General features: G+C 66.4%; 112 protein-coding genes, 1 pseudogene and 2 riboswitches. Of the genes and pseudogenes, 65 read left to right on the top strand and 48 right to left on the bottom strand.

All coding sequences use genetic code 11. From position 1 onward, the window contains the following. Position 1 precedes the first annotated feature (1 nt). Positions 2 to 331, bottom strand: a complete 330-nt coding sequence (locus tag GV832_RS12955) for an AzlD domain-containing protein (protein ID WP_168775300.1) — start codon at positions 329 to 331, stop codon at positions 2 to 4. Continuing rightward, the gene (locus GV832_RS12950) at positions 321 to 992 is read right to left on the bottom strand and encodes an AzlC family ABC transporter permease (RefSeq protein ID WP_227754404.1); all 672 of its coding nucleotides are present in this window, start codon (positions 990 to 992) and stop codon (positions 321 to 323) included. The genes GV832_RS12955 and GV832_RS12950 overlap by 11 nt, the downstream gene beginning before the upstream one ends. 324 nt (positions 993 to 1316) lie before the next feature. Next, positions 1317 to 1405, top strand: a riboswitch (glycine riboswitch). Positions 1406 to 1552: 147 nt separating this feature from the next. Between GV832_RS12950 and gcvT the strand changes: the two genes are divergently transcribed. The 3 genes from gcvT to gcvP all read left to right on the top strand — a co-directional run bounded on the left by gcvT (position 1553) and on the right by gcvP (position 5973). Beyond that, on the top strand, positions 1553 to 2671 hold the full coding sequence (gene gcvT / locus GV832_RS12945) for a glycine cleavage system aminomethyltransferase GcvT (RefSeq protein ID WP_435531759.1): 1119 nt from the start codon (positions 1553 to 1555) through the stop codon (positions 2669 to 2671). 8 nt (positions 2672 to 2679) lie between these two features. Then, positions 2680 to 3039, top strand: coding sequence for a glycine cleavage system protein GcvH (gene gcvH / locus GV832_RS12940; protein ID WP_168775297.1), 360 nt, complete (start codon positions 2680 to 2682; stop codon positions 3037 to 3039). 93 nt (positions 3040 to 3132) lie between these two features. After that, on the top strand, positions 3133 to 5973 hold the full coding sequence (gene gcvP / locus GV832_RS12935; RefSeq protein WP_168775296.1) for an aminomethyl-transferring glycine dehydrogenase: 2841 nt from the start codon (positions 3133 to 3135) through the stop codon (positions 5971 to 5973). A gap of 292 nt (positions 5974 to 6265) precedes the next feature. Here the strand turns inward: gcvP and gltX are convergent, their stop codons facing one another. Both gltX and GV832_RS12925 read right to left on the bottom strand, forming a co-directional pair. Next, positions 6266 to 7603: a glutamate--tRNA ligase gene (gene gltX / locus GV832_RS12930; protein ID WP_168775295.1), complete on the bottom strand. Its 1338-nt coding sequence runs from the start codon at positions 7601 to 7603 to the stop codon at positions 6266 to 6268. Continuing rightward, the gene (locus GV832_RS12925; protein WP_168775294.1) at positions 7600 to 8058 is read right to left on the bottom strand and encodes a DUF1801 domain-containing protein; all 459 of its coding nucleotides are present in this window, start codon (positions 8056 to 8058) and stop codon (positions 7600 to 7602) included. Before GV832_RS12925 ends, gltX begins: the two co-directional genes overlap by 4 nt. A gap of 63 nt (positions 8059 to 8121) precedes the next feature. Here GV832_RS12925 and GV832_RS12920 point away from each other — a divergent pair, with 63 nt between their 5' ends. The 3 genes from GV832_RS12920 (at position 8122) to GV832_RS12910 (ending at position 10268) form a co-directional block, all read left to right on the top strand. Further along, positions 8122 to 8529 carry a metallopeptidase family protein gene (locus tag GV832_RS12920; protein ID WP_168775293.1) on the top strand — a complete coding sequence of 136 codons (408 nt, stop codon included), beginning with the start codon at positions 8122 to 8124 and terminating at the stop codon, positions 8527 to 8529. A gap of 214 nt (positions 8530 to 8743) precedes the next feature. Next, positions 8744 to 9313, top strand: coding sequence for a hypothetical protein (locus GV832_RS12915; protein ID WP_168775292.1), 570 nt, complete (start codon positions 8744 to 8746; stop codon positions 9311 to 9313). Positions 9314 to 9317: 4 nt separating this feature from the next. Continuing rightward, on the top strand, positions 9318 to 10268 hold the full coding sequence (locus tag GV832_RS12910; protein ID WP_168775291.1) for a 1-phosphofructokinase family hexose kinase: 951 nt from the start codon (positions 9318 to 9320) through the stop codon (positions 10266 to 10268). A gap of 298 nt (positions 10269 to 10566) precedes the next feature. On the opposite strand, the gene GV832_RS12905 is transcribed toward GV832_RS12910, so the two are convergent. Further along, positions 10567 to 11979 carry an MORN repeat-containing protein gene (locus GV832_RS12905; RefSeq protein ID WP_168775290.1) on the bottom strand — a complete coding sequence of 471 codons (1413 nt, stop codon included), beginning with the start codon at positions 11977 to 11979 and terminating at the stop codon, positions 10567 to 10569. Between the two features lie 118 nt (positions 11980 to 12097). Here GV832_RS12905 and GV832_RS12900 point away from each other — a divergent pair, with 118 nt between their 5' ends. The 5 genes and pseudogenes from GV832_RS12900 (at position 12098) to GV832_RS12880 (ending at position 15480) form a co-directional block, all read left to right on the top strand. Next, the gene (locus GV832_RS12900; protein WP_168775289.1) at positions 12098 to 13747 is read left to right on the top strand and encodes an NAD+ synthase; all 1650 of its coding nucleotides are present in this window, start codon (positions 12098 to 12100) and stop codon (positions 13745 to 13747) included. Further along, positions 13732 to 14289: a hypothetical protein gene (locus tag GV832_RS12895; RefSeq protein WP_168775288.1), complete on the top strand. Its 558-nt coding sequence runs from the start codon at positions 13732 to 13734 to the stop codon at positions 14287 to 14289. Before GV832_RS12900 ends, GV832_RS12895 begins: the two co-directional genes overlap by 16 nt. A gap of 152 nt (positions 14290 to 14441) precedes the next feature. Beyond that, positions 14442 to 14549: pseudogene (locus tag GV832_RS22695) on the top strand (YnfA family protein); the annotation flags it as partial. 59 nt (positions 14550 to 14608) lie between these two features. Then, complete coding sequence (locus GV832_RS12885) at positions 14609 to 15172, top strand: hypothetical protein (RefSeq protein WP_168775287.1); 564 nt, start codon at positions 14609 to 14611, stop codon at positions 15170 to 15172. Next, positions 15169 to 15480 carry a YnfA family protein gene (locus tag GV832_RS12880; RefSeq protein ID WP_168775286.1) on the top strand — a complete coding sequence of 104 codons (312 nt, stop codon included), beginning with the start codon at positions 15169 to 15171 and terminating at the stop codon, positions 15478 to 15480. Before GV832_RS12885 ends, GV832_RS12880 begins: the two co-directional genes overlap by 4 nt. A 23-nt stretch (positions 15481 to 15503) precedes the next feature. Here the strand turns inward: GV832_RS12880 and GV832_RS12875 are convergent, their stop codons facing one another. The 4 genes from GV832_RS12875 to trpB all read right to left on the bottom strand — a co-directional run bounded on the left by GV832_RS12875 (position 15504) and on the right by trpB (position 19142). Continuing rightward, a complete protein-coding gene (locus GV832_RS12875; protein ID WP_168775285.1) occupies positions 15504 to 16061 on the bottom strand; it encodes a helix-turn-helix transcriptional regulator in 558 nt (185 codons plus the stop codon). Between the two features lie 22 nt (positions 16062 to 16083). Then, positions 16084 to 16533, bottom strand: coding sequence for a hypothetical protein (locus tag GV832_RS12870; protein WP_168775284.1), 450 nt, complete (start codon positions 16531 to 16533; stop codon positions 16084 to 16086). A 91-nt stretch (positions 16534 to 16624) separates the two neighbouring features. Continuing rightward, complete coding sequence (locus tag GV832_RS12865) at positions 16625 to 17734, bottom strand: hypothetical protein (protein ID WP_168775283.1); 1110 nt, start codon at positions 17732 to 17734, stop codon at positions 16625 to 16627. A gap of 175 nt (positions 17735 to 17909) precedes the next feature. Beyond that, positions 17910 to 19142: a tryptophan synthase subunit beta gene (gene trpB / locus GV832_RS12860; protein WP_168775282.1), complete on the bottom strand. Its 1233-nt coding sequence runs from the start codon at positions 19140 to 19142 to the stop codon at positions 17910 to 17912. Positions 19143 to 19451: 309 nt separating this feature from the next. Here trpB and GV832_RS12855 point away from each other — a divergent pair, with 309 nt between their 5' ends. After that, entirely contained in the window at positions 19452 to 19946 is a 495-nt protein-coding gene (locus GV832_RS12855) for a DUF4405 domain-containing protein (protein ID WP_168775281.1), read from the top strand. On the opposite strand, the gene GV832_RS12850 is transcribed toward GV832_RS12855, so the two are convergent. The 4 genes from GV832_RS12850 to rpsA form a co-directional block, all read right to left on the bottom strand. After that, positions 19943 to 20617: a phosphoribosylanthranilate isomerase gene (locus tag GV832_RS12850; RefSeq protein WP_168775280.1), complete on the bottom strand. Its 675-nt coding sequence runs from the start codon at positions 20615 to 20617 to the stop codon at positions 19943 to 19945. The two genes, GV832_RS12855 and GV832_RS12850, sit on opposite strands and share 4 nt — an antisense overlap. Then, positions 20614 to 20967: a LapA family protein gene (locus GV832_RS12845; protein ID WP_168775279.1), complete on the bottom strand. Its 354-nt coding sequence runs from the start codon at positions 20965 to 20967 to the stop codon at positions 20614 to 20616. The genes GV832_RS12850 and GV832_RS12845 overlap by 4 nt, the downstream gene beginning before the upstream one ends. Positions 20968 to 21015: 48 nt before the next feature. Continuing rightward, complete coding sequence (ihfB, locus tag GV832_RS12840; RefSeq protein ID WP_168775278.1) at positions 21016 to 21300, bottom strand: integration host factor subunit beta; 285 nt, start codon at positions 21298 to 21300, stop codon at positions 21016 to 21018. A 186-nt stretch (positions 21301 to 21486) separates the two neighbouring features. Further along, positions 21487 to 23169, bottom strand: coding sequence for a 30S ribosomal protein S1 (gene rpsA, locus GV832_RS12835; protein ID WP_227754403.1), 1683 nt, complete (start codon positions 23167 to 23169; stop codon positions 21487 to 21489). Positions 23170 to 23491: 322 nt separating this feature from the next. Between rpsA and GV832_RS12830 the strand changes: the two genes are divergently transcribed. Continuing rightward, the gene (locus tag GV832_RS12830; RefSeq protein WP_168775276.1) at positions 23492 to 23866 is read left to right on the top strand and encodes a DoxX family protein; all 375 of its coding nucleotides are present in this window, start codon (positions 23492 to 23494) and stop codon (positions 23864 to 23866) included. Positions 23867 to 23910: 44 nt separating this feature from the next. On the opposite strand, the gene GV832_RS12825 is transcribed toward GV832_RS12830, so the two are convergent. Beyond that, positions 23911 to 24567, bottom strand: coding sequence for an NAD(P)H-dependent oxidoreductase (locus GV832_RS12825; protein ID WP_168775275.1), 657 nt, complete (start codon positions 24565 to 24567; stop codon positions 23911 to 23913). A gap of 110 nt (positions 24568 to 24677) precedes the next feature. Between GV832_RS12825 and GV832_RS12820 the strand changes: the two genes are divergently transcribed. The 3 genes from GV832_RS12820 to GV832_RS12810 all read left to right on the top strand — a co-directional run bounded on the left by GV832_RS12820 (position 24678) and on the right by GV832_RS12810 (position 26750). After that, on the top strand, positions 24678 to 25100 hold the full coding sequence (locus GV832_RS12820; protein WP_168775274.1) for a winged helix-turn-helix transcriptional regulator: 423 nt from the start codon (positions 24678 to 24680) through the stop codon (positions 25098 to 25100). A gap of 164 nt (positions 25101 to 25264) precedes the next feature. Beyond that, a complete protein-coding gene (ybeY, locus tag GV832_RS12815; protein WP_168775273.1) occupies positions 25265 to 25768 on the top strand; it encodes an rRNA maturation RNase YbeY in 504 nt (167 codons plus the stop codon). Positions 25769 to 25853: 85 nt separating this feature from the next. Then, positions 25854 to 26750: a transporter associated domain-containing protein gene (locus GV832_RS12810; RefSeq protein WP_168775369.1), complete on the top strand. Its 897-nt coding sequence runs from the start codon at positions 25854 to 25856 to the stop codon at positions 26748 to 26750. Positions 26751 to 26985: 235 nt separating this feature from the next. On the opposite strand, the gene GV832_RS12805 is transcribed toward GV832_RS12810, so the two are convergent. Next, positions 26986 to 27306 (bottom strand): hypothetical protein, encoded by a 321-nt coding sequence (locus GV832_RS12805; RefSeq protein WP_168775272.1) that lies wholly within the window; start codon positions 27304 to 27306, stop codon positions 26986 to 26988. Positions 27307 to 27744: 438 nt separating this feature from the next. On the opposite strand from GV832_RS12805, the gene GV832_RS12800 reads away from it, so the two are divergent. The 10 genes from GV832_RS12800 to GV832_RS12755 all read left to right on the top strand — a co-directional run bounded on the left by GV832_RS12800 (position 27745) and on the right by GV832_RS12755 (position 38790). Continuing rightward, entirely contained in the window at positions 27745 to 28248 is a 504-nt protein-coding gene (locus GV832_RS12800) for a hypothetical protein (protein WP_168775271.1), read from the top strand. 471 nt (positions 28249 to 28719) lie between these two features. Next, a complete protein-coding gene (gene lnt, locus GV832_RS12795) occupies positions 28720 to 30201 on the top strand; it encodes an apolipoprotein N-acyltransferase (protein ID WP_168775270.1) in 1482 nt (493 codons plus the stop codon). A 34-nt stretch (positions 30202 to 30235) separates the two neighbouring features. Beyond that, positions 30236 to 30283, top strand: a riboswitch (SAM-SAH riboswitch). A gap of 7 nt (positions 30284 to 30290) precedes the next feature. Then, positions 30291 to 31457, top strand: coding sequence for a methionine adenosyltransferase (gene metK / locus GV832_RS12790; protein WP_168775269.1), 1167 nt, complete (start codon positions 30291 to 30293; stop codon positions 31455 to 31457). A gap of 243 nt (positions 31458 to 31700) precedes the next feature. Next, positions 31701 to 32159, top strand: a complete 459-nt coding sequence (gene queF / locus GV832_RS12785; protein ID WP_168775268.1) for a preQ(1) synthase — start codon at positions 31701 to 31703, stop codon at positions 32157 to 32159. Between the two features lie 323 nt (positions 32160 to 32482). Then, positions 32483 to 33175 (top strand): tRNA (guanine(46)-N(7))-methyltransferase TrmB, encoded by a 693-nt coding sequence (trmB, locus tag GV832_RS12780; protein ID WP_168775267.1) that lies wholly within the window; start codon positions 32483 to 32485, stop codon positions 33173 to 33175. A gap of 60 nt (positions 33176 to 33235) precedes the next feature. Beyond that, the gene (gene miaB / locus GV832_RS12775) at positions 33236 to 34537 is read left to right on the top strand and encodes a tRNA (N6-isopentenyl adenosine(37)-C2)-methylthiotransferase MiaB (RefSeq protein ID WP_168775266.1); all 1302 of its coding nucleotides are present in this window, start codon (positions 33236 to 33238) and stop codon (positions 34535 to 34537) included. 298 nt (positions 34538 to 34835) lie between these two features. Next, the gene (locus GV832_RS12770) at positions 34836 to 35381 is read left to right on the top strand and encodes an OmpA family protein (RefSeq protein ID WP_168775265.1); all 546 of its coding nucleotides are present in this window, start codon (positions 34836 to 34838) and stop codon (positions 35379 to 35381) included. Further along, the gene (locus tag GV832_RS12765) at positions 35381 to 35719 is read left to right on the top strand and encodes a hypothetical protein (RefSeq protein WP_168775264.1); all 339 of its coding nucleotides are present in this window, start codon (positions 35381 to 35383) and stop codon (positions 35717 to 35719) included. The genes GV832_RS12770 and GV832_RS12765 overlap by 1 nt, the downstream gene beginning before the upstream one ends. A gap of 194 nt (positions 35720 to 35913) precedes the next feature. Further along, a complete protein-coding gene (locus GV832_RS12760; RefSeq protein WP_168775263.1) occupies positions 35914 to 36915 on the top strand; it encodes a PhoH family protein in 1002 nt (333 codons plus the stop codon). A 45-nt stretch (positions 36916 to 36960) separates the two neighbouring features. Beyond that, positions 36961 to 38790: a glycosyltransferase family 2 protein gene (locus GV832_RS12755; protein WP_168775262.1), complete on the top strand. Its 1830-nt coding sequence runs from the start codon at positions 36961 to 36963 to the stop codon at positions 38788 to 38790. On the opposite strand, the gene GV832_RS12750 is transcribed toward GV832_RS12755, so the two are convergent. Together GV832_RS12750 and aroA are read right to left on the bottom strand one after the other, a co-directional pair. Further along, entirely contained in the window at positions 38772 to 39359 is a 588-nt protein-coding gene (locus GV832_RS12750; protein WP_168775261.1) for a (d)CMP kinase, read from the bottom strand. The two genes, GV832_RS12755 and GV832_RS12750, sit on opposite strands and share 19 nt — an antisense overlap. Then, the gene (gene aroA / locus GV832_RS12745; RefSeq protein ID WP_227754401.1) at positions 39356 to 40699 is read right to left on the bottom strand and encodes a 3-phosphoshikimate 1-carboxyvinyltransferase; all 1344 of its coding nucleotides are present in this window, start codon (positions 40697 to 40699) and stop codon (positions 39356 to 39358) included. Before aroA ends, GV832_RS12750 begins: the two co-directional genes overlap by 4 nt. 141 nt (positions 40700 to 40840) lie before the next feature. Here aroA and GV832_RS12740 point away from each other — a divergent pair, with 141 nt between their 5' ends. Next, positions 40841 to 41707: a hypothetical protein gene (locus tag GV832_RS12740; protein WP_168775260.1), complete on the top strand. Its 867-nt coding sequence runs from the start codon at positions 40841 to 40843 to the stop codon at positions 41705 to 41707. 36 nt (positions 41708 to 41743) lie between these two features. Here the strand turns inward: GV832_RS12740 and irrA are convergent, their stop codons facing one another. Together irrA and nhaA are read right to left on the bottom strand one after the other, a co-directional pair. Beyond that, entirely contained in the window at positions 41744 to 42163 is a 420-nt protein-coding gene (irrA, locus tag GV832_RS12735; RefSeq protein ID WP_168775259.1) for an iron response transcriptional regulator IrrA, read from the bottom strand. A gap of 7 nt (positions 42164 to 42170) precedes the next feature. Next, positions 42171 to 43298, bottom strand: coding sequence for a Na+/H+ antiporter NhaA (gene nhaA / locus GV832_RS12730; protein WP_168775258.1), 1128 nt, complete (start codon positions 43296 to 43298; stop codon positions 42171 to 42173). Positions 43299 to 43419: 121 nt separating this feature from the next. On the opposite strand from nhaA, the gene fabA reads away from it, so the two are divergent. From fabA to GV832_RS12695, 7 genes are all read left to right on the top strand, one after another. Beyond that, entirely contained in the window at positions 43420 to 43929 is a 510-nt protein-coding gene (gene fabA / locus GV832_RS12725) for a bifunctional 3-hydroxydecanoyl-ACP dehydratase/trans-2-decenoyl-ACP isomerase (RefSeq protein ID WP_168775257.1), read from the top strand. A 13-nt stretch (positions 43930 to 43942) separates the two neighbouring features. Beyond that, positions 43943 to 45172 (top strand): beta-ketoacyl-ACP synthase I, encoded by a 1230-nt coding sequence (fabB, locus tag GV832_RS12720; RefSeq protein WP_168775256.1) that lies wholly within the window; start codon positions 43943 to 43945, stop codon positions 45170 to 45172. Between the two features lie 52 nt (positions 45173 to 45224). Continuing rightward, entirely contained in the window at positions 45225 to 46013 is a 789-nt protein-coding gene (locus tag GV832_RS12715; protein WP_168775255.1) for an enoyl-ACP reductase FabI, read from the top strand. A gap of 1 nt (position 46014) precedes the next feature. After that, a complete protein-coding gene (locus GV832_RS12710) occupies positions 46015 to 46821 on the top strand; it encodes a hypothetical protein (RefSeq protein ID WP_168775254.1) in 807 nt (268 codons plus the stop codon). A 63-nt stretch (positions 46822 to 46884) separates the two neighbouring features. Further along, positions 46885 to 47283 carry a VOC family protein gene (locus GV832_RS12705; protein WP_168775253.1) on the top strand — a complete coding sequence of 133 codons (399 nt, stop codon included), beginning with the start codon at positions 46885 to 46887 and terminating at the stop codon, positions 47281 to 47283. Positions 47284 to 47322: 39 nt separating this feature from the next. Further along, positions 47323 to 48042 (top strand): DNA repair protein RecO, encoded by a 720-nt coding sequence (recO, locus tag GV832_RS12700; RefSeq protein WP_168775252.1) that lies wholly within the window; start codon positions 47323 to 47325, stop codon positions 48040 to 48042. Positions 48043 to 48097: 55 nt separating this feature from the next. After that, positions 48098 to 49291, top strand: a complete 1194-nt coding sequence (locus GV832_RS12695; RefSeq protein WP_168775251.1) for an MFS transporter — start codon at positions 48098 to 48100, stop codon at positions 49289 to 49291. A gap of 197 nt (positions 49292 to 49488) precedes the next feature. On the opposite strand, the gene map is transcribed toward GV832_RS12695, so the two are convergent. After that, a complete protein-coding gene (map, locus tag GV832_RS12690) occupies positions 49489 to 50313 on the bottom strand; it encodes a type I methionyl aminopeptidase (RefSeq protein WP_168775250.1) in 825 nt (274 codons plus the stop codon). A gap of 69 nt (positions 50314 to 50382) precedes the next feature. Between map and GV832_RS12685 the strand changes: the two genes are divergently transcribed. From GV832_RS12685 to GV832_RS12675, 3 genes are read left to right on the top strand one after another with little or no spacing between them, the layout of a single operon-like run. Next, a complete protein-coding gene (locus GV832_RS12685) occupies positions 50383 to 51099 on the top strand; it encodes a competence/damage-inducible protein A (RefSeq protein ID WP_168775249.1) in 717 nt (238 codons plus the stop codon). After that, positions 51096 to 51794: a GNAT family N-acetyltransferase gene (locus tag GV832_RS22525; protein WP_168775248.1), complete on the top strand. Its 699-nt coding sequence runs from the start codon at positions 51096 to 51098 to the stop codon at positions 51792 to 51794. The genes GV832_RS12685 and GV832_RS22525 overlap by 4 nt, the downstream gene beginning before the upstream one ends. Before the next feature lie 10 nt (positions 51795 to 51804). Beyond that, positions 51805 to 52761, top strand: a complete 957-nt coding sequence (locus GV832_RS12675) for an OmpA family protein (protein ID WP_227754400.1) — start codon at positions 51805 to 51807, stop codon at positions 52759 to 52761. Between the two features lie 165 nt (positions 52762 to 52926). On the opposite strand, the gene GV832_RS12670 is transcribed toward GV832_RS12675, so the two are convergent. The 4 genes from GV832_RS12670 to GV832_RS12655 all read right to left on the bottom strand — a co-directional run bounded on the left by GV832_RS12670 (position 52927) and on the right by GV832_RS12655 (position 55924). Next, complete coding sequence (locus tag GV832_RS12670) at positions 52927 to 53832, bottom strand: LysR family transcriptional regulator (RefSeq protein ID WP_168775247.1); 906 nt, start codon at positions 53830 to 53832, stop codon at positions 52927 to 52929. A 277-nt stretch (positions 53833 to 54109) separates the two neighbouring features. Beyond that, positions 54110 to 54457, bottom strand: a complete 348-nt coding sequence (locus tag GV832_RS12665) for a hypothetical protein (RefSeq protein WP_168775246.1) — start codon at positions 54455 to 54457, stop codon at positions 54110 to 54112. A gap of 1 nt (position 54458) precedes the next feature. Next, positions 54459 to 55232: a DUF6478 family protein gene (locus GV832_RS12660; RefSeq protein WP_168775245.1), complete on the bottom strand. Its 774-nt coding sequence runs from the start codon at positions 55230 to 55232 to the stop codon at positions 54459 to 54461. A gap of 86 nt (positions 55233 to 55318) precedes the next feature. Continuing rightward, complete coding sequence (locus GV832_RS12655) at positions 55319 to 55924, bottom strand: hypothetical protein (protein ID WP_168775244.1); 606 nt, start codon at positions 55922 to 55924, stop codon at positions 55319 to 55321. A gap of 177 nt (positions 55925 to 56101) precedes the next feature. Here GV832_RS12655 and GV832_RS12650 point away from each other — a divergent pair, with 177 nt between their 5' ends. From GV832_RS12650 to GV832_RS12635, 4 genes are all read left to right on the top strand, one after another. Then, positions 56102 to 57013, top strand: a complete 912-nt coding sequence (locus GV832_RS12650; protein WP_168775243.1) for a CPBP family intramembrane glutamic endopeptidase — start codon at positions 56102 to 56104, stop codon at positions 57011 to 57013. Between the two features lie 64 nt (positions 57014 to 57077). After that, positions 57078 to 57968 carry an acetyl-CoA carboxylase, carboxyltransferase subunit beta gene (accD, locus tag GV832_RS12645; RefSeq protein WP_168775242.1) on the top strand — a complete coding sequence of 297 codons (891 nt, stop codon included), beginning with the start codon at positions 57078 to 57080 and terminating at the stop codon, positions 57966 to 57968. Then, a complete protein-coding gene (locus GV832_RS12640; RefSeq protein ID WP_168775241.1) occupies positions 57965 to 59230 on the top strand; it encodes a bifunctional folylpolyglutamate synthase/dihydrofolate synthase in 1266 nt (421 codons plus the stop codon). Before accD ends, GV832_RS12640 begins: the two co-directional genes overlap by 4 nt. Before the next feature lie 70 nt (positions 59231 to 59300). Beyond that, positions 59301 to 60848 (top strand): ArnT family glycosyltransferase, encoded by a 1548-nt coding sequence (locus tag GV832_RS12635; protein ID WP_168775240.1) that lies wholly within the window; start codon positions 59301 to 59303, stop codon positions 60846 to 60848. Between the two features lie 69 nt (positions 60849 to 60917). On the opposite strand, the gene GV832_RS12630 is transcribed toward GV832_RS12635, so the two are convergent. Next, the gene (locus GV832_RS12630; protein ID WP_168775239.1) at positions 60918 to 62867 is read right to left on the bottom strand and encodes a lytic transglycosylase domain-containing protein; all 1950 of its coding nucleotides are present in this window, start codon (positions 62865 to 62867) and stop codon (positions 60918 to 60920) included. A gap of 145 nt (positions 62868 to 63012) precedes the next feature. Between GV832_RS12630 and dapA the strand changes: the two genes are divergently transcribed. From dapA to GV832_RS12615, 3 genes are all read left to right on the top strand, one after another. After that, positions 63013 to 63885 carry a 4-hydroxy-tetrahydrodipicolinate synthase gene (gene dapA / locus GV832_RS12625; protein WP_168775238.1) on the top strand — a complete coding sequence of 291 codons (873 nt, stop codon included), beginning with the start codon at positions 63013 to 63015 and terminating at the stop codon, positions 63883 to 63885. Continuing rightward, positions 63882 to 64724: a DMT family transporter gene (locus tag GV832_RS12620; RefSeq protein ID WP_354001962.1), complete on the top strand. Its 843-nt coding sequence runs from the start codon at positions 63882 to 63884 to the stop codon at positions 64722 to 64724. The genes dapA and GV832_RS12620 overlap by 4 nt, the downstream gene beginning before the upstream one ends. A 227-nt stretch (positions 64725 to 64951) precedes the next feature. Continuing rightward, positions 64952 to 65539: a Hint domain-containing protein gene (locus GV832_RS12615; RefSeq protein WP_168775236.1), complete on the top strand. Its 588-nt coding sequence runs from the start codon at positions 64952 to 64954 to the stop codon at positions 65537 to 65539. Here GV832_RS12615 and GV832_RS12610 read toward each other — a convergent pair. Continuing rightward, a complete protein-coding gene (locus tag GV832_RS12610; RefSeq protein WP_168775235.1) occupies positions 65536 to 65979 on the bottom strand; it encodes a potassium channel family protein in 444 nt (147 codons plus the stop codon). The two genes, GV832_RS12615 and GV832_RS12610, sit on opposite strands and share 4 nt — an antisense overlap. A gap of 49 nt (positions 65980 to 66028) precedes the next feature. On the opposite strand from GV832_RS12610, the gene smpB reads away from it, so the two are divergent. From smpB to GV832_RS12590, 4 genes are all read left to right on the top strand, one after another. Continuing rightward, positions 66029 to 66508, top strand: a complete 480-nt coding sequence (gene smpB / locus GV832_RS12605) for an SsrA-binding protein SmpB (protein ID WP_168775234.1) — start codon at positions 66029 to 66031, stop codon at positions 66506 to 66508. A gap of 71 nt (positions 66509 to 66579) precedes the next feature. Next, entirely contained in the window at positions 66580 to 68007 is a 1428-nt protein-coding gene (locus GV832_RS12600; protein ID WP_168775233.1) for a methyl-accepting chemotaxis protein, read from the top strand. A 258-nt stretch (positions 68008 to 68265) separates the two neighbouring features. Then, entirely contained in the window at positions 68266 to 69123 is an 858-nt protein-coding gene (gene sseA / locus GV832_RS12595) for a 3-mercaptopyruvate sulfurtransferase (RefSeq protein WP_168775232.1), read from the top strand. Between the two features lie 8 nt (positions 69124 to 69131). Beyond that, positions 69132 to 70304 (top strand): amino acid aminotransferase, encoded by a 1173-nt coding sequence (locus tag GV832_RS12590; protein ID WP_168775231.1) that lies wholly within the window; start codon positions 69132 to 69134, stop codon positions 70302 to 70304. Here GV832_RS12590 and GV832_RS12585 read toward each other — a convergent pair. From GV832_RS12585 to GV832_RS12555, 7 genes are all read right to left on the bottom strand, one after another. Continuing rightward, positions 70301 to 70669: a 4a-hydroxytetrahydrobiopterin dehydratase gene (locus tag GV832_RS12585; protein WP_168775230.1), complete on the bottom strand. Its 369-nt coding sequence runs from the start codon at positions 70667 to 70669 to the stop codon at positions 70301 to 70303. The genes GV832_RS12590 and GV832_RS12585 overlap by 4 nt on opposite strands. Continuing rightward, on the bottom strand, positions 70666 to 71265 hold the full coding sequence (locus tag GV832_RS12580) for a glutathione S-transferase family protein (protein WP_354001961.1): 600 nt from the start codon (positions 71263 to 71265) through the stop codon (positions 70666 to 70668). Before GV832_RS12580 ends, GV832_RS12585 begins: the two co-directional genes overlap by 4 nt. Continuing rightward, positions 71262 to 72419, bottom strand: a complete 1158-nt coding sequence (locus GV832_RS12575) for a GNAT family N-acetyltransferase (protein ID WP_168775229.1) — start codon at positions 72417 to 72419, stop codon at positions 71262 to 71264. Before GV832_RS12575 ends, GV832_RS12580 begins: the two co-directional genes overlap by 4 nt. A 30-nt stretch (positions 72420 to 72449) precedes the next feature. Next, positions 72450 to 73214, bottom strand: a complete 765-nt coding sequence (locus GV832_RS12570; RefSeq protein ID WP_168775228.1) for a glycerophosphodiester phosphodiesterase family protein — start codon at positions 73212 to 73214, stop codon at positions 72450 to 72452. Next, positions 73214 to 73672: a RidA family protein gene (locus GV832_RS12565; RefSeq protein ID WP_168775227.1), complete on the bottom strand. Its 459-nt coding sequence runs from the start codon at positions 73670 to 73672 to the stop codon at positions 73214 to 73216. Before GV832_RS12565 ends, GV832_RS12570 begins: the two co-directional genes overlap by 1 nt. Before the next feature lie 83 nt (positions 73673 to 73755). Next, positions 73756 to 75267, bottom strand: a complete 1512-nt coding sequence (locus tag GV832_RS12560) for an HlyD family type I secretion periplasmic adaptor subunit (protein ID WP_168775226.1) — start codon at positions 75265 to 75267, stop codon at positions 73756 to 73758. Beyond that, positions 75264 to 77000: a type I secretion system permease/ATPase gene (locus tag GV832_RS12555; protein WP_168775225.1), complete on the bottom strand. Its 1737-nt coding sequence runs from the start codon at positions 76998 to 77000 to the stop codon at positions 75264 to 75266. The genes GV832_RS12560 and GV832_RS12555 overlap by 4 nt, the downstream gene beginning before the upstream one ends. Before the next feature lie 162 nt (positions 77001 to 77162). Here GV832_RS12555 and GV832_RS12550 point away from each other — a divergent pair, with 162 nt between their 5' ends. After that, positions 77163 to 77885: an MlaA family lipoprotein gene (locus tag GV832_RS12550; protein WP_354001960.1), complete on the top strand. Its 723-nt coding sequence runs from the start codon at positions 77163 to 77165 to the stop codon at positions 77883 to 77885. Beyond that, positions 77875 to 78498: an MlaC/ttg2D family ABC transporter substrate-binding protein gene (locus GV832_RS12545; protein ID WP_168775224.1), complete on the top strand. Its 624-nt coding sequence runs from the start codon at positions 77875 to 77877 to the stop codon at positions 78496 to 78498. Before GV832_RS12550 ends, GV832_RS12545 begins: the two co-directional genes overlap by 11 nt. Before the next feature lie 146 nt (positions 78499 to 78644). On the opposite strand, the gene GV832_RS12540 is transcribed toward GV832_RS12545, so the two are convergent. Beyond that, the gene (locus GV832_RS12540; protein ID WP_168775223.1) at positions 78645 to 80786 is read right to left on the bottom strand and encodes a transglycosylase domain-containing protein; all 2142 of its coding nucleotides are present in this window, start codon (positions 80784 to 80786) and stop codon (positions 78645 to 78647) included. A gap of 268 nt (positions 80787 to 81054) precedes the next feature. On the opposite strand from GV832_RS12540, the gene GV832_RS12535 reads away from it, so the two are divergent. Both GV832_RS12535 and GV832_RS12530 read left to right on the top strand, forming a co-directional pair. Then, positions 81055 to 81393: a P-II family nitrogen regulator gene (locus GV832_RS12535; RefSeq protein ID WP_168775222.1), complete on the top strand. Its 339-nt coding sequence runs from the start codon at positions 81055 to 81057 to the stop codon at positions 81391 to 81393. 16 nt (positions 81394 to 81409) lie between these two features. Further along, positions 81410 to 82813, top strand: a complete 1404-nt coding sequence (locus GV832_RS12530; RefSeq protein ID WP_168775221.1) for an ammonium transporter — start codon at positions 81410 to 81412, stop codon at positions 82811 to 82813. A 248-nt stretch (positions 82814 to 83061) separates the two neighbouring features. On the opposite strand, the gene GV832_RS12525 is transcribed toward GV832_RS12530, so the two are convergent. Further along, positions 83062 to 84375 (bottom strand): acetyl-CoA hydrolase/transferase family protein, encoded by a 1314-nt coding sequence (locus GV832_RS12525; RefSeq protein ID WP_227754398.1) that lies wholly within the window; start codon positions 84373 to 84375, stop codon positions 83062 to 83064. A gap of 169 nt (positions 84376 to 84544) precedes the next feature. Further along, a complete protein-coding gene (locus GV832_RS12520) occupies positions 84545 to 85033 on the bottom strand; it encodes a peroxiredoxin (protein WP_168775219.1) in 489 nt (162 codons plus the stop codon). A 79-nt stretch (positions 85034 to 85112) separates the two neighbouring features. Here GV832_RS12520 and GV832_RS12515 point away from each other — a divergent pair, with 79 nt between their 5' ends. Both GV832_RS12515 and rsmD read left to right on the top strand, forming a co-directional pair. Then, complete coding sequence (locus tag GV832_RS12515) at positions 85113 to 86330, top strand: NAD(P)/FAD-dependent oxidoreductase (RefSeq protein WP_168775364.1); 1218 nt, start codon at positions 85113 to 85115, stop codon at positions 86328 to 86330. A 10-nt stretch (positions 86331 to 86340) separates the two neighbouring features. Then, positions 86341 to 86910 carry a 16S rRNA (guanine(966)-N(2))-methyltransferase RsmD gene (rsmD, locus tag GV832_RS12510; protein WP_168775218.1) on the top strand — a complete coding sequence of 190 codons (570 nt, stop codon included), beginning with the start codon at positions 86341 to 86343 and terminating at the stop codon, positions 86908 to 86910. 318 nt (positions 86911 to 87228) lie between these two features. Here the strand turns inward: rsmD and efp are convergent, their stop codons facing one another. Continuing rightward, positions 87229 to 87792: an elongation factor P gene (gene efp, locus GV832_RS12505; protein WP_168775217.1), complete on the bottom strand. Its 564-nt coding sequence runs from the start codon at positions 87790 to 87792 to the stop codon at positions 87229 to 87231. 96 nt (positions 87793 to 87888) lie between these two features. Between efp and epmA the strand changes: the two genes are divergently transcribed. Beyond that, positions 87889 to 88926 (top strand): EF-P lysine aminoacylase EpmA, encoded by a 1038-nt coding sequence (gene epmA / locus GV832_RS12500; protein ID WP_168775216.1) that lies wholly within the window; start codon positions 87889 to 87891, stop codon positions 88924 to 88926. Positions 88927 to 89023: 97 nt separating this feature from the next. On the opposite strand, the gene GV832_RS12495 is transcribed toward epmA, so the two are convergent. Both GV832_RS12495 and GV832_RS12490 read right to left on the bottom strand, forming a co-directional pair. Then, positions 89024 to 90085, bottom strand: coding sequence for a quinone-dependent dihydroorotate dehydrogenase (locus GV832_RS12495; protein ID WP_168775215.1), 1062 nt, complete (start codon positions 90083 to 90085; stop codon positions 89024 to 89026). Continuing rightward, positions 90082 to 90417 carry a DUF952 domain-containing protein gene (locus tag GV832_RS12490; RefSeq protein ID WP_168775214.1) on the bottom strand — a complete coding sequence of 112 codons (336 nt, stop codon included), beginning with the start codon at positions 90415 to 90417 and terminating at the stop codon, positions 90082 to 90084. The genes GV832_RS12495 and GV832_RS12490 overlap by 4 nt, the downstream gene beginning before the upstream one ends. Positions 90418 to 90564: 147 nt before the next feature. Between GV832_RS12490 and GV832_RS12485 the strand changes: the two genes are divergently transcribed. Continuing rightward, positions 90565 to 92046: a bifunctional metallophosphatase/5'-nucleotidase gene (locus GV832_RS12485; RefSeq protein ID WP_168775213.1), complete on the top strand. Its 1482-nt coding sequence runs from the start codon at positions 90565 to 90567 to the stop codon at positions 92044 to 92046. A gap of 46 nt (positions 92047 to 92092) precedes the next feature. On the opposite strand, the gene GV832_RS12480 is transcribed toward GV832_RS12485, so the two are convergent. Then, the gene (locus tag GV832_RS12480) at positions 92093 to 93010 is read right to left on the bottom strand and encodes a hypothetical protein (RefSeq protein ID WP_168775212.1); all 918 of its coding nucleotides are present in this window, start codon (positions 93008 to 93010) and stop codon (positions 92093 to 92095) included. A 66-nt stretch (positions 93011 to 93076) separates the two neighbouring features. After that, positions 93077 to 93859, bottom strand: a complete 783-nt coding sequence (locus tag GV832_RS12475; RefSeq protein ID WP_168775211.1) for a sulfotransferase family 2 domain-containing protein — start codon at positions 93857 to 93859, stop codon at positions 93077 to 93079. Between the two features lie 277 nt (positions 93860 to 94136). On the opposite strand from GV832_RS12475, the gene GV832_RS12470 reads away from it, so the two are divergent. The 7 genes from GV832_RS12470 (at position 94137) to GV832_RS22520 (ending at position 99521) form a co-directional block, all read left to right on the top strand. Beyond that, the gene (locus tag GV832_RS12470) at positions 94137 to 95306 is read left to right on the top strand and encodes an aspartate aminotransferase family protein (RefSeq protein WP_168775210.1); all 1170 of its coding nucleotides are present in this window, start codon (positions 94137 to 94139) and stop codon (positions 95304 to 95306) included. A gap of 130 nt (positions 95307 to 95436) precedes the next feature. Beyond that, entirely contained in the window at positions 95437 to 96363 is a 927-nt protein-coding gene (argF, locus tag GV832_RS12465) for an ornithine carbamoyltransferase (RefSeq protein WP_168775209.1), read from the top strand. Positions 96364 to 96472: 109 nt separating this feature from the next. Then, complete coding sequence (locus GV832_RS12460; protein ID WP_168775208.1) at positions 96473 to 96961, top strand: DUF1993 domain-containing protein; 489 nt, start codon at positions 96473 to 96475, stop codon at positions 96959 to 96961. A 1-nt stretch (position 96962) separates the two neighbouring features. Next, positions 96963 to 97502: an isochorismatase family protein gene (locus tag GV832_RS12455; RefSeq protein ID WP_168775207.1), complete on the top strand. Its 540-nt coding sequence runs from the start codon at positions 96963 to 96965 to the stop codon at positions 97500 to 97502. Then, a complete protein-coding gene (locus GV832_RS12450) occupies positions 97499 to 98110 on the top strand; it encodes a hypothetical protein (protein ID WP_168775206.1) in 612 nt (203 codons plus the stop codon). The genes GV832_RS12455 and GV832_RS12450 overlap by 4 nt, the downstream gene beginning before the upstream one ends. Positions 98111 to 98164: 54 nt before the next feature. Continuing rightward, a complete protein-coding gene (locus GV832_RS12445) occupies positions 98165 to 98824 on the top strand; it encodes a PAS domain-containing protein (protein ID WP_168775205.1) in 660 nt (219 codons plus the stop codon). A gap of 523 nt (positions 98825 to 99347) precedes the next feature. Next, positions 99348 to 99521: a transposase gene (locus GV832_RS22520; RefSeq protein WP_168775204.1), complete on the top strand. Its 174-nt coding sequence runs from the start codon at positions 99348 to 99350 to the stop codon at positions 99519 to 99521. A 506-nt stretch (positions 99522 to 100027) separates the two neighbouring features. Here the strand turns inward: GV832_RS22520 and GV832_RS12435 are convergent. From GV832_RS12435 to GV832_RS12405, 7 genes are all read right to left on the bottom strand, one after another. Then, positions 100028 to 101125 carry a flagellar basal body P-ring protein FlgI gene (locus tag GV832_RS12435; RefSeq protein WP_168775203.1) on the bottom strand — a complete coding sequence of 366 codons (1098 nt, stop codon included), beginning with the start codon at positions 101123 to 101125 and terminating at the stop codon, positions 100028 to 100030. Continuing rightward, positions 101125 to 102132 carry a flagellin gene (locus GV832_RS12430; RefSeq protein ID WP_168775202.1) on the bottom strand — a complete coding sequence of 336 codons (1008 nt, stop codon included), beginning with the start codon at positions 102130 to 102132 and terminating at the stop codon, positions 101125 to 101127. The genes GV832_RS12435 and GV832_RS12430 overlap by 1 nt, the downstream gene beginning before the upstream one ends. Before the next feature lies 1 nt (position 102133). Continuing rightward, positions 102134 to 103600, bottom strand: a complete 1467-nt coding sequence (flgK, locus tag GV832_RS12425; protein ID WP_168775201.1) for a flagellar hook-associated protein FlgK — start codon at positions 103598 to 103600, stop codon at positions 102134 to 102136. 9 nt (positions 103601 to 103609) lie between these two features. After that, positions 103610 to 104911 carry a flagellar hook protein FlgE gene (locus tag GV832_RS12420; RefSeq protein WP_168775200.1) on the bottom strand — a complete coding sequence of 434 codons (1302 nt, stop codon included), beginning with the start codon at positions 104909 to 104911 and terminating at the stop codon, positions 103610 to 103612. 87 nt (positions 104912 to 104998) lie between these two features. After that, the gene (locus tag GV832_RS12415) at positions 104999 to 105826 is read right to left on the bottom strand and encodes a flagellar motor protein MotB (protein WP_168775199.1); all 828 of its coding nucleotides are present in this window, start codon (positions 105824 to 105826) and stop codon (positions 104999 to 105001) included. A 76-nt stretch (positions 105827 to 105902) separates the two neighbouring features. Then, positions 105903 to 106784: a hypothetical protein gene (locus GV832_RS12410; RefSeq protein WP_168775198.1), complete on the bottom strand. Its 882-nt coding sequence runs from the start codon at positions 106782 to 106784 to the stop codon at positions 105903 to 105905. 165 nt (positions 106785 to 106949) lie between these two features. Further along, a complete protein-coding gene (locus tag GV832_RS12405) occupies positions 106950 to 108971 on the bottom strand; it encodes an oxidoreductase (RefSeq protein ID WP_168775197.1) in 2022 nt (673 codons plus the stop codon). Positions 108972 to 109099: 128 nt separating this feature from the next. Here GV832_RS12405 and GV832_RS12400 point away from each other — a divergent pair, with 128 nt between their 5' ends. Both GV832_RS12400 and GV832_RS12395 read left to right on the top strand, forming a co-directional pair. Then, positions 109100 to 109480 carry a GFA family protein gene (locus tag GV832_RS12400; RefSeq protein WP_168775196.1) on the top strand — a complete coding sequence of 127 codons (381 nt, stop codon included), beginning with the start codon at positions 109100 to 109102 and terminating at the stop codon, positions 109478 to 109480. Between the two features lie 323 nt (positions 109481 to 109803). Then, positions 109804 to 109962, top strand: a 159-nt coding sequence (locus GV832_RS12395; protein ID WP_168775195.1) for a transposase, incomplete at its 3' end; no start/stop codon positions are given.

The following is a 109962-nucleotide window of genomic DNA, read 5'->3' as shown; positions in this document are numbered from 1 at the left end:
ATCATAGCCCCCCCATCGCCGCAGCCGCGATGCCCGCCGCGAGCGCCCCCGCCAGGGTGGCCGCCACGACCGACCGCCGCCAGACCCAGACCGCGATGACCGCCGCCGTGCCCGCGACAGCATGGATCAGCTCCGGCCCCGCCGCACGGGCCAAAGGCAGGACCTCGGCCACAAACAGCGTCGCAATCGCCGCCGGTCCGGTCGAGGCCAGGAACCGCGCCACCCAGCCCCTTGTCCCCATGCCGCCGAGGTCGAAGCGGATCGGCAACCAGCGCCAAAGGTAAGTGAGCCCCCCGGCGATCAGGCAAAGGATCAGGACTTCACTGCGCATCCCGCGCCCTCCAGGCCACCCCGGTGACCGCCCCGGCGATCATGCCCGCAAAAAGCCCAAGCGTGCCCGCCGCCTGCAAGGTCTCGACCCGGGCCGAAAGCCCCAAGGTCACCACAACCGTCGCCAGGACCGAGGCCAGGATCACCGGCACCTGCGCGCGGCTCAGGATCGAAAGGAGCAGCGCCAGGAACAAGGCAGGCAGCATGAAATCCAGGCCCGCCGCGACCGCGGGCCAGGCGTCCAAGGCGCCGCCGCCCGCCCAGGCCCCGGCGGCGGTCCCCGCCACCCAGGCCCCATAGGCCGCAAGGCCCAGAACCGCCATGAAGCCTTCCGAAAACCGCTGCCCCCGCGCCATGGCGCCCAGGGCCGCGCCAAAGACCTCGTCGGTCAGCGCAAAGGACCAGATCCCCGCCCAGCGCGTCGCGGGCCGCCCGGCCTTCTGCAAGAGGACCGGGCCATAAAGCACATGCCGCAGGTTCATCGCGGCCAAGGTCAGCCCGGCCAGGACCACCGGCGTCCCCCCGGTGATCAGCGCAATCGCCAGGAACTGCGCGGCGCCTGCAAAGACGATGATGGAAAGCCCCATGGCCTCCCACCCCGAAAGCCCCGCCCGCGTCGCCGCCACCCCGAAGGAGAAGGCGATCGGAAAATAGCCCAACATCAAGGGCAAAGCCTCCAAGGCCCCCGCCCAAACCCCGCTTCGACCTTCCGTCATCCCGCCTCGCTCCCCCGCTTCATCCCAAAGCCCCCAAATCGCGCCCTGCTTTCAATTTGGCCCAAATACGCCCTTCCTCCGCCCTCCCCAAATCCCTTTCATACTTGCTCAAATATCCCGGCCGAGAGGTCTGGAGGCTGCAACCCTCCAGCGCGCCCCGCCCAAGCCCAGCTAAGCCGATCCCGCGCCCGCCTTCCAGCCCCGCATGCATCGGTATGCAATCGTATTCCCCCCTCTGGACAAAACCGACGCTTCGCGGCTAATCTGCGACCGTCAGGTTCGGGAGAATCCGCAGTGATGCGGTGCCGAAGGAGCAACCGCCCCGGTAAACTCTCAGGCGCAAGGACCGTTCCTGGCAGGAAAACTCTGGAGAGTGGCGTTCGCGCCCGCCGAAGGGATAACGATCTCAGGCGCCGAAAGGCAGGGACAGAGGGGGCATCGAAGGGCAGGGATTGGTCTGCCCGATCGGTGCCGGAGGCATGCCCCCGGCCATCAAGGAGGGCGTCTTGCAAGATGACCTGTTGAAACTGGGGCTCGATGCGCTCCACCGCGACTGGGGCGGCCGCATGGTGCCCTTCGCAGGCTATGACATGCCGGTGCAATACACGGAGGGCGTGCTGAAAGAGCACCTCGCGACCCGTTCGGGCGCCGGGCTCTTCGACGTCAGCCATATGGGCCAGGTCATCCTGCGGCCAAAGACCTCGATGACCGAACTGTGCCTCGGCTTCGAGGCGCTGGTCCCCGCCGATGTGCTGGACCTCAAACCCCTCCGCCAGCGCTACGGGCTTTTCACCGATGCCATGGGCGGGATCCTCGATGACCTGATGTTCGGCAACCGGGGCGATCACCTCTTCGTCGTGGTCAATGCCGCCTGCAAGGCCCAGGACATCGCCCATATGAAGGCCCATCTCTCCGCCGTGGCCGAGGTCCTGCCCGTGACCGACCGCGCGCTTCTGGCGCTTCAGGGCCCGGGGTCCGAGGCGATCCTTCAGGCCCTGGCCCCCGGGGCGGCGGCCATGCGCTTCATGGATGTGGGTTACCTCGATTGGCAAGGGGTCGAGCTCTGGGTCTCCCGCTCGGGCTATACCGGCGAGGATGGCTACGAGATCTCGCTGCCCCAGGCCCGGGCCGAAGCCTTTGCCCGCGCCCTGGTGGCGGCGGGCGCCCAGCCCGTGGGGCTTGGCGCGCGGGATTCCCTGCGGCTCGAGGCCGGGCTTTGCCTTTACGGCCATGACATCGACCGCACGACCTCTCCCATCGCGGCCAACCTGTCTTGGGCGATCCCCAAGGCGCGCCGTCGCGGCGGCGAGCGCGAGGGCGGCTTCCCCGGCGCCGAGGCCATCCTGCATGAGATGGCCCAGGGCCCGGATCGCCTCCGCGTCGGCCTTCGCCCCGAGGGTCGGGCCCCGATGCGCGAGGGGACCGAGCTTTACCACGGCTCCGACCTGATCGGGCGCATCACCTCCGGCGGCTTCGGGCCCTCGGTCGGCGCGCCCGTGGCCATGGGCTATGTCCCCGTGGGCCTTTCCACCCCCGGCACCAGGATCGAGGCCGAGCTGCGCGGCAAGCGCCTGCCCGTCACGGTCGCGCCGCTGCCCTTCCACCCCACCACCTACAAACGCTGAGGTTTCCCATGAAGTTTACCGCCGAACATGAATGGCTGCGCGCCGAAGGGGATGACGTGGTCGTCGTGGGCATCACCGCCCATGCCGCGACGCAACTGGGCGATGTGGTCTTCGTCGAACTCCCCGAGGTCGAGACCATGGTGGCCGCAGGCGACGAGGCCGTGGTGATCGAAAGCGTCAAGGCGGCCTCGGATATCCTGGCCCCGGTGGATGGCGAGATCATCGCGGTGAATACCAAGCTGGTCGACAACCCGGGCCTGGTGAACGAGGACCCTTTGCAGGCCTGGTTCTTCAAGATCCGCGTCGATGACCTGGTCGTCCTGGACGAGTTCATGGACGAAGACGAATACGCCGATCTGATCGGGTAACGCTTTGGGCTGAAGGCTGGGGGCCTTGCCCCCAGACCCCCAGAGATATTTGGACCAAATTGAAAGCAGCTGCGGGCTGCTCACGGAGGCGTCATGTCTTTCACTCCCATCGACTACAATCCCTACGACTTCGCCAACCGCCGCCATATCGGGCCCTCGCCCGAGGAGATGGTGCTGATGCTGGAGGCGGTCGGTGCCCCCAGTTTGGGCGCGCTGATCGACGAGACGGTGCCGCGCTCGATCCGGCAGGAGATCCCCCTGGGCTGGGCGCCCCTGTCGGAGCAGGACCTGCTTGCCAGGATGCGGGCGGTGGCGGGGCGGAACCGCGTCCTGACCTCGCTGATCGGTCAGGGCTATCACGGGACGGTCACGCCGCCTGCGATCCAGCGGAATATCCTGGAGAACCCGGCCTGGTATACCGCCTATACGCCCTATCAGCCCGAGATCGCCCAGGGCCGGCTTGAGGCCCTGTTGAACTACCAGACCATGGTGGCCGACCTGACCGGGATGGATGTGGCCAATGCCAGCCTGCTCGACGAGGCCACGGCGGCGGCCGAGGCGATGACCATGGCGCTCCGCTCGGCCAAGTCCAAGGCGCGGGCCTTCTTCGTGGATGAAAACTGCCACCCCCAGACCCTGGGCGTGGTCCGTACCCGCGCCGAGCCCCTGGGGATCGAGGTCCTGACCGGCCCGGCCGAGAGCCTCGACCCGGCTGCGGTCTTCGGTGCGCTCTTCCAGTATCCGGGAACCTATGGCCATGTCCGCGACCTGACCGAGGATATCGCTCGGCTGCATGACAAGGGCGCGATTGCCTGCGTGGCGACCGACCTTCTCGCGCTGACGCTGTTGAAAGAGCCCGGCGCCATGGGGGCGGATATCGCGCTTGGGTCGTCGCAAAGGTTTGGCGTGCCCATGGGCTATGGCGGCCCGCATGCGGCCTTCTTCGCCTGCAAGGACGCCTTGAAGCGGCAGATGCCGGGGCGGATCGTGGGCGTCTCGATCGACAGCCGCGGGAACAAGGCCTACCGGCTGGCCTTGCAGACCCGCGAGCAGCATATCCGGCGCGAGAAGGCGACCTCGAACGTCTGCACGGCGCAGGCCCTGCTTGCGGTGATGGCAAGCATGTATGCCGTTTTCCATGGGCCCAAGGGTCTGCGGGCGATTGGCGAGCGGGTGCATTTCCTGACCAACCGGCTTTACCGCGCGCTCGGGGCGGCGGGGGCGCAGGTCTCGCCCAAGGCCTTCTTCGACACGATCACCGTTGAGGTTGGTGTGGGCCAGGCGGGCATCCTGGCCGCCGCCCGCGCCGAGGGGCTGAACTTCCGCAAGATCGGCACGACGCGGGTGGGCATCACGCTGGATGAGACCACCGACGAACAGGTCCTGATCCGCTGCCTGCGCGCCTTCGGCATCGAGGGCGTCCCGCCACATCGGGCGGAGCTCTCCTTCCCCGAAAGCCTGCTGCGTGAGAGTGATTTCCTGACCCATCCGGTCTTTCACATGAACCGGGCGGAGTCCGAGATGATGCGCTATATGCGCCGCCTCTCGGACCGCGACCTGGCCTTGGACCGCGCGATGATCCCCTTGGGCTCTTGCACGATGAAGCTGAACGCGGCGGCCGAGATGGCCGCGATCACCTGGCCGGAGTTCGCGAACCTCCACCCCTTTGCCCCCGTGGATCAGGCAGCAGGCTACCACGAGGTCTTTGCCGACCTGACCGGCAAGCTCTGCGAGATCACCGGCTATGACGCCTTCTCGATGCAGCCCAATTCCGGCGCGCAGGGGGAATATGCGGGGTTGATGACGATCCTCGCCTATCACAAGGCGCGGGGGGATCATCAGCGGACGCTCTGTCTGATCCCGACCTCGGCCCATGGCACCAACCCGGCCTCGGCGCAGATGGCGGGGATGACGGTGGTCGTGGTCAAGACCGCGCCGAATGGAGATGTCGACCTTGACGACTTCCGGGCCAAGGCGGCGGAGGCGGGGGACCGTTTGGCCGCCTGCATGATCACCTATCCCTCCACCCATGGTGTCTTTGAAGAAACCGTCCGCGAGATCTGCCAGATCACCCATGACCACGGCGGCCAGGTCTACCTGGACGGCGCCAACATGAACGCCCTTGTGGGCCTGGTGAAACCCGGGGAGATCGGCTCGGACGTCAGCCATCTGAACCTGCACAAGACCTTCGCCATCCCCCATGGTGGTGGCGGCCCCGGCATGGGCCCCATCGGCGTGCGCGCCCACCTGGCCCCCTTCCTGCCCGGCCATGTGCATACGGGAGGTCGCGAAGGCCCGGTCTCGGCCGCGCCCTGGGGGTCTGCCTCGATCCTGCTGATCTCCTGGGCCTATTGCATGATGATGGGGGGTGAGGGCCTGACCCAGGCCACCCGCATCGCCATCCTGAACGCGAATTACATCGCGGCCCGGCTGAAGTCGGAGTTCCCGATCCTCTTCATGGGCAACAAGGGACGGGTGGCGCATGAATGCATCCTCGACACCCGGCCCTTCGCAGCGGCGGGCGTGACGGTGGACGACATCGCCAAGCGCCTGATCGACAACGGCTTCCATGCGCCGACCATGTCCTGGCCCGTCTCCGGAACCCTGATGGTGGAACCCACCGAATCCGAAACCAAGGCCGAGATCGACCGCTTTATCACCGCCCTCCTCGCCATCCGCGAGGAAATCCGCGCGGTCGAAAACGGCGAGATCACGGCCGAAGAGTCCCCCCTCCGCCACGCCCCCCACACCGTCGAGGACCTGGTGGCCGACTGGACGCGCAAATACCCCCGCGAACAGGGCTGCTTCCCCCCCGGCGCCTTCCGCGTCGACAAATACTGGCCCCCCGTGGGCCGTGTCGACAACGTCTGGGGCGACCGCAACCTGCAATGCATCTGCCCGCCGGTCGAGGACTATGCCCAGGCGGCGGAGTAGCGGGGGGCTGCCGCCCCCCGCACCCCCTGCCCAAAGGGGGCCACGGCCCCCTTTGGAAACCCCGTGGATATTTGCGCCAAGTTGAAAGGGGGGGGCGCTGCGGTCGAGGTCGAGGGGGCGCTGCCCCCGCGCTGCGCGCCCCCCGGGATATTTGGGTCAGTATGAAAGCGAAAGGGGCGCCTCTTGAACGGGGCGCCCTCTTTCAATTTGGTTCAAATACTCCCGCGCGGTGCGCATATCCCGAGCCGGTTGAGCCGCTTGCGGCTCAGAGGCGAGAGAAAATCTTGCGCCGTCAGGCGCTCAATTTGGGAAGGGTTTGCAAGAGGGGCATCACGTCGGCCATTTCCGGGCCAGCATCGCGGCCCGTCAGGGCGCGGCGCAGGGGGCGGAAGAGGCCCTTGCCCTTGCGGCCCGTGGCCTCCTTGACGGCCGTCGTCCACTGACCCCAGGTCTCATGCGTCCAGGGCTGGGGCGGCAAGAGCGCGAAAGCCTGGGCCACGAAATCGCGGTCCTCGTCGTCGACCAGGGGCTCGGCGCCGTCGCGGAAGAGCGTCCACCAGGGCGCAAGGTCGGCCATCACGGTGATATTCTCCCGCGCGACATTCCAGAAGAGTTCGGCCTTGTCACCGGGCACGCCCAGCGCCGCGACCTGGTCCTTGACGGCCGCATAGGGACGGGCGGCCAGGATCGCGCGGGTCAGGGGGAATAGGTCTTCCGAATCCAGCTTGGTCGGGGCCGCGCCGAAGCTTTCGACCTCGAAGCCCGCGATCAGCTCTTCCATCGAGCCCGCCACTTCCACGGGTTTCGAGGACCCCAGCCGCGCCATCAGGCTCAGCAAAGCCATGGGCTCCACCCCCCGCTCGCGCAGGTCGCGGAGCGCGAGCACGCCCAGGCGCTTGGAGAGCTCCTCGCCCTGGGGGCCCGTCAACAGCGAGTGATGCGCGAAGGCCGGAGGCACCCCGCCCATGGCCTGCATGATCTGGATCTGCGTCGCCGTATTCGTCACGTGGTCCGCGCCACGCACGATATTCGTGACCCCCATGTCGATGTCATCGACCGAGGAGGCGAAGGTGTACAGGATCTGCCCATCGGCCCGGATCAGCACCGGATCCGAGACCGAGGCCGCGTCGATCGAGATATCCCCAAGGATCCCGTCCTTCCACTCGATCCGGTTCTGATCCAGGAGGAAGCGCCAATAGCCCTGCCGCCCCTCGGCGCGCATGGCCTCCCGCTCTTCGGCCGAAAGCCGATGGGACGCCCGGTCATAGACCGGCGGACGCCCCATGTTCAAAAGCTTCTTCCGCTTGAGGTCCAGCTCGACCGGCGTCTCGAAACATTCATAGAAGCGGCCCTTGGCCTTCAGCTCTTCGGCCGCCTCGTAATAGCGGTCGAAGCGCTTGGACTGCTGCTCGATCCGGTCCCAATGCAGGCCCAGCCAGTCAAGGTCGCGCTTCAGCCCGTCGATATATTCCTGCTTGGACCGCTCTTGATCCGTGTCGTCCAGCCGCAGGATGAAAGTCCCGCCCGTCTTGCGGGCGATCAGGTAATTCATCAAGGCGGTGCGCAAGTTGCCCACATGGATATAGCCGGTGGGCGAGGGGGCAAAGCGGGTGACGGTCGGGCGGGTCATGGGCGTTCTCCAGAAAGCAGGTTCTCCCTGTCACGCCTGCGCGGATTTGTCCAGTTGCAGCCTTGGTCGGCCGTCACCGTCCAGCGGCTGAGCAGGTCCTGCAGCCCAAGGGCGATCAGCTCTTTCAATACCGCGGGATCGGCATCCGACAGGCGGCGCAGGTAAAGGCATCCCTTGCCCGCGCGGTGCTTGCCCAGCCGCTCCAGCAACGCCGGGTCGGCACCGTTGACGTAAAGCGACAGCTCGGCCTTGCGCGGCGAAAAGCCGGTCGCGAGCGAGACCCCGGCATGGCCGCTCTCGTAGCGATAGGCATAGCGCCCGAAACCGATGATCTTTCCGGGCCAGAGCACCGGCGCATAGCCGGTAACATCCGAAAACAGCCCGATCAGGCTATAGGCCTCGGCCCGCCGCTGCGGGTCAAGCGTCGCAAGGAAGGCATGGACATCCTCTGTCATGGCCGTCAGCCTAACATCCCGGGCGTGCCTTGCATATGGCCCCGCAACGCGTAGCATGGCGCCATGCTGACCCCTTCCGACGCCATCGCCCCCGATCTCGACCTCATCCTGACCCTGGCCGAGGCCGCCCGCGCTTCCCTGCCCGAGCCCTTTGCCCTGGCCGCCCGCGAGGTCCGCCTGAGGGTCGAGGACTTCGCCGATCCCGAGATCCTCGAGGCGCTGGAGATCACCGATCCTTTCGAGCTGACCGGGCTTTACGACGGCATCCCCCTGACCGAAAAGCGCCTGTCAGAGCCCGATCCGCGCCCTGACCAGATCTTCCTCTACCGCCGGGCGATCCTGGATGAGTGGATCGACCGGGGGAATGTCTCCTTGGCCGAACTGATCGCCCATGTGCTCATCCACGAGATGGCGCATCATTTCGGCTGGACCGACGAGGACATCGCCGCCATCGACCCCTGGTGGGAGTGACCGCCGCACAGGGCACCGCCTGCCCTCCCGCGCCACGCCGCCCCGGAAGCGCGCGACCACCCGGCCAACCGCCACAAGGGCGCGCCTTGCCCCCGCGCCAGGGCGCCCCGGGCTTGACCCGGGGCCTCGCCCCCAACAGCCCCCTTCCCACCCCCCCAACAGCCCCCTTCCCCCCGCCCCCCCTTCCCGGTTAAACCGGGGCAGGAGGCAGTTCATGCGGTTTTCTCTCGGTCTTCTTCTTTCGGTTGCAACCCTGGCCCAAGCCGTGGCCGGGCCCGTGGCCGATCAGGCGGCGGCAATCGAGGGCAAATTGTCCGAAGGCGACGGCGCGGCGGCGATTTCCCTGGCCCAGGACCTCCTTGCCTCGGTCTGGGGCCAGGCCATGCAGCTCAGCTTCTCCCAGGCGCTCTTGATCGAACAAGAGGCCACGGGCTACGGCGTCTACAACCCGCGCGCGACCAATGTCTTCAAGCCGGGCGAGCCGATCCTGATCTATTGCGAGCCGGTGGGCTTCGACTATGGCAACCCGGGCGAGGGGCTTTGGTCGGTCAACTTCTTCATCGACCTCCAGGTGCTGGATTCGGGCGGCAACCAATTGGCAAACCTGCCCGAGGTGACGCAATACAACATGGTCTCGCGCCATCTGAACCGCGAGATCCCGGCCAATATCACCTATACGCTGCAGGGCATCAAACCGGGGCGCTATACGCTGGTGACGACCTTGCGCGACAAGAACAGCCAGAAATCCGGCTCTTTCCAGACCGCCATCGAAATCGCGGAGTAGCCCCATGCCCCAGCAGACCCCCGTCGTGACCCTGACGCTGAACCCGGCGCTGGATCTCTCTTCGGATGTGCCCGCGCTGATCCCGGATCAAAAGCTGCGCTGCTCCGATCCGCTCCTGGACCCGGGCGGCGGCGGGCTGAACGTCTCCCGCGCCATCGGGGCGCTTGGGGGAGAGAGCCTGGCGCTTGTGGCCCTGGGCGGCCTGACCGGCGACCGCCTCGCGGGGCTGATCCGCAACGAGGGCGTGCCTTTCCTGGCGCTCACCGCCCCCGGCGAGACGCGCCAGAGCCTGACCGTGACCGAGACCTCGACGGGCCGCCAATACCGTTTCATGCTGCCGGGGCCCAAGTGGTCCGAGGCCGACCAGGAGCGGGTCTTCACCCTCTTGCGCGCCTCGGCCCGGCCCGGGGCTTACGGCGTGATCTCTGGCAGCCAGCCGCCCGGCGTGCCGGTGGATTTCCCCGCGCGGCTCGCCCGCGCCATGCCGGGGCTGAACGTGGTGCTGGACACCTCCGGCCCCGCCCTGGTCGAGGCCGTCTCCAACCCGATCCCGGGCCTTGCCATCCTGCGCATGGACGGCGAAGAGGCCGAGAGCCTGGCAGGCCGCCACCTGGTCAGCCGCAGTGATTCCGCCGATTTCGCCGAAGGCCTGGTCAAGGCGGGCGTGGCGCAGACCGTGATCGTGGCGCGGGGGGCGGATGGGTCGGTCCTGGTCGATGCCGACCGCCGCATCTTTGCCAAGGCGGCCAAGGTCAAGGTGAAGTCGACCGTGGGGGCCGGGGACACCTTTGTCGCGGGCCTCGTCCTGACGCTCGCGCGCGGCGAGGGGCCGGAGGCGGCCCTGGCCATGGGCGCGGCAGCGGCCTCGGCCGCCGTGACGACCGATGCGACGCAGCTCTGCCGGGCCGAGGATGTGCTGCGGCTTCTCCCGGAATGCGTGATCAGCCAGGTCTGAGGGCCGCGCAAGCCGGGGGCGCTGCCCCCGGACCCCCGGGATATTTGGGCCAAATTGAAAGCAGGCAGGGGGGGCGCTGCCAGAAGTCTCGAGGCCAGGGTGTCCAGGGCAGAGGGGGCGCTGCCCCCGCCTTCGGCCCCCCGGGATATTTGCGCCAGTATGAAAGCGAAGAGGGACCTTGGCCACGGGGCAAGGGGCTGCCTTATGCCGAAGGACCCCGGCGCGAAGCGCCGCTCCGAGCCGGTTGGGCCGCAGGCCCAGAGGCGAGACAAATGGCTTGCGCGCTTGCGCGCTCCGCTCAGTTCTCCGCAGGTGCTTCGGGCGGGGCGATCAGGATGCCTGCGCGCCATTGGCCTTCCGACACATCGCCGTTCTTGTAGACGAGCTTGCCCTGGCCCTCGCGCACGCCCTTGACGAAATCGCCCTCATAGACCTCGCCGCCGGTATAGGTCGCGACGCCCTTGCCCTGGATTTCACCCGCCACCCAATCACCCACGTAAGTGAAGCCATCTGGCATCACGAGCTTGCCCTTGCCCTGCCTTACGCCCTTCTCGAAGGCGCCCTGGTAGACCGTGCCATCGGGCCAGGTGCCAATGCCGAAGCCCTGGCGCTCGCCGGCCTTCCACTGGCCCTGGTAGGTCTGTCCATCGGCCCAGACCATGCGGCCGATGCCCTCGGGCTCCCCGGCGACGAAGGCGCCCTCATAGACCGCGCCGCCCACATAGGTGGCCCGCCCCTTGCCCTGGATCGCGCCCTTGACCCAGGCGCCCTCGTAGGAACTGCCATCCTTGCGGGTCAGCTTGCCCTGGCCCTCGGGCTGGCCCGCCAGGAAGGCCCCGTCATAGACCGACCCATCGGCATGGGTCAGCACGCCCTTGCCCTGCATCACGCCCTTGACCCATTGCCCGCGATAGGTCTGCCCATCGGCCGAGACCCAGATGCCCTGGCCATCGCGCAGACCCGCCTTGAACTCCCCGTCATAGGACCCGCCGCTCTTCCAGGTCACCTTGCCGCGCCCCTCGCGCTGGCCGTCCTTCAGCGCGCCCTCATAGACATCGCCATTGGCCTGGACCATGCGGCCCTGGCCATTGACCTGGCCGCCCACCCAGGCGCCCTGGTAGACCGAGCCATCCTTGGCGACATACTTGCCCTGGCCCTCCTGGGCGTCGGCCTTGAAATCGCCCTCGTAGACCGAGCCATCGGGGAAGGTCAGCTTGCCCTTGCCCTCCTTGACCCCCGCCACCCAGTCGCCGTCATAGACCGCGCCGCTCTTCTCCGTCAGCTTGCCCTTGCCCGCGCGCTGACCGTCCTTGAAGCCGCCCGCATAGACCGCGCCATCGGCCCCGGTCCAGACGCCGGTCCCGGTGATGGCCCCCGCCTGCCAGTCGCCCTCGTAGATGCTGCCATCGGCGGCGGCGAGCTTGCCCTTGCCATCGGGCACGCCCTTGGCAAAGCTGCCCTCGTAGACCGAGCCATCGGGAAAGCGCGCCTTTCCCTGGCCCTTGATCTCTCCGGCCACCCAGTCGCCGGAGTATTCGAACCCATCGGGCATCTTGTAGGTGCCCGTCCCATCCAGCTTGCCGTCCTTGACGGTGCCCTCATAGACCGCGCCATTGTCGAATTGCTTGGTGACGACCTCTTGCGCGAAGCCCGCCCCCGCCGCGCCAAGACCCACGACCAAAGCCGCGCCCAGGACCTGCATTCTCGCCATCGCCACTTCCCCCGCAGCCACCTCGCGCCGACCCTATCCCCTGCGCCCCTCTCCTGACAAGCGCCCCCCTTTTCCCTCCCCCCGAACCTGCTAGAACCATGGGGCCAAGGAGCCCGACATGACCCATTTCCGCCTGACCCTCGCGCAAGACAACCCCGTGCTGGGGGACCTGGACGGCAATGCCGCAAAGGCCCGCGCCGCCTGGGAGGCAGGCCGTGCGGCGGGCGCCCATATGGTCTGCCTGACCGAGATGTTCATCACCGGCTACCAGACCCAGGACCTGATCCTGAAACCCGCCTTCGTCGCCGCCGCCCTTGCGCGGATCGAGGCCCTGGCCCGCGACTGCGCCTCTGGCCCCGCCTTGGGGATTGGAGGCCCGGCGGTGAAAGAGGGCAAGCTTTACAACGCCTTCCACATCCTGCAGGGCGGCGCCGTGACCTCGGTCCTGAAGCATGAGCTTCCCAACACCGGCGTCTTCGACGAGAAGCGCATCTTCACCCCCGCCGATATCTCGGGGCCCGTCGTGGTCGGCCCGGTGCGCCTCGGCGTCCCGATCTGCGAGGATGCCTGGCACGCCGATGTCGCCGAGACCCTGGCCGAGACCGGGGCGGAGATCCTCTTCGTCCCCAATGGCTCGCCCTATCACCGGGGCAAGATCGACGTCCGCATGGGGCTCATGGTCTCCCGCGTGGTCGAGACCGGGCTGCCCCTAGTCTATCTCAACATGGTGGGCGGGCAGGACGACCAGGTCTTCGACGGCGCCTCTTTCGTCTTGAACCCCGGCGGAGAGCTGGTGGCCTCGCTGCCGCAGTTCCAACCCGCGCTGACCCATGTGGATTTCGACCTGGGGGCGGAGGGCTGGCGCGCGCGGCCCCAGGCCCTCGCGCTTTGGCCCTCGGAGCATGAGGCCGACTACCAGGCCATGGTACTGTCCTTGAAGGATTATTGCCGCAAGACCGGCTTTGCCAAGGTCCTCCTCGGCCTCTCGGGCGGGGTCGACAGCGCGCTGGTCGCCGCCATCGCCGCCGATGCCCTGGGGCCGGAGGCGGTCCATTGCGTCATGCTGCCCTCGCGCTTCACCTCCCAGCACTCGCTGGAGGATGCCTCTGCCGTCGCCCGCGCGCTTGGAACGCGTCTGGACACCGTGGCGATCACCGGCCCGCAAGAGGCGGTGGGCGAGGCCCTGGCGCCCCTTTTCGCGGGCACCGAGCCCGGCATCACCGAAGAGAATATCCAGAGCCGGTTGCGCGGAGTGCTCTTGATGGCGCTGTCGAACAAGACCGGGGCGATGCTTCTGACCACCGGCAACAAGTCGGAAATGGCGGTGGGCTATTGCACGATCTATGGCGACATGAACGGCGGCTATAATCCCCTGAAGGACCTCTATAAAACCCGGGTCTTCGACGCCTGCCGCTGGCGGAACCAGAACCACCGCGACTGGATGGCGGGCCCTGCCGGGGTCGTTATCCCCCCCCGCGTCATCGAAAAGCCCCCAAGCGCCGAACTCCGCGAGAACCAGAAGGACGAGGACTCCCTGCCCCCCTACCCCATCCTCGACGCGATCCTCGAAGGCCTGGTGGAGAACGAGCTTTCGGTGGCCGAGATCGTGGCCCAAGGCCATGACGAGGCGACCGTGAAACGCATCGAGCACCTGCTTTACATCAGCGAATACAAACGCTTCCAATCGGCGCCGGGGACCAAGCTGACGAAAAAAGCCTTCTGGGCCGACCGCCGCTACCCGATCGCCAACAGGTGGAGGGACCGCTGAGCGACCCTGTCATCCATGCCTCCTTCCGCTCGTCCTGGTTCTGGCTCATGGTCAGGGTCGGCGTGATCGTCTATGTGGAGCATTGGGTCTGGAACGAGGTCTATGGCCCCCCCCGAGCCCATGCCGGAATCGTCCATCCCGGCCCGCTTCTTCTCGCCGCCTGGCTCGGGGTGGGCATCGTCGCCGTCGTGGTTCCGCTTTTCTTTTACAAGGCTTTCATCAATTCCGTCCAATTGGAGGTCCGAAGCGATGGGCTCAGGTTCGCGGTCAGGGGACTCATCCCATGGGCCGACATCGGCAAAGTCGAAATCCTGCCTGCCAAAGGGGGCGCCTTCCTCTGGCGTCGCTGGCAAATCGCAATCGAGGCCAAGGCCCGACCCATCCCATCAGCGGCCGAGGCCGGTCTCTGGTCACGCCTCGTGGCTTACTGGCGCACGAGTGGCAACAGCTCTCGCGCCATTCTTGACCAAGGGGTTTTCGCCCGCCCCCTGAAAGAGATTGCCGCCTCCATCGAAGCCCATCGGCCGCAGGCAGAGCCATGATCCCCTCCCCCGATCGAACCGCGTCTCGGGGCGCACAGCGTCAAGCCAGAGCAGAGCACGCCGGTGTCCCTTTCATCCGCCCGGGCCCCGTTCCAGCCCCGAGCGCAGCACCAAGGCGCAGGCCAAGTGCGCAAAGCCTCGCCCACCGCCCCATGACCCTCCCCCTCTGCGCCCTGGCCGAGATCGCAGGCTGCTCCGCCCTCTGGTCCTGGTGGCGCGGGGCCTCGGCGCTTTGGCTGATCCCGGGCGCCGCAGCCTTGACCTCGCCCCGTCGGGACAGCGGGCCCCGGCAGGACTGGCGCCATCCGATTGCCAACCGATGGAGGGACCGCTGAGCGATCTGCCGATCAGCTTCCGCGAGAACCGCAAGTTCGCAGCGCTCGCCACCGGGATTGCGGGCGCCGTGGGACTGGTGCCCCTTTGGTATTATCACGTCCTGGCGACCCATGGTTGGACCCTGATTTTTCACGTCAAGGGGGCCCCTACCCTGTTCCTGATTGCCCCTGTGTTGGTTCTTGGGTGCCTTTGGATGCTCATGTGGTCCGCGCGGGCCTTGATCTTCGCTCCGGTCTTCCTCGAGGTTCGCGAGGAGGGGCTCTGGTTCTGGCGTCTAGGATTGATCCCCTGGTCGGCAATCGGAGCGACATCGCTGGAAGCCTACGAGACCAAGGTATCGACCCAAGTGGTCTTTCTGTACATCAAGATCAAGGGGCTTCAAAAGCGCATCCGCGCCCTTCCCCGGCTCGCGCGGTACAAATGGCGTCTCATATCCGCGCTGAATCCGCGAAGCGCATCGCTGTGGTTGAATTGCAGGCGATTCCGGCTTCCACCAATAGACGTGCAGGCCACCATCGAAGCCCACCGCCCCAAGGCCACCCCATGACCCTCCCCCTCTACGCCCTGGCCGCCCTGGCCGAGATCGCAGGTTGTTTCGCCGTCTGGTCCTGGTGGCGCGGGGCATCGGCGCTTTGGCTGATCCCGGGCGCGGCAGCCCTTGCCGCCTTTGCCTTCCTTCTGGCCCTTACCCCGCCCTCCCATGCGGGGCGCAGCTATGCAGCCTATGGCGGGGTCTATATCGCGGCCTCGCTGATCTGGCTTTGGGCGGTCGAGGGCGCGACTCCCACGGCGCGCGACCTAATCGGCGCCGCCCTCGCCGCCATCGGCGCCCTGGTCATCCTGACGCAAAGCTGACCGCGCCCGGGGGAATCCGCCCCCTAGCGCGCCGCGCGTGAAGGCCGCGCCATGGCCTCGTCCGACACCAGCCGCGCGAGCGCCGCACCGGGGTCCTGGCCCTCGGCCCCCATCATGTCCTCGATGAACAGCGACAACAATTGCGGCCGCCCGCTGACCCCCGCCTTGCGGTAAATCGCCGCCGTCTGGGCCTTGACCGTGCCTTCCGAGGTCTCGCGCAGCTTGGCGATCTCGGGCACCGTCAAGCCCTTGATGGCAAAGACCGCCACATCCCGCTCCGCCGCCGTCAGCCCCCATTGCAGGAAGCGCGAGTTCAGAAGGTCGATGAAGGCGCCCGAGGCTTTCTCCAGCCGCGCCTCGGCCCGGCGGAGGTCGGAAAACCCGCGCCAGACCAGCATCGACCCCGAGGCCAGGCCCAGGAAAAGCCCGATCAGCGCGCCGATCTCCATCAGCTCGCGCGTGGTCCAGGACAGCGGCTTGGGATAGATGCCGACAACCGACAAGAGGATATCGGCGGCGAAGAACAGCGCGCAGAGCGTCTGAACCACCAGCAAAAGCACATAGGCCCCGGCGCGGGTCACGATGCCAAGCCCTCCCGTCGCATCAAGGCTGGCTCTCCACGGCCGGCTCCAGCACCAGGGTCCCCACGGTGCCGCTGGCCGCCCCGCTGACCGTCAGCCCGGGCACCGTCGCGACCGAGCTGGCCGCCACGCCCGGCACCGTCCCGCCATCTGTCGTCCGGGTCGTCGTCGTCCCCCCCGCCGAGGCCACGCTCTGCGACGGTGTGCCGCCGGGCTTGGGCAGGTCCAGCCTTTCGGCATAGTCGCGCAGCACCTCTCCGGTGCCGGGATTGACCACCAGCTCGCGGCGCAACGTGTCGTTCTGCGCCACGATGCGCAACCGCCCCAGCCAGGTATATCCGTGCTCAAGCACGTCATAGCCCTGGGCGCGGAGGCTGGCGACGAGGCCTTCCTCGACCGGGTTGCCCTGGGCATGGACAGGCGCGGCGAGGCAAAAGAGAACAAGGGCAAGGGTCGGACCGCGTCGGGTCATGGCAGGCTCCTCAGTCGTGACGCGGGGCCCCGCGTCGCGCGCAAGGCCCCGGGCCGGACAGGGCCCGGCCCGGGGCTTGGTCAGATCGACCTCAGTTCAACGGCAGGCAGCCCTTGGCCGGCACGACCCCGGTGCAGAGCAGCTCCGGCTGGTCCGAGGTCGAGCTTTCCGCGTTTTGCGCCACGACCGGCGCCTCCACGGGCTCCACCACGGCAGCCGTCTCGGCGCCAAGGTCGGCAAGCGTCTCGGCACCGGTCATGGTCATCACCGGCCCGTCCATGACATCGGCAGGAAGCGCGACGAGGTCGCCCCGCTTGACCCAATCCGGAAGGCCATATTCGACCCAGTTCCATTCCCCATCGGGCAGCGGGTAGTAAAGCTCGATCGGGTCGATGGTGATCAGGGTCTCGCAATCGGCGCAGTCTTCGCCGGGCGCGGCGCCCAGGTCGCCATCGGTCTCGGTGCCCGGGTCGATCGGGGTTTCGGTCTCGGGATCAGGGTTGCCCAGGTCCTCGCCGCCCTCGCCAAGGTCGCCCTCGTCGACGAAGATTTCCTCGTCGATGATGACCTCTTCTTCGACGATGGCCTCTTCGCCACCAATGGCCTCTTCGCCACCGGTAACCTCCTCGTCAACGATGACTTCTTCGTCGACGATCACCTCTTCACCACCGATGCCCTCTTCCTCGACATAGGTCTCGTCGACGACCAGTTCCGGCACGACCGGGAGCCACTCGATGGCGATGTAGACTTCGCAGTCGGGGCATTCGAAGGGCAGGGGATCGACCACATCGATCTGAACATCGGTGGTCCATTCGCCCGAATCCGTCCAGGAGCCCGTCTCGTCCACCGGTTCCCCGCCCGAGTTGTCGGAGCCCTCATCCCCAGCGCCGGCCTCACCCAAGCCGCCATCTTCTTCGCCCGTCCCCGCGTCCGAGGCGCCGGGGTCTTGCCCCTCATCCGCCTGGCTCACCGGATCATCGACCTCGGACTCGCCCCCGGCAGCATCCGCTCCTTCAGCACCCGACGCCTCTTCCGTGACGTCAGTCACCGCGCCTCCGGTCTCGGAGGCCTGGGTTTCGCCCGCGTCCTGCCCGTCAGCCGCGGACACGTCCTGCGCCCGAACGGCCGGGGCCAGGGCCGCCAGAGCCAGAACCGAAACAGCCAGCATCAAAGCCCGGCCGCTCACCTTTACCTCAGTCATGCCACTACACCTCTCGATTGGCTCGCCTGTCGAACCTGACCCGCTTTGCGAATCGGCCCGCCGGACAAACCTGCCCCCCAATATGCCTCAAGACTATGGCACGAACGTTTGCGGGCCGCTCCATTTGGAACGGCCCGCCTCATAAACGATGGTTTAAAGCGCCCCGAAACCCGCCTCAGACCGCGACCTGGACGCCCAAGTGCTTGGCCACGGTGAAGATATCCTTGTCGCCCCGCCCGCACATGTTCATGACGATGATGTGGTCCTTCGGCAAAGTCGGCGCAATTTTCATGACATGGGCCAGGGCATGGGACGGCTCCAGCGCCGGGATGATCCCCTCCAGGCGGCAGCAGAGCTGGAAGGCCTCCAGCGCCTCCTTGTCGGTGATCGAGACATATTGCGCCCGGCCGATGTCATGCAGCCAGGAATGCTCGGGCCCGATGCCCGGGTAATCGAGGCCCGCCGAGATCGAGAAGCCCTCCAGGATCTGCCCGTCATTGTCCTGCAAAAGGTAGGTCCGGTTGCCATGCAAGACGCCCGGCCGCCCGCCGGTCAGGCTGGCGCAATGCTGCATCCGGTCGTCCACGCCCTTGCCGCCGGCCTCGACGCCGATGATGTTCACCGAAGCATCGTCGAGGAAGGGGAAGAACAGCCCCATGGCATTCGACCCCCCACCGATGGCCGCGACCACCGTATCGGGAAGGCGGCCCTCACCCTCCTGCTCGGCCAATTGCCAGCGAACCTCCTTGCCGATGATCGACTGAAAGTCGCGGACCATGGCCGGATAGGGATGCGGCCCCGCCACCGTGCCGATGCAATAGAAGGTGTCGCGCACATTGGTCACCCAATCCCGCAGCGCGTCGTTCATCGCATCCTTCAGCGTGCCACGACCCGAGGTGACCGGAATGACCTCGGCCCCCAGAAGCCGCATGCGGAAGACGTTCGGCGCCTGGCGTTCCACATCATGCGCGCCCATGTAGACCACGCATTTCAGCCCGAACTTGGCGCAGACGGTTGCGGTCGCCACCCCATGCTGCCCCGCCCCCGTCTCGGCGATGATCCGCGTCTTGCCCATGCGGCGGGCGAGGATGATCTGGCCCAGCACGTTGTTGATCTTGTGCGCGCCGGTGTGGTTCAGCTCGTCGCGCTTCATATAGACCTTGGCGCCGCCGAGGTGCTCGGTCAGCCGCGGCGCGAAATAGAGGGGCGAGGGGCGGCCCACGTAATGCTTCCAGAGATCCTCCATCTCGGCCCAGAAGCTGGGATCGGTCTTGGCGAAATTGTAGCGCTCTTCCAGATCCAGGATCAGCGGCATCAGGGTCTCGGAAACGAAACGCCCGCCGAACATGCCGAAGCGGCCCTGCTCATCCGGCCCCGTCATGAAGCTGTTCAACCCGTCCTCGGCCATGTCACCCTCCTAGCGCTTTGAGCCATACCTAGCGCCATGGGGAGGCCGAGGAAAGGGGGGCGCTGCCCCCCGCTTGCGCTCCCCCCGGGATATTTGTGCCAGTATGAAAGCAAAGGGGCGCGTCTTTCAACTTGGCCAAAATATCTCCCGCGCGGAGCGCATCGCCGAGCCGGTTGGCCGCAGGCCAGAGGCGAGACAAAGGAATGCGCCGCAGGCGCTCATTTTTGCAACCGCAGCGACGGAAACGCGGGGGGCCGACGTGAAACCGATGACCGGCTCGCAGAGGCCGGGCGTTTTCAAGGTCGGGACATGATCAGCTTCTTCAACCGCTATGCCACACCCTTCATCACCGGGTTCTTCCTCATCTCGCTCATCACCGGGGTGGCGCTTTTCGTCCACATCGGGCCCAATGCCTTCCGCGAGATCCACGAGATCCTCTCCCTCGTGCTGATCCTGCCCTTCGCCTTCCACATCTGGAAGAACTGGCGCCCGATGACGGCCTATTTCAAACACGCGCCCATGGCCCTGGCCCTGGGCCTGTCCCTCCTGGCCTGCGTCCCCTTCTTCCTGTCCTCGGAAACCGAGACCCGCTCCGGCCCGCCCGCCTTTGCCTTCACCACCGAGGCTTTCACCCATTCGGCCGACGCCGTGGCGCCGCTGATCGGTCTGACGGGCGAGGAGGCCCGGGCGAAGCTGACCTCGGCGGGCTATGTCTTCGCCGCGCCAGATCAGCCCCTGTCCGAGGTCGCCGCCGCCAAGGGCACGGATGCCAATGCGATGCTGGCCGTGCTGATGGCGGATTAAGAGGGCATCACGAAAGCGGGTTTGGGCTTCGGAGCCGCCTCCGCAGCCGCCCGCACGAAGGCCGCGATGCGGAGGGCGTCCTTCTGGCCCGGGGCGCTCTCCACCCCCGAGGCCACGTCGACCTGGGAGGCCCCGGTCAACCGGATCGCCTCGGCCACATTGTCCGGCGTCAGCCCCCCCGCCAGCATCCAGGGGCGAAGCCAGCGGCGTCCGGCAATCAGGCGCCAGTCGAAACTGACCCCGTTGCCGCCCGGCAGGACCGCCCCCTTCGGCGCCTTGGCGTCGATCAGAAGCTGATCGGCCACGACGGAATGATCGAGGATCTGCGCAAGATCCTCTTCCCCCGCCACGCCCAGCACCTTCATCACCGGCAATCCATAGCGCGCCCGCACCTCGGCCACGCGCTCCGGGCTCTCGTGGCCATGGAGTTGCAGCATGTCCAGCGGCACGGTCTCGACCAGGGTATCCAGAAGGTCGTCCGTTGCATCCACCACCAGGGCGACCTTGGCGAGCCCCACCGGGGCCTCCAGCGCCAGCTCCCGCGCCTGCGCGGGCGTCACGTAGCGCGGCGACTTCGGGAAGAAGTTGAACCCGGCATAGGCCGCGCCCGCCGCCGCGACAGCCTGCACATCGGCCAGCGTCTTCAGCCCGCAAATCTTGACGCGGATCATTTGCGCGGCTTTTGCAACAGGGCCAGGACGTCATCCTGCGGCAAGGAGGTCTGGTCCTTCATCGCCGCCAACTCGCGCTCCAGCTTCGAGACCGCCTTGGTCTGCACCCGGGCCACCTTGCGGTGCTTGTGCTCGCGCAGCCATTCCCAGACGAAGCCGATCACCACGCCCATCACCGCACCAAAGCCCAGGACGACGAACAAGGGCACCTCGGCCCGCGCCTGCCAGCCGATCAGCATGGCCAGGTCCTCGGGCAGAAGGCTCACGCCCACGGGACCGCGATTGGCCAGGGCCACGGTGAGGAAAGCAAGGAGCAGAAGCCCCAGGATCAAATAGCGAAACAGCCGCATGGGACACCCCCTGCCGCCACTATCCCCGCCCCGGCGCGGAGGTCAAGCTCAGGCTTTGCCGTTCAGACGGTCGCGCAGAAGCTTGCCGGTCTTGAAGAAGGGAACCTTCTTGTCCTCGACCTGCACGGCCTCACCGGTGCGGGGATTGCGGCCCACCCGCGCATCCCGCGCCTTGACCGAGAAGGCGCCAAAGCCGCGCAGCTCGACGCGGTTGCCTTGCGCCAAAGCCTCGATGATCTCGTCAAAGACGGTGTTCACGATCTTTTCGACGTGCTTCTGCGTCAAATGCGGATTTTCGTCAGCGATCTTCTGGATCAGCTCCGAACGGATCATCAATTACCCCCCGTCGCGGTCGCCCTGGCCTTGTTGCCGGCCATGATAGCGCCATCGTTGTTGTCGTCGGCTCGGACTGTAGCGAAGAATTTACCGCTGACAAACGGTTTTGAACGGAAAGCCACCGCCCGAATGAAAAGGCCCCGCTTTGAGGGCGGGGCCTTTCCGATTGTATCCCGGATGGGATCAGTTCTTGCCCTTCAGGGCCGCGCCGAGGATGTCGCCCAGCGAGGCGCCCGAATCGGACGAGCCATACTGTTCGACGGCTTCCTTCTCTTCGGCGATCTCGCGCGCCTTGATCGACAGGCCCAGCTTGCGGGTCTTGGAGTCGATCGCGGTGACGCGGACGTCGATCTTGTCGCCGACCTGGAAGCGCTCGGGGCGCTGATCGCCACGGTCGCGGGCCAGGTCCGAGCGGCGGATGAACGACTTGGCGCCGTTGTATTCCACCTCGATGCCGCCCTCTTCGATGGCCGAGACGGCAACCGTGATGATCGAGCCGCGCTTCACATCGCCCACGGCATCGGTGAAGGTGTCATCGCCCAGGGCCTTGACGGAGAGCGAGATGCGCTCCTTCTCGACGTCCACTTCGGTGACGACGGCCTTGACCATGTCACCCTTGCGGTATTCCTGGATGGCCTCTTCGCCGCGCTTGTCCCAGGACAGGTCGGAGAGGTGAACCATGCCGTCGATGTCGCCATCCAGACCCACGAACAGACCGAATTCGGTGATGTTCTTGACTTCGCCTTCGATGGCGGAGCCCACGGGATGGGTTTCGACGAAGACTTCCCACGGATTGCGCTGGGTCTGCTTGAGGCCGAGCGAGACGCGACGCTTGGACGAGTCGATCTCCAGCACCATGACTTCGACTTCCTGAGAGGTCGAAACGATCTTGCCGGGGTGCACGTTCTTCTTGGTCCAGGACATTTCCGAGACGTGAACCAGGCCCTCGACACCGGCTTCCAGCTCCACGAAGGCGCCGTAATCGGTGATGTTGGTGACGCGGCCCTTGTGGACCGAACCCAGCGGATAGGCCTTTTCGACGGCATCCCACGGATCGGACTGGAGCTGCTTCATGCCCAGGGAGATGCGGTGCGTCTCCTTGTTGATCTTGATGACCTGGACCTTCACGGTCTCGCCGATCGCCAGGATCTCCGACGGGTGGTTGACGCGACGCCAAGCCATGTCGGTCACGTGCAGCAGGCCATCGACGCCGCCGAGGTCAACGAAAGCACCGTATTCGGTGATGTTCTTGACGACGCCGTCGACAGTCTGGCCTTCGTGCAGGTTGCCGATGACTTCGGCGCGCTGCTCGGCACGGGATTCTTCGAGGATCGCACGGCGCGAGACAACGATGTTGCCGCGACGACGGTCCATCTTCAGGATCTGGAAGGGCTGCTTCATGCCCATCAGCGGGCCAGCGTCACGCACCGGGCGGACATCGACTTGGCTGCCGGGAAGGAAGGCAACAGCGCCGCCCAGGTCGACCGTGAAGCCGCCCTTGACGCGGCCGAAGATCGCGCCGTCGACGCGGGTCTCGGAGGCATAGGCCTTTTCCAGGCGGTCCCAGGCTTCTTCGCGGCGAGCCTTCTCGCGCGAGATTTGGGCTTCGCCCTTGGCATTCTCGACGCGGTCGAGATAGACCTCGACTTCATCGCCCACCTTGATCGAAGGCGTGGCTTCGCCGGGATTTGCGAATTCTTTCAGATCGATGCGGCCTTCCATCTTGTAGCCGACATCGATGATGGCCTGGCCCGCTTCGATCGCGATGACCCGGCCTTTGACAACCGTGCCCTCTTCGGGGGTGTCAATCTCGAAGCTTTCCTTCAAGAGGGCTTCGAAGTCTTCCATAGTAGCTTTAGCGCACATGCGGCGTTAGTCCTTTCAACATATTGCGGGCCTGGCGGTTGTCTCCACCGGTCTTCGGATCGTCAGCGGCACAAACACGAAAAGGGCCAAGGGAATCCCCCTGCCCTGCCGCTGGGGGCCTGCTATCGCCATTTCCCCAACAAAGCAAGGCGGATTCCGCCCCAAGGGGCGGCCGTCGGGGGCATCGAGCCCCCTCCGCCCGCCTTGCCAGGGAAGGTGGAAATCGGTCGCCTGCCGCGCCGCAGGGTGCGCTTCAGCGCACCGGTCCCTTGACCGCACGCCCTTGAAACACTTAGCTTGATATCAAACTAATGGGGGAATCATGATGCAGAAACTCGGTTGGGCCCTTTCGGGGCTTTTCGGGCTCTTCATGCTGGGGGCCTCGGTGGCACCCAAGCTTTCGGGCATGGCGGTGGCCGATGAGTCGCTGGTGGCCTTGGGCTGGGAGAATGCGCCACTTCTGCTGATCGGCGTGCTGGAGCTGATCGCGACGGTGCTTTACCTGATCCCGGCCACCGGGGTCCTGGGTGCCGCGCTGATGATGGCGATCCTGGGTGGCGCCATGGCGACCAACCTCCAGGGCCAGGCCCCGCTTTACAGCCATACGCTGTTTTCGGTCTACCTCGGCATCCTGATGTGGGTCGGCCTGATCCTGCGCGACCCGCGCATCCGGGCGGTCTTCCCGCTGGTGCGATAGGAAAGGGGCGACCCGCAGGCCGCCCCCCAGAGTCTTGACGTCGCTTACTTGACTTCGACGATCAGGTCTTCGCGCGCCTTCCGGACCTTCTTCAGCCCGTTCAGCCAGTCGCCCTCCGAGGCGCGGTAGCCCACCGGCATCAGCACGACCGAACGCAGGCCATGGGCCTTGAGCCCCAGGATTTCGTCCACGGCGGCGGGGTCGAAGCCCTCCATCGGGGTCGCATCGACTTCTTCGAAGGCGGCGGCGGTCAGCGCCACGCCCAGCGCGATATAGGCCTGGCGGGCGGCATGCTGATGGTTCACCTCGGCTTCACGCGGCAGATACATGCCCTTGAGCATGTCGTAGTACTCGGCAACCGCCTCACGCGGGGCACCACGCTCCGAAGCCGTGCGGTCCACCACCGCGTCGATGCGGGCGTCGGTGTAATTGTCCCAGGCCGCGAAGACCAGCAGATGGCTCGCGTCCACCACTTGCGCCTGACCAAAGGCCACCGGCTGGATCTTGGCGCGGATTTCCTTGTTCGTCACGACCAGCACCTGGAAAGGCTGCAGGCCCGAGGAGGTCGGCGCCAGGCGGATGGCCTCGAGGATCGCCTCGATCTTTTCCTCCGCCACCACCTTGGCGGCGTCATATTTCTTGGTCGCATAGCGCCATTGCAGCTTGTCCAGCAGCGGCGAGGTCTTGGCTTGGTCCAGCATGGTCGTTCCTTTCAGGAACCAGGTTTCTTTTTGCAACCTGGTGTCAATTTCATACCGGTATACATAAGTAACTGGACGGCGAATGCAAGCCCCCTCATAATGAGATCACCATGGATCACCCCGATTGCCCTGATCAGCGCCACCAGAACTGCCGCGTGATGAACGAGGTCCTGACCCGTGTCGGCGACCGCTGGTCGGTGCAGATCGTCTATGCGCTCTCGCGCGGGACCATGCGCTTCAACGAGCTCAAGCGCGAGCTGGGCATCTCGCAGCGCATGCTGTCCGAAAGCCTGCGCGACCTGGAACGCGACGGGCTGATCGCGCGGCGCCACTTCGCCACGATCCCGCCCCGCGTCGAATACGAACTCACCGACCTGGGCCGCACCTTCCAGGAGCCGGTCATGGCGCTGGCCAAATGGGCCCTCGACCATCAGACCTGCATCGAGGCCAACCGCCGCAGCTTTGCCGAGGCCGAAACGGGCCATGGGGCCGAGGCCCTGGCCGGAGAACAGGCTTCTCCGAACCGCGCCTGACCCAAGCCCTTTCATCTTTTCACAAATATCCCGCGGGGGGTCCGGGGGGCGCGAAGCCCCCCGGGGTTCAGCCATGCGCCCCCCGCAATCCACCCTTGCGCAAGCGTGGATTGGCGCCGCCCCCGCATGGCCTTATGCAAGCCTATCCTGAGGAGGAGCCACCCATGGAAGCACTGGTCGAATGCGTCATCGAGGATGCCCGCTGGGAGACCCTGGGGCTTGAACCTCTGGCGCTGCGGGCGGTGCAGGCCAGCCTGGCCGAACTGGGCCTGCCCGAGACCGGGCTGACCCTCTCGGTCATGGGCTGCGACGATGCGCGCATCGCCACCTTGAACGAGGAATTCCGCGGCAAGGCCAAGCCCACCAACGTGCTCTCCTGGCCCGCCTGGGACCTGGCCGCCGATGCCGATGGCGAAGCCCCCGAGGCGCCGGAGATCGGCCCGGCCGATGACCCCGAATCGCTCGGCGACATCGCCCTGTCCTATGACACCTGCGCGCGCGAGGCGCTCGAAGCCGCCAAGCCCCTGGCCGATCACGTCACCCATCTTGTGACCCATGGGCTTTTGCATTGCCTGGGCTATGACCATGTCCGCGACGGCGATGCGACGCGGATGGAGGCGCTGGAGGTTCGAATCCTCGCCCGTCTCGGCCTGCCGGACCCCTATTGAGCCCGGGCCCCTTGCAACATGGGGCGCTCCTGCCGCATAATGCCCCTGCCCGATGACGGGTTTTCAAAGGATTTCCGCGACCGCCATGGGCAGTAGCATCGAAGGACCGGCCCCTTCCGCGCCGGGCACGACGGACGAACCTCCCTTGCGACGCGGGCTGCTGCAGCGCCTCTTCCGGCGCTCGCCCGCCCAGAAGAACGCGCTTCCGGCCCTTCCCGCCATCCAGGTCGTGGCGACCCATGGCATGTCGAACCTGCGCAAGCTGCGGGTGGACGACGTGGCCATCCCCAAGGTCGATATCGTGGCCGTGGCGCTGGATATCTCGAAAGAGGACCTGGTCGCCGCCTTCAAGGAACACGGGTTTTCGCGGATCGTGGTCTACAAGGGCAACCTGGACAGCCCCCAGGGCCTGGTGCTCTTGAAGGACCTGGCGCTTCAGCACGGCTTCGGCGCGGGCGGGCGGTTTTCCTTGAAGAAACTGTTGCGGCCGATCCTCTATGCGCCGCCCTCGATGCCGGTTGGGGTCCTCTTGCAGAAGATGCAGCGCGAGCGGGTCCATATGGCGCTGGTGATCGACGAATATGGCGGGGTCGATGGCCTCGTGACCATCGAGGACCTGATCGAGACCGTGATCGGCGAGATCGAGGACGAGCATGACGAAGACGAGGGCAGCCTCTGGAAAGAGGAAAAGCCCGGCGTCTTCCTGGCCCAGGCCACGGCGCCCCTGGACGAGTTCGAACCGGCTTTGGGTCTGACCCTGCGCACGCTGGAGGATGACCAGGACATCGACACCCTGGGGGGCCTCGTGATGCTGCGCACCGGCCGCATGCCCGCGCGGGGCGAGATCGTGCCCCACGAGTCGGGCGCCGAGTTCGAGGTCATCGACGCCGACCCCCGCCGCATCAAGCGCATCCGCGTGCGGCTCCCGGGTGCGATCATGGCGCCCGAGGCCGAGGCGCCCAAGGCCGACACCGCCGCCTGAGGCGGCCATCGCCCGAGGCGGCTGTGGCCTGAAGCGGCTGTCCCCGGAGGATGCTGTCACCGGAGGATGCGTCCGTCGGGGGCCCCCGAGGCTCCCCCAACCACGCCCCCTCCGCCCGCGTTGCCACGGAGGGGGGAGAGGTCGGCCCGTCATGATCTGCTGTGGTCGCAGCCCCAGGCTGATGCTGCGCCCCGCGCGGCCTTTCCTTCCACGGCAGCCCCCCGGCCCCGAGGGATCAGCCACAGCCCTCAAGCCCCTGGGGAGGCAAAAGGCAGCCGACCCCGGCCAGGCACAAGGCCTTGGTATGCCCGCCCCTCACGGCATGGACAAAGGCCCCGTCCCGCCCGTCGAAGATGTATTCCGTGTCCCAGAGGAACCTGTCCAGTTCGACATCCCGGGCCAAGTCCTGCCGCTCGGTCCCTGTCAGGCCCGGACAGGTCCGGGCGAGCCAGGCGATATCCAGCGCTTCGGCGGCATCATGTGAGATGACCCACCACCCATTGCCGAGAAACGCGAGGACAAGGAGCGCAAGGCCGATCCCCCATCGCCTGACCATTTCCCTGACCCTCCGGATAAGGCACCAGGTCTCCGACCTAGACAAGCCGCCTTCCGCCAATTCGATGCCGCCCTGAACTTGGTGTCAAGGGAATTGCCCCCGACCCAGCCCGCTTGACCCTGACCGCACCCTGACCGCGCCAGGGCCTTCCGCCTCCCCCCGCTCCCCGCCGTCCCGGGCTTGAGCCCCTGGACCTCGACGCCTTGAAACTTGGGGCCAAGCGGTGTCCGTCGGGGGCCCCCGAGGCTCCCCCAACCACGCCCCCTCCGCCCAGGTTGCCACGGGAGGGTGGAAGCGGCGCCCCCACCCGGGCCAAGGCGGGCGACACCGCCTCTCCCGCTCCCCGCCGTCCCGGGCTTGACCCCCTGGACCCCGACGCGTTGAAACTGCACTCGGCACCATTGCACCCACCGCATTTTGGAAGAACGAGGCCAGAGCTTGTCCGACACGGTTTACTTGAGCGTTGCTCTGCAAGAGGTGCAAATTACGTCCGGCTGCCAGATGGAAGATCGCGTGGTGCCTTCATCACAGCGGTCGCAGAACGCTTTGGCTCACCTTTGTGGTCAGATGCTGACGCCGGACCTCTTGCCTCAAAGAGCAATAGAAGACCGAGGCCGTCCTGTTCGCAGCCTTCCTGCCCTGTTCATGGTGAATGGCTTCCTCTGTGTCACGGAAAAGGCTGCCCAAGTCCTGAGAGATCATGACTTGGGGCAAGGCGGTCTCTATCCTCTGGAGCTGTTTCGAAGCGACGGTCAAACTCCCATCCCAGGGCCATTTTGGGCTCTGAATTTCGGGGAAAAGAAGTCGGCACTGAATCTTGCGGAAAGCAAAGGGCTGGAACACTCCCCGCAGGACAGGTTCTCGCCGTCTCTTTTGATTCAGCCAGATGATGTCGCTGTTACCGCTGCGGCATTGCAGGGGCAGACCTTTGGGGGGATGTGAAGTTGGCCAGTGGCTTCTTCGTCAGCCCCAAGCTGGCAAGAGCCCTGTTCATAGCGAAACTGGACAAGGCTTTTTACTTGGTCTCCTGCCGCGTGGTCCCGGGGTAGGCTGCGTGATCTCACGCACCGCGTGCCCGGATGGTGCGTGAGATCACGCACCCCACCCATCCCCCAAACCGTCGAGGCCCCAGGGCTCAGGCCCGGGGCGCGGCGGGGAGAATGTGACGCGGGCTCCCCACTCGCCGGGGGCAGCGCTCGGCCTCCGCCGCGTAGCCCGGGGTACACCCCGGGTCTCCCGCCCCGCCAGCGCCAGACGTTTCAGCCCCACCCCGTAACCCGGGGGATACCCCGGGTTCCCCGCCGATGATGCGTGATCTCACGCAGCCTGCCGCCTCGTGATTCCCTGCCCCTTGCCAAAGCGCCCGCCCCCCCTTACCCCCAAAGGCCCAGACTCCGCCCCGAAGGCCGCCCCATGCGCTTCCTCCGCCTCCCCCATTCCTTCCCCGGCTGGAGACCCTTCGGCGCCACCCTGGCCCTTGGCGCCGTGGCGGGGCTTGGCCTTGCGCCCTTCCACCTCTGGCCCCTGACCCTTGCGGCCCTGGCCCTGGCCTTCCGCCTGCTGCCGAAGTCCCCCTTCTGGCTCGGCTGGGCCCTGGGGATCGGCTGGTTCGCCTCCACCCTGAACTGGATCGTCCAGCCCTTCCTGGTGGAACCCGAGACCTATGGCTGGATGGCCCCCTTCGCCCTGGTCCTGATGGCCTCTGGCCTCGCGCTCTTCTGGAGCGCGGGCCTCGGCCTCGGCGCCCGGCTCGGGCTCCCCGGCATGGTCGCGGGCCTCTCGGCCACAGAGCTCGCGCGCGGCCATGTGCTCACCGGCTTCCCCTGGGCCCTGCCAGGCCATGTCTGGATCGACACGCCGCTGGCCCAGGTCAGCGCGCTCGTGGGTCCCTTCGGCCTGACCCTGCTGGTCCTGGCCATCGCGGGCCTTGCAACCCATCCGCGCGGGCGCTTCCTGGCCCTGGCCGTCCTCGCGGCGGCCTGGAGCTGGGGGCAATGGACCCTCTCGCAGCCCCTGCCGCCCGACCGCCCCGTCACGCTCCGCCTCGTCCAGCCCGCAGCCGCGCAATCGCTGAAATGGGATCCGGACCAGGCCGCCATCTTCTTCGACCGCCTCATGGCCGCCACCGCCGCCCCCCCCGGTCCCCTGGGCAAGCCCGACCTGGTCATCTGGCCCGAAACCGCCCTGCCCTACATGGTCGAGAATGCCCCTGACCTGCCGCGCCAGATCACCGAGGCCGCAGGCGGAGCCATGGTCGCCACCGGCCTCCAAAGGGTCGAGCGGACGGCAGAGACCCTGCGCGGCTGGAACTCCCTGGCCGTCTGGGCCCCGGGCGGCCAGCTCATCGCGGCCTATGACAAGCACCACCTGGTCCCCTTCGGCGAGTATATCCCTTTCGGAGACCTCGCCTATGACCTCTTCGGCCTCCGGGCCTTTGCGGCCCAGGTCGGCGCCGCCTATTCGGCAGGCCCCGGGCCGCAGGTCCTGGACCTCGGGCGCCTGGGCCGCGTCCTGCCGCTGATCTGCTACGAGGCGGTCTTCCCCCAGGACCTGCGCACAGAGACCCGCCCCGACTGGCTCTTGCAGATCACCAATGACGGCTGGTTCGGCACTTTCTCGGGCCCCTTCCAGCACGAGGACCAGGCGCGGCTGCGCGCCATCGAACAGGGCCTGCCCCTGGTCCGCGTCGGCAATACCGGCGTCACCCTGGTCAGCGATGCCCGGGGCCGCGTCGTGGCCAGCCTGCCCTTCGGCCCCGAGGGCCACCTGGACGCAAGCCTGCCCGGCAGCCTGCCCGCACCGCCCTATGCGCGCTGGGGCGAGGCGCCCTTCCTCCTGTTGCTGGCAGGTAGCGTTCTGTTTGCCATCTTGGCGAAAAGGCGTCGCATGGCTTGACGCGTGGGGCTATTAACCGTAGCGCGAGTGTCGCATTCCGTCACAACGGCTTCCTGGCGTGACGGTCAATCCCAATGGAGCATTTCCCAATGGCGCGTAAATCCTACGTCTTCACCTCGGAATCGGTGTCCGAGGGGCATCCGGACAAACTCTGCGACCGCGTATCCGACGCGGTGCTCGATGCCTTCCTTGCCATCGAACCCAATGCCCGCGTGGCCTGCGAGACCTTTGCCACCACGGGCCGCGTGGTCGTGGGCGGTGAAGTGGGTCTCTCCGACCCCGCGAAACTGGCCGAGATGATGGGCAATGTGGACGCCATCGTCCGGGCCTGCGTGAAAGACATCGGCTATGAACAGGACGAGTTCCACTGGAACACCCTGCAAGTGCAGAACTACCTGCACCAGCAGTCCGCCCATATCGCCCAAGGCGTGGACCGCGACGGCGCAGGCGACCAGGGCATCATGTTCGGCTATGCCTGCCGCGAGACGCCGGAGCTCATGCCCGCGCCGATCCAGTATTCCCACGCGATCCTCCGCCGCCTGGCCGAGGCCCGGAAGTCGGGCGCCGAGCCCACGCTGCGCCCGGATGCGAAAAGCCAGCTCTCGCTGCGCTACGAGGACGGCAAGCCGGTCGAGGTGACCTCGATCGTCCTGTCGCACCAGCATGCCGATGTGGGGCAGGATTCGAATGCGATCCGCGCCATCGTGGAACCCTATATCCGCGAGATCCTGCCCGAGGGCTGGATCACCTCCAAGACCGAATGGTGGGTCAACCCGACCGGGACCTTCGTGATCGGCGGCCCGGATGGCGATGCGGGGCTCACGGGCCGCAAGATCATCGTGGACACCTATGGCGGGGCGGCACCCCATGGCGGCGGGGCCTTCTCGGGCAAGGACCCGACCAAGGTCGACCGCTCGGCCGCTTACGCCGCGCGCTACCTGGCCAAGAACGTCGTGGCCGCAGGCCTGGCGGATCGCTGCACGCTGCAAGTGTCCTATGCCATCGGCGTGGCCAAGCCCCTGTCGATCTATGTCGACACCCATGGCACGGGCCAGGTGGATGAAGCCGCCATCGAACGCGCCGTGGCCCAGTGCATGGACCTGACCCCGCGCGGCATCCGCACCCATCTGGGCCTGAACCGCCCGATCTATGCCCGCACCTCGGCCTATGGTCACTTCGGCCGCGCCGCGACCGAGGACGGCGGTTTCTCCTGGGAGCGCACCGACCTGGTCGAAGCGCTGAAGAAAGCCGTCTGATCCCGCGACAGCAGCGGCTGGCGGAGGCTCGATGCCTCCGCCAGCCGCCCCCCCACCAGCCGCCCCTCGGGGGAGGTTGCCCCCCTTGCCGCCCTCCCGCTTTCCCGCCGTGATCTCCCGGTCTCCGGGAAGTGCCCCTCGGGGGCATCGAGCCCCCTCGTGCCGCTGCTGCCGCAGGACAAAGACCCCGGTCACCGGCCTTTCCCATCTCCGCAAGCCCCCCACCCCACACCGGAGCCCCAGATGACCGATGTCTCCTCCCTGACCCAACTGGGCGCCAAGACCGAGCTGCCCGCCTCGCCCGAGACCGCCATCCTGGAACGCGTCCCCTTCGGCCACGAAGGCAAGCTCTCCGCCGTCCGCTTCACCGCGCCCGAGTTCACCTCGCTCTGCCCGATGACCGGCCAGCCCGACTTCGCCCATATCGTCATCGACTATATCCCCCGCGCCTGGCTGGTCGAAAGCAAGAGCCTCAAGCTCTACCTGCACAGCTACCGCAACCACGGCGCCTTCCACGAGGATTGCACCCTGGACATCGCGCAACGCTTGGTGACCCTGCTCGAGCCCGAATGGCTGCGCATCGGCGCCTATTGGTATCCGCGCGGCGGCATCCCGATCGATGTCTTCTGGCAGACCGGGGCGCCCCCCGCCGGAGCCTGGATCCCCGACCAGGGCGTCGCCCCCTATCGCGGCAGGGGCTGAAGCGGGCCGAGGCCGCTCCGCATCAAGTCCGGCCGGGTCGAGGCCAAGCGCGCCCAAGGCCGCAGAGGCGATGCGGGTCGGGTCGAGGCCAAGCCAGGTCAAGGGCTGGCCGGGGCGACACCGGGCGCCTGGAGGCCGGGCTTGGTTAACAAAAGCTGAACACCACGGAAAAACCTACGCAACATCAGCCACTTGCGCGCCTTGCACGCGTGCAAGCCCGCGGCAGCAGCGGGCGAAGGGGGCTCGATGCCCCCGCCGCCCGCCCCCATCCCGCCCGCAAGAGCCCTTGACTCCGCCCCCCTCTCCCCCTACCCGCCCAGCCCATGACCGAAGAAGCCCCGACCTCTCCCCGCCGCAACTTCTATGGCCGCATCAAGGGCAAGACCCTGCGGGCCAGCCAGAAATCCTACCTGGAAGAGGACCTCGGTCCCCTGACCCTGCACGGCGTCACAAGGGACGAGAACCCGAGCCGCGCCCTGGTCCCCCTTGAACCCTGGCGCGCCCAAAGGCCCCTCTGGCTGGAAGTCGGCTTCGGCGGCGGCGAGCACCTGATCCACCAGGCCGCCCAGAACCCTAGCGTGGCCCTCCTCGGCGCCGAGCCCTTCGTCAACGGCATCGCCATGCTCTTGGGCAAGGTCCGGGCGCAAAACGTCACCAACCTGCGCCTCCATCCCGGCGACGTCCGCGACCTCTTCGAGGTCCTGCCCGAGGGCTCGCTGACCAAGGTCTTCCTGAACTACCCCGACCCCTGGCCCAAGGCGCGCCACCACCGCCGCCGCTTCGTGACCCAGGAATACCTGATCCCTCTCGCCCGCCTCTGCGCGCCAGGGGCCGAGTTCCGCGTGGCCTCTGACATCCCCGACTATATCCGCCAGGCCCGCGAAGAGATCCCCCTCGCAGGCTTTACACTGACCGCCGACACCGACGCGCCCTGGGAGGACTGGTTCTCCACCCGCTACGAGCAGAAGGCCCTGCGCGAAGACCGCACGCCGCATTACCTCACCTGGCGCCGCTAAGCCCACCCGTGGACAAGAGCCCGGCTTTGGCCTAAAGGCGCAAGCCTTGGGGGCCCGATCATGACCGAACCGAAGAAGCTCTTCATCAAGACCTATGGCTGTCAGATGAATGTCTATGACAGCGAGCGCATGGCGGAAGCCATGGCGCCCGAGGGCTATAGCCTCACGGAAAGTGCCGAGGACGCCGACCTCGTCCTGCTGAACACCTGCCATATCCGCGAAAAGGCCGGCGAGAAGCTTTACTCCGACCTCGGCCGCCTGCGGCCCTTGAAGACGGCCAAGCCCGACCTCAAGATCGGCGTCGCGGGCTGCGTGGCCCAGGCCGAGGGCGACGAGATCCTGCGGCGGATGCCCATGGTCGACCTCGTCGTGGGCTCGCAGGCCTATCACCGCCTGCCCGAGATGGTGCGCGGCCCCCGCCATGCCGTCGAGACCGACTTCCCCGTCGAGGACAAGTTCGACCTCCTCCCCGCGCGGCGCGCCAAGCGCGGCCCCGCCGCCTTCCTGACCGTGCAAGAGGGCTGCGACAAGTTCTGCGCCTTCTGCGTCGTCCCCTATACCCGTGGCGCCGAAGTCTCGCGCCCGCGGGACCGCATCCTCTCCGAGGCGCGCGAGCTGGTGGCCATGGGGGTGCGAGAGATCTCTCTGCTGGGGCAGAACGTCAATGCCTGGCACGATGACGGCCTGGGCCTCGGCCACCTGATCGAGGCGCTGGCCCAGATCGACGGGCTGGAGCGGCTGCGCTATACGACCTCGCACCCCAATGACATGGCCGAGGACCTGATCGCCGCCCATCGCGACCAGCCCAAGCTGATGCCCTATCTGCATCTGCCGGTGCAATCGGGCAGCGACCGCATCCTCAAGGCGATGAACCGCAAGCATACGGCGGAGGATTACCTCCGCCTCATCGACCGCATCCGCGCGGCGCGGCCCGATATCCTTTTGACCTCGGATTTCATCGTGGGCTTCCCGGGCGAAACCGACGAGGACTTCCGTGCCACGATGCGGCTGATCGAGACGGTGGGCTATGGCATGGCCTATTCCTTCAAATACTCCGCCCGCCCCGGCACGCCTGCGGCCGAAAAGCCCACCCTGCCTGATGAGGTCGCCGATGCCAGGCTCCTGGAGCTTCAGGCGCTGATCACCCAGCAGCAGCGTGCGGCGCAGAATGCCATGGTCGGGCGCGAGACGACGGTGCTCTATGAAAAGGCAGGCCGTCTGCCGGGCCAGATGGTCGGCAAGTCCGAGCACCTGATGGCCGTCCATGTCACCGATCCGACGGGCCAGGTTGGCGACCTCGTGCGGGTGAAAGTCACCGCCGCCTCGACCAATTCCCTGGCCGCCGAGCCCATCACCCGCTGATTCTCTCTCCTTTTTTTCCTGGTTGGACCGCCTTTCGGGCGCTGTCCAATCATGGCGGAATTGTGGCGGGATGTTTCCATCCCCGCGCCAATGATTAACCATTCCCCCCGCTGGTTCCGCAACGGCAACAATTACCCTTTAAAATCAATCACTTAGCCCAGATTTTGCTTTACTTTGGCCCCGCCCCGGGCCATTTCTAGGCCATGCGGGGGCATGTGCGATTGGTATGAACGAGGAGAGCTAGGCCGTGGAACGTATTTCCAGCGCAGCCAAACGGACGGTCGGGGTGGGGGCCCTGATGGCTGGTCTGTTCGCCGCGACGATGAGCATGGCCCAGTCGGTGGCGCCCACGGTGGCGCCGCAGGTGGCGGGCAAGATCAACTGGGGCATCTGGGTCGATGACGACGGGTGCCAGCACTGGTGGGCGGATGGCGGTCTCGAGGGCTATATGCTCGACCGTGTCGATCCCAAGACCGGCAAGCCGGTCTGCCTGGCGAAGAACACCTGCTTCACCGAGAACACCGACACGCTCTTTGCCACCGACAGCGCGACGCTGACCGCCGATGGCCGCCGCCGCCTGACCTCGTTCTTCCAGAACGCCGGGGCCTTTGGTTACGCCATCTATGGCCATACCGACAGCCGCGCCTCGGATGAATACAACATGAACCTCTCGGACCGCCGCGCCAAGGCCGTGGGCGATGTCGCCCGCTCGGTCGGCGCCGTCGTCGAACGCCAGATCGGCTTTGGCGAGCGGCAGCCCATCGCCGACAATGGCTCGGCCGCCGGCATGCAGAAGAACCGCCGCGTCGAAGTGGTTTGCTATACCTGGGGGACCTCGAATTGATGCGCGCTTCTCTTTTCGCCCTGATGGCCCTGTCCCTGGCGGGCTGCGTCGAAGGCGGGCTCGTGCCCTACCAGGCTGGCCCCAACACGGTGATCGCGACCAATGCCGACAGCGGCCGCGACCGCAACCCGCTGACCGATGGTCATGCCGCCATCGCCTATGATCCCGACGGCTGCCAGGGCTGGCTGATGGATGACGGCGTCGAAGGCTATACCGGCCGCCGCTATGACCCCAAGACCGGCCTGCCGGTCTGCAACGGGCTTTACCCGCCGGGCACCGTGGTCGGCGAATACCGTCAGCAAAACGGCATCTTCAACGACTGGGTTCCCTCGCGCTGAACCTGCCAGGCTTGCCTTCAAGGGCCGCGCTTTCGCGCGGCCCTTTTCATTTGCGCAAAATGTCACCTTATCTTCACGCTTTGCTGACTGAATGGGGCTGAGAAGGATTTGGACTGGACAGAATCCCGCGCCAGCCCCAGACTTAGAGGTATCGAAGCCGCCTGCGACTGTATCTAGACCAGAAGGAGAGCCCTTTGGGCATCAGCGCGCTGACCCCCCCGACCCGTCCGGAAGACATCGTCGAAACCGTCCTTGAGTTTCCGGATAACCGCCTGTTGATCGAGCTTTGCGGCGAATATGACCGCAACCTGGCCCAGATCGAGCATCAGACCGGGGTTCACGTGCTGCGACGGGGGAACAGGCTGGCGGTGGTGGGCGACAAGGCCTGCCGCGAACAGGCCGCAGCCGTCCTGCGCGGGCTTTACGCCAAGCTCGAGGCGGGCAAGCATATCTCGGCCGGTGACATCGACGGCACGATCCGCATGGGCCAGGCCGCCCCGCGCGAGGAGCAGATCGAGCTCTTCTCTGGCGGGATCGAACTGCGCACCCGCAGGAAGGGCGTCGAGCCCCGGACCGAGGCGCAAAAGGCCTATGTCGCCAACCTCTTCGCCAATGAGATGGGCTTCGGCATCGGGCCTGCGGGCACCGGCAAGACCTATCTGGCCGTGGCCGTGGGCGTGACCATGTTCATCTCGGGCGCGGTCGAAAAGATCATCCTCTCCCGTCCCGCCGTCGAGGCGGGCGAAAGGCTGGGCTTCCTGCCCGGCGACATGAAGGAGAAGGTCGATCCCTATATGCAGCCGCTTTACGATGCGCTGAACGACTTCCTTCCGGCCAAGCAGGTGCAAAAGCTCTTGGAGGAAAAGCGGATCGAGATCGCGCCGCTGGCCTTCATGCGGGGCCGGACGCTTTCGAATGCCTTCATCGTGCTGGACGAGGCGCAGAATGCGACCTCGATGCAGATGAAGATGTTCCTGACCCGCCTCGGCGAGGGCAGCCGCATGGTGATCACCGGCGACCGCACCCAGGTCGACCTGCCGCGCGGCACGACCTCGGGCCTTGCCGAGGCCGAGCGGATCCTCAAGGGGGTGAAGGGCGTCAGCTTCAACTACTTCACCTCCAAGGATGTCGTCCGCCACCCGCTGGTTGGCCGCATCATCGAGGCCTATGAGGCCGATGAAGCGCACCAGTCCTGATGGGATTGACGCTTTGGCCCGTCCGTGAGAGGTCGGGCCAAAGGGATGACGATGAACCGAACCGCGCCACATGAACTGACCGGGCCTGGCCCCGCGCTTTATGCCTTGCAAGAGGCCGTCTGGCCGCAGCTGCATCACCCGGTGCGCGCCTTGGTGCTGAAGACCTTTGGCGAGGTCGTCCCCCTCCCCCTGGCCCGGGGCCTGCGCTTCGAGGCGGGGGGCGAGGTGTTCTTGAACACCGCCCACAATATCTTTGCCCTGGGGAAATGGCGCTCCAGGGCCGGGCTGACCGACCTGCGCCTGGTGATCGAGGGCGAGGGCGCCTTTACCCTGACCCTGACCGGAGAGCTGGAGGGCATGGGGCCCGACGGCATCTGGAAGCCGCCGCCGCCCTTGACCCAAAGCCTCTCCCTGACCCTGACCAAGGGCCAGCGCCACGAGATCGACCTGGCCTCCTGGCTGGCGGGCCCCGCGCTCATCCTGCACCTGGCCCTGACCGCCGAGGGGCCCGGCACGCTGAACGCCCTGACCTGGGCCACGCGCGACGCCCCCCGCCGCCTGCCGCACCTGGCGCTGGCCATCACCACCTTCCGCCGCGAGGCCAATGCCCGCCACGCCATCGACAATTTCACCGGGCGGCCCCCGATGCTGGAGGGTCTTCTCGACCTCATCGTCATCGACAACGGCCAGACGCTGGAACCCGTCGACCTGCCCCATATCCGCGTGATCCCGAACCGCAACCTTGGCGGCTCGGGCGGCTTTGCGCGCGGCATGGCCGAGGCCAAGGCGCTCGGCGCCAGCCATTGCCTCTTCATGGACGACGATGCTTCGCTGGACATGGAGGGGCTGAAGCGGATCTGGACCTTCCTCGCCCATGCGACCGACCCAAGGACGGCGGTGGCGGGGGCGCTGATGTCGGCCGAATTCCCCTCGGAACTCTGGGAGAATGGCGCGACCTTTGCCGGGAGCTTCCTGGCGCTGGGGCGCGGTCTAGACCTCGCCGTGCCGGGGGATCTGTTTTACGGAGAGATCACCTCGCTACAGCCCAGGGTGAATTTTTACGGCGGCTTCTGGTGCTATGCCTTCCCCTTGGAGCATGTCACCCACGCGCCCTTTCCCTTCTTCGTGCGCGGCGACGACACCAGCTTTTGCATCGCCAATGGATTTGCCAATGTGACCCTGCCGGGGGTTCTGTGTCACCAGGACGTGGATTTCACCGAGAAGGAAAGCTCGCAGACGCTCTACCTGGACCTGCGGTCGAACCTGATCCACCTGGTGACCCTGCCGCACCAGGGCCGCGCGCTGTTGCGGGCGCTGACCCTGCCGATGCGCTTCTTCGGGCGCTGCCTGATGCAGCACCAGACCGACAGCCTGGCGGCGTTGTCGACCGCGGTCGAGGATTTCCTGAAAGGCCCCGATTTCGTCGAGGCCGAGCCCGACTTGGCCAGCCGCCGCGCGAGCCTTTCGGCCACGCGCAAGGTCGAGGTCTGGCAGCCCCTGGGCGAGGTGCCCGCGCCCAGGGGCTTCATCAACCCCCATGTGGTCTGGCAGCGCCGCCTGATGGCGCTGAGCCTGAACGGCATCCTCTTGCCCGGCTTTGCCTTTTGGGGCAACCGGGTGGTGCTGACCCAAAGGCAGCGCGGCATCGTGCGCCCGGTCTTTGGCGCCTCGGATGTCTGGTATGTCTCGACCGATGGCGAGAAGGTCATGCATATCCGCCAGGACAAGCTCTTGGAGCTGCGGATGGGGCTGCGGATGGCGGTGAACCTGGTGCGGCTGGCGCTGGCCTGGCCCCGGCTGAAACGCGACTGGGCCAAGGGCTATGCGCGGATGACCCGGCCCGAGTGGTGGGCGGATCAGTTCGAGAGGCGCTGACGGATGACCTCGAAGGCCAGGGCCACGGCCTGGTCGATGTCCAGCTCTGAGGTGTCGATGACCACGGCATCCTCGGCGGGCCGCAAAGGGGCCTCGGCGCGGTTCATGTCGCGGTCGTCGCGCTCGCGCACCTCGGCCAGGACGCGGGCCGCGTCGCCGCCCAGCTCCAGCCAGCGGCGATGGGCGCGGACCTCTGCGCTGGCGGTGACGTAAAGCTTTACCTCCGCCCCGGGGCAGATCACCGTTCCGATGTCGCGGCCATCCAGCACGGCGCCGGGCTCCTGCGCGGCAAAGCGGCGCTGGAAGGCGGTCAGCGCGGCGCGGACCTCTGGGATCACGGCGACACGGCTCGCCGCCTGCCCCGCCGCCATGCTGCGCAGGTCGTCACGCGCCAGATCCTGGGGCGTCAGGGTCAGGGCGGCTTGCACCGGATCCCCGCCCTTGGCCCCCACGGCGCGGTAGAGGAGCCCGGTGTCCAGATGCGCAAAGCCGAACTCCGCCGCCACCGCGCGGCTGATCGTGCCCTTGCCCGCCGCAGCCGGGCCGTCGATGGCGACGGTAAAGCTCATCCTTGCGTCAGGGTGGCGCCAAGCCCGGTCATCAGGCTCTCGAAGATCGGGAAAGAGGTCGCGATGGGCGAGGCGTCGTCCACCGAAATGGGCTGCTGCGAGGCCATGCCGGCCACGAGGAAGGACATGGCGATCCGGTGGTCGATATGGGTCTTGGCGGTGGCCCCGCCCGGCATGCCGCCCGGGCCCATGCCATGGACGATCAGCGTATCCTCATCCTCTTCGATCGTGACGCCGCAGGCCTCGAGCCCCCGCGCCATGGCGTCGATGCGGTCGCTTTCCTTGACGCGCAGTTCCTTGACGCCCCGCATCACGGTCTTTCCGGTGGCGAAAGAGGCCACGACCGACAGGATCGGGTATTCGTCGATCATCGAGGGCGCGCGTTCGGGCGGGACCTCGATGCCCTTCATATTGCCCGAGAACTTCACCCGCAGATCGGCGACCGGCTCGCCGCCTTCTTCGCGGGGGTTCTGGAACTCGATCTCGGCGCCCATCTCGACGAGCGTGATGTAAAGCCCGTTGCGAGTCAGGTTCTGGGAGACGCCGGGGACGAAGATGTCCGAGCCCTCGACGATCAGCGCCGCGCAGACCGGGAAGGCGGCCGACGACGGGTCACGCGGCACGGCCACGGTCTGGGCGCGCAAGGACGGCCGCCCTTGCAACGTGATCACATGGCCCTCCTTGGTCTTGTCCACCGTCAGGTTGGCGCCGAAACCCACGAGCATCCGCTCGGAATGGTCGCGGGTCGGTTCCTTTTCGATCACCACGGTCTCGCCGCTGGCATTCAGACCCGCCAGAAGGATGGCCGATTTCACCTGGGCCGAGGCGACCTTCAGCGTGTGGCGGATCCCCTTCGCATCCGAGGCCCCCACCACCGTCATCGGCAGACGGCCCCCCTTGCGGCCATAGGCCATGGTCCCGAACTCCGCCAAGGGTTCCGTCACCCGACCCATCGGCCGCTTGCGGAGCGAGGCATCCCCCGTGAAGGTCGCCGTGATCGGAGAGGTCGCCATGGTCCCCATGATCAGCCGCACCCCGGTGCCCGAATTGCCGCAGTCGATGACATCGGCGGGCTCGACAAAGTTGCCGACGCCCACGCCCTCCACCGACCAATCGCCCGGCCCGTGCTGCGTCACCGTGGCGCCAAAGGCCCGCATGGCCTTGGCCGTGTCCAGCACGTCCTGGCCCTCCAGCAGCCCCGTCACCTTGGTCGTGCCGATCGACATGGCGCCGAAGATCAAGGACCGGTGGCTGATCGACTTGTCGCCCGGGACCGAGGCCGTGCCCTTCAGCGGGCCGGCCTTGCGGGAGGTCATCGGGGTGGCGGCTCCATGCGACATCTGCGGCTCCTTTTCGCTTTGGCAAGCCTGATAGCGCAAGCTTGCGGCACGGTCCACCTCCCATGGCTCTTGGCCCAGCGCCACGCTTGGGTTAACGCTTTGGCAAGCAAGCCCCGGCAGAAGGGGACGGAGGGGGGCGCCATGCGCTATGCATCGCTGGATCAATTCCTGGGGGGCGACAAGGCGGCCCTGGCCAAGGGGCCCCTGGCCATCCTGATCGCCGAGGATGGGGTCGAAGTCAGCTCCTCGATCGCGCATAACCTGAAGATCGGCTTCCTGCGCGTGCTGCTCTTGGCCGACCCCGGCTTGGCGCTGGACGAATTGCCGCCCCAGGTCGACCGCATCGACTATGACCCCCTGGCCGAGGGGGCGGCGGTCGAGGCGATCAACCGCATCCAGGCGGCGGCGCCGGGGATCTGGTTCTACTACGGCTTCAACGCGGAATACCTGTTCCACCCGTTTTGCGAGACGCGCAACATCCGGGAAATGCTGGCCTTTCACACCGAAGAGCGGCGCGATGCCATGCTCTCTTATGTCATCGACCTTTATGCCGAGGACCTGGGCGCCCATCCCAATGCGGTTTCGATCGAGACGGCGCACCTGGATCGGTCAGGCTATTACGCCCTGGGTCGGCCTGACCCGGCCAACCACAACCACCCCAAGGAAAGGCAGCTCGATTTCTTCGGGGGCCTGCGCTGGCGGTTCGAGGAACATGTCCCGCCCGCGCGGCGCAAGATCGACCGCATCGCCCTCTTCCGCGGCAAGCCGGGGCTGGTGCTGCGGCCCGACTTCACCTTCTCGGACGAGGAATACAACACCTACGCCTGTCCCTGGCACCACAACATCACCACCGCCGTGGCCTCGTTCCGCACGGCCAAGGCTTTGAAAACCAATGCGGGGTCGAAGTTCGACATCCCGACATTCCGCTGGCACAATTCGGTGGCCTTCCAATGGGGCAGCCAGCAGCTGATGGACCTGGGGCTGATGGAGCCCGGGCAGTGGTTTTAAGGGGCGGGGCAGGGTGCGTGATCTCACGCACCGCCCTTACCGCGTCTTGCGCAGCCGGATCACCACATCGACGCGGCTGATCTCGGTCCCATCGGGGGCCAAAGGCAGGCGCGCGATCTCGATCTGATCGGCCGGGGCATCGGTCAGGGCGCCCCGATCCTCCCAGTAGAAATGCGGGTGGTCGTCGATCCTTGTGTCGAAATAGCTGCGGCTGCCATCGACCACGATCTCGTTCATCAAACCCGCGTCACAAAAGGCGCGCAGCGTGTTGTAGACGGTGGCGAGCGAGACCTTCTCTCCCTCCCCCCCGGTCAGGGCAAAGAGGCTTTCGGCGGTGACATGGCGGTCTTGCCCATCACCCACCAGAAGCCGCGCCAGGGCAATGCGCTGCCGCGTCGGTCGAAGGTCGCCCTTCGCCAGCCAGTCACTTGCCCGCTGATCTGCCGTCATCTCCATCAGCCCATCATACAGGCTTGCCGCGCGCCGCGCCAGAGAGGATGCGCAACAGCGTCAACCCCAGCACCGCAGCCAGCGCCGAGGCCCCCAGCACGCCCGCGCGGACGGCGTTCATCTCGTCTCCCTCGCCGAAAGCCAGGCCCCCGATGAAGAGCGACATGGTGAAGCCGATCCCCGCCAGGAGCCCCGCCGCCGCCAGATGGCCCCAGGTGACGCCCTCGGGCCGCCTCAGGCCGAAAAGCCCCGCCACCCAGGCCATGCCGACGACGCCCACGAACTTGCCGACCAGAAGCCCCGCACCCACGGCCAGGGCCAGGCTCGCCCCCGGCCCCTCCAGCGACAACTCGCCCAGGGGCAGGCCCGCATTGGCAAAGGCAAAGACCGGAACGATGGCAAAGGTGACCCAGGACGCCAGCCGGGTTTGCAGGTCATGCAAGGGATGGCCCCCGCTGCGGCTCGCGGCGGGCAGGCAGAAGGCGGTGATGACCCCCGCCAGGGTCGCATGAAGCCCCGATTGCAGCACGCAAAGCCACAGGACCGCGCCCATCGCCAGTGTCGGCCAGACAAGGTCGGAGCCCCTGCGCATCCACCAGACCATGCCCGCCAGGGGCAAAAGCGCCGAAGCCAGCCACAGGACCTGCAAATCCTTGCCGTAAAACAGGGCGATGACCAGGATCGCGCCCAGGTCGTCGAGGATCGCCAAGGTCAAGAGAAAGGTCCGCAAGCCCGGCGGAAAGCCCTTGCCCGCCAAGGCCAGGACCCCCAGCGCAAAGGCGATGTCGGTGGCCGTCGGAATGGCCCAGCCCCGCGTCGCATCCGAGATCGAAAGGTAGATCAGCGCCGGAACCACCATCCCGCCCAGGGCGGCAAGCCCCGGCAGGGCCACGGCACGCAGGTCGCGCAGCGTGCCCGCGACCATCTCGTGCTTCAGCTCCATCCCGACCGCAAGGAAGAAGATCGCCATCAGCCCGTCATTGATCCAATGCAGGATGGAAAGCCCGAAATGGGCATGCAGCACGGCGTCATAACGCGCGGCCAGGGGAGAGTTCGCGACGACCAGCGCCAGAAGCGTGGCCCCGATCAGCACGATCCCGCCGAGGGCCTCGCCGCCGTTCTTGCTTTCCTCGTCGATCATCTTTGTCCTCGCAATGGTTGCCTCCGATATAGACACCCCCGCGCCCAAGGCAACCGCCGCCACCCTTGCGCAGGCGCTTCACGCTCTGTTACACGGGTTGAAACCTTGAAGGGGGGTCCTGATGAGCGTCTATCCGACCAGTTTCGACAAAGAGGCGCTTCTGGCCTGCGCGCGTGGCGAGCTTTTCGGCCCCGGCAATGCCCAGCTTCCCGCGCCGCCCATGCTGATGATGGACCGCATCACCGAGATTTCGGAAGACGGCGGCGAGTTCGGCAAGGGCCATGTCGTGGCGGAATTCGACATCACGCCCGAGCTCTGGTTCTTCGACTGCCACTTCCCCGGCAACCCGATCATGCCGGGCTGCCTTGGCCTCGATGGGCTCTGGCAACTGACCGGCTTCAACCTCGGCTGGCGCGGCTGGCTGGGGCGCGGCTATGCGCTGGGGGTGGGAGAGGTCAAGCTGACCGGCATGGTGCGGCCTGACCGCAAGATGCTGACCTACCGGGTGAATTTCACCAAGGCCATGACCTCGCGCCGCCTGACCATGGGCGTGGCCAATGGCATCGTCGAAGCCGATGGCGAGGTGATCTACCAGGTCACCGACATGAAAGTCGCCCTCTCTGCGTCCTAAGGAAGGATACACCATGCGTCGCGTCGTCATCACCGGGCTCGGCATCATCTCTCCCATCGGCAATTCGGTGGACGAGGTCGAGGCATCGCTCCGCGCGGGCAAGTCCGGCGTCATCTTCGCAGAAGATTACGCCGAGCACGGCTTCCGCAGCCAGGTCAAGGGCCAGCCCCAGATCAAGCTGGAAGACCATATCGACAAGCGCGACCTGCGCTTCATGGGGCCGGGCGCGGCCTATAACTTCCTGGCGATGAAGCAGGCGATCGAGGATGCGGGGCTGGAACCCGGCGATGTCTCGAATGAGCGGTCGGGGCTCATCATGGGCTCGGGCGGGCCTTCGACCTCGAACTTCTTCCAGGCCTTTGATGCGGTGATCAACAAGGGCGCGCCCAAGAAGATGGGGCCCTATATGGTCACCCGCTGCATGTCTTCGACCAACTCCGCCTGCCTTGCGACGCCCTTCAAGATCAAGGGCGTGAACTATTCGATCACCTCGGCCTGTTCGACCTCGGCCCATTGCATCGGCAATGGGGTGGAGCTCATCCAGATGGGCAAGCAGGACGTGGTCTTTGCGGGCGGCGGCGAGGAGCTGGACTGGACCCTGTCCTGTCTCTTCGACGCCATGGGCGCCATGTCGTCCAAGTACAACGACGCGCCCTCGACCGCGTCCCGCACTTATGACGCGACCCGCGACGGGTTTGTGATCGCAGGCGGCGGCGGGGTCGTCGTGCTGGAGGAACTGTCCCATGCCCTGGCGCGCGGCGCCAAGATCTATGGCGAAGTCACCGGCTATGGCGCGACCTCGGACGGTCATGACATGGTGGCGCCGTCGGGCGAGGGCGGCGAGCGCTCGATGCGGCTCGCCGTGGCGACCCTGCCCGAGGGCCGCAAGATCGACTACATCAACTCGCACGGCACTTCGACCCCCGCGGGCGACGTGACCGAGATGGAGGCGATCCGCCGCGTCTTTGGTCGCGGCCATACGCCGCCGACCGCCTCGACCAAATCGCTGACCGGGCATTCCCTGGGCGCAACCGGCGTGCATGAGGCGATCTATTCGCTGATCATGATGAACAAGAGCTTCATCGCCGCCTCGGCCAATATCACGACCCTGGACCCCGCCATCGACCCCTCGGAAATCGTCACCACGCTGCGCGAGAATGTCGAGCTGGATGGGGTCCTGTCGAACTCCTTCGGCTTTGGCGGCACCAATGCGACCCTGGTGATGAGCAAATACCGCGGCTGAACCCGGGGCCTTCGGGCCCCGCATTTTCGCAAGAATTTCGTCAGGAGAAGACATGGCTGATTTGATGAAGGGCAAGCGCGGGCTCGTCATGGGCGTCGCCAACGAGCGGTCCATCGCCTGGGGCATCGCCAAGGCCCTGGCCGATGAGGGCGCGGAACTGGCCTTTTCCTACCAGGGCGAGGCCTTCGGCAAGCGGGTCGAGCCGCTGGCGGCCTCGGTCGGGTCGGATTTCCTGGTCGATGTCGATGTGACCGATGACGAGAGCCTGACCGCCTGCTTCGCCAAGCTGCAAGAGCGCTGGGGGAGGATGGATTTCCTCGTCCATGCCATCGCCTTTTCGGACAAGAATGAACTTACCGGACGTTTCATCAACACGACCAAGGGGAATTTCCTCAATTCCCTGCATATTTCCTGCTTTTCCTTCATCGACGTCTCGCGCCGCGCGGCCGAGCTGATGCCGGACGGCGGGTCGCTGATCACCCTGACCTATGCGGGTTCCAATCGCGTGACGCCCAATTACAACGTCATGGGCGTGGCGAAAGCCGCGCTGGAATCGGCCACCCGTTACCTGGCGAACGACCTCGGGCCCCAGAAGGTCCGGGTCAACGCGATCTCTCCGGGTCCGATGAAGACCCTGGCCGGAGCGGCCATCGGCGGCGCCCGCGCCACCTTCCGCCACACCGAGGCCAACGCGCCGATGCGCCAGAACGCCACGCTGGAGGCCATCGGCGGCACCGCCGTGTGGCTCTGCAGCGACTACGGCAACTGCACCAGCGGTGAAGTGGTCCATGTCGACTGCGGCTATCACGTCCTGGGCATGCCGCAGGCGGAGAACATCTGACATGGCGGAGGCGGCGGCAGAGGGCCCCAAGACCCCGGCCCTTCCCCATCCCCTGCGGCGCCTCTTGGCCTACATGATCGACAAGGTTTTCGCCTGGCTGCTTCTGGGCCTGATCGTCGCCGTGACGGGTCTGGACACGCAGGACGAGCTTATGGCCTCTCCGCACAAAGAGTTCGAGATCAACTTCTCCTTCAGCATTCAGACGTCGCAGTTTCGCCCGATGCTGTCCCTTGGGACCAAGACCTGCGGCGCCCCGGTGCCAGAGACACGCGCTCTTCTCGGCCAGGCCCTGGACGGCACGGTCACGAAGGCAAACATCTGTATCAGCAGGATTTTCGGCGTTCCGATCGGCGGGTTTGCCGACCTTTCCCTCACCAAGGCGGATGGCAGCAGCGAATCCGGAACGGTGTCGCTCGGCACCGTCGAAGGGCCTTTGGTCTATGCCGACCACCTTGCCCTGGTGGTGATGCTGGCTGCCAGCTGGATCGGCCTCGTCGCCAAGCGCCGAACGCCGGGCAAGTGGCTGACCGGTCTCAAGGTGACGGGCCGTCCCCTCGCCCTCGTGGCGCGCGAGATGATCCGGATGAGCCCGGTCCTGGGCCTGCTCCTTTTGTCGATCTTGCCCTTCGGAGGCGGGCTGCCCTCCCTGTTGATTTACGGTGTCGCCCTTGGCATTCCGGCCGGGCTTGCGATCTGGCTTTGGCTGATGCCGATCCTGCGCGACGAGCCCTATGTCCCCTGGGACCGCTGGACCGGCTGCCGTCTGACCGAGGCGGACCAAGAGCCGGTGCTGGAACACCCGTTCTGAGCTTGACCCCGCCCCCATTCGCGCCTTACTTTGACATCAAATAAACCGCGAGAGGCCCCACCCATGACCCGGATGATCTTCATCACCCTGCCCGTGACCGACATGGCCCGGGCACGGGCCTTCTACCAGGCTTTGGGATTTGCCATCGACCCGAAATTCTCGGGCGAGACCTGGACCTGCGTCGTCTTCTCTGAGGCGATCTATTTCATGCTCTCGACGCATGAGCAGTTCCGCGAACATTCCCCCAAGCCCCTGATCCTTCCCTCCGAGGGCGCGACCTGCCTCTTTGCGCTCACTTGCGAGAGCCGCGCCGAAGTCGATGCAATGACCGAGGCCGCCATCGCCGCCGGGGGGCGCAGCTTGCATGACCCCGAGGACCTGGGCTTCATGTATTCCCGCGCCTTCGAGGACCCCGATGGGAACGGTTTTGGCCCGATGTGGATGGACCCCGCCGCCGCCTGAGCCCTTCCCCCCCAGCCCCTGACAGGGCATGCTGGGCCCATGGACTGGCAAGACGACGGCATCCTTCTGACGACCCGCCCCCATGGCGAAAGCTCGGCCATCGTCGAGGTCCTGACGGCCTCGCATGGCCGCCACATGGGCGTCGTGCGTGGCGGGGCCTCGCGTCGGATGGCGGGGGTGCTGATCCCCGGGACGCAGCTGGCGCTGCGCTGGCGGGCGCGGCTCGAGGACCATATGGGCAGCTTTACCGTCGAGCCGAAACGCTCCCGTGCGGTGATCCTGGAGGACCGGGGGCGGCTGGCCGCGCTCAACTCCGCCGTGTCCTTGCTTCACATTTCTCTACCCGAGCGCGATCCGCACCCGGCGCTTTACGCCCTCTCCCTTGGCCTTTTCGATCAATTGGCCGAGGGGGAGGAGTGGCTGACCCATTACATCCACTGGGAGCTCGCGCTCTTGGACCAGATCGGCTACGCGCTGGACCTGGGCAGCTGCGCGGTGACGGGTAGCAACCAAGACCTGGCCTATGTCTCGCCCAAGACCGGGCGCGCGGTGAGCCGGGAGGCCGCTGGCGACTGGGCACCCCGCCTTCTGCCCCTGCCTCGCATGCTGCGGCCCGGCGCCAACGGAGCCTCCGATCCCGATGCCGCCCTGGACCTGACCGGGCATTTCCTGGCCCGCGCCCTGCCCGATGCCCCCCTGCCCGACGCCCGCGCCAGGCTGCAAGCCTGGGTCACGCGTCACATTTCTGTCGCGGATTGAACGGCTTCGTCGCGCCCAAGCCAGAGCGGCGGGGAGCAAGCAGGCACAAGACCTCATGTCCTCCGCGCGCCCCCTTTGGCATTTCGCTGCCCTCGCCGGTCTTGAAGCCTCGGTCCGGGGCTCGCTGATCTCGGTCATGCCCTTGGTGGTGCGCGAGGCGATGGGATCGACCGTCGGCGCCTCGGAGGCCTATTTCCTGGTGGGGCTGGTCTCGCTGAGCTGGGGCCTGATGGTGCCTGCCGTGACGCGGCTGATCCCAAGGGGTCACACCTATTCGGCCGGCTGCTGCCTGTATCTTCTGGCCACCGCGCTGGCCTATAGCGGGGCGCCCCTCCTGGTGACCCTGGCGCTGGCCTGCAACTCGATGGCCACGGCGACGACCTTCGTCTGCTTCAACGCCTATGTGCTGGACAATGTCGAGCGCGAGAACCTGGGGAAGGTGCAGAGCCTGCAGATGGTGGTGGCCGCCGCGCCCTGGACGCTGGGACCGGTGGGCGGGGTCTGGCTGCACGACCTTTGGGCGCCGGCGCCTTTCCTTCTGGCCGGCGCCTTTGCCTTGGCGCAATTGGTGACCTTTCAACTCTTGCGCCTTGGGCATGGCCGCCAGATCGCCAAGGCCGAGGCACAGGGGCTGAACCCGCTGGCCTACCTCGCCCGGTTCGCGGCCCAGCCCCGCCTGATCGCGGGCTGGAGCTTTGCCGTGATCCGCTCCACCGGCTGGTGGGTCTATGTCGTCTACTTGCCCTATTTCTGCATCGAACAGGGGCTGGGACCGAATGTCGGCGGCACGGCCTTGTCGATTTCGAATGCGATGCTGATCTTCTCGCCCGTGATCCTGAGATTTGCCCGCAAGGCCTCGGTGCGGATCTCGGTGCGCCGGGCCTTTGCGCTCTGTGGGGCGCTCTTCCTCGCAGCCGCGCTGATCTCGCCCTGGCCCTGGGGCACGGTGGCGGCACTGATGGCGGCCTCGGTGCTTCTGGTGGCGCTGGATGTGGTGGGCGGGCTGCCCTTCCTCATGTCGGTCAAACCCTCGCAGCGCACCGAGATGTCGGCGATCTATTCCAGCTTCCGGGATGTCTCTTCGGTGGTGACACCCGGCATGGCCTGGGCCGTGCTGCTGGTGGCGCCCACCGCAGGCATCTTTGCCGCGACGGCAGCCTTGATGGGCGGCGCCTTCCTGGTCGCAGGCCGCCTGCACCCGAGGCTCGGCACGCCCCGCCCGTCGCGCGGCGGAGAGTTGACCCAATAGCGCGGCTGGCGCCGCAAGATATTCATCTCGCCTCTGGCCTGCGGCCAACCGGCTCGGGATATGCCTCCGGCGGGGATATTTGGGCCAGTGTGAAAGGAGAGCGCCTCTTTCCCTTTCACATTGGCTCAAATATCCTCGGGGGGGCCGAAGGCGGGGGGCAGACAGCCCCCCCTCGACAGGTCCGACGGGGGAACCCTTCAGAACTGGAAGTATTTCCCGCCCGGGGACAGCGTGAAAATCTCGCAGCCCGTGGCCGTCACGCCGACCGAGTGTTCGTATTGCGCCGAAAGGCTCTTGTCGCGGGTGATCGCCGTCCAGTCATCGGAGAGGACCTTGGTCTCGGGGCGGCCGAGGTTCACCATGGGCTCGATGGTGAAGATCATGCCTTCCTCGAGCACGGCGCCCGTGCCGGGGCGGCCGTAGTGGAGCACATTGGGCGGCGCGTGGAAGACGCGGCCGAGGCCATGGCCGCAGAAGTCGCGGACGACGGACATGCGGTTGGCCTCAACGAAAGACTGGATCGCGTGGCCGATGTCGCCGAAGGTGTTGCCGGGTTTGACGGCGGCGATGCCGCGCATCAGGGCCTCATGCGTGACCTTGATCAGGCGCTCGGCGAAGGGCTTGGGGGTTCCCGCCACATACATGCGGGAGTTGTCGCCGAACCAGCCGTCCACGATCACCGTGACATCGATGTTCAGGATATCCTGCTCTTGCAGCACATCGCTGGACCGACCCGGGATCTTGGCCCCGGGAATACCGTGGCAGACCACATGGTTGACGCTGATGCAGGAGGCATGCTGATAGCCGCGATAGCCGACCGTGGCGGAGACGACGCCATGACGCTCGATCTCCGCCAGGATGAAGTCCTCGATCTGACCCGTCGTGGCGCCCGGTTTCACCATGGCCCCGACGTCGTCCAGGATCTGGGCCGCGATGCGTCCCGCCTCGCGCATGCCGGCGAAATCCGCGTCTTCATAGATGCGGATGCCGTCCTTGGTGATGCGGCCGCGTGTGTCGTCCATCGGGTTGCCCTTTTTGCTCGCGCCCTAGATAAGGGATCGGCCCGGATATTGCCAGAGGGGGGAGCGCCCATGACCAACCAAACCGCCGCCATGCTGGTGATCGGGGATGAAATCCTGTCGGGCCGCACCCGCGACAGCAACATGCATTACCTGGCGAACCGCCTGACCGAGCACGGGCTTTCGCTGCGGGAAGTGCGCGTCGTGGCCGATGACCATGCGGCCATCGTGGCGGGCGTGCGGGCTTTGCGAGGCTATGACCAGGTCTTTACCTCAGGGGGCATCGGACCGACCCATGACGACATCACCGCCGAGGCCGTGGCCGATGCCTTTGGCGTCGCCATCACCCATCGCGCCGATGCCATGGCTCTCTTGGGCGCGCATTATGCCGCCCGGGGGCTGGAGTTCAACGAGGCCCGCCAGCGCATGGCCCGCATCCCTGACACGGCGACGCTGATCGACAACCCGATCTCGATTGCCCCGGGCTTCACGCTGGGCAATGTCCATGTCATGGCCGGGGTCCCGAAGATCTTCGAGGCCATGGTCGAAGGCGTTCTGTCCACCATTTCGAGGGGCGTGCCTTTGCTGTCGCGCTCGCTGCGGGTCGAACGGGGCGAGGGCGAGATTGCCACGGCTTTCGCCGCGTTCAATGCGGAGTGGTCGGATCTGCAAATGGGCTCCTATCCCTTCACCCAAGATGGCAAATACGGCACCAACCTGGTGATAAGGGGCCATGACGCGGCGCGGCTCGATGCGGCGCTGGAGGCCCTGGCGCAGGTCATGGCGTGAGCTTCGCGGAGGCGCTCGAGGCCACCTGGCCCCCGGCCGAGACGCTAGCCTTTGGGCCCTTCGTGCTCCGCCGGGGCGCGGGGGGCGGCAAAAGGGTCTCGGCGGCCAACCGGACGGGGGCTTTCACGGCCGAGGATATCGCCCGGGCCGAGGCGGCGATGCAGGACTGGGGGCAGGAGAAGCTCTTCGTCATCTGGCCGGGGGATGAGGCCCTGGACCAGGCGCTGGACGCGCGGGGCTACAGGGTGATCGACCCGGTCCTGGCCTATGAGGGCACCCTGCCCCTCTCCCCTCCGCCCCATATGGCGACCTTCCCGCATTGGCCCCCCATGCAGATCGCCTGCGACCTTTGGGCCGAGGCGCATATCGGCCCGGGCCGCCTTGCCGTTATGGAGCGCGTGAAGGGCCCCAAGGCAGTGATCCTGGCGCGGAGCGACGACAAGCCCTCGGGCGCGGGCTTTGTGGCGGTGCATGGGGCGACCGCGATGATCCATGCCGTCGAGGTGCGCCCCGCGATGCGGCGGCGCGGCGCGGGACGGCATATCCTCCTGGCGGCGGCGGCCTTTGCGGCGGAACATGGCGCGCGGACCCTGGCCCTGGCCGTCACCGAGGGGAATTCCGCCGCCCGTGCTCTGTATTCTTCCCTTGGGATGCAGGTTGTGGGACAGTATCACTATCGCATCCAAGAGCCATAAGGCCGAGCAGTTGAGACTTCCCCTGATCCTGTGCCTGGCGCTGGCCAGCCCGCTTCATGCCGCGCCCCTGCTGGACATGCCGGCCCTTGCCTCGGAAATCGGCGGGCGCGGCGAAAGCCCTTCCTCGCTCCGCCTGCCCGAGGGGCCCTTCGACGAGGGCATGATCCCCTTGCGCGAGGTCGAGGGCACGGTGGAGCAGCGCGCTTACCGGCTTCAGGGGCGGCTGACGACCTTGCAACTGTATGAGCCGCTGGCCGCGCAGATCGCGGCCCAGGGCTATGCGACGGTGTTTTCCTGCGAGGCCGATGCCTGCGGCGGCTTCGACTTCCGCTATGGCATGGCCGTTCTGCCCGAGCCGCAGATGCATGTCGATCTGGGGGATTACCGCTATCTCTTGGCCGAGAAGCCCGGGGGGAAAGAGGTCATCGCGCTTTTGGTCAGCCGGACGGCGGATCAGGGCTTTGTCCAGGTCTCGAGCGTGACGCCGCTGGACGCCAAGGCGCGGGAGGCGATCCGGACCGGGGCGGTGCGGGCTCCTGCGGCTGGCTCCGGGGCCCCCTCTGCCGAAGAGGCGACCCAAGCCGCGCCCGCAGGCGATTTCGGCGCGGCCTTTGCAACACGGGGCGCGGCGGTGCTGGAGGACCTGGTCTTCGCCTCGGGCTCGGGCGGGCTGGAGCCGGGGGATTATCCCTCGCTGAAAGCCCTGGCCGATTGGCTGATCGCCCATCCGGATCGCAAGGTCACGCTTGTGGGCCATACCGATGCCTCCGGCGCCCTGGCCGCCAATGTGGCCCTGTCGAAGAAGCGGGCGCAGTCGGTGCGGGCGGCGCTGGTGGCGCTTGGCGCCTCGGGGCCGCAGATCGACGCGCAGGGGGCGGGCTACCTGGCGCCGCGCGCGGACAATGACACGCCCGAGGGTCGGGCGAAGAACCGCAGGGTCGAGGTCATGCTGACCCCGGCGTTGTAAGCGCCGTATCCCCTCTCTCCCAGCCGCCCCGGGCTTGAGCCCCTGGGCCTCGACGATAAGAGAGCAACCGAAAGACAAAGGCCCGGGGTTTATGCCCGGGCCTTTGTCCTATCTGGTCGAGGCCCCGGGTCGAGCCCGGGGCGCCTTTGGTCTTGGGGTGAGGCCTCACCAGTTGTCGGGGCCCTTTTCCAGGAAGCGCCGCGCCAGGAAGTCGATGAAGGCGCGAACCTTGGGCTGGGTGAAGCGGCCCGGCGGATAGACGGCATAGATGCCCTGGACCTCGGTCGGCAGGCCCGGGATGGCCTCTTCGACCTGGCCCAGGCGCATGGCCTCGGAATAGAGGAACGAGGGCAGATAGGCGATGCCAAGCCCCGAGACGGCGGCGTTCAAGAGCGATTGCCCGTCATTCACCGTCAGCCAGCCCGCCGTTCGAATTTGCCGCTTTTCCCCCGAGGGCGCGATGACTTTCCACACATTGCCATTGGCCTGGTTGGAATAGTGCAAGAGCTTGTGTTCGTTCAGGTCGTCGATCTTCAGAGGCCGGCCGAACTTCTGGAAGTAAGACGGCGCGCCGATCATCTTCTTGGTCGTCTCGGCCAGTTTCCGGGCGCGCAGGCTCGAGTCCTCCAGCTCTCCCACCCGGATCGCCATGTCGAACCCTTCGGAGATCAGCTCGACATAGCGGTTGTTCAGCACCATGTTGACGGTGATATCCGGGTATTCCAGCAGGAAATCCCCCAGGATGGGCGAGAGCAGGTTGACGCCGAAATCGGTGGCGACCGAGATCCGCAAGAGCCCCGAGGGCGCCGATTGCATCGAGGTCACCAGGGCATCCGCCTCTCCGGCGTCGTTCAGGACGCGTCGCGCCCTGTCGTAATAGGCCAGCCCGATCTCGGTCGGCGAGACCCGCCGCGTCGTCCGATTCAAGAGCCGCGCACCAAGCCGGGCTTCCAGGGCCGACACATGCTTGGACACGGCCGATTTGGAAATTCCCATCTTCTTGGCCGCATCGGTGAAGCCGCCCTGGTCCACGACCGTGGCAAAAGCTTCCATTTCCGTCAGTCGATCCATTGTTACCCCCAGGCATTCAGTCGGAGTGATGCTGCAGGATTGATCCCGGATTGGGGCAGGATCACGGCAGGTCAGAGACACTTCCGGGGTATTCTGGGGGATTGGTTGGGGCGGGGAAACATTTCCCCGCCTTGGTGGTTAAGGGGTGGTTAACGCGCAAGGGATTGAGGGGCCAGGCAAAAGCGCTCGGGTCGCGCTTGCTTAGCCCGGGGTATACCCCGGGGTTCGGGCGGGCAACCCGGGGTATACCCCGGGCTACGCGGCGGAACCGGAGCCCTCAGGCCGTCTCGACGCAATGCCTGCGGAAGGCGCGCTTGAGCATGTCGAGCTCGGCGCGCAAGAGGTCGATCTCGGCGCGCAGGTCGTCTTCCATGGCGACGCCGGTGATGATGGTGAAATGCGCCAGGGTCTCGGCGCCTTGACGGATCAGGAAGGTCTGGACCCCGTCGTTCAGCACGGCGGCGGGGATCGGCACCCGCACCTCATGCCCGCCGGGGCAAGGCGTCACGGTCACTCCGGCGATCTTCTCGCCCAGCAAGGTCACCTCGATCCCCTCGGAGGCGCCGGTCAAGAGGCCCTGCCAGACGCCCTCGCGGATGCGGGTCTTGGTCAGCGTGGCTTCCATCTTACAACTCCGCTCTCGGTCTGCGCGACAGGGTCACGTCGCGCAGGATCACCTGGTTCATCTCGGGGCCTTCGAAGATCAGGTCGACCCAGAGCTTCTCCACCCGCTTTTCGTTGATCTTGGAATAGGCGAGGTCGAATTCGACCATGACCTCTTCTTCCGCCAGGGGCAGCTCGCGCACGATCTGTTCGACGTTCGGCCCATGCTTGATGTTCAGCCGGGCGAAGATCTCCAGGGGCTTTTCCATCTCGACGATGACATCCAGCCGGATCAGGTGGCGGAGCTTCAGCCCCCGCGCGGCCTCTTCCGGCAGGTCGAGCACCAGCGACAGGAAGGAGCCGTCGAAGCGGAACATGTCCATCCGGAAGCCAAAGGGCGCAATGTCGCTTTCGCGGGTGTTGCGGATCTGGCGGACGGTCAGCTCGGATTTGCGGCAGTCGTGGAAGATCGTGGTCCCCTCGCCGATCGGCGCGCGACCGGGGACCGAGGCCATGCCGGGCACCGAAAGCGGGCCCTTCCAGAGCTCGGGCCGCCAGGACCAGTCGGTGCCCAGGGGCTTCTTCATGGCGTTCGAGCCGATCAGCGGCAGGGCCAGGCGGAACTCGGCCTCATGGATGACGCGGTCGAGGTTGCGCCGCAACGCGCGGGCCCATTGGTTCAGGCGCGACAGGGTCTCGACATCGGCCTGCCCGGCCTTGTCGCCATAGGCGATCCAGCGCCTCAGACCGCGTCTGAAGAGAAGGCCCTCGATCACACTCACCCGGCGCTTTGCCATCTGCCCCTGCCCCACCCCGATTGTTTACAATGGGGAAACGATTCTCTTATTGCCGGAAAACCGTTAAGGTTCCACCCCTCTTGCACCTAGCCCGCAGATGCCGGTTTTGCGGGCGGAGCGCTGTCGGGATTGCGCTTGTCCAGAAGCTCGACCGTTTCCAGGACCAGCTTGAAGCCCTGCTCGGGCGTCAGGGGCGCCCCGGTGGCCCCCGAGGCCGAGATCGTGACGAGCCGCCCCTGGATCCCGGCAATCGCGCGCCAGTATTCGCCGGCCTCCTGGTCTTGCAGGTGAAGGAACAGCGAGCCCTCGCCGAATTTGACCTCGGTGACGATGACATGGGCGGCCACGCCGTCGCGGGCCAGGAGCTTGCGCCCGGGGACCGAGGTGAAGAAGCTGGAGAGCGCGTCGGGACCGGCGGCCAGCACCCCGGCCGAGCCCGGCGTGCCGATGGTCATCGAGAGAAGCGCCGCCGCGACCTGCCCTCCGCTGGTGCAGCGCCCGATCAGCACGACCACGGCTTCGCCGGTGTCGACCGAGGTGGCGGGGTCGATGCAATAGCCCCGGGGGGCGGCGACGGTCAGGGTCTTGTCGAGGATCTGCACCTCGCGCAGGCCCTGGCCCGGCAGGGCGGGCAGGGACAACTCGCAGGCGGCAAGCAGCGGCAGAAGGGCAAGGGCCGGGAGAAGGCGCATGGCGTGTCCAGGATTGTTCGCTCCAGCGATAGCGACCCGCCCCCCTTGCCGCAAGGCCCGCGCCAAGAAGCGCCTTGGCATTGCGCCCCGGGCGCCACAGGGTTAGGCTCGGACGCGCGAAATGCCCCCGGATTGCCCGCCGGAATGCCAGAACCGGAACGCCCACCAGGAGGCAGAATGTCCGACACGCCCGATCCAATGCCCCACCATGGCGCGGCCTATGCGCCCTTGACCGGCTTTGCGGCGCCTGCGCGCGGGCGGGCCGAGCTTTGGCGCATCCTTGCGGTCTTTGCCCTGCTTGTCCTGCTTGGAGACGTGGCGCAGGCGCTGATGTCCCAGGTTGTGCGGGGGCTCATGGGGCCGCTCTTCGGGCCTGTGGCGCTGTTGAATCTGTCGCTCGGACTGACGCCCTTCGGCGTGGTGGGCAATCTCTTGATGACGCTGCCGGTCATGGGGGTCTTCGTGCTGGCGGTCGCCCTGGTGACGGGGCGGGGGCCCGTGAGCCTCTTGGGCGCGACCGCACGGCTGAAGGGCGATTTCCTGGCGGGCTTCCTGCCGCTTTGCGCCCTGGGGCTGGGGCTCTTGCCGCTTTTGGCCCAGGGCCCTGCCGTGGCCACCGGGAGGGACTTGGGGCAGGTGCTGGCCTGGCTGCCCCTGGCGCTTCCGGCGCTGGTGGTCATGGCCCTGGCCAACGAGGTGATCTATCGCGGCTTCCTGCAACAGCAGCTTGCGGCGCGCTGGCAGCCGAGCTGGGTCTGGATGGGCCTGCCCGCCGCGCTCTTTGCCCTGTCGCAGGGCGCGCCCAGTGCGACCGGAGAGCTCGCCCCCCTGTCGCTGGTCTGGGCCCTGGCCTATGGCATGGCGGCGGCCGACCTGACGGCGCGAACGGGCAGCCTTGGCGCCGCCATCGGCTTGCAATCGGCGCTCCTGGCGCAGAGCCTTTTGCTCATCGGGCTCAAGGGGCCGATGAACGGTCTGGCGCTTTACACGCTGGACGCAAGGGGCATGGCGCTTCTGCCCTGGATGGCCAGCGATTTCCTGACTTTGCTGGTGGGCTGGCTTTCCGCGCGGCTCTTGTTGCGGGTCTGATTGCTTTTCCCGCGTCCAGGGCTTATTTCGAGCCCAGCAGAATGACCGAAAAGGCCAGCCGCCCATGAACTGGATCACGAATTACGTCCGCCCGAAGATCAACTCGCTCTTCTCGCGGCGCGAAACGCCCGACAATCTGTGGACCAAGTGCCCGGAATGCGGGACGATGCTGTTCCATCGTGAACTGGCCGACAACCAGAATGTCTGCACCTCTTGCGATCACCACATGGCGATCAGCCCGCGCGAACGCTTCACCGCGCTTTTCGATGGCGGCATCTTCACCGAGGTGAAGGTCCCCGAGCCCATCGTGGACCCGCTGCATTTCCGCGACCAGAAGAAATACCCCGACCGGTTGAAGGCCGCGCAAAAGGCCAGCGGTGAGCGCGAGGCCATGCTGGTGGCCGAGGGCGAGATCGCCCGCACCCCCATCGTGGCCGTGGCGCAGGATTTCAGCTTCATGGCGGGCTCGATGGGCATGTTCGTGGGCAATGCCATGGTCGCGGCGGCCCAGGCGGCGGTCAAGCACAAGCGGCCACTGGTGGTCTTTACCGCAGCCGGTGGCGCGCGGATGCAAGAGGGGATCCTGTCCCTGATGCAGATGCCCCGCACGACCGTCGCCGTGCAGATGGTCCGCGAGGCGGGCCTGCCCTATGTCACCGTCCTGACCCATCCGACGACGGGCGGCGTGACGGCCTCTTACGCCATGCTGGGCGATATCCAGATGGCCGAGCCCAATGCGCTGATCTGCTTCGCGGGCCCGCGCGTCATCGAGCAAACCATCCGCGAGAAGCTGCCCGAGGGCTTCCAGCGCGCCGAATACCTTCTGGACCACGGGATGCTTGACCGGGTGACCCACCGCAAGGAATTGAAGGACGAGCTCGTCACCATCCTGCGCATGCTGACGGGCCAGCCGCCGGCGATCAAGGGCGAGCTGACGGCTCCGGCGACGAAATGAGCTCGGATGCGATCCTCGAACGGATGATGAGCTTTCATCCGAAGATCATCGACCTGACGATGGACCGCGTGCATCGGCTGCTGGCCGCGATGGGCAATCCGGAGCGGCATCTGCCCCCGGTGATCCATATCGCGGGGACCAATGGCAAGGGCTCGACCCAGGCCATGATCCGCGCAGGCCTCGAGGCCGATGGCAAGGTGACCCATGCCTATACCTCCCCGCACCTGGCCTGGTTCCATGAGCGCATCCGCCTGGCCGGAGAGCTGATCTCCGAGCCCGCGCTGACCGCTTTGCTGGACGAATGCGTGGCGCAGAACGGCGGCGAAGAGATCACCTTCTTCGAGATCACCACCTGCGCGGCCTTCCTGGCCTTCTCGCGGGTCAAGGCGGATTACACGCTGCTGGAGGTCGGTCTTGGCGGGCGGCTGGATGCGACCAATGTCGTCGATCACCCCGCATTGACCATCATCACCCCGGTCTCGATCGACCACCAGCAATACCTGGGCGAGACCCTGCCCGAGATCGCCTTCGAGAAGGCCGGGATCATCAAGCGCGGGGTTCCGGTGATCATCGGGCCGCAGGACGATGCGGGCCTTGCGGTGATCGAGGCGCGGGCCATGAAGGTCGGCGCCCCGGTCCTGGCCTTTGGGCAGCACTGGCATGTGCATGAGGAACATGGGCGGCTGGTCTTCCAGGACGAGAACGGGCTTCTCGACCTGCCCCTGCCCAACCTGCCCGGTCCGCATCAGATCCAGAACGCCGGGGCGGCGCTGATGGCCTTGCGGCACCTGGGCGCCAGTCCTGCCGCCTGCGAGGCGGCGGTGACCAAGGCTTTCTGGCCCGCCCGGATGCAGCGGCTGAAGACCGGCCCGCTGGTCGATCTGGCGCCGGGGGTGGAGCTTTGGCTCGACGGCGGCCACAACCCGGCCGGCGGTCAGGCGGTGGCCTCGACGCTGGCGCGGATGGCACGACGGCCCACCCATCTGATCTGCGGCATGATCAACACCAAGGATGTGCGCGGCTATATGGAGCCCCTGGCCCCGGTGGCCGAGACGCTGCGGGCGGTCTCGATCCCCGGCGAGAAGAACACCCTGCCCGCCGAAGTGACCTGCGATGCGGCGCGGGCGGCGGGGATCAGGGCCACGGTCTCGGGCTCGGTCGCCGAGGCTTTGAGCGAGATCGCGGCGGTGGAGCCCTCGGCGCGGGTGCTGATCTGCGGGTCCCTCTACCTGGCGGGCACGGTCCTGCGGGAAAACGGCTGATCTGGCGGCACGCGCCGGGGGCTCTGCCCCCGGACCCCCGGGATATTTGTGCAAGTATGAAAGAGGCAGGATGGGCTGGCTGACACGGCAGGTTCAGGCGGGGCGCGGGGTCTTTCTGGCCCTGGCGGTGATGCTGGCCTGCGGGCTGCCGGGGCTGTTCTCCCTGCCGCCGCTGGACCGGGACGAGGTCCTGTTCTCCCAAGCCTCGCGGCAGATGGCGGCGAGCGGGGACATGATCGACATCCGCTTTGCCGAGATGCCGCGGTACAAGAAACCCGTGGGGATCTATTGGCTGCAGGTGGCGGCGGCCAAGGTGACGGGGCAGCCGGATGCGATCTGGTCTTACCGGCTGGTGAGCCTTCTGGCCGCCATGGTCGCGGTGGCGGCGACCCATGCCATCGGGCGCAGGCTTCTGACGGCGGAGGGGGCGCTTTTGGCCTCGGTGGCGCTGGCGGCCTCGGTGATGCTGGGGATCGAGGCGCATCTGGCCAAGACCGATGCGACTTTGCTGGCCACGGTGGCGGTGTCCATGGCCGTGGTGGCCCGGGCCTGGACGGGCGACCCGGGCCGCTGGCGGCTGGGCTTCTGGGCGGCGCTTGGCGTCTCGCTCTTGGTCAAGGGACCGCTGGGGCCCATGGTCGTGCTTCTGGCGCTGGGGGCCCTGTCGCTTTATGGCCGCGAGACGCGGACCCTGCGCCGGCTCTGGAGCCCCTGGGGCCTGGCCCTGATGCTGGTGATCGCGGTGCCCTGGTATGTCGCGATTTCCTATGTCTCGGGCGGGGAATTCTGGAGCGCCTCCTTGGGCCGCGATATGCTGGGCAAGGTCGCCACGGCGCAAGAGAACCACGGCGCGCCGCCCGGGTCTTACCTGGCCGCGCTGTGGCTGACCTTCTGGCCGGGGTCGATGGTCCTGGCGGCGAGCCTGCCGGCGCTCTGGCGGGCGCGGCGCTCGCCCGTGGTGATCTTTGCCCTGGCCTGGGCCCTGCCGACCTTCCTGGTCTTTGAACTGACCCCCACCAAGCTCATCCACTATACCCTGCCGACCTGGCCCGCCCTGGCGCTGCTCCTTGGCGCCGTGGCCAGCGCCGCCAAACCGCGCTGGCCCGCGCTTCTGCCCGCCTTCCTGCCCCTGATCCTGCTGGCCGCCCTGGAGGTCACCCTGCGCGGCTTTGGCCAGGGCCTCTCGCCCCTCGCCCTGCCCGGAGCCCTCTTCATCGCCCTGGCAGCACTTCTGACCGTGGCGGCGCTGCGCCATGGGACCCTGGCCACCACGGCAGCCCTGGCGCTGGCGGGCTTTGCCTTCAACGCCACGCTCTTCCCGACGCTTGCGCGCACCACATACCTTTGGCCCGCCCCGCAACTGGCCGCGATCTCCGCCCAGCACCCGGATTGCGCCTTCAGCGTCACGGGCTTCAACGAACCCTCGATCGTCTTCACCACCGATGCCAAGGTCCGCCTGGCCGCGCCCGAGGACCTGCCCGCGATCCTGCAAGCCCCCGGCTGCCAGCTCATCGCCGCCCCGAGCCTGGACACGACCCTGCCGGAACTGACCCGCATCCAGGGCCTGGACCTCGGCTCGGGCAAGCCCATCGACCTCGGCCTCTGGCTGAAACCCTGATCGCTTTCAATTTGGCTCAAATATCTCCGGGGGGTGAGGGGGGCAGCGCCCCCCTGCGACCTCAGCCGCCTAGCGTCCCGTCAGCTCGGCGGTCACCCGGACCGGTCCCGCCACGCCCTTCAGCTTGGCGCGGTAGATCACCACGCCTTCGACCACCCGCATCACATAGGTCCGGGTCTCGGTGAAGGGGATGGTCTCGACCCAATCCACCACGTCGACCTCGGGACTGCGCGGGTCGCCGAAGGCCTCGATCCAGCCCACCGGGCGCCTTGGCCCCGCGTTATAGCCGCTGGCGATCAGCGCGACCGAGGCGCCGAACTGGTCGGCCATCTCGCGCAGGTAAGCCGCGCCGATCTGGACGTTATAGGCCGGATCCGAGCCCAGTTTCGCCGCCGAGAACTCCATTCCCATGTCGCGGGCGACCTTCTCCCCGGTCGTGGCCAGGACCTGCATCAGGCCCAGGGCGCCCGCGGAGGACCGCGCCTCGGGGTCGAACTCGCTTTCGCGCCGGGCGATGGCCAGGGCCAGGGCGCGCGAGACCATCAGCTTGTCGGGCACCATGTCGGGCACGGGGAAATAGGCGCCGGGGAAGATCACCCCGCGTTCCGCCGCCGCCTTGGCCAGGACCAGGGCGCTGCGGTATTCGCCATCGCCCAGCGACATGGCGGCCAGCGTGCCAAGCTCGTCATCCGACAGGCTTTCGCCCAGGTGCAGAAGGAACCGCGCCGACATCTGCTCCTGCCCGGCATCGGCCAGAAGCCGCGCCGCAGCCAGCACCGAAGACCCCGCCATCCGCGAGGTCTTCCAGTCGCCGGGCGGCGGCGCCTTGGAGAGAAGCGATTTGTCGAGGCTCAGCCCCAGCTTCTCGGCCGCCAGAAGCCCGTAATAGCTGGTCTGATGCTTGGCCGCCGCCTGGTAGCTCGCCTTGGCGGCGGGATCGCCCATGGCCTCTTCGGCCCGGCCCATCCAGTAATGGCCGCGCGCCTTGGTGATCGCGGTCCCGGCCTCGGTCAGGTGGCGGAAATGCGTCAGCGCCAGGGAAGGGTCGCCCAGTTTCCGCAGGGCGATGAAGCCCGCGAGAAATTCCAGGTCGGCCCGGTCGCCGAGATCGGTCAGCTTGTGGCTGGAGGCGACGCGGTAGGCGGTCTTGGCCTCGCCATTGCGCATCAGCCAGCGGGTGAGGCTGGCGCGGCGCTCGGCCCAGGCCTGGGGGTCGCCAAGCTCCCGCGCCGAGCCCGAGCGTTCCAGGATCAGCGTCGCGGCCTCTTTGTAGCTGTCGTGGCGCATCCGGTAGAGGAAGCGGTCATAGGCGAGGCCCGGATCGCCAGAAAGGCCCGGGGGCACGGCTTTGATCAACGCGGTCAGGCCCTCCTTGTCGGCGCGGATCGCCATGCGGGCGCGGGCGAGCGCCTGCCAGCCGGCATCGACCAGGGGCAGCATCCGCGTGGCCTCACCTGCGCGGTCGCCTGCCCAGAGGAGCCGGTCGAGCCGCAGTTCATGGGCCACTTTCAGCGAGGCGCCATAGGATTGCAGGGCTTGGTCCTGCTCCTCGGCCGAGAATTCCAGCTCCACCCAGGCCTTGGCCATGACGGCCTCGGCATCGGCGGCGCGGCCCTTGGCCTGGAGCGCCCCGGCGAGGGCCAGGGCGCCCGCGGCGGATTTGGGCGCGTCGGGGCCGAAATAGGCGATGATCCGGTCGGGCGTCGAGGACCGCGCCACGGCCTTTTCCCCCGCCCCCTTCAGGAAGGGCAGGCCGGGCCAATCGGGGCGGCGGGAGAGGAATGCCTCGTAATCGCCAAGAAGCCCCTCACCCGCCCGCAGGCGCTGCCATTCCACCAGGTCGGCGCCGATGGCACCGGCGCCCTGGGCCGTGGCGCGGGCCGCCTCCCAGTCCTTGGCCTCGACGAGGCGCTGTGCGGCGGCAAAGGCTTTGACCTCGGTCGCGCGGTCGGCCTGGGCAGGCAGGGCAAGGAGCGTGGCGAGCGCCACGGCGGCAAGACGGGAGAAGATACGGGTCATGCCCCCGAATCTGCCCCAAGCCCCGCGCCCCCACAACTCGATTTCCCGTGATCGCGCCTTCTTGGCAAGAGCCCGCCATGCCGTTAAGGAAGGCGCACGCGAAATGGGCCGAATCCGGCCCTCCAATCCATGAGGAGACGTTACCATGTTCAAAGGGTCCTTCCCTGCCTTGGTCACGCCGTTCAAGAACGGCGCCGTGGATCTGGACGCGCTGAAACACCTGGTGGAGTGGCACATCGAACAGGGCACGCATGGGCTCGTTCCTGTGGGGACGACCGGTGAGAGCCCGACGCTGTCCCATGAAGAGCACCGCCTGGTGATCGAAGAGGTCATCAAGGCCGTCCGTGGCCGCATCCAGGTCATCGCCGGGGCGGGGTCGAACAACACGGCCGAGGGGATCGGCCTGATCCAGTTCGCCGAAAAGGTGGGCGCTGATGCGGCCCTGGTCGTGACGCCCTATTACAACAAGCCGACGCAAGCCGGTCTGATCGCGCATTTCACCGCGCTGCATGATTGCTGCAATCTGCCGATCATCATCTACAACATCCCCGGCCGGTCGGTCGTCGACATGTCGCCCGAGACCATGGGCGTGCTGGCGAAACTGCCGCGCATCGTGGGCGTCAAGGATGCCACCGGCAAGATCGAGCGGGTCTCGCAGCAACGCGCGTCCTGCGGCAAGAACTTCATCCAGCTTTCGGGCGAGGATGCCACGGCCCTGGGCTTCAACGCCCATGGTGGCGTGGGCTGCATCTCGGTGACCGCCAATGTGGCTCCGCGCCTCTGCGCCGAGTTCCAGGAGGCGACGCTGAAGGGCGATTACGCCAAGGCGCTGGAGTATCAAGACCGCCTGATGCCGCTGCATGAGGCGATCTTCATCGAGCCGGGTCTGGCCGGGGCGAAATATGGCCTGTCGCTCTTGGGCAAGTGCTCGGAGGAGGTGCGGCTGCCGCTGGTCGGCCTCACTGACGGGACCAAGGCGAAAATCAAGGCGGCGATGGAGTTCGCAGGCATCCTGTGACCCCCAATCTGCGGGGTGCCTTGTGGATGATGGCCTCGATGGCGGGTTTCGCCATCGAGGACGCTTTCCTGAAGAAAGCCGCCGGAGCAGTGCCGCTGGGGGAAATCCTCCTGATCGAGGGCCTGTGCGGGATGGCCTTCTTCGCCCTTCTGGCGCTGAGGCGCGGCGAGGCCCCCCTGCCGCGCGGGGTGCTGACGCGGACCATGGCGGTGCGGTCGGGCTTCGAGATCGTGGGGCGGCTGTTTTATGCCCTGGCGATTGCGCTGACGCCCTTGTCCTCGACCTCGGCCATTCTGCAGGCGACGCCCCTGATCGTGGTGCCAGCGGCGGCGGTGCTGTTTGGCGAGAGGGTCGGGGTCTTTCGCTGGACCCTGATCGGGGTGGGGTTCCTCGCAGTCTTGCTCATCATCCGGCCCGGGGGAGAGACCTTTACGCCGCTGTCGCTTTTGGCCGTGGCGGGGATGCTGGGCTTTGCCGGGCGGGACCTGGCCACGAGGGCGGCGCCCCTCGCTCTGTCGAATGTGCAGCTGGGGACGGCGGGGTTTGGGGTTCTGGCCTTGGCCGGGGTGGTCCTGTCCTTCTGGACCGGGATCAAAGCCATCGAGACCCCCGGCCTATTGGCCGGTGCCATAGTCTTCGGGGTCTCTGGTTACGCCGCCCTGACCATAGCGATGCGCAGCGGAGAGGTCTCGGCCGTCACCCCCTTCCGCTATTCCCGCCTTGTCTTTGCCCTGATCCTGTCGGTCGCGGTCTTTGGCGAACACCCCGATGCCATGACTTTGGCCGGATCGGCCATCATCGTCGCCTGCGGTGTCGCGCTGTTGACCCGCAAGACCTGAGTCGTCCCGCGATTCGGGCCCCGCGCAGCGCGCCGATTGTTGCTTAACGACATGCTAATCCGTGGAACCTTCCGCGAAGCCGTCAAGGCTTCGGGCGGGATTGTGTCGCCCATATGGACAAAGCCGCGATGATGTCGCTGCCGCGTCGAAATAAAGGCAAGATTCAGGAGCCGATTGGGCACAGGGAAACGGGGGCGCCACAGAGATTAAAACCGGAGGAAAAGCCCATGTTCATGAAAGACTTCACCCGCTTTGCCGAAGACATCGCCGCCGTTCCGCCGCTGGAGAGCCTGACCAGCGCAGCCGTCCTGACCGGCCTTGTCGCCGGAACCCGGGTGGAAACCGACTGCGGCTGGCGCGATGTGACCGCCTTGTCACGCGGTGACCGGGTCCAGACGCTGGACGGCGGGTTGGCCCGCATCCTCGGCCTCGACCGCCGCGAGGCCGAGATCGAGACCCTGCTTCTGCCCGGCGGCTATATGGACGCCTGTTCCGACCTCTGCCTTCTGCCGCGCCAGCCGATCCTGGTCTCGACCCTGGACGACCCCGAAATCGGCGCGGCGCCCTTCGTGCTGATCCCCGCCGAAGCGCTCGGCTCCCTGCCCTTCCTGTCGCGCGTGAAACAGAAGGCCGAGGTCATCACCCCGCTTTTCGCCGATGAAGAGGTGGTCTTCGCCAATTCGGGCGTGCTTCTGCGCTGCCCCGGGGTGATCGAGGGTGCGGGGCCCATGTCGATGGACAGCTTCTTCCCGACGCTGGACCTGGAAGAGGCCCGCGCCTTCCTCTCCCGGCGCGAGGCGCGGCTTTGGGCCTAACGGATGCGGCGGCTTTGTTCGACCTGGCCCAGGCGGATTTGCCGAAAGGCCTCGATGAGGAGCGCAGTGAGCAGGCCGAAGTTCAGAAAGCCGTTCGCCGCCTCCATCCCCGCGAGGATCCGCCATTCCGGCGCGGGGACAATGTCGCCCAGGCCCAGCGTCGTATAGGCCACCAGCGAGAAATACAAAGCGTCCTCGATGTTGTCGAAGGCGCCCAGCCAGTCATAGGCCATGGCCCAGATCCAGGTCCCGCAGGTGATCACCCCCAGGACCCAAAGCGAGACCCCGGCCAGAAGGGCCACGAGCTTGGGCCGATGCGGCTCGCGCATCAGCCAGGGATGCAGGCGGACGAAAAGGACCTCCAGCGCCATGGCGGCCACGGCAGCCATCAGGATGTTGATCAGCAATAGCCCCGTGCCGACCGCAATCTGAACGATCATGCCGCCCCTTCTGGACTTGTGCGCCCGGCTCCCCTATCTGAGGGGCATCATGGCAGAGAAGTCCGATCCCAATTCCAAACTGATCGCGGAGAACCGCCGCGCCCGATTCGATTACCACATCGAGGAGGATCTGGAAGCAGGGATCATGCTTCTGGGATCAGAAGTGAAAAGCCTGCGCCAGGGCGGGTCGAACATCGCCGAAAGCTATGCCTCGGTCGAGAAGGGCGAGCTTTGGCTGATCAACTCTTATGTGGCGCCCTATCTGCAGGCCAAGACCTGGGGGCATGAGGAACGCCGTCACCGCAAGCTCTTGGTGTCGCGAAAGCAATTGGCGCGGCTTCATGCGGCGGTGGGGCGCGAGGGGATGACCATCGTCCCGCTGCGGCTTTACTTCAACGAACGCGGCATGGTGAAGCTGAAGCTCGGCATCGCCAAGGGCAAGAAGCTGGCCGACAAGCGCGAGACCAGCGCCAAGCGGGACTGGGATCGGCAGAAGGCAAGGCTTTTGAAGCAAAATAGCCGCGACTGACGGTTTGTTAAGGCTTGCCGCCTAAGTTGCTGGAAGGACCGCGAATCCACAGCCATCAAGGGGCCCTGCCAGTGACCGAACAAGATTCATCACCGCTTGCCAATCGGCTCAGATTCTACGGCATCGACGCAAAGTCCCCAGAGTTTCCCGCCATCGCCGCCGCCGTGGCGAAGTTTGGCGATCAGGCCATGGATGATTTCTATGCCCGGGTTGGGTCGACGCCAGAGACTGCGCGCCATTTTTCGGGCAAGGCCGCAATGGACCGGGCGCAAAAGGCCCAGATCCAGCATTGGCAGCGAATGTTCGGCGGCGGTCTCGGGCCGGAGTATTACGATGCCTCCAAGCGGATCGGGGATGTTCACGCCCGCATCGGGCTGGAGCCGAAGTGGTATGTCGGCGGCTATGCCAACATCCTCGCCCATGTGATCGAAAACGTCCTCCTGTCGGGCATGGGCAAATACTCGCCCCGTCGCCGGGCCGAGGCGCGAATGCTGACGACCTTCGTCAAGGTCGCGCTCCTGGACATGGACCTGGCCATCACCCGCTATTTCGAGGTCGAGGAAGAGACCAGGAACGAAGTCATCTCCAGCATCGGCCGCTCGCTGGCGGGGCTTTCGGCTGGGGATCTGACCGTGGCCCTGCCCACCCTGCCCGTCAGCTTCGGCCAGATCGAGGCCGACTTCCGGCGGACCCTCTCGACCCTGTCCGAAGCCATGGGCGCGATCCTCGAGGGGTCGGGCCAGATCAGCTCGACCGCGGCCGAGATCCGGGCCGCGTCGGATGACCTGGCGCGGCGCTCTGAACAGCAGGCCGCCAATCTCGAGGAAAGCGCCGCCTCGATGGACGAGCTGAGCCAGGCGATTTCGTCGAACACCGTGGCGATGAAGTCGTTGAACGAAAGCGTCCGCCGCACGCGCGAGGCGGCCGAGGGCGGTGGCCAGGTCGTGGCCCAGGCGATCGAGGCCATGGCCCAGATCGAACGCAGCTCGGGCGAGATTTCCAAGATCATCACGATCATCGACGACATCGCCTTCCAGACCAACCTCCTGGCGCTGAACGCCGGGGTGGAGGCGGCGCGCGTGGGCGAACATGGCCGGGGCTTCGCCGTCGTGGCCAACGAGGTGCGGTCCTTGGCGCAAAGCTCGGCCCAGGCGGCCGAACAGATCAAGGCGCTGATCAAGAAAAGCGTGGGCCAGGTCTCGTCGGGTGTGCAGCTGGTGAACAACGTCGGCTCGGCCTTGCAGGACATCGTCAGCCAGGTCACCGCAACCAGCAGCGTCACGGTCGAGATCACCGAAACCTCGGCCGCGCAGGATGCCAACCTGCGCCAGATCAACCTGGCCATCAACGAGATGAGCGAGACGACCCAGCGCAACGCCGCCATGGTCGAAGAGGCCAATGCCGCCGCCCATCACATGGCCGAAGAGGCGGCGCGGGTCTCGGCGGCGGTCAACCACTTCAAGGTGCGCGAGAAGCGGCAGGTCTGGCAGGCGGCCTAGCGCGGCGCAGTTCGGCAGCGCGGTGAGGGCGGTGGTTCGGCGGCGCAACCCGGGCTGCATGCGGGGCAGTTCGGCGGGACACGTCTAGGGCGCAGCTCTGGGGGCAACTTCCACGGCGCACGTCCGCAGGGCACTCCGGCTGGGCACGTCCACGGCGCCTTTCGGCAGCGCAATTCGACAGCGCGGCGCCAAGCCGTGCTTGCCCTTCCGGCCTGTCTTCGTTAGGTCCAAGGCGTTCCTTGCTGGAGCCTGACCCCAATGACCGACGACCCCAAGACGCTGGTCTCGACCGACTGGCTGGCCGCCCATCTGAAGGACCCCGATCTGCGGGTCCTTGACGCTTCCTGGTATCTCCCCAATGCGGGCCGCGATGCCAAGGCTGAATATGCCGCCGCCCATATCCCCGGCGCGCGCTTCTTCGACATCGACGAGATCACCGACAGCCGGTCCAACCTGCCCCATATGGCGCCTCCGCCCGAAAAGTTCATCTCGCGGATGCGGGCCATGGGCGTGGGCGATGGCCACCAGGTCGTGGTCTATGACGGCGCGGGGATCTTCTCGGCCGCCCGGGTCTGGTGGACCTTCCGCCTGATGGGCAAGACCGACATCGCCGTGCTGGACGGCGGCTTGCCCAAGTGGCAGGCCGAGGGGCGCGAGACCGAGGACATGGCCCCGGTCGTCAAGGACCGTCACATGACCATCAGTCGGCAGAGCCACCTGGTGAAGGACGTGACGCAGGTGGCGCATTCGGCCAAGCTGGGCGAGGCCGTGATCGTCGACGCCCGCTCGCCTGGGCGCTTCGAGGGCACGGCGCCCGAGCCCCGGGCGGGCCTGCGCTCCGGTCATATCCCCGGCGCGCGCAATGTGCCCTATACCTCGGTCCTGAACGGCGACGGCACGATGAAACCCCTGCCCGAGCTGCGTTCGGTCTTCGAGGCCGCAGGCGTCGATCTGAAGAAACCGGTGATCACCTCTTGCGGGTCCGGCGTCACGGCGGCGGTTCTGTCGCTGGCCCTCGAACGCCTCGGCCACCGCAATCACTCGCTCTATGACGGCTCCTGGGCCGAATGGGGCATGTATGACGACCTGGCCGTCGAAAAAGGCCCGGCACGATAGGAGCCCCCATGCTTGAAGCCCTGAACCCCCAGCCGCAGGACAAGATCCTGCAACTCATCGCGCTTTACCGCGAGGACAAGCGGACCACCAAGATCGACCTCGGCGTCGGCGTCTACAAGGACCCGACCGGCCTGACCCCGGTGATGCGCGCCGTCAAGGCGGCCGAGAAGAAGCTGTGGGAGGTCGAGACGACCAAGACCTATACCGGCCTCGCCGGTGAGCCCGCCTATAATTCGGCCCTGGTCAAGATGATCCTGGGCGAGACGGATCGCGCGGCCTCGGTCGCCACCCCCGGCGGCACGGGCGCCATCCGTCAGGCGCTGGAGCTGGTGAAACTGGCGACGCCGGGCGCCACGGTCTGGCTTTCGGCCCCGACCTGGCCGAACCATCCCTCGATCATCAAGTTCCTTGGGATGAAGATGGCCGAGTACCGCTATTTCGACGCCGCCACCTGTGGTGTCGATTTCGAGGGCATGAAGGCCGATCTGGCCAAGGTCGCCCCCGGTGACGTGGTCCTGCTGCATGGCTGCTGCCACAACCCGACCGGCGCGAACCTGACGCAGGCCCAGTGGGCCGAGACCGTGGCGATCCTGCAAAAGCAGGGCGCCGTCCCCTTCGTCGACCTCGCCTACCAGGGCTTCGGCGACGGGCTGGAGGAAGACGCCGCCGCCACCCGCCTGATCGCCGCGTCCTTCCCCGAGGTCCTGATCGCCGCCTCCTGCTCGAAGAACTTCGGCATCTATCGCGAGCGGACGGGCATCCTGATCGCCCTGACCTCTCCGGATCGCAAGGCCGTCGTGCAGGGCAACCTGAACTTCCTGAACCGCCAGAACTTCTCCTTCCCGCCCGATCACGGCGCGCGGCTGGTGACGATGATCCTGGAGGACGAGGCCCTGACCGCCGACTGGAAGGCCGAGCTCGAAGAGGTCCGGCTGAACATGCTGACCCTGCGCCAGAGCCTGGCCGACGCGTTGCGCAAGCTGACGAACTCCGACCGCTATGACTTCGTGGCGACCCATCGCGGCATGTTCTCGCGGCTTGGCCTGACCGAGGCGCAGGTCCTTCGGCTGCGCGAAGAGCATGCGATCTATATGGTGGGCGACAGCCGGATCAACATTGCGGGGCTGAACGCCCAGACCGTGCCGATCCTGGCGCAAGCCATCGTGGCCGTCGGGGGTTAAGCCCCCGCCTTCCCCTTCCGCTCCTGGCAGAGGCAGGTGATGGGTTGGCCGTGGTCGCGCTGCACCATGGCCTCGCCCGCCAGCTTGTCCATCCGCCGGGCCAGGTCGAGGTCCAGGTCCGAGAGCCCGTCGCAATCATGCGTCGTCAGCGTCACATCCACGACGTTATAGACATTGCGCCATTCCGGGTGGTGGTTCAGCTTCTCGGCCAGCAGGGCCACGCGGGACATGAAGCCCCAGGCCTCGACGAAGCTCTTGAACTTCCACACTTTCCGGATCGCGTCGCGGTCCGGCACGGCGGCCCAGCCGGTCTCGCCCAGGGCGGGAAGGGCGGCGGCGCGGTCCTCTTGGGTCAGGGGCTTCATTTCGTCACCAGGGCGTCATCCAGCGCATTGGCGCGGGCCAGGGCGGGGCGGCCGGCGATCCGCTCCCAATAGGCTTTCAGCGTGGCATTGTCGGGCAAGGTCCCAAAGCGCAGGCCCCAGCCGATCTGCGAGCCGACATAGACATCGGCGACGCTGAAGCCCTCGCCACAGAAGAAGCTGCGGGTTTCGAGGTGACCCGCCAGGGTGCGGACCACGCGGTCGAGGCTGCCATAGCCCGTCCGCCCCTCTGACCGAGGGTCCTGGGCCGTCCAGCCGAAGGAGGTGTTGACCACCGCCTGCTCGAGCGGCCCGGCCCCGAAGAACATCCAGCGATAGGCGGCGCCGTGGTCCTCGGGCATCAGCCCGGCCTCGGGGAAAGTCTCGGCCAGCCAGAGGCAGATGGCGGCGCATTCGGTGACCACGCCGCCGTCATGAACCAGGGTCGGCACCTTGCCCATCGGATTCAGCGCCAGGTAGTCGGGCGCCTTCATCGTCGTGGCATAGTCCAGCACCACGGTCTCATAGGGCTGACCGACCTCCTCCAGCATCCAGCGGACGATGCGCCCCCGGCTCATCGGATGGGTATAGAACTTCACTCGGTTTCCTCCCTCTGGTCCTTGCGGAACGGGCCGTAGTCCGTCAGCACCTCGATTTCCTCGTCCACCGCCGCGCGTTCCTGCCGCAGATAGCGCGCGACCGCGCCGCGCAGGCCGGGGTCGGCAATCCAGTGCAAGCTATGCACTGGCGTCGGCAGATAACCGCGCGCCAGCTTGTGTTCACCCTGCGCCCCGGCCTCGACCCGGGCCAGGCCATGGGTGATGGCCCAGTCGATCGCCTGATAGTAGCAGAGTTCGAAATGCAGGCAGGGCAGGTTTTCCGTGCAGCCCCAATAGCGGCCGTAAAGCGTTTCGCGGCCGATGAAGTTCAGGGCCCCGGCGACGGCGCGGTCGCCCTGGAAGGCCAGGACGAGAAGCACGTCATCGGCCATGGTCTCATGCACTTCGTCGAAGAAGCCGCGTTTCAGGTAAGGAGTTCCCCATTTCCGGCTGCCGGTGTCCTGGTAGAAGGCCCACATCGCGTCCCAATGTTCGGGCCTCAGGTCCGCGCCCGTCAGCGCCCGGATCGTCAGGCCATGGCCTTGGGCGGCTTCCCGCTCCTTGCGAATCATCTTGCGCTTGCGGCTGGAGAGGTCGGCAAGGAAGGCGTCGAAGTCCTTGTAACCCCGGTTCTCCCAATGGAATTGCTGGGTGACGCGGTGGAGGATCTCGGGGCCCTCCAGCGCCTCGGCCTCTTCGCCGGTGCAGAAGGTGACATGGCAGGAGGACAGGCCATTGTCGCGGGTGATGCCGATGGCGGCCTGCATCAAGAGTGGCCGCAGCGCGGGGTCGCCCAGGAAGCGCTTGCCGGTGGCGGGGGTGAAGGGGACGGCGCTTTGCAGCTTGGGGTAATACTGGCCGCCCGCGCGCTCATAGGCCTCGGCCCAGCCGAAGTCGAAGATGTATTCGCCCTGGCTGTGCGACTTGACGTAAAGCGGCATGGCGGCGACGGGCTTGTCGTCTTCGCGGATCACCAGGGGCCGCGTCGTCCAGCCCGAGCCCTTGCCGGTCGAGCGGCTGCGGTCCAGCGCAGACAGGAAACGGTGGGTGGTGAAAGGGTCCAGCGGGCGGAGGCCCTCGGGGTTCGCCAGCGCGTCCCAATCCTTGGCCGCGATCTCGGCCATGCCTTCCAGAAGTGCGATCTCATAAGCCATGGGGAAAGGATGGCCCCCCTGCGGCCAAGGTCAAGGGAAAGCCGCCGCGTAACCTTCGAAGGTGATGTTCTGTGCCACCTTGCGCGCCAGGGCCTCGGCCTCTGCCGAGCGGATGGTCCAGCAGAGCACCGCCGCACCTTGCGCCTTGAGCTCGGCCACGCGGGGGCGGGAAAGGTCGCTGGCCTCGTGGCTGATGAAGGAGGCCTGGACGCGGTCGTAATCCGGGATCTCGCGCAGGTGGTCGCAGGTGGCGGCGTCCAGGGGTGCCCAATCCGCGCCGTAAGCGCTGGTCGTGATGCCCCGCGCCAGATGGGGCGCCAGGCGGGCGAGGTGGGCGATGCAATGCGGGTTGAAGCTCATCAGCGCCACCGGGCCGGAATAGCCCGCGAGGACGGCGACGGTCGCGGCCTCCAGCCTGCCATCGGTGTCCGACATGGTGAGCGTCTGGTCCTTCAGCTCGATCAGCAGGGGCACGGCGCCGCCCACCAGTTGCAGGACTTGGGTGAGCGTCGGGATCGTATCGTCCGAGCCCGTGAGCCGGGTCGCCTGAAGCTCCTCCGCCGTTCGGTCCCAGATCCAGCCCGGCTGACCCGTCAGGCGCGCCATATCCTCGTCGTGAAAGACCATGGGCACGCCGTCCTTGGACAGCTGCAGGTCGATCTCGATGGCATAGCCCGCCGCCCGCGCCGCCCGGACGGCAGAGGCGGAGTTCTCGATCCGGCCCCGCGCCCGGTCATGCAGGGCGCGATGGGCGATGGGCGCGCGCAGGAAAGCGGCGGGCAGCGGGGTTTTCATCAGCGGACCTGGAAGATCGCTTCGATCTCGACCGCGACGCCGAAGGGCAGCGAGGCCGCCGAGACGGCAGAGCGCGCATGGCGGCCCGCATCGCCGAGGACCGCGACCATGAAGTCGGAGGCGCCGTTGATCACCTTGGGCTGGTCGGTAAATTCGGGGGTGGAGTTCACGAAGCCCACCAGCTTCACCAGGCGAACCAGCCGCGACAGGTCGCCATCGCAAGCCGCCTTGGCCTGGGCCAGCAAAGCGATGGCACAGGCCCGGGCGGCATCCGCCCCCGTCGCCACATCGACATCTGCCCCGAGTTTCCCGGTGATCAGCCCGGCCTCGTTGCGCGAAATCTGGCCCGAGACATGGACCAGCTCGCCCACCTGCACGAAGGGCACATAGTTGGCCGCAGGCGCGGGCGCTTCGGGAAGGGTCACCCCCAAATCGGCAAGACGTTGTTCGATGGACATGATTCCCCCCTCGGAAAAGCTTCGGGCCGGAGGTTATCCCCGGCCCGTAACGCTCACAAGACGCCCTCAGTCTTCCAGGGCGCTCAGTTCTCGCGAAACGCCATGTGGACATAGTCCCAGAAGGGCTTCAACAGGTAAGCCATGGGCGAGCGGTCTCCGGTCGAGACATAGGCCTGCACCGGCATCCCCGGCACCAGGCGTTCGTCTTTCAGCTTGGCCATCTCGCCGGGCTGCAATTCGACCTCGCCACGGTAATAGCTTTGATGCGTCGCCTGGTCGGTGATCGCATCCGGCGAGATGGCCGAGAGCGTCCCTTTCAGCTGCGGCGTGGTCCGGGCCGAGAAGGCCGCGAAGGAGACCTCGACATCCTCGCCGATATGGACCTCGTCGACATGGATCGGCGGGATCTGGATGACGATGATCAGCGGGCGATCCTGCGGGATGATATACATCAGCGGATCGGCGGGGCGGATCACGGCTTGCGGCGTGGTCACCGCCAGGCCCAGGACGACGCCCGACACGGGCGCGCGGATGTCCAGCCGGTCGACCTTTTCGACCAGCGCGCGGCGGCGCTCGGCCAGTTCCAGCATCTTGTCGCCCATGTCGCGCAGCTGGGTATTGGCATCCTCGCGCCGGGCCGAGCGGATTTGCAGGATTTGCAGCTCGATCTCGGTGGCGCGGCCCTGGGCCTGGGCGAGGCTGGCCTCCAGCTCGCCCTTGTTGCCCAGAAGCCTTGCGGCCTCGCGCTGAAGGTCGGCAAGCTGCGCCGACTGCGCCAGGCCCTGTGCCAAAAGCTTGCGCTTGGCTTCGATCTCGGGGAGCAGAAGCGCCTCTTGATCGTCGATCGCATCCATCTGCGCATGGACGCCTTCGCCTTGCGAGGAGATCTGGTCCATCCGCTTGTTCAACTGGCTGATCTGGGCGTTGAACGTGTCGAGCCTGGCCGTAAACAGCCGCCGCTGGCCCTCGATCTGCTCGGCCACGTCGAGGCGGGCCTTGGCGAGGTCGAGAAGGTCGGCCGGAAAGATCGGCTCGGGCAGGTCGTCGCGTTCGGCCTCGAGCCGGGCCTTGCGGGCCATGGCGTCGAAAAGCTGGCCCTCGACGATGGCAAGCTCGGCCTTCACCTGGGTGCCATCGAGCCGCATCAAGAGGTCACCCGCCTTGACGACGCTGCCTTCGGTCACTTCGATTGCCGCCACCATGCCGCCGTCAAGATGCTGGACGACCTGGCGGTTCTGTTCGACCTGGATGATGCCTTGCGTCACCACGGCGCCGGAAATCGTGGTCATCAGGCCCCAGCCGATGAAGAAGGCCAAGAGGAAGACCGTGGTCACGCCGCCGATCCAGATCGGGCGGCGGGCAGACCAGGTCTGCAGCTTGGGCGGCGGGACGTCCGAGGCCGCAGGGGCCAGCGCCAGGGCGCCGCCTTTCTTCGCAGCCTTGGTCAGCTCGACCGGCGAAGGGTTGGTCAGCGCCTTGCCCGGCTCGGGCGTTTCGACCTCGGGCTCGGGCTTGGGTGCCTCCGGCTTGGGCGGCTCGACCTTGTGGGGTTCGGCGGGAAGGGCAGAGGTCAGGGGCTTGGGTTCGTCGCTCATGTCACGCCTCCCTGCCCGGTCGATTTGGTGATTTCATTGTGGTTCTTGACCATTTCCTTCAAGACCTGGTCGCGCGGGCCGAAGGCGCGGCGCATCCCGTCCTCCAGCACCAGAAGCAGGTCGCATTCCTGGATGGCGGCGGGGCGGTGGGCCATGATCAGCACGGCGCTGCCCTGTTCCTTCATCACCTTGATCGCCTGGTTCAAGGCCATCGAGCCCTCGTTGTCCAGGTTCGAGTTGGGCTCGTCCAGCACCAGGAGCAGCGGATCGCCATAGAGCGCCCGCGCCAGGCCGATGCGCTGGATCTGCCCGCCGGAGAGGCGCCCCCCCAAGGCCGCGACACGGGTGTCATAGCCATCGGGCAGCTTGGTGATCATGTCATGGGCGGCAGCCTTGCGGGCGGCGGCCACGACGGCCTCGCCGTTCGGGTTGCTTTGCAGGCGGGCGATATTCTCGGCAATCGTGCCTTCGAAGAGCGTGATGCGCTGCGGCAAGTAGCCGATATAGCTGCCGAGCTTGTCGGGATCATACTGGTCCAGGGCCGCGCCATCCAGCCGAACCTTGCCGCCCGCAGGCTTCCAGGCGCCGATCAGCGCGCGGGCCAGGGTGGATTTCCCCGCCCCCGAGGGCCCGATGATGCCCATGGCCTGGCCGGGCTCCAGCCGGAATGAGACCATGCGCAGCACGGCTTGCGTTTCGCCCGGCGGGACCACGGTCAGGTTCTGCGCCTCGAGGAGCGCCTTGGGGCGCGGCAGGTCGGTGCGGGCGGGTTCGGGCTGCATGCGGGTCAGAAGCTCGGAGAGCCGCAGACGGGCTTCCTGTGCCCGGGTCACCAGCGCCCATTGGCTGACAGCAACCTCGATGGGTTGAAGCGCGCGGCCCAGGAGGATCGAGCCGGTGATCATGGCGCCCGAGCCCATCTCGCCCCGGATGACCAGGTAGGCGCCCAGGCCCAGCATGGCCGATTGCAGGAACTGGCGGAAGATTTTCGACACGGTGCCGAAGACGCCGCCGTAATCCGCCGCCTCGATCCCCTGTTCCAGCGCATGGCGCCGCGCGACCTGCCAGCGGTCGAAGGCCGCGCCCGTCATGCCAAGCGCCTGGACGACCTCGCCCTCTTGCTTGATGCCGTCCGAGAGCATTTCCGACCGCATCGTGGCCGAGTTGGCCTTCAGAAGCGGCTTTTTCGTCAGCCACTGGTTCAACCAGGTCACCGCGATCAGGATCAGCCCGCCTGCGACCGACATCCAGCCCAGAAGCGGGTGGAAGGCGAAGATCGCGAAGAGGAACATCGGTGTCCAGGGAATGTCGAAAATCGCGATCAGCACGGGCGAGCCCCAGAGCTGGCGGATCGCTTCCAGGTCGCGTTGTGCCGCCATGGCCAGCGGGTCGTTGGGCACCAGCGACATGCGGCGCATCGCGGCGGAAAAGACGCGGCGGTCGAGTTTCTCCTGGATGCGGGCACCGATCCGGCTCATGACGCGGCCCCGGGCATAGTCCAGCACCCCCATTGCCGCATAAAGCACCGCCATCAGGGCAGAGAGCGCCCAAAGCGTGGGCTCTGACCGGGCCCCCAGCACACGGTCATAGACCTGCAGCATGTAAAGCGGGCCAGTCAGCATCAAGAGGTTGACGAAAATCGAAAAGACGAATGCGGCGACCAGCAGTCCGCGCAGGTCGCGGCGGGCGGCGTCAAGTTCCTCGCGCCCGCGCTTGAATTCCAGTGGCGCCATTCAGGCTCTCCTTGGTGTTCCGGGTTCGGCGGAAAATGCCCGCTGGCCTTGACGGCCCTCCGCTTGCCCGTTGTCTTGTAAGCTGCGCCAGCATATGGCTTGGCGCAGAAAAGGGAAAGCCGGACGATTCCGGCAATTCTCGGCGTTTTCGGGGGCTTTTGCGTGAAGCAGGTTGCGAAACTGTTCGGCGGGCTGGTTTTGATGGCCCTTTCGGCCTGCTCGGCCCCCGCGCCTTCGGGCATCGATGACCCCTACGAGGGCTTCAACCGCAAGGTCCATGGCTTCAACACCGCCGTTGACAAGAATGTGATCCGCCCCCTGGCCACCGGGACTTCGAAGGTCATCCCCGAGCCCGTGTCGCGCGGGATCACCCATTTCGCCGACAATATCTCGTTGCCGGGGATGGTGCTGAACGATGTGCTGCAACTGAACATCGGCGATGCGGCGCATAACACGATGCGCTTCCTGGTGAACACGACGGTGGGCATCGGCGGGATCTTCGACGTGGCCACCAAGGCGGGCGCGCCGGAGCGGTCCACCGATTTCGGCGAGACGCTGCATGTCTGGGGCATGGCCGAGGGTCCCTATACCGAGCTGCCGCTTCTGGGCCCCTCGACCGCGCGGGACGCCCTGGGCCAGGTCGTCGACTATGCCTTGGACCCGTTGCAGCTGATCGTGCCCTCGGACAAGAGCTGGATTGCGACCGCGACCAAGGCCTATTCCAAGCTGGACAAGCGCGGGCGCTATTCCGAAACCGTGGATTCGATCCTATATGACAGTGCGGACGGCTATGCCCAGGCGCGGTTGCTTTACCTGCAGAACCGCCGCTATGAATTGGGACAGGCCGCCGCCGAGAGCGATTTCGAGGACCCCTATGCTGAATGAACGCAAATCTCCGTCGATCCACCTGACCCGCCGCGCCTTTGGTGCGGGGCTGGCGGCGGGCACCGGCTTCCTGGCGCTGGCCCTGCCGGTGCGGGCCCTGACCGTGGACCAGGCGCGGGGGCTGATCGACCAGGCCATCGGCGAGGTGAACCAGGTCATCAACTCGGGCAAGTCCGAGGCGGCGATGTTCAAGCAGTTCGAACATATCTTCGCGACCTATGCCGATGTGCCGACGATTGCGCGCTCGGCCCTGGGGCCGGCGGCGAAGACGGCGAGTGCGGGGCAGATGTCGGCTTTCACCAAGGCCTACCAGGCCTATATCAGCCGCAAGTATGGGCGCCGCTTCCGCGAGTTCATCGGCGGCAAGATCGAAGTGACCGATGCCAAGCCCTACAAGAGCTATTTCGAGGTGATCTCGACGGCGACGCTTCAGGGCGAGGCGCCCTTCGAGCTGCGCTGGTGGGTGGGCGACAAGTCGGGCAAGAACCTCTTCTTCAACATCATCATCGAGGGGGTCAACATGCTGGCCTCCGAGCGGACCGAGATCGGGTCGATCCTGGACAAGAACGGCGGCGACATCGACAAGCTGATCGCGGCGCTGAACGCGGCCTGACCTGGCGACCGCCCCTCGCGGTCCCGTGGCAACAACGAAAGCCGCAGGCTCGATGCCTGCGGCTTTCGTCATTCGGGTCCCCCGAGGGACGCGCGGCGGGGGCATCGAGCCCCCGCCGCGCGTTGCTGCCGCTGGGCCAGGCTTGATCAGTTTCCGCTGCCCAGAAGGTCCTGGATGATCGCGGTGATCGGGTCCTGCTGCACGGGCTGAGCCGGGGGCGGCAGGGGCGTTTCGGTCGCGTCGGGCAAGGGCGGCAGCTTGGGCTCGGGCACGATCATCGGCAGGGGCGTCATCGGCATGCCCTCTTCGACCCGCACCATGACCTCGTGCCAGATCTCGGCCGGAAGCCCGCCGCCCGTCACGCCCTTCAAGGGCGTGTTGTCGTCGTAACCCATCCAGACCCCGGTCACGTAATCCCCGGTGAAGCCGATGAACCAGGCGTCCCGCGCCTCCGACGTCGTGCCGGTCTTGCCGGCCACCGGACGATCCCCCAGGGCCGCCCGCCCCCCCGTGCCGCCCTGCACGACCTGGGTCATCATCCAGATCAACTGACCCGCAGCCTCGGGCGAGATCACCCGCTCCCCCATGCCGCCCGAGGCCCCCATCAGGGGCTCGTCATCGCCCTTCAGCCGCAGGTCGCGCATGCCGTAAGGCGTGACCCCCACCCCGCCGTTCAGGATGCCCGCATAGGCCCCGGTCATCTCCAGCAGCGTCGCCTCCGAGGCCCCCAGCGCCAGGGCAGGCCCCCTGGCCAGCTCTTGCCGCACCCCGAACCCCGCGGCGACCGCACGCACCTTGTCCAGCCCCACGGCCATGGCGATCTTGACCGCCGGGATGTTGCGGCTTTCCATCATCGCCTGGACGATCGGAATGACGCCTTTGTATTCCTCGTCGTAATTCGACGGGCTCCAGGGGCCCGAGCCCTTGATGTTGATGGTCAGCGGGCTGTCATCGACATAGTCATAGGGCGACCAGCCCAGGTCCAGCGCCGAGGCATAGACAAAGGGCTTGAAGCTCGACCCGGTCTGCCGCAGCGCCTGGGTCGCACGATTGAAGCTGCCCGCTTGCGGCAGGTCGCGCCCGCCCACCATGGCGCGAACCGCGCCATCGGCGCTCATCACCACGATGGCGGCCTGGGTCTTCGAGCCCGCGCGCAGCTTGGTGTCGAAGACCGACTTCAGCGCCTCTTCGGCGGCGCGCTGGATGCGCTGATCCAGCGTCGTGCGGATCACCACATCCTCGGTCGTATCAGACCCCAGGTAATCCGGCGTCGATTCCATCACCCAATCGGCAAAGGCCCCGCCCGCATTGCGCGCCGCCGCCTCGGAGAGCTGCGCCGGATTGTCCAAGGCCTCCTTGGCCTCGGCCTCGGTCAGATAGCCCTGGTCCTTCATCAGCCCGATGATCACCGCCGCCCGGTCCTGCGCCCGCTTCAGGTTCGCGGTCGGGGCATAGCGCGAGGGCGCCTTCAAGAGCCCCGCCAGCATCGCGGCCTCGGCCGCGCTGACATCCTGCGCCGACTTGCCGAAATAGCGCTGCGCCGCCGCCTCGAAGCCCCGGCTTCCGGCGCCCAGATAGGCGCGGTTGAAATAGATCGTCAGGACCTGATCCTTGGAGTATTTCAGCTCCATCGCGATGGCATAGGGCACTTCCTTGATCTTGCGCATCAGGCCGCCCGAGCGGCAGTCATCCTCGTAATCCGCCTCGCTCTTCCACTGGCGCGGGTCGTAGTCCACGCCCAGGCACAGAAGCTTGGCGGTCTGCTGGGTGATGGTCGAGCCGCCATTGCCCTCAAACGCGCCGCGCCCGGCCTCGAGGTTGATCACGATGGCCGACAGGATCCCCCGGGGCGAGACGCCGAGGTGGTAGTAGAAGCGCTTGTCCTCGGTCGCGATGACCGCATGCAGAAGATGCGGGCTGACCGTGTCGGGCGTGACCTGGCCGCCAAAGGTCTCTCCGCGCCAGGCGAAGACCTTCTCGTTTTCATCCAGGAGCGTGACCGAGCCCCGCGCCCGGCCGTCGATCAGCTTGTCGACATTGGGAAGCTGGACGTAGAAATACAGGACCGCGCAGCCCAGGACGAGGCCGAACAATAGCCCGAGCCGCCAGAGGATCGTCCAGATCACCCCCCAGACCCAAAGGACCAGCCGCGAGAAAAGCCCGCGCTTGCGCACCGGCGCCTTGCGCGGGGCGGGCTTGCGCGGCACAGGCGCCTTGGCCGCCGCCCTGGCCCGGCTGTCATAGCGCTTGTCCGCCACAAGGCCGCGGCCTTTGCCTGTCGGTGCCATCCTGTCCTCATGCCTCTGCCGCCGCTGTCGGGCGTGTTGGCGGCCACAATAACCGGGTTTTCCGGAAAAGGGGAGAGGAGGCTGACCCCGATTCGGGCTCACCTAACGCACAATATTTGGGCAAACCATGGCATATGCACATAAATTGGGCGCAAGTGCCCGAAAGTGCGCCGGGCCCAAGGCCCGAAAACTTGTGCTGCAGCGCGGAAAAGCCCGTCATGCAGGTCAAGGCCCAGCCAAGGGGCCAGACCTAGGAAAGGGGTGCAACGTGAAGCTGATCATTGCGGCCATCAAGCCGTTCAAGCTTGAGGAAGTGCGCGAGGCGCTGACCGGTATCGGGGTGCGCGGGATGATGGTGACCGAGATCAAGGGGTTCGGCCTGCAGTCCGGCCATACCGAGATCTACCGCGGCGCCGAATATGCCGTGAATTTCGTGCCGAAGATGCGGCTCGAGATCGTGGTGGCCGATGGCCTGGCCGATCAGGTCGTGGACACGATCACCAAGACGGCGCGGACCGGCAAGATAGGCGACGGCAAGATCTTCGTGATCGACGTGGCCAGTGCCGTGCGCGTGCGCACCGGCGAAATCGACGATGATGCTCTCTGAGTGGGGTGAGGGAAGAATGAAGACGATGACGAAACTCGCGGGCCTCGGGGCATCTGCCCTCCTGGCCCTCCCTGCCCAGGCGCAGGATCTGATCAAGGCGCCGGATGCCGCCGCCATGGCCGGCATGGTCAACAAGGGCGACACGACCTGGATGCTGGTCTCCTCGGCCCTGGTGCTGTTGATGGCCATCCCGGCGCTGGGTCTGTTCTACGGCGGCCTGGTGCGCAGCAAGAACATGCTTTCGGTGCTGATGCAGGTCTTCATGATCGTCTCGATCATGGCGATCATCTGGGTGACCTATGGCTATTCGCTGGCCTTCACCGGCGGTGGCGCCTATATCGGCGGCCTTTCGAAGGCTTTCCTTTCGGGCGTGGGCACCGGCAGCTATGCCGCGACCTTCTCGAACAACGTCTATATCCCGGAATATGCCTTCGTCGTCTTCCAGATGACCTTTGCCTGCATCACCCCCGGTCTCATCGTCGGCGCCTTTGCCGAGCGCGTGAAGTTCTGGCCGCTGATGATCTTCTGCGTGGTCTGGATGACGATCGTCTACCTGCCCATCGCGCATATGGTCTGGTACTGGGCCGGCCCGGACTTCCTGTCCGACAACACGGCTGACGCGGGTCTTCTGTGGGGCATGGGCGCCCTGGACTTCGCGGGCGGCACGGTGGTTCACATCAACGCCGGTATCGCGGGTCTCGCGGGCTGCCTCGTGATCGGCAAGCGCCTGGGCTATGGCAAGGAGAACATGGCCCCGCATTCGCTGACCATGACGATGATCGGCGCCTCGCTGCTGTGGGTTGGCTGGTTCGGCTTCAACGCCGGGTCCAACCTGGAAGCCAATGGCCTCGCCGCCCTGGCCTTCATCAACACCTTCGTCGCCACCGCCGCTGCCGCCCTGGCCTGGAGCCTGGTCGAGCAGGTCCACCACGGCCGCCCCTCGCTTCTGGGTGCGGTGACGGGTGCCGTGGCCGGCATGGTCGCCATCACCCCGGCGGCCGGCTTCGCCTCGCCGATGACCTCGATCCTGCTGGGCCTCGTCGTCTCGCCGGTCTGCTACCTGTTTGTCTCGGTCGTGAAGAAGAAGCTGGCCTATGACGACAGCCTCGACGTCTTCGGCGTGCATTGCATCGGCGGGATCGTCGGCGCCATCGCCACCGGGATCGTGGCCGACCCCGCTTTGGGCGGCCAGGGCTGGGTCGACTACACGGTCTTCCCGGCGGTGGCAGGGGCCTATGACATGGGCGCCCAGGTCATGACCCAGATCAAGGCTGTCGCCTTGACCCTGGTCTGGTCGGGTGGTGTGTCGCTGGTGCTGTTCTTCATCCTGGACAAGACCTTCGGCCTGCGTCCGGCAGCGGAAGAAGAGCGTCAGGGCCTGGACCAGACCTCGCATGGCGAAAGCGCCTACAACATGTGATTGCGACCCGGGGCGGGCATCCTCCCGCACGCCCCGGCAACCTCGAACGGCCTGCGCACCTCCTCCCGCGCAGGCCGTTTTTTATTGGCCGAAAGAGACCCGGCCAAGGCCGCCCCCCCCCAAGCCGCCGATGTCATGGGCAAAGACCGCGACAAGGGGCGCTGGCAACACGAAAGCGGCGGGCTCGATGCCCGCCGCTTTCGTCGCTCCGCCGCTGCGCGGGGAGGGCGCCAGCCCTCCCAAGGGGCCTACCAGTAGAACCGCGGGATCACCCCCGTCGCATGGGCCTCCCGCTCCAGCTCTTCGCGGAAATCCGGATGGGCGATCGAAATCAAGAGCTTCGCCCGCTCCGGCACCGTCCGCCCCTTCAGGCAGACCATGCCATATTCCGTCACCACATACATCGCATCCGTCCGGGGCGTCGTCACCACATTGGCCCGCGTCAGCGCCGGCACGATCCGGCTCTTCCGCTCGCCCTTCTTCTCATAGGTCGAGGCGAGGCAGATGAAGCTCTTCCCCCCCTTCGACGCATAGGCCCCGCGCACGAATTGCAACTGCCCGCCCGTGCCCGAGATATGCCGATAGCCATCCGATTCCGAGGCCGCCTGGCCCTGCAAATCGATCTGGGTCGTATTGTTGATCGACATCAGGTTGTCGTTCTTCATGATGTTGTGCGGCAGGTTGGTGTGATCGACCGGGTGGAACTCCACCTCCGGGTTTTGATCAATGAAGTCATACAGATACTGGCTGCCAAGGGCAAAGGTCGCCACCATCTTGCCCTTGTCCATCTGCTTCCGCGCCCCGGTGATCTTGCCCGCGCGATAGAGGTCCACGATCCCATCCGTCAGCATCTCGGTGTGGATGCCAAGGTCGTGGATCCCGCTTTCCGCCAGCAGCGAGCAAACCGCGTTCGGCATCCCCCCGATGCCGATTTGCAGGCAAGCCCCATCCTCGATCTCTTCCGCGATCAGCCGCGCCACCGCCCGGTCCACATCCGTGACCCCCGACTTCGGCAGCTCCGGCAGGGCCTGGCCATCGCCCGCGATCACGTAATCCACCTCGGAGACATGGATCCCCACCTCGGGCCCGCAGACCCTTGGCATGGCCGGGCATTCCTCGACGATCACCACGCGCGCCCGCTCGGTCAGCGCCTTCAGCCACAGCGTCGAGGGCCCCCAGTTGAACCAGCCGTCCTGGTCCATCGGCGCGACCTTCAGCACCGCGATATCCACCGGCTCGATGAAGCGGCGGTAATAGTCGGGCACCTCGCCCAGGTTCACCGGCAGGTAATGCGCGATCCCCGCGTCATGCTTCCTGCGGTCATAGCCGCCGAAATGGGTGGAGTGCCACATGACCCTCTCGCCCGTCGGATCGGCCTCCAGCACCGCCCGCGCACGCGCCGAGATGCAGGAGCGGAACTTGATCCCGCCCAGGCCCGAAGCCACCCGCGCCGCAAGAGCCGTGTCGAAGGCATCCGGCTGCCCAAGGATCGTCCCGTAATCCAGCCACATCCCCGGCTGCACCAAATCCGCAGCCTCGGCCGCCGTGATCCGCTTGACCATGTCCATCTCCCTCCCGGTTCTCCCGACCGGTGAAGCAAGAATATGTCCCGGAATGGCCCGCTTGGGGAAGTTGCAAAAACGACGAAACCCCGCGCCTTTTGGTCGCGGGGTTCCATGGATCCGGGGGTCGAGGCCCCGGGTCAGGCCCGGGGCGGCGCTCCGCAGCGGCTCAGAGTTGCTGCAACAGGCCCTCGCCAGCCGAGATGTCGCAGGCGCCCGGGTTGGTCTCCAGGTTCAGGACCTTGACCACGCCGTCCACCGCATGCAGCGCATAGCGATGCGAGCGCGGCAGGCCCCGCACGAAACCGGCATCGAAGCTCAAGCCCAGCGCCTGCGTGAAGGAGGCATCCGGGTCCGAGGCAAAGGTGATCCCCGCCGCCGTGGCGCCGGTCTGCTTGCCCCAGGCCTCCATGACGAAGACATCATTGACCGAGACGCAGATCACCTCGTCCACGCCCTTTTCCTTGAACTTCGGCAGGGTGCGCATGAAAGACGGCACATGGGCATTCGAGCAGGTGCCGGTAAAGGCCCCCGGCAGGCCGAAGATCACGACGGAGCGGCCCTTGGTGATCTCGGAAAGCGGGCGGTCGGCGATCCCGTCCTCGGTCTTCAGCATCAGCTTGGCTTCAGGCAGGCTCTGGCCCTCAGAAATCGTCATCTGTCGTTCCTCGCGCGTTGGCGTTTCAGTCGTGCCAAGATATAGGGTCTGAACGCATATTCGACCAGTGGGGGAAATGATGGCACATGTCGTGATCGTGGGTGCGGGCCAGGCCGGGGCTGCGGCCGCCGCAAAGCTGCGGGCCCTGGGCTTTGATGGAGAGATCACGATGCTGGGCGCCGAACCCGCGCCGCCCTATCAGCGCCCGCCCTTGTCCAAGGCCTATTTGATGGGCGAGATGGAGGAAGAGCGCCTCTGGCTGCGCGCGCCGGAGTTCTGGGCGGAAAGCCGCGTGACGCTGAAGCTGGGCGCGGTGGTGACGGCGATCGACACCGGGGCGCAAAGCGTGACGGTGCAGGATGATGGCGGCACCGAGGTGCTGGCCTATGACGAGCTGATCCTGACCACGGGCTCGACGCCCCGCCGTCTGCCTGCGGCGATTGGCGGTGAGCTTGCGGGCGTCTACACGGTCCGCACCCTCGCCGATGTCGATGCGATGAAGGCGGAATTCGTGGCGGGTCGGCGTCTGGTCATCGTGGGCGGCGGCTATATCGGGCTCGAGGCCGCGGCGGTGGGCCGCAAGCTTGGCCTCGAGGTCACCGTGCTGGAGATGGCGCCGCGCATCCTGCAACGCGTGGCCGCGCCCGAGACCAGCGCGTATTTCCGCGCTCTGCACCAGTCACATGGCGCGGTGATCCGGGAGGAGACGGGGCTCGACCGGCTCTTGGGCTCTGATCGTGTCACCGGCGTGCGGCTGAAGGATGGCAGCGACCTGCCCGCCGATTTCGTCATCGTCGGCGTGGGGATCATGCCGAACACGGCCGAAGCCGAGGCGGCGGGCATCGTGATCGAGAACGGCATCAAGACCGACCTGCGCGGTGCGACCTCGGCGCCGCATGTCTGGGCGGCGGGCGACTGTGCGAGCTTTCCGCTCTTGGGCGCGCAGATGCGGATCGAATCGGTCGGCAATGCCATTGACCAGGCGGAATTGGTGGCGGAAAACATCATGGGCGCGGGCAAGGATTACGTGCCCGCCCCCTGGTTCTGGTCGGATCAATATGACTGCAAGCTGCAGATCGCCGGCCTGAACATCGGCTATGACCGCATCCTGACGCGCGGCCCGGTGGGCGAGGCCGTCAGCTTCTGGTACTTCAAGGGCGAGCGTCTGATCGCCGTCGATGCGATGAACGACAGCCGGGCCTATATGGTGGGCAAGCGCCTCATCGAGGCGGGACGGACGCCGGATGAGGCCAAGCTGGTCGATCCTGCCGTCGAGATGAAGACCCTGTTGAAGTGAGGTTCCCCCCTTGCGCATAATCGGGGGCAACTGGCGCGGCTTGAAGCTCGCCGAGGTCGGTGAGGGCGACCCCAAGGCCCATCTGCGCCCGACCTCCGACCGGGTGCGGGAAGCGGTCTTCAACCTCCTGGTGAACGGGCGCCAGGGCGACCTGGTGCGCGGGGCGCGGGTGCTGGACCTGTTCTCCGGGACCGGGGCGCTGGGGCTCGAGGCCCTGTCGCGCGGGGCCTTGCAGGCGGTGCTGGTGGATGACGGCAAGGTCTCCGCCCGGCTGATCGCGGCCAATATGGCGAAGATGGCCTCCGGGGGGGCCTTGGTGGCGCGGCACCTGAGGGCCGATGCCACCGCCCTGCCCCGGGCTTCGGAGACCTTCGACCTGGTCTTCCTCGACCCGCCCTATGGCAAGGGTCTGGGAGAGCGCGCCCTGGCCTCGGCCCAGGCTCAGGGCTGGCTGGCTCCGGGGGCCAGGGTGATGTGGGAAGAGGGCGCGCAACTGCCGCCGCCCGAGGGTTTCACGCTCTTGGACCAAAGACGCTACGGCGAGACCTGGGTGACGCTCTTGTCACAAGGCGTGGACTGAGGTCGCCAACACCCGCGGCAGCAAGGTTTCGCCCGGGCTCGATGCCCGGGGGAAACCTCCACCCGCCAGAAGAACGGCCAGCGCGGGCATCGAGCCCGCGCCGCCCGTTGCTGCCGCTTGACCGATCACATGGGGCGGCGCGGGTTGACCCCGTCGCGGCAGCGCTTTCGGCGGGGGCTCGATGCCCCTGGCGAAAGCCCCCCACCGCCGCCGCGCGGCGCGAGGGGCTTTGCCCCGAGCGCCCTCTTGACGCAGAACACAAAGAAAAACCGCGGGCCCTGCGACCCGCGGCTCCTGCCATCCCTTGATGGGACAAGTTTACTTCACGCGTTCCTGGTAGGTCAGGTCTTCGGTGTTGATGATGATCTTCGTGCCCACGTCGATATGCGGCGGCACCATGACGCGCAGGCCATTGGTGCAGATCGCGGGCTTGTAGGACGAGGACGCCGTCTGGCCCTTGGTCACCGGCTCGGTCTCGGCGATTTCCACCGTGGCCTTCTGCGGGAATTCGATCGAGATCGGCTTGTCCTCGAAGGTCTGGATATAGACCTTCACGCCCTCGACGAGGAAAACCTTGCCCTCGCCCACGATCTCTTCCGACACCGTGACCTGGTCATAGCTCTCGGGCTCCATGAAGTGATAGCCCTCGCCGTCGGAATAGAGGTAGTCGTACTGACGCTCATCCACCGTGGCCTTCTCGACCATTTCCGTGGTCCGCCAGCGTTCGGCCACCTTCACGCCATCCGAAATGCGGCGCATGTCGACCGAGGTGGTCGGCGTGCCCTTGCCGGGGTGGAAGTTCTCGGACTTGAGGACGACATAAAGCTTGCCCTCCAGTTCCACGATATTGCCCTTGCGCAGCGAAGAAGCGATGACTTTCACGTCGGGGATTCCTTGTGTCCACGGGCCCCCAAGGCTAAGCGGAGGCATATGCAGCGCCCTTTAGCCTGCTTTGCAAGAAATCGCCAGAGAAAGAATATGTCCAACAAAAGCTGGTGGCATCCCTCCCGTCACGCCGACCGCCGCCCCCTGCTCCTTGCCCGGGCGCGGATGGCCACGCAATTGCGGCTCTGGTTCGGGGAACAGGACTTCCTGGAGATCGACCCGACGGCACTGGCCGCCTCCCCGGGCAACGAGGCGCATCTGCATGGCTTTGCCACCGAGGCCATCGGCAATGATGGCGAGGCGCAGACGCTTTACCTCCACACCTCCCCCGAATTCGCGATGAAGAAACTGCTCGCCGCAGGCGAGCAAAGGATCTTCGCCCTGACCCATGTCTGGCGCAACCGCGAGCGCGGGCCCCGCCACCACCCGGAATTCACCATGCTGGAATGGTACCGCGTGGGCGAGCCCTATACCCAGCTGATGGCGGACTGCCTGCACCTGATGCAGATGGCCGCCACCATTGCGGGCAGCCGCGAATTCCGCTGGGGAGAGGCGCTTTGCAACCCTTTCGAGCCGCCCGAGCGCCTTGGCGTGGTGGAAGCGCTGAAACGCTATGCCGATATCGACCTGATGACATCGATCAACGCTGATGGCACGACCGAGGTTGCCCCCCTCGCGGCCCGGGCCCGGGCCAAGGGCCTGCGCGTGGCGCCGGATGACACCTGGTCCGACCTTTTGTCCGCCCTCTTGGTCACCCATGTGGAGCCGCATCTCGGCATGGGCCGCCCCACGATCCTTGACCGCTATCCGGCCTCCGAGGCCGCGCTGGCCCGCCGCCTGCCGGGCGATGCGCGCCTGGCCGAACGTTTCGAGCTTTACGCCTGCGGGGTCGAACTCGCCAATGGCTTCGGCGAGCTGACCGACCCGGTCGAACAGCGCAAACGCTTCCTGGCCGAGATGGACGAAAAAGAACGCGTCTATGGCGAGCGCTATCCCCTGGACGAGGACCTGCTGGAGGCCCTGCCCCTGATGCCGCCGACCTCGGGCGTGGCCTTGGGCTTTGACCGGCTGGTGATGCTGGCCACCCATGCGCCGCGCATCGACGACGTGATCTGGACGCCTATGGCCTGAGGCCCGGGGTATACCCCGGGCTACGCGGTTGAAAGAGAGCTCCATATCCGGCTCGGACACTCTGATGACGCTGCGTAGCCCGGGGTATACCCCGGGTTTACAGCCACCGCCCGCGACCGGACCCCACTGCCGCCGCCACCGTATCAAAGCCCTTGGCCGCCAAGAGCCCGTCCAGCCCCCGCGCCACCTCGGCGGCGAGCGAAATTCCCTTGTAGACCATGGCGGTGTAAAGCTGCACCGCCGAGGCACCGGCCTCGATCTTGGCCATGGCCTCCTCGGCCGAGGAAATCCCGCCCACGCCGATCAGCGGAATCCGCCCCTCGGTCAGGGCGGAAAGCTGCGCCAGGACCCGGGTGGATTTCTCGAAGACCGGGGCGCCGGAAAGCCCCCCCGCCTCGGCCTTGTGGGCCGACCGCAGACCCTCACGAGACAGGGTCGTATTCGTCGCGATGATGCCTGACAGCCCCGAGGCAAGCGCGACCTCGGCAATGGCGGCGAGGTCTTCGAGCGTCAGATCGGGGGCGATCTTCAGGAAGACCGGGATCGGGCGCGGCAGACCGGCGCGGACCTCCATCACGCCCGCCAGCAGGGCGGCCAGGGCGGCGGGCCCCTGGAGATCGCGCAGCTTCTCGGTGTTGGGCGAGGAGACATTCACCGTCGCGAAATCCACATGCGGCCCGCAAAGTGCCAGGACCCGGGCGAAATCGGCGGCCCGGTCGGCAGAGGTCTTGTTGGCCCCCAGGTTCAGCCCCACCGGCACCGGGCCCGGAGCCCGCGCGGCCAGGCGCCCGGCAATGACCTCGGCCCCCTCGTTGTTGAAGCCGAAACGGTTGATCGCGGCGCGATCCTCGGTCAGGCGGAAGAGCCTGGGCTTGGAATTGCCCGGCTGAGGCAAGGGCGTCGCGGCGCCCACCTCGATGAAGCCGAAACCCGAGCGCGTCAGGGCCGAAACCGCAATCGCATTCTTGTCATAGCCCGCCGCCAGACCCACCGGGTTGGGCAGGGCGAGCCCCGCCACCGTCGTGGCCAGCCGGGCCGAGGTCACAAGCCCCGCCAGGGGCGCCAGCCCCGATTTCAGGGCAGAAAGCGAAACCGAATGCGCCGTCTCGGGGTCAAGACGGTGCAGAAGCGCAAGGCCGAAACGTTCGACAGGGGTCAAAAAACACCTTCGGGGAAAATATGGCCCGTGGCGCCCAGCGGCAGGGACTTGTCCCAGACCACATCGGCGGCGCGCAGCGGGCGGTACAGATGGGGAAACAGTGCCCCCCCGCGCGAGGGCTCCCATTTCAGGGCGTCAAGCTTGTCGGCATCGACCGCCAGAAGCACCAGGTCGCTTTCGGTGGCAAAGTGCTTTGCCGCCGTCTCGGCCACCTGGGCCGCGGTCGAGAAATGGATATAGCCATCGGTCAGATCGATGGGGGCGCCCAAAGTCTCTCCGGCGTCGCGGAAGGCCACCCATTCGGAGCGGCGGAAGATCTTGTAGATCAGCATGAAAACCTCTGGCGGGATCGCGTCGGGTCATGCCTGAAAGCCGCGCCCCGGTCAACCTTTGCAAAGCCGTCACGCGGCGCTGTCATTCCTTTTGACAGGGCCGCCCCCCCGGGCGCAGCCTTTGCAGACCCAACACGGGAGGTTTCCATGACGAATCGACTGAAGGCCCTTGCGCTGGCCAGCCTCTGCGCAACGCCCCTGGCGGCGGAACCGGTCAAGATCACGCTTCTGGGCGTGGGCGATGTCTATGCCTTTGACGGCGATGGCAAGCAGGGCGGCTTTGCCCGGCTGAACGCCGTGGCCCGGGCCGAGCGCGCCGCCAATCCGAATTTCCTGTATCTCTTCGACGGCGACATGCTCTCGCCCTCGCTGATCTCGGGCTTCGACAAGGGGCAGAACACGGTCGAGCTGACCAACCTCGTGCCCTTTGACCTGGCCGTGCCGGGCAACCACGATTTCGACTTCGGGCCGGAGAATTTCGCCGAAAAGATGAAGGCCTCGAAATACCCCTGGGCCGCGATCAACATCGAGGGGATCGAGGGCCTGGGCGGCGTCATGGTCAAGGAGGTTGCGGGGGTCAAGATCGCGCTGATCCCGGTGGCGCAGGACACTTCGCCCCAGGTCGCCAACACCGGCGCCCTGGTCTTCTCCCCCACGGTGGATACGGCGATCGAGGCCGCGAAAGCCGCCCGCAAGGAGGGCGCCGACCTGGTCGTGGGCGTCGTGCAGACCGATGTCTATAACGACCTGAAGCTGGTGCATTCCCGGGCCTTCGACGTGGTCCTTTCGGGCGATGACCACCAATATGGCACGTCCTATGACGGGGTGACGGCCTATGTCGAAACCTCGGTCGATGCGCGGCACCTCTCGCCCGTGGACCTGATGGTGGATGTGACGGAAAAAGACGGCAAGCGCGTGGTGAAATGGACGCCCTCTTTCCGCTTCATCGACACGGCCCTGGTGACGCCCGACCCCGAAACGCAAGCTCTGGTCGATGGCTACAAGGCGGACCTGGACGCCAAGCTGAATGTGGTGATCGGCAAGACCGAGACCGCGCTGGACAGCCGCCGCAACGTGGTGCGCGGCGAGGAAAGCGCCATGGGCAACCTGATCGCCGATGCGATGCGGGCCGCCGTGGGCGCCGATGTCGCGCTAATGAACGGTGGCGGCATCCGGGCCGACCGGACCTATGACGCGGGGGTCGAGCTCACCCGCCGCGACATCCTGACCGAGCTGCCCTTCGGCAATACGGTCGCGCTGACCGAGATCCCCGGCAGCCAGCTTCTGGCCGCGCTGGAAAACGCGGTCTCCCAGGTGGAGAAGGGCTCGGGCCGCTTCGCCCAGGTCTCGGGGGTGAGCTTCGTCTATGACGCCTCGGCCGAGCCCGGCAAGCGCGTGTCAGAGGTCATGGTGGGCGGCGCGGCCCTGGAGGCCGACAAGCTCTACAAGGTCGCGGTCAACAACTTCATCCTCGACGGCGGCGATGGCTATGACGCCCTGGGCGGGGGTCGGCTGATCAACGACACCGGTGCGGGGGTCCTAGTGGCCAATGCGGTGATGGCCTATGTCGAAAAGGCCGGAACCGTGGCCCCTGCGGTCGAGGGCCGGATCAAGGCCCTGGGGCAGTGACAGAACAGGCGCCGGGCCCAAGCGGACCGGCGCCCCTTCGCAAGACTTAAAGGTGGACGACCGAGATATCGCTGGCCCGCAGCGCGGTCGTTCCCATGACATGGGCGATGGGCTCTCCGTTCAGGCAGATCGCCGTGCCCGAGCCGTCTTCCAGCGGCTCGGTCGTCAGGTTCTGATCGGCCTGGGTGATCCCCGTCATCGCGTCATCCGCGCGGTTGGTGGTGAATTCCACCACGATCCGGTCGGTATTGGGCTGGTAATCGGTGATCGTGGCGGGATTTGCGTGGTCGACGTCCCAGGAGACGTGGAACTCATCCGCCCCGGCCCCGCCCGCGCCGATATCATCGCTGCCCAGCCAGAGCTTGTCGGCCCCCATGCCGCCGAAAAGCCGGTCGGTCGTGTGATCCTCGATCACGAAAGAGGTGTCGCCATCCGGCATGGCATTGACCGTATAGCCATGCAGGCTGTCCGCCCCCATGCCGCCAAAGGCGCGGTCCGAGCCCTCGTCGAAGGTGACGAGGTGATCCGCCCCGCCCCTGCCCTGCAAAGTGTCATTGCCGCCCCGACCCTCCAGCAGGTCGCGGCCGGTCGTGCCCTCAAGCGAATCAGAGCCCGCCCCGCCAAAGACCTTGTTGACCGCTGGCGGAGCGGCGCTGGCCTGGGCCTCCGGGGCCTCGTCGGACTGCCCCTCGGGGAAGGCTTCGGGCGCGGCGGCCTCCTGGTCGTCGGGCGCGGAAGAGCCATCGTCGGATCCGGCATCCTCCTCGGTGGCGCCATCGGCCGCCTGCTCTTCGGGCGGCGTGTCCTCTTCGGGCGCGGCGGGATCGTCCAGGAGATCCCCCTCGCCCTGCGCCTCGGGATTTTCCTCCGGCGGCGTATCCTCATCCTCTGCCGAGGAATCCACATGATCGACGAATGCCGCAGCAGCGACACCCAGACCTGCCAAAAGCAACAGACCCAGCATGGCCTAACCCTCACCTGACTACCCAAGGCGAAGAATAGCCCACCAAGCCTAACAGGGACCTAATCGTTAAAGAACGAGAGAAGCGCGGGGAATGTCCTGCATCCTTGCAGGCTTGGTGTCGCGCCAGGTATCCTTAAGCTTTTCAAAGATCTCCCGGTCACGGCGATAGACCTGGTTGATGCGCGCCTTGACCTTCTGGTCCAGCACCGCTTCCTTCTTGTCCTTGGAATTGGTGGCATAGCGCTCCATCTCGGCCATGACCGCGCCGATATCGGGCACGAGGTCGGACAAAAGCATCTCCATCCGCTGATCAAGATTGGTCAGGGTCAGAAGCTTCAGGTCGAAGCCCTTCATGATGTCCGACCGATACCATTGCGGCGTCCAATGTGCCTCGCGGGGGAGGTCGTTTTCCCCGGTCAGGTTCACCTCCAGCCAGTCGATCATGATCATGCAGTTGCGGCGGTGCTCCTCCGCCGTGGTCGCATCGACGTTCAGCCCGTATTTCTGCAAGGTCGCCCGCAGGGGCACATATTTCGTCCAGCCCGAGCCCACGACCTTGTCGAAATAGAGGCTCAGGAACCGGTCGACCGGGTTGCGCAGGATGGTGAAGGCATGTTCCTCCGCCCTGATCGCGTCTTGGGTAAGCCCAAAGGCCGAGGCGCGGACGAAATCGTCCATCACGTCATGGATGCGCTTGGGATTGTGGAAGGTCTGGCCGTGATCCAGCCGCCAGATCAGGTTCTTGACGAAGGTGCAGCCGCATTTCGGGATGAAGAGATAGCGGATCGGCAGCTTCCGGCAGGACAAGAGCCTGTCGGGATCGGCCTTCTTCTTCACTTCCACCGCCATCTGCGCCTCCGTTTGCACCCGTTTAACGCTGCGCCTCTTGAATGAAGGTTAATCGGGCTCAGGAAAAGGCCAATCTTCGGCAAGATCAAGACGCCCCGATTTCGCTTTACAGAAGCCCCCCCGCCCCCTATGCAGTCGCCCATGACCCGGACCCGCACCCTCTCCCTGCGACGCTGACACGCCTTTCGCGTGACCGCCCCGTCATATCTCCCTGATACATCGTTGACCTTCCCGCCATTCCTTGGCACCCCTTGGGCTTCTTGCGAGGACTTGTCCCATGATCACTCCCGTTCTGCCGACCTATAACCGCGCTCCCATGGCCTTCGTGAAGGGCGAGGGCGCCTGGGCCATCACCGCGGACGGGACGCGATACCTGGACCTTGGGGCCGGGATTGCGGTGAACGCGCTGGGGCATGCGAACCCGGCCTTGATCGCCGCCCTGACCGAACAGGCGGGGAAGATCTGGCATGTGTCCAACCTCTACACGATCCCGGAACAGGAAAAGCTGGCCGAGATGCTGGTCGACAAGACCTTTGCCGATACGGTCTTCTTCACCAATTCCGGCACCGAGGCGGCGGAGCTCGCCATCAAGATGGCCCGGAAATACCATTACGAAAAGGGCGCGCCGCGGGACGAGATCATCGCCTTCGAGGGCGCCTTCCATGGTCGCTCCACCGGTGCCATCGCGGCGGCGGGGTCGGAGAAGATGACCAAGGGCTTCGGCCCCCTGATGCCCGGCTTCCGCCAGCTTCCCTGGGCCGATCATGACGCGATCCGCGCGGCCATCACCGACAAGACCTGCGCCGTGATCATCGAGCCCGTCCAGGGCGAGGGCGGCATCCGCAAGGTCCCCGACCAATGCCTGAAGGGCCTGCGCGACCTCTGCGACCAGCACGGCGCACTGCTCATTTTCGACGAGGTCCAATGCGGCATGGGCCGCACCGGCAAGCTCTTCGCCCATGAATGGGCGGGGATCACGCCCGATATCATGATGGTGGCCAAGGGCATCGGCGGCGGCTTCCCGCTCGGCGCCGTGCTCGCCACCGAAGAGGCGGCCCTTGGCATGGTCGCAGGCACCCATGGCTCGACCTATGGCGGCAACCCGCTCGCCTGCGCGGTGGGCGCCAAGGTCATGGAGATCATTGCGGACGACGCCTTCCTCGGCGAAGTGAACCGCAAATCCGCCCTCTTCCGGCAGGGGCTGGAGGCGCTGGTCGCCTCCCACCCCAAGCTCTTCGAAGCCGTGCGCGGCGAGGGCCTGATCCTCGGCCTGAAATGCGTGGCCACGAACACCGACATCGTCAAGGCGGGCTACGCCCAACACATCCTGACGGTTCCGGCGGCCGACAACGTAATCCGCCTCCTGCCGCCCCTGAACATCCCGGACGCCGATATCGCCGAGGCGCTGACCCGCCTCGACGCCGCCGCCCAGAGCCTGGAGGCCTGAATGCACGAGGCACAAGAACGCGCGCATCGGTCGGGGCTGCGAGCCCGCCCCACATTCATCTTTTCATAAATATCCTCGGGGGTCCGGGGGCAGACAGCCCCCGGGACTTCCGCCAAAAATCACGTGTGACATGAAACACTTCCTCGATATCCACAAGACCGACGCCACCGAACTCCGGGCCATGATCGACAAGGCCCATGCGATGAAACAGGCGCGCAACAACCGCCCCAAGGGCGCCCCCGATGACGACCAGCCGCTCGCGGGCCGCATGGTCGCGCTGATCTTCGAAAAGCCCTCGACCCGGACCCGCGTCTCCTTTGACGTGGGTGTGCGCCAGATGGGCGGCCAGACCATGGTCCTCTCGGGCAAGGAAATGCAGCTTGGCCATGGCGAGACCATCGCCGACACCGCCCGGGTCCTGTCCCGCTATGTCGACCTCATCATGATCCGCACCTTCGAAGAGCAAACCCTGCTCGAGATGGCCGAACATGCGACGGTGCCGGTGATCAACGGGCTGACCAACCGCACCCATCCTTGCCAGATCATGGCCGATATCATGACCTATGAGGAACACCGCGGCCCCATCGCGGGCAAGAAGGTGGTCTGGTGCGGCGATGGCAACAATGTCTGCGCCTCCTTCCTGCATGCCGCAGGGCAATTCGGCTTCGACGTCACCTTTACGGGGCCCGAGACGCTGGACCCTGAAGCCGCCTTCGTCGCGCAGGCCCGCGCCAAGGGCGCCAATATCACCATCGACCGCGACCCGCACCGGGCGGTGATCGGCGCCGATCTCGTCGTCACCGACACCTGGGTCTCGATGCATGACCCCGAGTCCGCGAAAGAGCGCCGCCACAACCAGCTCCGCCCCTACCAGGTCAACGAAGAGCTGATGGCCAAGGCCAAGCCCGATGCGCTCTTCATGCATTGCCTGCCCGCCCATCGCAACGACGAGGCGACCTCGGCGGTTATGGACGGCCCGCATTCGGTCATCTTCGACGAGGCCGAAAACCGCCTCCACGCGCAGAAGGCCATCATGCGCTGGAGCCTTGGGCTCTGACCGCGCGCAACAGGTCGAGGTCCCGGGTCAAGCCCGGGACAGCGGCGCGCCTTCCCCCTTGCGTCCCGGCAGAAAAGCGCCATCTTGGCCTCACTCAAGGAGGAACCCCATGCAGTCGCCCGTCCCCGCCTTCGTCCATTCGCTGAACGCCGTTTCGGCCATCCTGGGCAAGGCCCGCGCCCATGAAGAGGCCAAGAAGATCAAGCCCGAGGTCATGGGTGAATTGCGCCTGATCGCCGACATGTTCCCGCTGTGGCGCCAGATCTGCATCGCGACCGACCATGCCAAGGGCGCCTCTGCCCGCCTGGCCGGGGTCGAGGTCCCGCCCTTTGCCGATACCGAGCGCACGCTGGAAGAGCTTCAGGCCCGCATCGCCAAGACCGTGGCCTTCATCCAGTCGATCCCCGAAGCCGCCTTCGAGGGCGCCGAGGCCAAGACGATCACCGTCAAGGCCGGCCCGCGCGAGCTGACTTTCCCGGCGCCCTTCTACCTGAACTCCTACGCCATTCCGAACTTCTATTTCCACCTGACCACCGCCTACAACATCCTGCGTAGCAATGGGGTCGAGATCGGCAAGGTCGATTTCCTGGGGGGCTGAGATGCCGACGCTGATCGTCATCGACCTGCAAGAGGCCATGCGCGCCGAGCGCTCGGCCGATTGGCCCTGGGCCAATGACGCGGCGCCCGCCGTCGCGGGGCGGCTTCTGGATCATGCGCGGGCCCGGGGCTGGCGCGTGATCCATGTCCACCACAATGTGGATGACCCTGCGGACGGGTTCCACCCGTCGAACCCGCTCTGCGCCGCCATGGCAGAGGTCGCCCCCCTGCCCGGCGAAGAGATCGTGGTGAAACATGGCTCCTCGGCCTTCATCGGCACCGACCTGGCCCAGCGGCTGGAGGGCGAGGCCGACCTGGTGATCTGCGGCGGCGAGGCCAATATGTGCGTGGAAAGCACGACGCGCATGGCGGGCAACCTCGGTTTCGCCGTGACCCTGGTTCAGGATGCCCTGGTCTGCTTCCCCAGGCGCGCGCAGGACGGGCGGATCTTTCCGCCGCAGACGGTGCTGGACATGAGCCTTGCCAACCTGCGCGGCTTTGCCCGCATCGCCAGCTCCGAAGACATCCTGTCCCAGCCATGACCCCCGAAGCGATCACCGCCGCCTTCTCCCAGGGCGCCGCATTCCACTTTGCGCGCTGGGGCCGCCCCATCGTCCCCGTGGTCTTCGGCGTCGACGATGCCACGCTGTCCACCGTCAAGGGCGCCATCGAGGCCGTCGTGACGCTTGCGCGCCACAAGATGGCCGAGACCGATCCCGAGCTTGGCGCCAACCTGATGGTCTTCTTCTTCCGCGACTGGGAGGAGCTGCCGGCCGTCCCCAACCTGGACCGGCTGATCCCCGATCTCGGCCCGCTTTGCACCCGGCTGGCCGCACAGGACGCGCATCACTACCGGCTCTTCCGCTTTGACGACCAGGGCGCGATCCGCGCCTGCTTTACCTTCCTGCGGATGAACTCCGCGCTGGCCGAGCTTCCGGCCGAGGACCTGGCCCTGTCCGAAGCAGCGCGGATGATCCTGCTCTGGGGCGAGGGCGCGCCCGCCTTCCTGGCGCAGGGCGGCGGCAAGACCCTGCTTTCGCCCGAGATTTCCGCGCTGATCCGGGCGGCCTATGATCCGGTCCTTCCGGTCGCAACGCGCGATCCTGTGCAGGCCCATCGCCTGGGCGCACGCGTTTCCCTTGCGCGTTAGGTCTTGGTTAATCCCCTCTGGGTAACCCTGTCGAGGTGAACCAGAAGGTGGCCCATGTTGGACGAATCGATACCGGAGCTGGAGATCATCCACTCCATCGTGAACCGGATGAACGGCTTCCTTTACCGTTGCCGCAACGACAAGGCCTATTCCATGATGTTCATGGCCGGAGAGGTGCGCCGCCTGACGGGGCATGAGCCGCAGGCCTTCATCGGTCCGGCCGGGCGGTCCTACGCGGCCCAGACCCATCCGGACGATCTGCAGGCGGTCTATGACGCCGTCGATGCGGCCCTGGCAGCGAAAGACAACTGGAATGTCGATTACCGGATCGTGCGGCCCGATGGGACGGCGATCTGGGTGCAGGAAATCGGCGGTGGCGTCTTCGACGGCGACGAGCTTCTGTATCTTGAAGGGGCGGTGATCGATGCCGACCGCGCCCGCCTGGCAGAGCTGCACAATGTCCAGATGCTCGAGGCGATCTCCGAAAAGGCAAGGGCGCTCTTGGGCAATACGGTCCCCATTGTCGAGGTGTTGCGCACGCTGCGCATCCTGGCCATCAACGCCCGGCTCGAGGCGGGTCGCGCCGGTCCCTTTGGCGCCAGCTTCGGGTTCGTCGCCCATGAGGTCTCGCGCCTGGCCGAAGAGACCTCCGTCCTGGCCGAACGGATTGCCACGGTGACGGGCCAGTTGCAGGACCTCTTGAAAGCGGGCTGACCGATCTGCTGCCCCGGGACGGCAAGCCCGGAAAATTGCGCATCGTGGTCCCGTTCCTGGTGACCCGTGCCAGCCATGAACCCCGGCCCGGTCTCCGCAGGCCTGGCCGACGGCATCGCGCCCCGCCTCGACCATCGCAAGCCTGGCCCGGCCCCATGCCCCCCAGCCTGACGGCTGGGCGCCGGCACCAGGCAAGCCTGCGCCCTGTCTTTTGTCTCGATCCGACGGCTGGGCGGCCTTGGCACAGCCTGTCCCGGATCGTGGTGCGGGTTCTGGCAGAGGTGGTCACCTGCGATGTTCCGGCAGGGTCTGGTTGCTGGCACCGACCTCGACCGGAGATTGCGCCGATCCCCCTAATGCGCGACCTCGTCGAAAAGCCCCAGGAAGCGGATCTTCTTTGCCAGATGATTGGCTGAGCCGCCGAACGTCCGATGGGGCAGGAAGGTCGCGCGACAAAGGGCGCCGCTCGTGGCGAAAAGGACTTTGAACGGCCGGCTCGACGCAATGGCCCTTGCGGGCGGGGATGATCGCAATGCGCATCCCCAAACTCAGGAAAGGCAGCTGCTTTCCGGGCATCCCGGAACCACGACGCAGGGCTGGGAAGGCGCGGACTGCATCCAGCCAGAAGGCCTGTGTTCCCGGCATCTCGACGCGCCCAATCGACGATCTGGTCATGGGCATCTCGGGGGTCAGGTGAGCCGACCTGGCGAAGACATCGACGGCAAGGGGAGGTCCCTCCTCAACCGGTCGCCCGAAGGAAACTGGCCCCACTCGTTGATCGGCACCACCTTTGCCAAGGTCCGGCGCGGCAGACCCGCCCTTGTCGCACGGACCAGGGCGCAACCATGGCTTGCTCTCGGTCGCCCGCATCCTCGCCATCGTTGTGTCAACCAAGGGCCGCCGCAGATTCCGGGTTTGGACATCGGCACGCCCGAGGCTGAGCCGATCTCGAGCGCGTCATTGCGCAATCTGACCCGACAGGGGCTGCACCACTCTTCGGGGCAATTTGCCTTCCATGGTGGAACGCGGGTGGCAAGGCGTTTTCCGTGTGGGGCCCCTCGCCTGCACACCACTGCCAAGAGTTGGGCCCTTTCAGGAAGGTGTGGCATGACCCCTGCGCAACGAGAGTCAGCACCGGGCCTGTCCGCCCCCCTGAAAGCCAGACAGGCCCAGATTTTCCGCTCAGGTCCAGCGCCTTGCCGATCAGTTCACCACGAACTCGGCATGAAGCGCGCCTGCGGCATTGATGCTTTTCAGGATGTTGATCATGTCGCCCGGCGCCACGCCCAGCGCGTTCAACCCGGCCACGACCTCGGACAGGCTGGCCCCGCCCTGCACCTCGGCCAGGCCCTTGCCCTGTTCCTGCTGGATTTCGGCATTGGTCCGCGGCACGACGATGGTCTCACCCTCCGAGAAGGGGTTGGGCTGCACGACGACGGGAGCCTCTTCGACCTTCAGCGTCAGGTTGCCCTGGGCGATGGCCACATGACTGATGCGGACATCGTCATCCATCACGATGGTCCCCGATCGCTGATCGACCACGACCCGCGCCCGCGCCTCGGGCTCGACCATCAGGTTTTCCAGCTTGGCCATCACATGCGCGGTCGAACCAGCCCCGGTGGCCGCGATGTCCAGCGACACGGTGCCGGAATCCAGCATCTGCGCGGGCTTGCCGCCGAAGGCACGGTTGATCGTTGCCTCGATCCGGGCGGCCGTGGTGAAATCGGGCTGGCGGAGCGCCAGCCGGACCGTGCCCATCTGGTTGAAATCGAACTGCACCTCGCGTTCGACCCGCGCGCCTGCCGGGATCGAGCCCGAGGTCGGCACGCCCTCAGTCACCTTGGCGCCCTGCCCCTCGGCCGAGATTCCGCCCGCGATGATCGCGCCCTGGGCCACGGCATAGATCTGCCCATCGGCCCCGTTCAAGGGCGTCATGACCAGCGTGCCGCCCAAGAGGCTCTTGGCATCGCCAATGGCCGAGACCGTCACGTCGATCTTCCCCCCCGCCCGGGCAAAGGGCGGCAGGCTGGCGGTCACGAAGACGGCGGCGACGTTCTTGGGCTGGAACTGCTCGCCCGTGACATTCACGCCCAGGCGTTCCAGGAGATTGGACATGATCTCTTCGGTGAAGGGCGAGTTGCGGAGCCCATCCCCCGTGCCGTTCAGACCGACGACCAGGCCATAGCCCACCAGGTCGTTGCCCCTGACCCCGTCGAATTCGACGAGGTCCTTGATCCTTATCTCTCCCGCCATGGCAGGAAAGGTCAGGAAGATCAGCAGCATGGCCAGGAAACGCCCCATCAGAGGAAGTCCACGAGGCTCAGCCGCGAGGCGCGGGAGGTCAGGGTGTAAAGCTCTTGCAATTGGCCTTGGGTTTCCTGGTATTTCGAGGCGACCTCGTATTGATCGACCGACAGAAGGTTCAGCCGCGCCGTCTCCAGCGCGTTCTTTTCGGCGTCGTTGCGGGTGGCGGCGTTCTGCATCGCGGCCTCGGTCGTGCCCAGATGCGCGGAAAGCCCGGCCAAAAGCTCTTGCGTGCCCGCCAGGCTTTCGCCCGCCTTCTTCATCAGGTCGGACCGCGCGAGCGTCGAGCCCGCCAGCACACCACGCGACAAAAGCCCCGCCATGGCGATGCCCTTGAGCATGCCGACGATGGCCGGGTCCATGCCGGTCACGTCGATCTGCGCGGTCTCTTCCGGGCCGATGGGCAGGGGGCCCGTGGCCTCGCTGCCCTTGTACATCACCGCCTCGAACCCGGCCGGGTCGTCGAAGAAATCATCCACCGCCGCCTGGACATCGACGGCCGAGACCGCGCCCGAGGCGGTGACGGCGGTTTCCAGCGCCGACATCAGGTCCTCGGCACTGCCGAACGTGGCGGAGTTGGTCGTGGTGCCGGCGAAAAGCGCCCGCTCACCGATGCGGGCGTTCAGCGCCGAGAGGGTCGAGGACAAGGTCGCATTGGCCTGGTTCGATAGCGCCTCGATCCGCAGTTCGGACTGTGACGAAACCCCGGCCAAAAGCGCCGCGCTGAGCCCCTTGGTCTGATCCCCCACGGTCGACAGCGCAGTCTGCATGCCCGCAGTCAGGATCAGCTGTTCGGAGGTGACGGTGCGATAGGCCGCGATCTGGTTCAGCCGCGATTCGATCCCCGCGACCTGGACGTAATTGCCGCGCAGCCTTTCGGTCCGGTCCGCGACCAGGCCCGTCGTCGCCTCGACCGAAAGCTCGTTCATCTGGGCGCGCAGCCGCGCGCCCTGGCCGCTCAGCATGCGGTATTGGGCAAGATCACCCATGGTGTAGTAGGTCATCTCAAATCTCCATCAACCTGTTGAGCATCTCTTCGACCGTCTTGATGACCTTTGCATTGGCGGCATAGGCCTGTTCGATCTGAAGAAGCGATTGCATTTCCTGGTCGGTGTCGACGCCGTCCTGCGCCTCCATCTGCTGATAGGTGTCCAGCTTGGCGGCGGTGAAGGCGCTGTCACCCTCTGCCGAAAGGCGGTTGCCCGCGATTTGCGACAGGAAATCGCTGGCCAGGACCGAGGCGCTGCGGGCGCCGCCGATGAAATCGCCCGAGGCAGGCGCGCGGTCGGCGATCAGCGCGGCGCGCATGTCGCGCAGAAGGGAGTTGTTGCCGGTCAGGGCCTGGGTCGTGGCGCCAAGCCCGTCGCGCAGGCGCCAAACCCCGCCGCCCTGGGCCGGATCGGCCTGGGCATTGACCTTGATCCGCTGGGCCAGGCCGATTTCATTCACCGGGTCAAAGGCCGCCCCCGCATCGGTGAAGAGCCCCGCATCGCCAGGAAGGCGGGTGGCATCCAACCCGCTGTCCTGGAACCTTTCGATCAGGTCGCGTGTCACGGCATCAAGCTGGGCCTGGGCCTCGGTCCCCAATTCGTCGCGCACGGCGAACTCTGCCGCCAGCGAGCCGCCCAGGATGATCGCGCCGCTGCCCGAGGTCGGAATCGGCGCTCCGTTCAGCGTCAGGCCGGAAAGTCCGCCCGAGGCTTGGGTCATTTCGGGCACGATGACCTGGGTGCGGGTGAAGCCGAAATGCACCGGCAGGCCCGGCGCCCCATCGAGCAGGGTCGCCCCGGCGGAGGTATAGAGCTTGATCGAGCCGTCGGCCTGATCAACCTGGCGCAGCGGCACGATGGAGGAAATCGCATCCACCGTCTGTTGCCGCAGGTCGATCAGCGACGAGACATCCTGCCCCAGCCCATGACCGCGCCGGATTTGCACGTTCAGATCGCTGACCTTCAAGAGGTTGTCATTCAGCAGGTTCACCTGGGTGTCGATCTCGGCATCGGCGGCAAGGCGCGCTGCCTGGATCTCTTTCCCGGTGGTCACCAGGGTCGAGGCCAGGCCCCGCGCCGCCGTCAGGACCGAGGTCAGCCGCGCCTCGGATTCGGGATGCGAGATGGCCTCTGTCAGGGCGGTGTCGAAGGCGGAGATCCTGCCGTTCAGGGAATAGGCCAGGTCGGGGGTGCCGACGGCCTTCTCCAGCTTTTGATAAAAGGCGGTTCGGGCATCGCTGTCGCCCTGCGCCGCCTGGGCCAGCCTGCGGTCGGCGATGACGACGGCGTTCTCGGCCCGCCGCACGCCCACGACCTGAACGCCCTGCCCCGAGGAGCCGACGACACGCGACGCGAGCTGAAGCTCGCGGCGCGCATAGCCGGGGGTCGAGGCATTGGCGATGTTCGACGACACCAACTCCGCCGCCCGAGAGGCTGCCGTCAGACCGGAAAGCGCAGTGGCCAGAGTGTTGGAGATCGTCATGTTCTATCCTCAGCGCTTCAGGTTCGCGGTTTCCTGCAGCATTTCATCGACCGTCTGGATGACCTTGACGTTCGAGGAATAGGCGCGCTGCGTGGTGATCAGGTTCGTCAGCTCCTGCGTCACGTCGGTGGTGGATTGCTCCTGGCTGTAGCCGACCATCTTGCCGGTCGGCCCATCGCCCGAGTCCCAGAGGTAAAACGCCCCGGATTCCGCCGAAATCTCGTAGCTCTGGTCGGAATGCGAGATCAGGCCATTGGGATTGGGCACATCGACCACGGGGATCTGGTAGATGACCTTCGAGAAGCCCTGGTCGTAGTTGGCGGTCAGATAGCCGTTGTCGTCGATGTTCACGCTGACGAGGCGCGCGACGGGCGTGCCGTTGGTGGCCTTGCCGATGGGCGCGAAGTCCTGGGAGAGCTGGGTCATGCCGCCCGTTACCCCCACCGCGCCGACGTTCATGTTCAAGGCGCCGCCCCCGACGGTCAGCGGGATGATCCCGGTGGCAGGGTCATAGTCATCGCCGGTGATGGTGGTGACCGAGGCCAGGGTGCCGCCCGACGACTGGCTGTCGTCGAAAACCACGGTGTATTCGGCGATCACGTTGTCATCCGACGCGCTGTCGCGGATCGTCATGGTCCATTCGTTGGATCGCCCCGTGGCGGGCACCGTGGGGGTAAAGGTGTATTGCAACGTCTCGGACGTGCCGAGGTTGCCTGCATATTGCACCGTCATGACCTTGGCCAGGCCATCGGAATCATAGGCGGTCGAGGTTGCGGGCAGGTTGGCCGACAGCGAAAGCTCGGTCGTCGGGTTCGAGATATACTGGTTGGTGTCCAGCCGCACGGGTTGCAGCGCCGACATCGTGTCGCGCGGATAGTTGCCCAGGGACCCGTCGGGATTGGCGACCCAACCCATCAGCACCTTGCCGGTCGAGGTGCGCAAGACCCCCTCGGCATCGGGTTTGAACGACCCGGTCGTGGTCAGCGAGATCGGCAGGTCCTCTCCCCTGTTCACCGCGTCGATCGTGGTCACGGCCATGAAGCCGCGCCCGTCGATGGCGAAGTCGGTAGAGTTGGTCGTGCCGATCAGAGGCCCATGTTCGTCGATCAGGCGATAGGAGGTCGACCGGACCCCCCCGGCCGAATAGGCGGTGGAGAGGTCACCCTGGACCACGATGGAGTAGAAATCGGCCGTGGCCTTTTTATACCCATAGGTGGAGGAGTTCGCGATATTGTCCGAAATCGTGGACAGACGGTTCGCATTGGCATTGAGCCCAGCGACCCCCGCATTGAGCGAAGAGGTAATCGTCATCGACAGCGCCTTTCTGCAGCTCGATCTTGCCCGATCACGCTGCCAAAGCCGCCTTAACATCCACCTAACAGATAAAAGGCCTTGTTTTTACCTGTTCTTCCGCAAGAGGATGATCTCGACCCGATTGTTGCGCAGCGCCGTGGGATCCGAGGTCGCGGGCTTGCGGTCGGAATGGCCCACGACCCGGGCAATCCTTTCCTTGTCGGTGCCCGCCACCTCCATCAGCTGGCGCATCACCTGGGCGCGGTCGGTCGACAGGCTCCAGGACGGGTTCTTGACCATCATCACCGGATAGGCCTTCACATGGGCCTCGATCGCGATGCGGTTCTTCGAGGCCTGGAAGACCTCGGCGATCATCTTGGCCAGGTCCATCGCCAGGGGCGTCGGTGCCGCGCTGTCGGCGTCGAAGAGGGGCGCTTCCTCGGTGTCGAAGAGCTCGACCACCAGCCCCTCGTCCGTGACCCGGGTCACGACATGGGACAGCATGCTCTTCATCTGGGCGCTTTCGCCGCCATGGCCGGAAAGCGCGCTTTGCAGCTTGGAGATTTCCTCCTTGTCCTGGTTCGACCCGCCATCGTCGCCGCCGACCTTGGTGTCGGGACCCTGGGTCGAGGCGGCCTGCCCCGAACCGTTGAAGGCGAAACTCTCATCGGAAAAGATGGAATCGCCGCCAAAGGCGCCATCTCCGCCGCCCGAGACGCGGTTGATCGGAATCGTCGGATTGAAGTAATCCGCGATGCCCTTGCGTTGCTTTTCCGTCGTAGCGCCCAACAACCACATCAACAGAAAGAAGGCCATCATGGCCGTCACGAAGTCCGCATAAGCGACTTTCCACGCACCCCCGTGGTGTCCGCCGCCGCCGACAACTTTCTTTCGTTTGATGATGATGGGCGCGGCATTCCCATTGCCGGCCATAACCACACACCCGTTATTTCACACCCGGGTCCGATCCTGCGCCTCAGCCGTCAATATTCCTTTAACTCCCGGCATTTTACCGGTTTTCAGCCCCTCGGCAGAGGCGGGCCTCGGCGCAAAGGCCGATGTGGCGGTAATCGTTCAGGAACTGCCGCGCGGCCGCCCGGGTCAGACCCTGCTCGACCACCAGCGGCTCCCGCCGCTCCAGCGCGGCCATGGCGTCGCGCAGGCCCCGCACCCCCAGAAAATCGGCGATCTCGCGCAGCGCGAGCCCCCCCGGCCCCGTGACGCAAAGGTCGAAGCGCTGGAAGGCCTGGTTGACCGCAATCAGCCCCAGATCGGCAAAACGGGCCGTGATCAGGGCGGCAATCCGCGCCTCGATCCCGCTGGCCAGCGCCCGGCCCAGCGGGGCGGAAGTGGCGCTCTCGCCATGGCCGAGGATCGAGAGATAGCGTGCCAGGGCAGCGGGAACCTCGAACCCCTCGGGCCCGAACACATCGTAAAGCGCGCCGTTCTGCGCCGAACTCGTCACCAGCACCCCCGGCTTGCGCCGCAGGGCCGTGGTCAGGGCCCTTGCGGCCTCCAGCGTCAGGTCGGCGATGACCAGGCCAGAGACGCCGTCAAGGGCGGACAGGGCAACATCCGGGCAGCACTCGGCCAGCCAAAGCCGCAAGGTCGGGTCGCGCGGATCGGAGAGCCGCAGGGAGAGGTCATGACGCGGTGCGCCCTGGTCCTGCATCAGGTCAGCCTGGACCCCCAGAAGCCGCAACAGCGCCAGGCAAGGCCCACCCGCACGGCGATCCGAGCGCAGGACGCCCCCGCCGGAAAGCAACCGCTCGGCCGCATCGCCCGCGATGCCAAACCCCTGCGCCAGCGTGTCACGCGCCAGCATCGCATAGCCCTGACCCGGTGCGATCGTCACGACGATCCTCTCGGCGGTGCATTCTTCGTCTTCCATCACTTCCCCCGGCTGAACTGTTTTCAGCCATCGTCCAGATCCCATGTCTCCATTGCGTGATCAGGGCGTTAATGCAGCGTCAAAACTGGGGGGAGTTACCGAAGAAACGATGGAAAACGGCGCCCTCCTTGCGGAAGGCGCCGGACGTCGGGGCAAAGCGGGGGGTCAAACCGCCGAAACCAGGCGCAGCGCGTCATAGATCGCGGCATGGATGTTGCGGGCCTCGACCGAATCGCCGATGCGGAAAAGCTGGAAGCCCGGGGCCTCGGGCTGCGGGCGATGGGCGATCAGGGCCTCGTAATCCACCGCGCCCTTGTTGGTCGAAAGCGGCTTCAGCGCGAAATACAGATCGTCCAGGGGAAGGGTGCCGTGGTTGACAACCACTTGATCGAACTGCCGCGTGATGCCCAGCTTGGCATAGTCGCTGTCCACGGTCGCGGTGATCAGGTTGCCCTCGCGCGCGACCCCGGTCAGGCGGTAAGTCACGGTAAAGGTCACGTCCAGGCCCTGGATCGCCCGCATATAGGGCACGAGGTTCATCGCCATCACATCGGGGGCAAAGGTCCGGTCCGGGGTCATGATCTCGACCTTGGCGCCCGCCTCGGCCAGCTTCTGCGCGGTCTGCAACGCGGTATGGTCCCCCGCATCGTCGTAAAGCAGCACGTTTTGCCCCGGTTTCACATCGCCCGAGAGGATATCCCAGGCGCTGACCGTCAAGTCATTGCCAAAGCTCAGGATATCCTTCTGCGCCATGCCCCCCGTCGCCACGATCACCACGTCCGGCGCCAGCGCCGTCACGTCCGAGACCTCGGCCCAGGTGTTGAAGCGGAACTCGACCCCCATGGAGGCGCATTGCGCCATGCGCCAGTCGATGATCCCCATGAACTCCGCCCGGCGCTTGGTCTGGGCGATCAGCCGCACCTGGCCGCCGGGCTGGTCCGCGGCCTCCAGCACGGTGACCTTATGCCCGCGCTCCGCCGCCACCCGCGCGGCCTCGAGGCCCCCGGGCCCGGCGCCCACCACCACGACATGTTTGATCGTGGAGGCTTTCGGGACGACATGATGCTCCACCGCCTCGCGGCCCGTGGCGGGGTTGTGGATGCAAAGCGCCATGCCGCCCTGGTAGATGCGGTCCAGGCAATAGGTCGCGCCGACGCAAGGACGGATGTCGTGTTCGCGCCCCTCGACGATCTTCTGCACGATATGGGGATCGGCCATATGGGCGCGCGTCATCCCGACCATGTCGAGCTGACCGGAGGCCACCGCATGCCGCGCCGTGGCCACATCCGGGATGCGCGAGGCATGGAAGGTCGGCATCCCCACCTCGGCCTTCATCCGCCCCGCGAAATCCAGATGCGGCGCCGAGCGCATGCCATGGATCGGAATGACATCGGTCATCGCCGGATCGGTGTGGATGCGCCCCCGGATGATGTTCAGGAAATCGACATTGCCAGAGTCGCGGAAGAGCTTGCCAATCGCGATCCCCTCCTCCGCCGTGATGCCGCCCTCGACCTCATCGGCCGTATAGCGCATGCCCAAGAGGAAGTTCGGCCCCACCCTGTCGCGGCAGGCCTGCAACACCTCCAGCGCAAACCGCGCCCGGTTCTCCAAGGAGCCGCCCCAGGGCGCCTCCAGGTCATTGGTGAAGGGCGACATGAACTGATCGAGCAAATGCCCATAGCATTCGAACTCGACCCCATCGAGCCCGGCTTCCTTCATCCGCTCGCAGGCATCGGCGAAGTCCTTGATGACGCGGGTGATATCCCAATCCTCGATCCGCTTCGGAAAGGCCCGGTGCGAGGGCTCGCGGCTATGCGAGGCGCCCAGAACCGGCAGCCAATCCCCCTTGTCCCAGCGCGTCCGCCGCCCCAGGTGGGTGAGCTGGATCATCACCGCCGCCCCCGCCTCGTGGCAGTCATCGGCGATGCGGCGCATCCACGGGACAACCTCGTCCTTATAGGCCAGCACGTTGTTGAACACCGGGGGCGAGTCCTTCGACACCGCCGCCGACCCCGCCGTCATGACCATGGCCACCCCCGCCTTGGCGCGCTCGAGGTGGTAGAGCCGATACCGGTCCTTGGGCATCCCGTCATCGGGATAGGCCGGCTCATGGCTGGTCGTCATGATGCGGTTGCGCAGGGTCAGGTGCTTCAGCTGATAGGGCTGCAGAAGGGGATCGTTCGACATGAGAGCCTCCGTTTGCGGGGAGGATGCGAGGAATTGACACATGTGTCAAGTTTTCTGTCGACCCAGGCCCCGGCTTGAATTCCTCGCCCCCGCCCCCGATCTTTTCAGCAAGAAAAGGGAGGATACCGATGCCCAATCTGACTGGCGGCTGCCTCTGCGGCCATATCCGCTTCGAGACCAAGGGAGAGCCCGGCTTCCCCCACACCTGTTCCTGCCGCATGTGCCAGCGCCACACCGGGTCCTTGACCGCCTCTTGGGTCGAATTCCCCTCCGATTCCGTGACCTGGACCGGCCCCGGAGGCCGCCCCTCGGCCTGGCGCTCCTCCGACCGCTCCTCCCGCGCCTTCTGCCCCCAATGCGGCAGTTCCCTCGGAGCCCTGGACGACGCCCCCGTGGTGGCGCTTTTGACCGGGGCCTTCGACAAGCCCCACCTGGTGGCGCTGAAACCGCAGAGCCACTCCTACAAGGGCGGGAGGCCGAGGTGGTGGCATCCGGAGGTGGAGGGGTAAGGGCGGGTCGCTGGTCGTCATGCTGCGGCTCCGAGCCGCAGGTGTTTTAGCCGAGAGAGCTCTGGAAGCGAACCGTTCGGCATATGGGCCTAGGGGTTTGAGCGGAGGCAGCGGGGAAACGACACAGGCATCAATTCCTTGATCAACCGAAGAGCCAATAATCTGACGGCCCCGATCCGACCAGCCATCAGGAATTGCGATAGCTGGCGCTGCTCTTGGTGACGCGACATTCAACCCCATAGGCTCGGAGCGCCTGCTTAGGGTCAGGACCCATTGATCACGCTCTAAGACCGTGATTCACGGTCGGCCAGGAGACCTGATTTATGAGCAACTTGTTCTGGCTGACCGAAGCCCCGATGGACCGGCTTCGGCCCTTCTTTCCCAAGAGTCATGGCCGCCCGAGGGTGGATGACCGTCGCGTTCTGAGCGGGATTATCTTCATCAATCGCAACGGGTTGCGCTGGTGCGATGCCCCTTCCGTC

It is taken from the genome of Stagnihabitans tardus (assembly GCF_009925085.1).
Classification (GTDB): domain Bacteria; phylum Pseudomonadota; class Alphaproteobacteria; order Rhodobacterales; family Rhodobacteraceae; genus Stagnihabitans; species Stagnihabitans tardus.
This window is presented reverse-complemented; position numbering and strand designations above follow the sequence as displayed.

Coding starts and splice junctions, on each gene's coding strand:
- GV832_RS12825 (WP_168775275.1), bottom strand. CDS start 24,567: ATGCTGGACCAAGCCAAGACCTCGCCGCTGCTGGACAAGCTGCAATGG.
- lnt (WP_168775270.1), top strand. CDS start 28,720: ATGCGCTTCCTCCGCCTCCCCCATTCCTTCCCCGGCTGGAGACCCTTC.
- GV832_RS12905 (WP_168775290.1), bottom strand. CDS start 11,979: ATGGCGAGAATGCAGGTCCTGGGCGCGGCTTTGGTCGTGGGTCTTGGC.
- gcvP (WP_168775296.1), top strand. CDS start 3,133: ATGTCTTTCACTCCCATCGACTACAATCCCTACGACTTCGCCAACCGC.
- GV832_RS12420 (WP_168775200.1), bottom strand. CDS start 104,911: ATGACGATTACCTCTTCGCTCAATGCGGGGGTCGCTGGGCTCAATGCC.
- GV832_RS12575 (WP_168775229.1), bottom strand. CDS start 72,419: ATGGCTTATGAGATCGCACTTCTGGAAGGCATGGCCGAGATCGCGGCC.
- GV832_RS12570 (WP_168775228.1), bottom strand. CDS start 73,214: ATGAAAACCCCGCTGCCCGCCGCTTTCCTGCGCGCGCCCATCGCCCAT.
- GV832_RS12515 (WP_168775364.1), top strand. CDS start 85,113: ATGGCACATGTCGTGATCGTGGGTGCGGGCCAGGCCGGGGCTGCGGCC.
- GV832_RS12460 (WP_168775208.1), top strand. CDS start 96,473: ATGCAGTCGCCCGTCCCCGCCTTCGTCCATTCGCTGAACGCCGTTTCG.
- GV832_RS12400 (WP_168775196.1), top strand. CDS start 109,100: ATGCCCAATCTGACTGGCGGCTGCCTCTGCGGCCATATCCGCTTCGAG.
- GV832_RS12850 (WP_168775280.1), bottom strand. CDS start 20,617: ATGATCCGCGTCAAGATTTGCGGGCTGAAGACGCTGGCCGATGTGCAG.
- GV832_RS12685 (WP_168775249.1), top strand. CDS start 50,383: ATGACCAACCAAACCGCCGCCATGCTGGTGATCGGGGATGAAATCCTG.
- GV832_RS12865 (WP_168775283.1), bottom strand. CDS start 17,734: ATGACTGAGGTAAAGGTGAGCGGCCGGGCTTTGATGCTGGCTGTTTCG.
- GV832_RS12430 (WP_168775202.1), bottom strand. CDS start 102,132: ATGACCTACTACACCATGGGTGATCTTGCCCAATACCGCATGCTGAGC.
- GV832_RS12490 (WP_168775214.1), bottom strand. CDS start 90,417: ATGCTGATCTACAAGATCTTCCGCCGCTCCGAATGGGTGGCCTTCCGC.
- trpB (WP_168775282.1), bottom strand. CDS start 19,142: ATGGCCGAGGACGGGTTGAACAGCTTCATGACGGGGCCGGATGAGCAG.
- GV832_RS12610 (WP_168775235.1), bottom strand. CDS start 65,979: ATGATCGTTCAGATTGCGGTCGGCACGGGGCTATTGCTGATCAACATC.
- GV832_RS12555 (WP_168775225.1), bottom strand. CDS start 77,000: ATGGCGCCACTGGAATTCAAGCGCGGGCGCGAGGAACTTGACGCCGCC.
- GV832_RS12445 (WP_168775205.1), top strand. CDS start 98,165: ATGTTGGACGAATCGATACCGGAGCTGGAGATCATCCACTCCATCGTG.
- trmB (WP_168775267.1), top strand. CDS start 32,483: ATGACCGAAGAAGCCCCGACCTCTCCCCGCCGCAACTTCTATGGCCGC.
- GV832_RS12925 (WP_168775294.1), bottom strand. CDS start 8,058: ATGACAGAGGATGTCCATGCCTTCCTTGCGACGCTTGACCCGCAGCGG.
- GV832_RS12770 (WP_168775265.1), top strand. CDS start 34,836: ATGGCTGGTCTGTTCGCCGCGACGATGAGCATGGCCCAGTCGGTGGCG.
- queF (WP_168775268.1), top strand. CDS start 31,701: ATGACCGATGTCTCCTCCCTGACCCAACTGGGCGCCAAGACCGAGCTG.
- GV832_RS12660 (WP_168775245.1), bottom strand. CDS start 55,232: ATGGCAAAGCGCCGGGTGAGTGTGATCGAGGGCCTTCTCTTCAGACGC.
- GV832_RS12540 (WP_168775223.1), bottom strand. CDS start 80,786: ATGGCACCGACAGGCAAAGGCCGCGGCCTTGTGGCGGACAAGCGCTAT.
- GV832_RS12805 (WP_168775272.1), bottom strand. CDS start 27,306: ATGGTCAGGCGATGGGGGATCGGCCTTGCGCTCCTTGTCCTCGCGTTT.
- GV832_RS12415 (WP_168775199.1), bottom strand. CDS start 105,826: ATGGCCGGCAATGGGAATGCCGCGCCCATCATCATCAAACGAAAGAAA.
- GV832_RS12520 (WP_168775219.1), bottom strand. CDS start 85,033: ATGACGATTTCTGAGGGCCAGAGCCTGCCTGAAGCCAAGCTGATGCTG.
- GV832_RS12885 (WP_168775287.1), top strand. CDS start 14,609: ATGGAGGGACCGCTGAGCGATCTGCCGATCAGCTTCCGCGAGAACCGC.
- sseA (WP_168775232.1), top strand. CDS start 68,266: ATGACCGACGACCCCAAGACGCTGGTCTCGACCGACTGGCTGGCCGCC.
- GV832_RS12615 (WP_168775236.1), top strand. CDS start 64,952: ATGTTCATGAAAGACTTCACCCGCTTTGCCGAAGACATCGCCGCCGTT.
- GV832_RS12910 (WP_168775291.1), top strand. CDS start 9,318: ATGCCCCAGCAGACCCCCGTCGTGACCCTGACGCTGAACCCGGCGCTG.
- GV832_RS12900 (WP_168775289.1), top strand. CDS start 12,098: ATGACCCATTTCCGCCTGACCCTCGCGCAAGACAACCCCGTGCTGGGG.
- GV832_RS12405 (WP_168775197.1), bottom strand. CDS start 108,971: ATGTCGAACGATCCCCTTCTGCAGCCCTATCAGCTGAAGCACCTGACC.
- GV832_RS12590 (WP_168775231.1), top strand. CDS start 69,132: ATGCTTGAAGCCCTGAACCCCCAGCCGCAGGACAAGATCCTGCAACTC.
- ybeY (WP_168775273.1), top strand. CDS start 25,265: ATGGAAGCACTGGTCGAATGCGTCATCGAGGATGCCCGCTGGGAGACC.
- aroA (WP_227754401.1), bottom strand. CDS start 40,699: ATGTCGCATGGAGCCGCCACCCCGATGACCTCCCGCAAGGCCGGCCCG.
- GV832_RS12955 (WP_168775300.1), bottom strand. CDS start 331: ATGCGCAGTGAAGTCCTGATCCTTTGCCTGATCGCCGGGGGGCTCACT.
- GV832_RS12480 (WP_168775212.1), bottom strand. CDS start 93,010: ATGCTGGGTCTGTTGCTTTTGGCAGGTCTGGGTGTCGCTGCTGCGGCA.
- GV832_RS12410 (WP_168775198.1), bottom strand. CDS start 106,784: ATGGAAGACGAAGAATGCACCGCCGAGAGGATCGTCGTGACGATCGCA.
- GV832_RS12640 (WP_168775241.1), top strand. CDS start 57,965: ATGAGCTCGGATGCGATCCTCGAACGGATGATGAGCTTTCATCCGAAG.
- GV832_RS12820 (WP_168775274.1), top strand. CDS start 24,678: ATGGATCACCCCGATTGCCCTGATCAGCGCCACCAGAACTGCCGCGTG.
- GV832_RS12475 (WP_168775211.1), bottom strand. CDS start 93,859: ATGGCGGTGGAAGTGAAGAAGAAGGCCGATCCCGACAGGCTCTTGTCC.
- GV832_RS12750 (WP_168775261.1), bottom strand. CDS start 39,359: ATGAGCTTTACCGTCGCCATCGACGGCCCGGCTGCGGCGGGCAAGGGC.
- GV832_RS12920 (WP_168775293.1), top strand. CDS start 8,122: ATGCTGACCCCTTCCGACGCCATCGCCCCCGATCTCGACCTCATCCTG.
- GV832_RS12560 (WP_168775226.1), bottom strand. CDS start 75,267: ATGAGCGACGAACCCAAGCCCCTGACCTCTGCCCTTCCCGCCGAACCC.
- GV832_RS12670 (WP_168775247.1), bottom strand. CDS start 53,832: ATGGATCGACTGACGGAAATGGAAGCTTTTGCCACGGTCGTGGACCAG.
- argF (WP_168775209.1), top strand. CDS start 95,437: ATGAAACACTTCCTCGATATCCACAAGACCGACGCCACCGAACTCCGG.
- GV832_RS12455 (WP_168775207.1), top strand. CDS start 96,963: ATGCCGACGCTGATCGTCATCGACCTGCAAGAGGCCATGCGCGCCGAG.
- GV832_RS12435 (WP_168775203.1), bottom strand. CDS start 101,125: ATGGGGCGTTTCCTGGCCATGCTGCTGATCTTCCTGACCTTTCCTGCC.
- GV832_RS12650 (WP_168775243.1), top strand. CDS start 56,102: ATGTCCGACACGCCCGATCCAATGCCCCACCATGGCGCGGCCTATGCG.
- miaB (WP_168775266.1), top strand. CDS start 33,236: ATGACCGAACCGAAGAAGCTCTTCATCAAGACCTATGGCTGTCAGATG.
- GV832_RS12950 (WP_227754404.1), bottom strand. CDS start 992: ATGTTGGGCTATTTTCCGATCGCCTTCTCCTTCGGGGTGGCGGCGACG.
- GV832_RS12665 (WP_168775246.1), bottom strand. CDS start 54,457: ATGGAAGCCACGCTGACCAAGACCCGCATCCGCGAGGGCGTCTGGCAG.
- GV832_RS12715 (WP_168775255.1), top strand. CDS start 45,225: ATGGCTGATTTGATGAAGGGCAAGCGCGGGCTCGTCATGGGCGTCGCC.
- smpB (WP_168775234.1), top strand. CDS start 66,029: ATGGCAGAGAAGTCCGATCCCAATTCCAAACTGATCGCGGAGAACCGC.
- gltX (WP_168775295.1), bottom strand. CDS start 7,603: ATGACCCGCCCGACCGTCACCCGCTTTGCCCCCTCGCCCACCGGCTAT.
- map (WP_168775250.1), bottom strand. CDS start 50,313: ATGGACGACACACGCGGCCGCATCACCAAGGACGGCATCCGCATCTAT.
- gcvH (WP_168775297.1), top strand. CDS start 2,680: ATGAAGTTTACCGCCGAACATGAATGGCTGCGCGCCGAAGGGGATGAC.
- GV832_RS12710 (WP_168775254.1), top strand. CDS start 46,015: ATGGCGGAGGCGGCGGCAGAGGGCCCCAAGACCCCGGCCCTTCCCCAT.
- recO (WP_168775252.1), top strand. CDS start 47,323: ATGGACTGGCAAGACGACGGCATCCTTCTGACGACCCGCCCCCATGGC.
- GV832_RS12880 (WP_168775286.1), top strand. CDS start 15,169: ATGACCCTCCCCCTCTACGCCCTGGCCGCCCTGGCCGAGATCGCAGGT.
- dapA (WP_168775238.1), top strand. CDS start 63,013: ATGTTCAAAGGGTCCTTCCCTGCCTTGGTCACGCCGTTCAAGAACGGC.
- ihfB (WP_168775278.1), bottom strand. CDS start 21,300: ATGATCCGTTCGGAGCTGATCCAGAAGATCGCTGACGAAAATCCGCAT.
- GV832_RS12565 (WP_168775227.1), bottom strand. CDS start 73,672: ATGTCCATCGAACAACGTCTTGCCGATTTGGGGGTGACCCTTCCCGAA.
- metK (WP_168775269.1), top strand. CDS start 30,291: ATGGCGCGTAAATCCTACGTCTTCACCTCGGAATCGGTGTCCGAGGGG.
- GV832_RS12655 (WP_168775244.1), bottom strand. CDS start 55,924: ATGCGCCTTCTCCCGGCCCTTGCCCTTCTGCCGCTGCTTGCCGCCTGC.
- GV832_RS12485 (WP_168775213.1), top strand. CDS start 90,565: ATGACGAATCGACTGAAGGCCCTTGCGCTGGCCAGCCTCTGCGCAACG.
- GV832_RS12470 (WP_168775210.1), top strand. CDS start 94,137: ATGATCACTCCCGTTCTGCCGACCTATAACCGCGCTCCCATGGCCTTC.
- GV832_RS12845 (WP_168775279.1), bottom strand. CDS start 20,967: ATGCGGCTGTTTCGCTATTTGATCCTGGGGCTTCTGCTCCTTGCTTTC.
- GV832_RS12585 (WP_168775230.1), bottom strand. CDS start 70,669: ATGAAGCCCCTGACCCAAGAGGACCGCGCCGCCGCCCTTCCCGCCCTG.
- GV832_RS12705 (WP_168775253.1), top strand. CDS start 46,885: ATGACCCGGATGATCTTCATCACCCTGCCCGTGACCGACATGGCCCGG.
- GV832_RS12830 (WP_168775276.1), top strand. CDS start 23,492: ATGATGCAGAAACTCGGTTGGGCCCTTTCGGGGCTTTTCGGGCTCTTC.
- epmA (WP_168775216.1), top strand. CDS start 87,889: ATGTCCAACAAAAGCTGGTGGCATCCCTCCCGTCACGCCGACCGCCGC.
- GV832_RS12695 (WP_168775251.1), top strand. CDS start 48,098: ATGTCCTCCGCGCGCCCCCTTTGGCATTTCGCTGCCCTCGCCGGTCTT.
- GV832_RS12530 (WP_168775221.1), top strand. CDS start 81,410: ATGAAGACGATGACGAAACTCGCGGGCCTCGGGGCATCTGCCCTCCTG.
- GV832_RS12545 (WP_168775224.1), top strand. CDS start 77,875: ATGCTGAATGAACGCAAATCTCCGTCGATCCACCTGACCCGCCGCGCC.
- GV832_RS12755 (WP_168775262.1), top strand. CDS start 36,961: ATGACGATGAACCGAACCGCGCCACATGAACTGACCGGGCCTGGCCCC.
- GV832_RS12765 (WP_168775264.1), top strand. CDS start 35,381: ATGCGCGCTTCTCTTTTCGCCCTGATGGCCCTGTCCCTGGCGGGCTGC.
- fabA (WP_168775257.1), top strand. CDS start 43,420: ATGAGCGTCTATCCGACCAGTTTCGACAAAGAGGCGCTTCTGGCCTGC.
- GV832_RS12740 (WP_168775260.1), top strand. CDS start 40,841: ATGCGCTATGCATCGCTGGATCAATTCCTGGGGGGCGACAAGGCGGCC.
- GV832_RS12635 (WP_168775240.1), top strand. CDS start 59,301: ATGGGCTGGCTGACACGGCAGGTTCAGGCGGGGCGCGGGGTCTTTCTG.
- GV832_RS12855 (WP_168775281.1), top strand. CDS start 19,452: ATGATCAGCTTCTTCAACCGCTATGCCACACCCTTCATCACCGGGTTC.
- irrA (WP_168775259.1), bottom strand. CDS start 42,163: ATGGAGATGACGGCAGATCAGCGGGCAAGTGACTGGCTGGCGAAGGGC.
- GV832_RS22520 (WP_168775204.1), top strand. CDS start 99,348: ATGATCGCAATGCGCATCCCCAAACTCAGGAAAGGCAGCTGCTTTCCG.
- GV832_RS12870 (WP_168775284.1), bottom strand. CDS start 16,533: ATGACCCGACGCGGTCCGACCCTTGCCCTTGTTCTCTTTTGCCTCGCC.
- GV832_RS12525 (WP_227754398.1), bottom strand. CDS start 84,375: ATGGTCAAGCGGATCACGGCGGCCGAGGCTGCGGATTTGGTGCAGCCG.
- GV832_RS12915 (WP_168775292.1), top strand. CDS start 8,744: ATGCGGTTTTCTCTCGGTCTTCTTCTTTCGGTTGCAACCCTGGCCCAA.
- nhaA (WP_168775258.1), bottom strand. CDS start 43,298: ATGATCGACGAGGAAAGCAAGAACGGCGGCGAGGCCCTCGGCGGGATC.
- accD (WP_168775242.1), top strand. CDS start 57,078: ATGAACTGGATCACGAATTACGTCCGCCCGAAGATCAACTCGCTCTTC.
- rpsA (WP_227754403.1), bottom strand. CDS start 23,169: ATGTGCGCTAAAGCTACTATGGAAGACTTCGAAGCCCTCTTGAAGGAA.
- GV832_RS12630 (WP_168775239.1), bottom strand. CDS start 62,867: ATGACCCGTATCTTCTCCCGTCTTGCCGCCGTGGCGCTCGCCACGCTC.
- GV832_RS12810 (WP_168775369.1), top strand. CDS start 25,854: ATGGGCAGTAGCATCGAAGGACCGGCCCCTTCCGCGCCGGGCACGACG.
- GV832_RS12450 (WP_168775206.1), top strand. CDS start 97,499: ATGACCCCCGAAGCGATCACCGCCGCCTTCTCCCAGGGCGCCGCATTC.
- flgK (WP_168775201.1), bottom strand. CDS start 103,600: ATGACGATCTCCAACACTCTGGCCACTGCGCTTTCCGGTCTGACGGCA.
- fabB (WP_168775256.1), top strand. CDS start 43,943: ATGCGTCGCGTCGTCATCACCGGGCTCGGCATCATCTCTCCCATCGGC.